The sequence below is a fragment of the Salinimicrobium sediminis genome (assembly GCF_900215295.1).
Lineage (GTDB): Bacteria > Bacteroidota > Bacteroidia > Flavobacteriales > Flavobacteriaceae > Salinimicrobium > Salinimicrobium sediminis.
In genome coordinates, this window is sequence record NZ_OCMF01000001.1 from 1038089 (window position 1) to 1151152 (window position 113064).

Sequence of the window (113064 nt, forward strand, 5' to 3'; positions counted from 1 at the left end):
ATTCTCTACTTCCCTTCCGGAGGATGTTCAATTTAGGGCTTTGAGATCTGTTGCAGGTTTTGAAAATGTAAAATTCTTCAGACCCGGATATGCAATTGAATACGATTATTTTCCACCGACACAGTTGAGACATACGCTGGAAACAAAACTGGTAGACGGTTTATATTTTGCAGGACAGATCAATGGAACGACCGGGTATGAAGAAGCCGGCTCCCAGGGATTAATGGCGGGTATAAATGCAGCTTTAAAAGTGCAGGGAAAAGATGAATTTGTGCTGCAAAGAAGTGAGGCCTATATAGGAGTGTTGATAGACGATCTCATCACAAAAGGCACAGAAGAGCCATACAGAATGTTTACTTCGAGAGCAGAATACAGGACATTGCTACGCCAGGATAATGCCGATTTTAGACTGACTGAAAAGTCTTACCAAATAGGTTTGGCTTCTGAAAAGCGTCTTCGAAAGATGGAAGAGAAGAAAACCAAATCCTATGCTTTTGTAGAATTTTTAAAGGATAAAAGTGTCGCTCCCGAAGAGGCTAATCTTGTTTTGGAAGCCAACGATTCTGCCTTAATGAAGCAGAGCGATAAGATATTTAAAGTATTTTCCAGGCCCAATATTGCCATGAAGGAGGTGCGCACTTTTTCCGGAGTAGAGGATTATATTCAGGAACATGAACTGGATGAGGAGGTGCTGGAGCAAACCGAAATTCAGGTGAAATATTCCGGGTATATTGAAAAGGAAAAGAACAATGCCGATAAGCTCCATAGGCTCGAGGGAATAAAAATTCCGAAGGATTTTGATTATTCCAGGATCAAATCCATGTCTTATGAAGCGAGGGAAAAGCTGAAAAAAGTACAACCTACTTCAGTGTCGCAGGCTTCGCGGATCAGTGGCGTGAGCCCTAATGATATTTCGGTGCTTTTGGTGTATATGGGAAGATAATTTATCATCGTTCCACGTGGAACATCATCTTAAAAACTTTCAATGCAGCCCCTTAAATTTTCTGAAGATCCTGTTTTAGTTTGTAAAGATCACACTGTAAGTGGGGAGCATTTCGAATTAAGAAAAGCCGAAGGCCTGGATCTTTTAGTCACTTATCCGCGCCCCGAAAATGATAAGCTTTCGGCATATTATAAAAGCGAAAACTATATTTCCCATACTGATTCAAAAAGGTCTTTTTTAGATAAGGTTTATCAACAGGTGAAAAATCTGATGCTTCAAAAGAAGATCGGCTGGATCGAAAGAACTCACCCCAAAAAGGGAAAAATTTTAGATATTGGAGCGGGAACAGGAGATTTTTTAGTTGCAGCAAGAAAGACTGGCTGGGCCACTTTTGGAGTAGAGCCAAATTCCCGTGCAAGGAAACTTGCCGCCAAAAAAGGAGTTGACCTTCTTGAGGATATTTCTTCCTTTCCCGATTCTTATTTTGATGTGATCACCATGTGGCATGTGTTAGAACATGTTCCCGATCTTAATAGTCATCTAAATGAACTTGACCGGATTTTAAAACCAGATGGCCTGCTTGTTATTGCTGTTCCCAATTTTAAAAGTTTCGATGCTCAAAAATATAAAGAGCATTGGGCGGCTTATGATGTCCCCCGACATCTTTTCCATTTTTCTCCGGAGGCCATGAGAAAAATATTTCAGGAGAAAGGATTTTTACTCACCTCTCAAAAAGGGCTTTTTTTTGATGCCTTTTATGTGAGCCTGCTTTCTGAAAAATATAAAACCGGATCTTCCAGTCCTTTTAAAGCTATCACAACCGGAATTGTTTCAAATTTTAAAGCTGCGTCTTCGGGAGACTATTCTTCTCTGGCTTACTTCTTCCGCAGAAGCTGAAAAAAGCATTTTAAAGCCATTTAAAGAGTTTTTAGCAGTTAAAGCAGCTTACGGTATAGCTTTTTTAAATTAAAAGCTAATTAGGTCTGAAAATCATCCTTTTTAAATAAAGATTTTTGATAGAAATTTCTTTTAACCATCAGAAATAGCTATAGCTGCAGAAATTCCCTCATTTTTGATAAGAATAGAAATGCTTTCTTATTTTTGCGCCGAACTAAATAAATTCAAAATGAAGAAATTATTAATGGTCCTTTCTTTTGGGGCTTTACTTGCAAGTTGTAATAATGATAAAACTGCTTATGTAGATACTACTGTGCTTATTCAGGAATATTCAGAAATGAAGGAAGTGGAAGCAGATTTCACCGAGCGATCTGAAAGTCTGAAAAAAGAATTGGATTCTGCAGCACAGGGATTTCAGCAGGAAGTAATGGCCTTTAGAGAAAATGCCGCTACCATGAGTGAGGCCGAAAGACAGGCAAAGCAGGAAGAACTTATGCAAAAGCAACAGATCCTTCAGCAGCAGCAACAAATGAGAAGCGGGCAATTAAGACAGGAAGGCGATGCGGTAATCGATTCTCTAATAACTAAAGTGAAGGATTTTGTAAAGGTTTACGGTGAAGAAAATGATTACACCTATATCTTTGGTTCTAATGAATCTGCAAATATCATGTATGCTGAAGAAGGTTTAGACATTACTCAGGATATCCTGAAAGAGCTTAATGAAGGGAAACTTTCAACTTCCGAAGTAGAAGCAGAGGAGTAGATTCTTGAAAAAGTTTGACTTAAGGGTTCCACATGGAACCCTTTTTTTATGCCGTAACCAGAAATAACCCGAAGATGATCACTATAAAATAACCCACAATGGTAAACGCGCCGGCATAGTCTTTGGCAACCCGTTGCCCAAAGAGTAGCATAAGAAGGGTGACTGCAGCCAATCCCAAAGCCCATTGTGAGAATAAAAGATCTTCATTCCTCCACAAGGTGAAGATGGCGGCAAGCGCCAGTAATCCGGTGATCACTTCTAAAACCAGGATGATCCCGAGTAGGAGAGAGACCATTCCTCCCATAAAAGTGCCTTTAAAGTGACCTGTTAACCATCCGTAATTGCCCTTCCAGTCTACTAACTTGTCAATACCTGATTGTAGAAAGGTGATTACAGTAAAGATTAGAATTAAATATACCGGCAGGTTAAGCACAAAATTTTCCATACAAGCTAATTTTTATGAATGAGTCTGGTTAGTTTTATTGACAGGTCTGTAAGAATGATCTTTGCGTTTCCATTTCTTTCTATATGGTAAACAGCATCTTCGAGTTCCCGGGTGATCCCGGTGATATTATTTCCTGTTATAAACGGTGCAAATTTTTCAAGTTTGAAGCCGTTGGTTTGCGGTTCAAAAAACACAAGGTCTTTGGCTTTGTAATTATACATGAGCGCCTGCCTGAAGAAATCCATACAGTATAGGAGGAACTTTTTTTGAGATTCCCTGCCTGTACCGGCGATCATTTCACTCCATGAAAGAAGTTCGGCTAAAGCAGTTTTATTACCTTTTGCCTTAAAGGCTGTTCTTACCCATGATACAAACCATTCTTCAAATTGTTCGTCGCCTGCGTTATGTTTTAAAATATGCAGGGCATTGGTGAAATTACCGTTGGCGCGATGGGCAATGTTATGCGCCCTTGCCTTCTCACAACTCTCTTTTTGTACCAGGCCTTCGGCAATAACAGCTTCGGTCAATGGAGGGAAATGTAAGGTTTGGCAACGGGACCTAATGGTTTGAATAATATTTTCCTCCTCTTCAGTAATAAGAATGAACAAGGTTTTCTGGGGGGGTTCCTCAATGAGCTTCAGCAGCTTATTTGCAGCCGAATCATTCATTTTTTCTGCCATCCAGATGATCATCACCTTATAACCTCCTTCATAGGATTTAAGGGAGAGGGATTTCACAATTTCCATGGCTTCATCCACTCCAATTTTTCCCTGCTTATTCTCAATTCCCAGCTTTTGGTACCAGTCAAACAGGCTTCCATAAGCCTCCTGCTGCACGAACTGACGCCACTCCTCGCTAAAATGAGAAGAAACCGCAGCTTTCTTTACCTTGTCGTTGTTAGCGACAGGATAAGCAAAATGCAGGTCTGGGTGTGACAATTTGTTCATTTTGAGGTTGCAGGCTTCCCTCCCGGTATTGTTTTCGGCATTGGTGTTATTGCAGAGCACATATTGGGCATATGCAATGGCCATGGGTAAGGTACCGCTTCCGGCAGATCCTACGAACAACTGGGCATGAGGAATACGATTGTTATCAACCGTTGTGGTAAGATGGTTCTTGATGTGCGGAAGGCCTAAAACTTCAGAAAATAGCATAAGCAAAGATAAAATTTCTCTACACTTTTATATCTTAGAGAAAATTTTTATTTCCATATAGAACCAGTGATATGAAAACAATAAACGACTATAATTTTAAAGATAAAAAGGCCCTCGTAAGAGTGGATTTTAACGTGCCGCTAAATGACCAACAGGAGGTGGGAGACACCAGCCGTATAGAAGGTGCCAAACCAACTGTTGACAAGATCCTTAGGGACGGGGGCAGCGTGATCCTTATGTCACACCTGGGTAGACCAAAGGGACAGGATCACAAGAATTCGCTGCAACACATTGTAAAAAAAGTATCAGAGATCCTTGGAGTGCAGGTGAAATTCGTGGAGGATAGTGTGGGGGAGAAAGCCCAGAAGGCCGCTAAGGAATTGCAGCCTGGGGAAGTACTGCTTCTTGAAAATCTGCGTTTTCATTCCGAAGAAGAGAAAGGCGATGAGGATTTTGCAAAAAAACTGGCCGGCCTTGCAGACATCTATGTAAATGATGCTTTTGGAACAGCGCACCGCGCCCATGCATCTACCACTATTGTAGCGAATTATTTTCATGAAAAGTGCTTAGGGGCTTTACTTGCAAAAGAAATTGACAGTCTGGAAAAGGTTTTAGGCAATTCAGAAAAACCGGTGACTGCAGTTTTGGGAGGCGCAAAAGTTTCCACTAAGATCACCGTGATAGAGAATATACTCGATAAAATAGATCATTTGATCATTGGAGGGGGAATGACCTATACTTTCACCAAAGCGCAGGGAGGGAACATTGGGAATTCCCTTGTGGAAGAAGATAAGCAGGAGTTAGCCCTTGAGATACTTAAGAAAGCAAAGGAAAAAGGAGTGAAGATCCATCTTCCCATAGATTCGGTGGTTGCAGATAACTTTTCTGAAGATGCAAATACCAAAATAGTTCCTGTAGATCAAATTCCGGAAGGCTGGATGGGACTTGATATAGGTCCTGAAACCGTAAAGAAATACGGGGAAGTGCTGGAAAAATCGAAGACTATCCTATGGAATGGTCCTATGGGAGTCTTCGAAATGCAACCATTTGCGAAAGGAACTATTGCTATAGGAGAACATATTGCAAGTGCCACTCAAAACAACGGTGCTTTCTCTCTTGTGGGAGGAGGAGATTCTGTAGCAGCAGTAAAACAATTTGGACTAGAAGATCGTGTAAGTTACGTATCTACCGGAGGTGGTGCCATGCTTGAAATGCTCGAAGGGAAAAGTTTACCGGGCATTGAAGCCTTGAAAAAGTAAAGAGGTACGATAATTGAAGCAGAAAACGTTACTGCTTGTAGAGAAATGACTTTATGATGAGAAAATTTTTGCCTTTTTTGATGCTGCTCATGTCTGTAGCTGTTTTTGCTCAGGATAAAAAAACTGAAGCAAAGTATGTTAAGGGACAGGAGAAAGGAGAAAACGGTGATACCATAAGGCTTCCCGAGCAGGATTTCTTTCTGTTGATCGATAATGATGATGTTGAGCTGGCGAATAATGTACCGGTTCATAAGATCATTAAAGACTCCCTTGTTTTTGCCCTTTTGGATGACCCCGGTGCTGCCATGATCGATTCTCTCTGGCAGAAAGAGCTTTTTCAGTCGAGCTTGTATATGGATTTTAAGGATTCCCTGCTTAACCAGGAGTATAATGAAGTGGTTTTTGACGAATTGCCCACAGATACCCTAAAGCTAAGGCTCGAAAGACTTAATGCAAAAACTCCTTTTAATATAGAATATAATCCCCTGCTTGAAAATGTGATCAAATCATATCTAAAGAGGAATAAAAAGGGAATGGAGCGGCTTATGGCGCTAAGCACTTATTATTTTCCTCTTTTTGAGCAGAAACTCGATACTTATAATATTCCGCTGGAGATTAAATATCTGGCTATAGTGGAATCTGCGTTGAATCCGCGGGCGCGGTCCAGGGTTGGAGCAACCGGTCTTTGGCAGTTCATGTTCGCAACCGGGAAAATGCACGGGCTTGATGTAAGTTCCTATGTTGATGAGCGCATGGATCCTGTAATGTCTACTGAAGCTGCTGCGGAATATCTTTCAACTTTGTACAGGGTATTTGAAGATTGGGATCTGGTACTGGCTTCTTATAATTCGGGCCCCGGAAATGTTTCCAAAGCCATAAGACGCAGCGGCGGATCCACGAACTACTGGAACCTTAGACCTTATCTTCCACGTGAAACAGCGGGTTATGTTCCTGCATTCCTGGCAACCATGTACATTTTTGAATATGCCGAAGAACATGGTTTCCAGCCACCTCACCCACGAACTACTTATTTTGAAACCGATACTATCCACACGAAAAAGAAACTTACATTCGAGCAGATTTCTGAGGTCACAGGTGTGGAAAAGGAAATGCTTCAGTTTCTCAATCCAAGTTATAAGCTTGACGTTATTCCCTACATTGAAGGAGAAAAATATAGTCTCAGGTTACCTCGTAACAGGTCCGGACTTTTTGTGAATAATGAAGCAGCCATCTATGGTTATGCCGAGGCGCTCGAAGAGAAAAAAGAAGAGATCCTTCCCAAGTTAGTGGAGGCGACAGAACCTATAAGGTACAGGGTAAGGAAAGGAGATTATTTAGGACGTATCGCCGAAAGGCACGGAGTGGGAGTAAGCCAGATCAAGCAATGGAATAATCTAAGGAGCAATAACCTGCGAGTTGGACAAAGACTTACCATATACCCTCAGAAAAACGCTACCGCCAACAATAATAGTTCTCCCAGGATTTATACCGTTAAACACGGAGATTCCCTGTGGAGCATCTCTAAAAAATTTCCCGGCGTGACAGTTCAACAGATCAAGAGCCTAAATAATATGAACAGTAACCGGTTAAGACCCGGTATGAAACTTAAACTTTCTGACGGGTAGAAATTCCGTTATTTTATTATGAAAAATCTTAGTGCATTATTTTCTATTCTTTTTTTAATAACAGGTTGTGGCGATGGAAAGGAGGATCCTGTTGTAGTATCAAATTCTTCGGGGAAGATCAACAATCTTACCGTGGTAATGGACAACGAGATGTGGACGGGTGAAGTGGGAGAAGCTGTAAGATCTCATCTAGCAGCGCCGGTAGACGGGTTACCACAGGAGGAACCGCTATTTTCCCTTAGCCAAATGCCGCCGGAAGCTTTTGCCGGATTCGCCCGAAAGAACAGGATCTTTCTCCTTGTTCAAAAAGGAGATGAACCGCAGATCAAATGGACAGAAAACGCATATGCGCGGCCTCAAAAGGGGGTTCTTATACAGGGAGAAAATAATGAACAGATCGAGGACCTGATCGAAGAAAATGCTGAAGAGATCATTTCCAGATTTAAAAGAACTGAACTTGTAGAACAACAGAGAAGAATAAAAAAATCATTGAAAAATGATGAAGAACTTGAAAAAAATCTTGGTGTTTCCTTAAACTTTCCAACCGCTTATAGATACGCCAAGCAAACTGATGATTTCTACTGGATAAGGAAAGATATTCCTACCGGTAGCATGGAGATCCTTGTTTATGAGGTGCCAAGAAATGTTATTGAGAAGGATACTAATATTGTTGGAAATATTATCGCCATGCGTGATTCGATTGGTAAAACCCATATACCGGGTCGGTTGGATGGGAGCTATATGATTACCGAAGAAGCTTATGCTCCATACCTGTTTGAATCCCAGATAGACAAAAAATTCGCCTGGGAATCAAAGGGGATTTGGGAAGTAAAAGGAGATTTTATGGGCGGCCCCTTTATTAATTATGCCGTTCTTGATGAGGAGAATGACCGGTATGTCATTCTGGAAGGTTTTGCCTTTTCTCCTTCGGCAAGGAAAAGGGAAAATATGATGGAGCTGGAGGCGATATTAAAATCAGCAAAAATTAAATAGATACAGGCAACAAAAAAACCCAACTTTTCGTTGGGTTTTTTTAATGTTTTATAAAAGCCGGTTATAGTCTTTTGTTCTCTTCCTCCGTTTTTGTTGTTGGAGTGTCATCTTTGGAAGCGTCTTTAAATTCTTTGATTCCGCTACCCAATCCTCTCATCAATTCAGGAATTTTTCTTCCTCCAAACAATAATAGCACTACGATCACGATTAATATGATTTGTGGTGCTCCAATCTGCAATGGTATAAAAACTGCACTCATAATGATCAATTTAATGTGGCAAAGTTACTAATAAAACTTTAATACCAGGGTTTCTAAAAGGATAAAAGCAGTTTAAAATTTCTTTATTATATCTTTGCCCAAGGCCTGCAAATGACTAAAAACACAGAACATAAGAAGAATTTCGCACAAAAGCTCCTGCACAAGTACAGGCTGGTAATTCTTAATGAAGATACTTTTGAGGAAAAAGTCTCCTTTAAACTTACCCGGCTTAACGTTTTTGTAGTGGTAACGCTTTCTGCTATTCTTTTAATAGCCGCCACAACGGTGCTCATTGCCTTTACCGGGTTAAGAGAATATATACCGGGTTATTCTTCCACAGAATTACAACAAAGGGCAGTCAATCTGGCCTATAAAAGTGATTCTCTTCAACAGGTGGTCGAGCTCAACAATCAGTATCTGAATTCCATAAAAAGGGTGCTTTCCGGGGATGTTAAACCTGCCAACTTTAACAAGGATTCCCTGCTTGAATCTGAAAGAATTAATCCCGAAGAGATCGATCTTAAACCATCTAAAGAGGATAGTCTCCTTAGGGAAAGGGTTGTACAGGAGGATAAATATAATTTTCTTGAAACCGCGACTTCACGTGCTAATTATGCGCTATTTCCCCCTTTAAAAGGTCCTTTTTCTGAACCTTATAATATTAAAGAGAAACACTTTGGAGTTGATATTGTTGCTTCTAATAATGCCCCTGTCAAGGCGGTGGCAGACGGTACAGTGATCTTTGGTGGCTGGACTGCCGAAACCGGTAATGTGATCATCCTGGAGCATAGTTACGGTCTAACCTCTGTTTATAAACATAATTCTTCCCTCACCAAGGAGCAGGGAGAAAGAGTTTTGAGAGGAGAGGTCATAGCAACAGCGGGTTCTACGGGGGAGTTTTCCACGGGGCCACACCTGCATTTCGAACTTTGGAGTGAAGGACAGCCCGTAAACCCTACAGATTTTATAGATTTTGAATAGAAAGTATGTCAGTTAAATCCTTTGCAGCAAAAATATTCGCCTCGTATATCCGTCGTCAGATCGATTCCTGGGCGTCGAAGCCGGTGGAGACTCAAAAAAGGGTTTTTGAGGAGCTCTTAAAAAAGGCTTCTGAAACTAAATTCGGTAAAGACCACGGCTTCAAAAATATTTCCGGCTATAGGGAATATGCAGCCCGGGTCCCGGTAAGAGATTACGAAGAACTGAAACCTTATGTAGAAAAAGTGGTGGCAGGGGAAAAGGATATCCTGTGGCCGGGGAAACCTTTATATTTTGCCAAGACCTCAGGAACTACCAGCGGCGCGAAGTATATTCCGCTTACCAAAGAATCCATGCCGACCCACATAGATGCTGCCCGAAATGCAATCCTTTGCTATATCAACGACACCGGAAAAGCCGATTTTGTAGACAAAAAGATGATCTTTTTGCAGGGCAGTCCCGAACTGGATGAGAAGAACGGGATCAAGCTAGGGAGACTTTCAGGAATTGCGGCGCATTACGTGCCGGGGTATTTGCAGAGGAATAGGATGCCTTCCTGGGAAACCAATACAATTGAAGATTGGGAGACAAAAGTGGAGGCAGTTGTTGATGAAACCCTTAAAGAAGATATGTCTGTCATTAGTGGGATTCCATCCTGGGTGCAGATGTATTTTGAGAGATTACAGGCAAGAACAGGAAAAAAGGTAGGGGAGATCTTTCCTAATTTTAATCTCTTCATCTATGGCGGAGTGAATTTTGAGCCTTATCGCGCAAAATTTGAAAGTCTCATTGGTAGAAAAGTGGACAGCATAGAACTATTTCCGGCTTCTGAAGGATTTTTTGCATTTCAGGATAAGCAGGATGCCAAAGGTATGCTGTTGCTGCTCGACTCCGGAATTTTCTATGAATTCATCAAAGTAGATGAATTTTATTCTGAAAAACCAAGGCGATATACCATTGGTGAAGTAGAATTGGGTGTGAATTACGTAATGATCATCTCTACCAGTGCAGGCTTATGGGCCTACAACATTGGAGACACTGTACAGTTCACTTCTTTAAAGCCTTTTCGGGTGATCGTTTCGGGCAGGATCAAGCATTTTATCTCGGCTTTTGGAGAGCATGTGATCGCCAAAGAGGTAGAGCAGGCGATGCAGGAAGCTACTGAAGGCACAGACATTCAAATTTCAGAATTTACCGTGGCGCCACAAATAACTCCCGAAGGGGAACAACTGCCTTACCACGAATGGTTCATTGAATTTGAGAAGGAACCCAAAGATTTAAATACTTTTGCTTCAGCTTTAGACAGATCGCTTCAGCAGCAAAATTCATACTACCTTGATCTTATTGAAGGAAAGATCCTTCAGCAGTTAAAGATCAGCAAGGTTCCCGCAAATGGTTTTCAGCAGTATATGAAATCTATTGGAAAACTTGGCGGACAAAATAAACTCCCCAGGCTTTCAAACGACCGAAAGATCGCGGAAGCCCTGGAAAAACTAAAAAATTGAAAATAATATATGGGTAATTTTAAATTACAGGGGCGCACACGGGCACAGGAAAGTTCAAATGCCATTGAACGAATGTATATCACCATGCGTCATCTTTTTAACCGCGGATTCTATAAACCTATGGGAGTTTCGGGAGAGACTTTGCGCGAATCTTTACTAATACTTCGCCCGGAGATCTACGGTTCTGTAGCCGAAGAAAAAGTGGAATTAAACGGACTTCTTTACGTGATGGACCGTTTGCCCTTAGGAATAGAAGAATGCCGCTTTATCAACCTTACCAGTGATGAAGGCTACGGCAATTCACATTTCAAGCCCATTGTGCCCCCAAAACGTCGCAGAAACTGCTACAGAATTGACGAGGAGCAAATGAACATTGAGATCACCCGCGGGCGATCTGAGATCTATGATATTCTTACTCACCTCACCTTTCTTTTCATTGAATCTCATAAGATCATGAGGAGAGTATTGATCGATGAAGAAGGAGAGGTTTCCCGCGATTGGCAAAAACTGGAGCTCGCCGTGCAGCAAAAAGAGCCGCTAACGCAGGCCCAACGTGAGGTTGCCCTTACACATACCGCAAATATTCTTGGTCGAACCTTTAGAGAAGTGACCACCATTTATCCCCTTTTTGGCACCTCTGCAACGCCCGAAAGATTTCTGCATATCATCTATTACCTGGGGAAACTGGCGATAGATGAAATGCTGAACAACAATAAACGTATTGTGACTTTTAGTCCGGTGCTTAGAGAACGTCTGGGCCATCACATCCACGGGGAGGTTTGGGCAAATAGGGTGAAAGAAGTGCTGCTTGAGAAAAATCTCATGAACAGACCCCTGCACATCATCAGCGCAAACATGCATAGCGTGATGAACACGCTTTATGCTTCGGAAGCGCTAAAAGCTGAAATAAAGAAGAAATCTCTCTTCGGAATTTATGAAGATCTCAGCAACAGCGCCAACGGAAATTTACGCATGAAGGTTACCAAAAGCGCTTTGGCAGAAGGTATGATCTTTATCGAAGATACCAGCGGAGCCAATATCGACGTGCAGATCTTTGATTCGGCTAAAATGTCTGAAGTCAATGAAAAGTTCAGGTTGAGCAGCAAGATGAAATCTGAAGAGAAGCCGGTGATCATGGTGATGGACTATGCTTTTGGCGAGCAGGCCTATGAAACTATGGACGAAATGCTGAAGCCTTACCAGAGCGATCAGGGGAACATACATCTTAATGTCGCTTCCATTTCTCTAATGGGAAAAGCCGGAATACTTGTAGGCGGCAAAGGAGATATCATGATCCCTACAGCACATTTATTCGAAGGTACAGCCGATAATTATCCTTTCAAAAATGAGCTTTCAAAAGCCGATCTTGATGGCAATGGAATTCATGTTTGCGACGGTTCTATGGTTACCGTTTTAGGAACTTCGCTTCAAAACAAGGATATCCTGAAATTCTTCCATGAATCCACCTGGAATGTTGTAGGTCTGGAAATGGAAGGAGCGCATTACCAAAAGGCCATTCAGGCTGCATCCCGTTTAAGAGGTAACATCAGTGAAGATGTGAAGGTGAGATATGCCTATTATGCTTCAGATAATCCTTTAGAGACCGGAAGCACCTTAGCCTCCGGCGGACTGGGTACTACAGGAGTTAAACCCACTTATTTGATCACAGAAAAGATCCTGGAACAAATTTTTGAGGTTCCGAAGCAGGAAGAAAAGAAAGTAAAGAATACAGCAAAAGCAACTGTTAATGAAAGATAAGAAATACACCCTCGTCACAGGCGGGGCGGGTTTTATTGGCTCAAATTATATTAATCTATTCGTCAAAGAAGACGACACCCATATTGTAAATCTTGACCTGCTCACCTATGCGGGAGATCTTGATAATTTGAATGTAGAGGGGCATGAGAATTACACCTTTGTACATGGAGATATTCGGGATAAGGAACTGGTAAAGGAGCTCTTCGAAAAATACCATTTTTCGAGAGTAATTAATTTTGCTGCCGAATCTCATGTAGATAATTCAATCCTTGATCCCTCGGCTTTTGTAGAGACCAACATCAACGGGACTTTCAATCTGCTCCAGAATGCTTACAGCCTGTGGATGACCGGCCCATTTGAGCTGAAGGAGGAATACCGCGAGTCAAAATTCCTGCACGTTTCAACAGATGAGGTTTATGGAACTCTGGGCAAGGAGGGTCTTTTCACCGAAGAGACTCCGTACGCTCCAAACAGTCCCTATTCTGCTTCAAAAGCGGCTTCAGACTTCCTGGTGAGGAGCTATTTCCATACTTACGGGCTTCCGGTACTTACCACCAACTGTTCAAATAATTACGGCCCCAACCAGCATGACGAAAAACTAATTCCTACTATCATAAGAACAGCTTTAAAGCAACAACCAATTCCTATTTACGGAGACGGGAAGAATGTACGGGACTGGCTTTATGTGACAGATCATTGTAAGGGGATAAAACTGGTTCTGGAAGAAGGAAAATTTGGAGAAACCTACAACATTGGTGGTCGTAACGAGAGGGAGAATATTTATATCGCGCAAAAGATCTCCGAAATTCTGGATAAATTGAGACCTCGTGAAGACGGTAAAAGTTATAAGGATCTTATCACCTATGTAAAGGACCGTCCCGGTCATGACAAGCGTTATGCTATCGATGCTACCAAACTCGAAGGTCAGCTCGGGTGGAAAGCCGATGAGAATTTTGAATCGGGCATTGAGAAAACGGTACAATGGTACCTTGAAAAATACTCTGCATGAAAGGAATCATCCTGGCAGGAGGATCGGGCACCAGGCTGCACCCGTTAACGCTTGCGGTAAGCAAGCAGTTGATGCCGGTGTATGATAAACCTATGATCTATTATCCGCTTTCCACGTTAATGATGGCGGGAATACGTGAGATCCTCATCATTTCAACTCCTAAAGACTTACCGCTGTTCAGGGAGCTGCTGGGAGATGGAAGCAGTTATGGATGTAGATTTGAATTCGCTGTACAGGCAGAACCTAAAGGTCTTGCCGAAGCTTTTGTCATTGGAGCAGAATTCATTGGGAATGATAAAGTTGCTTTAATTTTGGGCGATAATATTTTTTATGGCTCCGGCCTGGACACCTTACTGCAAAACAACAGTGATCCTCAAGGCGGAATGATCTTCGCCTATCACGTGCAGGACCCGAAAAGATATGGGGTGGTGGATTTCGATGCTTCAGGTAAGGTGATCTCTATTGAAGAGAAACCTGCTGCACCTAAATCCAATTTCGCGGTGCCGGGCATCTACTTTTACAACAATGAAGTAGTACAGATCGCGCAGCAAATAAAACCTTCTCATCGAGGGGAACTTGAAATAACCGATGTCAATAATGCTTATCTTGAAAAAGGGAATTTGCAGGTGAGTATCCTGGATAAGGGAACTGCCTGGCTTGACACCGGTACCTTTGATTCGCTCATGAAAGCCTCCCAATTTGTGCAGGTGATCGAGGAGCGACAGGGATTAAAGATAGGCGCTATTGAAGAAACCGCCTATAAAATGGGCTATATTGACAAAGAGCAGCTACACAGGCTGGCACAACCCCTGCTTAAAAGCGGGTACGGAGAATACCTTTTACAACTGGATTAGCATGTTAGAAATTGAACAGACCCCTTTAAAAGATTGTTTTATTCTGAAACCTTCGGTCTTCAGGGATCATCGCGGCACCTTTATAGAAAGCTTCAGCCAGAGGCGGTTCGAAGAAGTTACGGGGCTAAATCTGGATTTCGTCCAGGACAATCAATCTTCCTCCAAAAAAGGCGTTTTAAGAGGCCTTCATTTTCAGAAGGGGAAATATGCTCAATCCAAACTGGTGCGTACGGTATATGGAAAGGTGCTGGACGTAGTTGTAGACCTTAGACCTGGTTCCCCCACCTTTAAAAAGTCATTTAAGACGGTTTTAAGCGATGAAAACCATCATCAGCTGTTTGTTCCTGCCGGTTTTGCTCACGGCTTTCTAACGCTCTCAGAAATGTCAGTTTTTGCATACAAGTGCGACCAGTATTTCCATAAAGATGCCGATGCCGGAGTGTTTTATAATGATCCCGTATTTGAGATCGATTGGGAATATCCGCAGGACCAAATGATCCTTTCAGAAAAAGATGCCAATCTTCCCACTTTTGAAAACCTGGAATTATGAAAGTTTTAATTACAGGAGCGGGCGGGCAGCTGGGGCAGTGTTTTAAAAAACAGGCTCAACATTTTCCTGAAATCGAATTCACTTTTACAACTTCTCAGGAGCTTGACCTCTCCCAGTTTGGAGTTGTGGGTGTTTACATGCGCCAAAACAAATTCGATTACTGCATTAACTGCGCCGCCTACACAAATGTAGAACATGCCGAAAAGGAGCAGGAAATGGCATACCTGGTAAATGCTGAAAGCGTTAGGAATTTGGCCGAAGACTGTGAGGATGCAGAAACTACCTTGATCCATTTCTCTACCGATTATGTTTTCGATGGAAAGAAGTCTACGCCTTATTCTGAAACAGATGAGACTAATCCGCTGAATGTCTACGGAGCTTCTAAATTGCTTGGGGAACAATATATCCAGGAGGAAACGAACCGGTATTTAATCTTCAGGACATCCTGGTTGTATTCAGACATAGGGAAAAATTTTTTCAATACCATCCGCACCAAAGCCGAAGCCGGGGAGACCCTAAATATCACAACTTCCCAATCTGGCTCTCCTACCAATGCCTATGATCTTGCAGAATTTGTGCTGAAAATAGTTTCTGCCAAAACAGAGGCTTACGGGATCTATCATTACAGCAATATGGGAGAAGCTACCTGGTATGACTTTGCAAAAGAGATCCTTCGCTTAATGAACAGCAACACTACCTTGAATGAGAGCAATGATTTTCAAACTCTGGCCGAAAGACCAAAATACAGTGTGCTAAGTAAAACCAAGGTGCTGGAAACGTTTGATCTTCCTATTCCTAACTGGAAAGAGAGCCTGAAACAGCTTTTTTAAAAGTTATAATCCCTTTCAATAAACCATTTGAAATTTCGCACATCCTCTTCTACCATGTCTTCAAAAACAGGATTTAGAAGGCGGGCAGCGCTTTCTCCGGGAATTCCACCGGGTGCATGGTAAGAGATCACTACATGAAGGCGGGTAGCATCACCCATGTCGAAGAATTCTACTTTTCCTGCATTCTCAATTGAAGAGCCGGGAAGAGATTGCCACCCTAAGAATTCATTGGGTCGTTCTTTTACGATCTCGCTTTTCCACCTTATACTCCCCACATTTCCCGGAAGCCTTGCCTCCCAGACAGAGATGCTGTCATTAAGGCTTTCCACACTTTCCAGGTGTTCCATGAAGAGCGGCAGGTTTTCCAGGTTTCTCCAAAAGGCATAAACTTCCTCCCGTGGTTTATTGACCACCATATTGAGCTGGATATTTACATTGCGGCTGTGGTTATCAGGTTTTGTTTTTCCAATAACATTGTATAAGAGGCAATTCCCCGAAACACCCCTGTAAAGCAGGTAACCTGCGAGTACGGCTTCTATGGGACTCTTCTTTTGTTTACCTATGGCATCATATAAAAAATAGGCGCCGGCAAGCAGAGAAGCGCCTCTTTCGGCAGGACTAACATTTACATACAAGTGTCGTAATAAATTCCTCATGGGATCAGGTTTTCTGTTATTTAGCCTAATTTACTCATATTGAAGCCAAAGCTTAGTTTCAGTTTTGCTTAAATTGGGTTAAATTATTCTTAAATGCTGCGGAAACTGCAGACGCCGCAAAGAGGAGCAATGGCTGAAACCTTGAATTTTATTACTTTCGGTGTAAAACCAACCCATGAAGAAACGGATCTTGATCACCGGGGCGGCCGGCTTCCTTGGCTCTCACCTCTGCGATAAATTTATAAAAGAAGGATACCATGTGATAGGCATGGACAATCTTATCACAGGTGATAAACGCAATATTGAACATCTTTTTAAGCTGAAAGATTTTGAATTCTATCACCACGATGTCACAACTTTTGTGCATGTGCCGGGAGAGCTGGATTATATCCTGCATTTTGCTTCACCCGCCAGTCCCATTGATTATCTTAAGATCCCGATTCAAACTTTAAAAGTGGGCTCCCTGGGCACTCATAACCTGCTTGGCCTTGCCATGGTTAAGAATGCGCGTATACTTATTGCTTCTACTTCTGAAGTGTATGGTGATCCCCTGATACATCCTCAAACTGAAGATTACTACGGAAATGTAAACACCATTGGCCCCCGCGGAGTCTATGATGAAGCAAAACGTTTTCAGGAATCCATCACTATGGCCTACCACCGCTTTCATGGGCTTGAAACCCGCATTGTGCGCATCTTTAACACCTACGGTCCCAGAATGCGCCTGAATGATGGAAGGGTGATCCCGGCATTTATCGGGCAGGCCTTACGAGGGGAAGATCTCACTGTTTTTGGAGATGGAACGCAAACAAGGTCTTTCTGTTATGTAGATGACCAGGTTGAAGGGATTTATAAATTGTTACTGAGCGATTACGCAGAACCCGTAAACATTGGAAATCCGCATGAGATCACCATTAAGGATTTTGCGGAAGAGATCATCAAATTGACCGGGACAGATCAAAAGATTATATATAAGCCCCTGCCGCAGGATGATCCCATGCAACGCCAACCGGACATTACCCGGGCAAAAGAAATCCTGGGTTGGGAGCCAAAGGTTTCCCGAAGCGAGGGTATGAAAAAAACCTATGAATATTTCAAAGGTCTTAGCGAAGATGAACTTTACCGCAGTGAACACAAGGATTTCTCAAAGCACATTAGAAAATAGCATTCCTGCCTGCCGGCAGGCAGGTTTGGCACCATATAATTTGGCCGTTTCATAGGATTTTATATAATGGTCAAAACTTTCAAATGAATAAAAAAGCCCTGGTATCGGTGATCATGCCGGCCTATAATGCTGCCGGATATATTGCTGAAAGTATTCGGTCTGTACAGCAGCAATCTTTTGAAGATTGGGAGTTGCTGGTGATCGATGATGCCTCCAAAGACGGAACTTCAGAAATTGTGGAAGCACTGAGGGCTGAAGATTCCCGCATAAAACTTCATGTCCTGCCCACCAATCAGGGTGCAGGATTTTCAAGAAATATTGGGATCAAAGCCGCCACAGGGGATTATATTTCCTTTCTGGATGCCGATGATTTGTGGAAGCCTCACAAAATTCAAACGCAGCTGGATCTTATGAAAAATGAGAACGTGCAGGTTTGCTTCAGCAGTTATGAATTGATCGATGAGCGGGGGAAAAGTCTTCAGAAACAAATAAAAGCACTACAATTCCTCCCTTTTAAGAAGCTTAAAAAAGCCAATTATATCGGCAATCTCACGGGTATGTATAATGCTTCTGAACTTGGAAAGATCTTTTGTCCGTTGATCCGGAAAAGGCAGGATTGGGGCCTGTGGTTGCTGGCGGTCGAAAAAGCCGGATTTGCCAAAGGTATTCAGGAACCTCTTGCAGTATACAGGGAGCGTGAGAATTCAATCTCCGGAGATAAAATTGAAATGCTGCAGTACAATTACCGGGTTTACAGGGAAGTGCTGGGATATTCTTCTGTAAAAAGCCTTTTTTGGATGCTGTTATTTTTGTGGGAACAGTTGCTGATTAAGCAGCGGCAAAAAGTGGATCTAAAATAAGGATTCAAACTGCTTAAGCTTGCCTCTTTTGCTTCGGTTAAGGGTTTTCTTATGTTCGAATTCCACTTCGAGGCCTTCTTCCAGATAGGTAACCATTGCCTCTTCGATCTTCTGCTTTTTTTCGGGCTGCAGTTCTTTTTCAGAAACATAGACGATCCTAAAAGCACCGGGTTCTGTCTGCTGCACGATGAATTCCTTAATGAGGCCGTCGTTTTCAATGATGCTTTTGGTGACATAGTAGAAAGTCAGCCCGGGAACAACTTTACCACTAGGCAACACTGCCACGTCGTTGGTGCGACCTAAAAGGCTCTTTAAAACAGGATTTTTGGCACTGCTGTTTTCGGTCAAGGCACCGGTATCTCCAATGTCATAGCGAATAAAGGGATGTGCCTTGTTGTAGAGGGAAGTGATCACAATCCTGCCTTCTTCTCCCGCCGGCACAGCTTTGCCTTCTTTATTAAGGATCTCTACAAACATGGTTTCGCTGTTTAGGATCCATTCGTCCTGCGGATTTTGAAATGCCAGAAGACCTAATTCACTGGCGCCGTATTCATTCACTACGGGTACGCCAAAAACCTTTTCCAGCAGGATCTTATCTTCCTCAAAGAACATTTCACTGGTAACAATACACAATCGAAGTTTTGGACAGATCTCTTTTAAAACCAGGTTTTTCTTTTGAAGAAACTTCCCGAAAAGCACAATAGAGCTGGTGTAGCCGTTGATATAATCAAAATTTTTCTTCTTAAACTCCTCCAGGAATTCTTCCATTTTTGCATCGCTGAGGTCAAAGATGGGAAACCTGTATCTAAACCCAAACCGGTCTTTGATACGCTCCTTAAAGTACCCGATCTTATCTAACGGAATACCATAAAAACGCGCCTGCACAGAGCGATCTAAATCGATACCATACCATTGGTAGCGGTCATTGAACTCGGCCCAGGATAGCGCATGGCAAAAACGATCCTTAGCGAAAATAAAGGGATGTCCGCTACTGCCGGAAGTTTTTCCGACGTAACTGTTCTTGGAATCAAATCCTTTGCTGAACCTTTCTTCTAATGGCCGTTGCAGGTCTGCTTTTTGCATTACAGGCACCTCTTCCCAGGATGTATATTTTTTGCTTCCGAAGAAATTGCGGTAAAAAATGTTGTTTTTAAGATGGTAGGTAACTATCTCCTTTTTCTTCTGCTCAACATAACCCGAATACTCCGCTTCCGGAATATTCTTTATCTCCTCCAGGGCATTTTTTGCCTTTCTAATGGGGAAGCGGTTAAGTTGTAAAGAGAGGCTAAACCAGTTCAAGATTTAATTTAGAAGTTTTTTATACTATTTAGTTAGTGCCTCAATTTACAAACAATTATTTTTGAGGCAAGAAAGAAAACAACCAACACATGAATATTCTTATCCTTGGCTCAGGCGGCCGCGAACACACCTTTGCACATCAAATTTCTCAAAGTAGTCACTGTCAAAAATTATTTGTGGCTCCCGGAAACGCCGGTACAGCAAAAATAGCAACAAATGTCTCCTTAAAGATAACCGATTTTGAGGCCATTAAGGAGCTGGTGATAAAAGAGCAAATTGACATGATGGTGGTGGGTCCCGAGGATCCTTTGGTGGAAGGAATTGTGGATTTCTTTAGCCGGGATGAGCAATTGAAGCAGGTAGCGGTAATAGGACCTTCAAAAAGGGGAGCTTTACTGGAAGGCAGTAAACAAAGAGCTAAGGAATTTATGGGTTTGTACAATATTCCCACGGCTGCTTATGAAAGCTTTAAAGCCGAAAGTCTTGCTGCCGGAAAAGAATTTCTTACTACTCTAAAACCTCCATATGTTTTAAAAGCCGACGGGCTTGCTGCCGGAAAAGGGGTTTTGATCCTCAACTCATTGGAAGAAGCTCAAACCGAGCTGGAAAACATGCTCACCCAAAATAAATTCGGAAACGCCGGGAATACTGTAGTGATAGAAGAATTCCTTGACGGGATCGAGCTTAGTGTTTTTGTGCTCACTGATGGGAAGAATTACAAGATCCTTCCTACCGCAAAGGATTATAAACGTATTGGCGAAGGAGACGTTGGATTAAATACCGGCGGAATGGGAGCGATCTCTCCCGTTCCCTTTGCAGATGAAAGCTTCATGAAAAAAGTGGAGGAAAGGATTGTCAAGCCTACAATTGGAGGTCTTGAAGCCGAAAAAATTGATTATAAAGGATTTGTGTTCATAGGGCTTATCAAGGTAGGAGAGGAGCCTTACGTTATTGAATACAACGTGAGAATGGGAGATCCCGAAACCGAAGTTGTCCTGCCAAGAATAGAGACAGATCTTGTTGAGGTGTTTCAGAAAACTGCCTCAGGAAGGCTGGATGAGGTGGAGCTACAGGTAAAGAAGGAGTCGGCGGCAACCTTGGTGTTGGTTTCCGGCGGATATCCCGAAGATTACGAAAAAGGAAAAGAAATCTCCGGACTAGAAAATGTTGAAAATTCAATAGTCTTTCATGCCGGCACTAAAGAAGAGCAGGGAAAAACATTAACCAATGGAGGAAGGGTTCTTGCTATTACTTCTTTTGGAAATGATTTCAGGGAGGCCATAAAAAAATCTTACCAAAATGCCGAAAAACTTCATTTTGATAAGATGTATTTTAGGAAGGATATTGGCTTTGACCTCTAGCCCAAAAATGAATGTGCGGAGGTTTCCTTTTTTTCTTCGTTACGGTCGTTGAATTTTTTCAATTGCTTCATCCAGTACACAAATGCAGCCATTGCTATTAAAATAAACAGCCAGTTTACCAGGTTAGCAAACCACCAGCTATCAAGCTCTGCATCTGCCAGGTAATTGAATGGCGCGAACAGGTAATCTTCAAAAATCGTTTGTATCCCTTCAAAAAAATCCCTCATAGTAGTTATCTTTAGCACCACAAAAATATAAAAAACCCTAATGCTAACAAGCTTTTTTAGCAATTCACGGCCTATTAACTTTATTATAGTAGCCGCTTATATACTTTTTTTTTACCTCGCTGCAAATTTTAATATTTTTCTTTCCGGTTCATTTTGGACCATACTAAAGGAATCGGGTGTCCTTTTGATCATTGTTTTAAGTGTTTTTCTTCTCAATTTTATTTCAGGAAGAAATGAGCTCACCGGCCGCAATGCCTATAAAAGTATTCTTTTTGCCGGTTTTATTTGCATGCTTGCCCCGGCACTGCAAAACAATAACGTTATCCTGGCAAATCTTTTTCTTTTGCTTTCCCTGAGACGAATATTATCACTGCGATCTCAAAAGGAAACTGTACAAAAGATCTTTGACGCCACCCTTTGGGTGGGTGTGGCTTCCCTGTTCCACTTTTGGAGCATTTTGTTCCTGTTTGTGGTATATTTTGGAGTACTAGTGCACGTGGGACACTGGTTTAAGAACTGGCTGGTACCCCTGGTAGCCATTCTCACTTTGTTTTCTATTGCTACAAGTGCAGACCTGTTGCTTACAGATAGCTTTTACACCTTTGCCGACTGGTTCCAGGCCAGTAACTTTGATTTCACAGCCTATCGGGAGCCGGCACTGTTGATTCCCACTGCTTTTATCTTTGCACTCAGCCTTTGGTCTTCCTTCTTTTACGTAACGATCATTCAAAAAGCAAATGCGAATGCAAAGTCCTCTTTATTCCTAATGCTGCTTTGTGCTTTAACAGCCGTTGTTGTTGCCGTTTTGTCTCCCACTAAAAATGGCAGTGAGTTGCTTTTCTTTTTTGCCCCTTTAGCCATTATTGTTACCAATTATTTTCAAAGCATGGATGATAAATGGTTCAAAGAGACGCTGTTTATTTTGATCCTGCTGCTTCCGGTGCTGCTCCTGGCTGTGTTCTAAGCTTCAGAAGTTTATTCTATATACCTCAAAAAAGTTAAAAATCCGGTACCTTTGCGCCAAATATGAACCTGTAGTTTTTCTTCAGAAGAACTTTTAAAATTTTAAAAATGTTTTCAGATAAAGCCAATCATATCTTTCAGGAAGTAATTGAAAAGTACCACGAGATCAATACTGTGGGGCAGGAATTTCACAACCCTTACGATGAAAAAGACCAACTCATTGAACACCTCCTGTATAGAAAGTGTTGGATAGATACTGTGCAGTGGCATTATGAAGACATTATTCGCGATCCAAAGATCGATCCAGTTGCAGCTCTAAAGTTGAAACGCCAAATCGACGCTTCCAACCAGGACAGGACAGACATGGTGGAGTATATTGACAGCTATTTCCTTGAAAAATACAAGGATGTGGAGCCAAAGGCCAATGCTACTATAAATTCTGAAAGTCCCGCCTGGGCAATTGACCGTCTTTCTATCCTCGCCCTAAAGATCTATCATATGAATGAGGAGGCGAATCGTGTGGACGCTGGACAGGAGCACATGATCAAGTGCCAGGCAAAGCTGGATGTTTTACTGGAGCAACGCGTGGATCTTTCTACCGCGATAAATCAATTACTGGAAGATATTGCCAATGGGGAAAAATACATGAAGGTGTACAAACAAATGAAGATGTACAACGATGATGAGCTTAACCCTGTATTAAGAGGAGCCAAAAAATAGCATTTTTGAATGGAAAGGCCCGGCCATATTTTAGTTATTCGTCTCTCTGCCATGGGAGATGTGGCCATGATGGTGCCGGTGCTAAAAGCTTTTTCTGAAAAATATCCCCATGTAAAGATCACCCTGCTCACCCGCGGATTTTTTGCCCCGCTCTTTAAAGAGCTGCGGAATGTCGATGTGTTTGCTGCTGAAGTTAAAGGCAGGCACAAAGGAATTGGGGGCTTAAAAAGACTTTCCGGAGAACTATTGGACCTTAAAATTGATGCCGTAGCCGATCTTCATCACGTGCTACGCTCTAATATTCTGAAGCTTTTTTTTAAGCTGAAGCGGATTCCTGTCAAACAGCTTGATAAAGGCCGAAAGGAAAAAAAAGCCCTCACCCGAAAGGAAAATAAAGTATTTGTCCAGCTGAAGCCGACTTATGAGCGATATGCTGAGGTGTTTGGAAAGTTGGGCTACCCTGTTAATCCGGAAGTGGTAGAACTCCTGCCAAAACAGGAACTGACTCAAAAGGTTAAGGAATTAACCGGGGAGCACGCCGGAAAAAAGTGGCTGGGAATTGCCCCTTTTGCCCAGCATGCTTCTAAATCCTATCCCGAAGATCTTATGAAAGAAGTTCTGCAGGAGCTTCAAATGGAGGAAAATTTGAAGATCTTTTTGTTTGGCGGTGGCGCAGAAGAAACCGGGAAATTAAGTAGTTGGGCATCTCAATTTCCAAATGCGGTCTCCCTTGCCGGCAAAATTTCTTTTGCAGATGAATTGGACGTGATCTCTAATTTAGATGCAATGCTATCTATGGACAGCGGTAATGGCCATTTGGCGGCTAACTATGCAGTACCGGTGATCACGCTTTGGGGCCTCACACATCCCTACACGGGATTCGCCCCTTTCCGCCAGCCTGAAACTAATTTCCTTTTACCTGATCTTCAGAAATATCCTGCCATTCCAACTTCCATTTATGGCAAGGAAATTCCGCAGGGATATGAAGATGTGATGAGGAGCATCCCGCCGCAGAGTGTGGTCCAGAGAATAAAAGAAGTGTTGGAGCAGAAATAGAATTTATAATTCCAATAGGCTAAAATTTAAAGAGGCTCCAAAAATGTCATTTTTGAAGCCTCTATTCTTTAGGACAAGAGATCTCATATCTCAAGTCTCATATCTAATATCTATCTAAACATCATCATAATTGACCTTAAGTGTAGCAGAGGTAGGATGTGCCTGGCAGGTAAGCACAAGGCCTTCCTGGATCTCGCTGTCCACGAGGATGGAATTCTTTTCCATTTCGGCGGTACCTTCGGTGATACGGGCAACACAGCTGCTGCAAATTCCGCCCTGGCAGGAGTAAGGAACATCAAGGCCGTTGTCTAAAGCTGCCTGCAGTACTGTTTGGTTTTTAGGCATGCTAAGTACTATTTCCTCGTCATCTACAGTGATGGTAAGCTCGGTATCCCCTTCCAGATTTGAAGTTACTTCTCCTTCAACTTCAGTATTGAAAAGTTCAAAAAGGATCTGCTCTTTTCTGATGTTTTGCTTCAGCAGGATCTCGGTGACTTTGTTGATCATGTCTTCTGGCCCGCATAAGTAGAAACGGGTGAAGCTGGTGTCCTTGAACCTGTTCTTGAGCACATAATTGACGGTACTTTCATCGATCCTTCCGTAATGAGAGTCCTCTTCTTTGGTACGGCTATAGACAAATTCAACAAAGAGCCTGTCAGGATGTTTCATCTGCAGCTCCAGTAGTTCCTTAAAGAAGATTGTTTCATCTGGAGTGCGGTTCCCGTATACCAGCACGAACCTGCTGTGTTTTTCCTGCAGCAGAACACTCTTTATGATCGAAAGTACAGGAGTGATCCCACTACCGGCAGCAAAAGCCGCATAGGTGTGTGGATGACCATCTTGAACCGGCTCAAAAACAAATTTTCCTTCGGGAGGGTGTACTTCAAGCACATCTCCGGCCTTCAATTTATTGTTTGCAATAACCGAAAATGTTCCGCCTTCAACCTCCTTTACCGTTACCTTAAAGGTTTCATCTGATGGAGGGGTGCAAATTGAGTAGGCGCGGCGTACTTCCTTACCTTCAATGTTGGTTTTAACAGTTATATATTGTCCTGCTTTAAAAGAAAATTCAGTTTTTAATTCCTGCGGTATTTCAAATTCGAGGCTTACTGCCTGCTCGGTTTCCCTGATGATATTTTTGATCTTTAACGGAAAGAATTTGCTCATTTTTTGGTATTTGGTGCAAAAGTACGAAGTATAGAAATTTTTTTCTGTAACAAAATTGTAAATTTCCCTACTTGTAGTATAAAGCAAAAGCATGTATAAACGATTCATTTCCCTTCAGTGGAAAGCTTTTTTCCGGTCCGCCAGTCTTGGCAGAAGTTTGGGGCTAAAGATCTTTATGGCCTTTATTGCCATCTATTTTGCCATAGTGTTTCTCTTGCTTGGAATTGGACTTTACCCCTTACTGAAGGAGGCCTTACCGGAGGAGGAGCCTTTAAATATTGTCAACAGATGGCTGCTCATTTACCTGGGGCTGGAGTTGATGATGCGGTTCTTTTTGCAGACGCTGCCCGTAATGACAGTGAAGCCCTTGCTTACTTTTCCAATTCCTAAGAAAAAAGTGGTGAATTACATGTTGCTGCAGTCGCTGTTCTCATTTTTCAACTTTTTGCCGCTGTTATTGATAGTTCCTTTTGCGGTGTTTACTGCTTATAAAGGAGATGCAGGTGCCGCAGCGATGGCAGGATGGGCAGTTGCAGTATACGGCCTGGTGCTTTGTGTGAATTATATGAATTTCCTGCTTAAAAAGAAATTTGCAGATAATCTAAAGGCTTTATTGCCATATTTGGTTTTAATTCTTGTGCTGTATGCACTGGAACACTTTGAAATTTTCAGTATTACAGAACTTGTAGCCTCGGGAATGGAAGCGGTGCTAGAAATGCCATTTTTGGCAGTTATTCCACTGCTTTTGCTGATTGCTTTGTACAAATGGAATCAAAATGTGCTTCTGAAAAGATTTTACCTGGACGAATCTCTAAAAGGAAAGGTTACTCTAGCTAAATCTCAGGATTTTCAATGGCTTCGGAAGTTTGGGGATATCGCTCCATTCTTGCAGCTCGACCTGAAGCTTATCTGGAGGAACAAGCGGCCGCGATCTCTAATCTTCATTTCACTGCTCATCATGGGTTATGGAATGATCTTTTATCCTAATGATGCTTACCAGGACATGCAGGCGTTTTTTGTATTTGTGGGAATCTTCATGACCGGCATCTTCATGATCAACTTTGGACAGTTTATTCCCGCTTGGGATTCTTCCTACTACTCAATGATGATGTCTCAAAACATTCCTCTTAAGCAATATCTTAATTCTAAAGCAGCATTAATTATTTTCAGCATCGTACTTCTCACTATTCTTACTACTCCCTATGTGTATTTTGGGTATAATGTTTTGATCATTAATCTTGCCTGTGCCGTTTATAATATCGGGGTCAATGTTCCTGTACTTCTGCTGGCAGGCTCCTATAACCGTAAGCGCATAGATCTGGAGAAAAGTCCCTTTATGAACTATCAGGGTACGGGAGCGGCACAATGGCTTATCGCGCTTCCGCTTATGGTGATTCCAATTTTAATATTCTGGCTCCTTAATAAATTTATTTCCTTTGATGTCGCAGTGATCACCCTGGCGGCTCTGGGCTTTATAGGGATCCTGTTTAGAAGTATCATTATGGACATGATCGCGCAGTCGTACAAAAAGAATAAATATGCCATGATCAATGGCTTTAAACAAACCGGCGAATAAGATGATAACAGTTACTAATCTTTCGAAAGTTTACAATGGCACCTGTGTGCTTAATATTGAACATCTTGAAATTCCGCGGGGTCAGAGTTTTGGTTTGGTTGGAAATAACGGGGCGGGAAAAACCACATTTTTCAGCTTGCTGTTAGACCTTATTCAACCCACGACCGGAAATGTTTTCAACAATGAGATCACTGTTAGTCAGAGTGAAGAATGGAAACCTTTTACTTCCTCTTTTATCGATGAGAGTTTTTTGATTGGCTATCTCACACCCGAAGAGTACTTCAATTTTGTAGGAGATCTGCGGAACCGTAATAAAGCGGATGTGGCTGCCTTTCTTAAGAATTTTGAGGACTTCTTCAACGGGGAGATCCTGGGCAGGAATAAATACCTGAGGGATCTTTCAAAGGGGAATCAGAAAAAAGTGGGAATCGTAGCAGCGCTTATTGGAGAGCCCGAAGTAGTCATTCTTGATGAGCCCTTTGCCAATCTCGATCCCACTACGCAGATCCGCCTGAAGGCACTGATTAGGGACCTTTCTGAAAAATCAGAAATGACCATTCTAATTTCCAGCCATGACCTTATTCATGTTACCGAGGTTTGTGAACGTATCGTGGTGCTGGATAAAGGCCTGGTGGTAAATGATATTAAAACTTCTGAAGCTACCCTTAAAGAACTGGAGCAGTACTTTGCAGGTGGATATGCTAAAGAAGTTAAGGAGTCGTCTGAGGCAGAGAACATCTAAACCATGGTTGTACGCATCTGGCACGGCATTACCAGCAGGGGAAATGCTGCGGCATATGAGAGCTGGTGACGACAAAGATCTTTAGAGATATTGAAGCCAACACCGGTAGGCTTTGAAGGTGTGCAATTGTTGAAGAGGAAAATGCCTGAAGGAGTATACATTCCCACGATGATCTGGTTTCGGGTTTTGGAAACCCTCAAAAAACTCGTTGGGGAAGATTACGACACGGCATATGTGCCTTAAGAAGCCAGAAAACTTTTACTATGTGATGTCCCAACAGTTCCCATTCCAGACTTATCTATTTTTCAAAGAGCTGAGATCAGGTCGTGAAGCAGACTTTTCCAAGATCAGGGAATACATAAATGGATTGCAGGAAAAGTTTCCCTTATAAGCACTCAAACCAGCCCGAAAAAAATACCTATTTTTACTTTTCCCAATAATAATTGCGACGCATATAAGTTATTGCTAATAAGAAGAATCTGCAGATTTGAGAGTATTTATAAAAGTTACTGCCATCTTTATCCTGTTGGTTGCCATAACAGGTTGCTCAAGAAAGAAGAACACTTTTCTTAACCGCAACTGGCATGCTGTAACTGCAGAATATAACACGCTCTATAACGGAAATCTTGCGCTGGACCTTGGAGTTGAGGCGTTAAACGAGAGTTATCTCGATAATTACTGGGGTATATTGCCGGTTGAGCGAATGGAGATCCGGGAGGAGGTGCTGGCGCCGGGAGAAAGCCTGAACCCTAATTTTGCAGTAGCCGAAGAAAAAGCAGTAAAGGCCATTCAGCGGCATTCCATGTTGATTGAAGGTTCCGAGAAGAATCCACAGATCGATGAAGCTTATCTTTTACTGGGAAAGGCGCGATATTATGACCAGCGTTTTGTTCCTGCTTTAGAAGCTTTCAATTATATACTTCACAAATATCCACTTAGTAATACCATCAATGAGGCAAGGGTATGGCGGGAGAAAACCCACATGCGCCTGGAATTCGATGAACTTGCCATTCGAAATCTAAAAAAGATCCTTGAAAGTGAGCGCCTGGAGAAGGAGAATAGGGCAGAGGCTTCTGCTGCTCTTGCGCAGGCATACATAAATATTGGTGTACAAGATAGTGCTCTGGCGCATATTAAAACTGCTGCTCAATTGACCCCTGAGAAAAATAAAGAAGGCAGATACTGGTATATCACCGGGCAGCTTTATGATATACTGGGTAAACCCGATAGTGCTTCCATGGCCTTTAATGAGGTGATCGATCTGAATCGTAAGATCCCAAGGATTTATCTTGTTAATGCCATGATAAGGCAAATAGAATATATGGATGCCACTGCAGGAGAGAAGGCAATGGTGCTGGAACAACTTAATGATCTCGCCATAGACCGGGAGAACAGGCCTTACCTTGATAAGATCTATTTTCAGCTTGCAGAGTTCCATTATCAGCAGGATTCTACAGAACTTGCCATAGATTACTACAACCGTTCCCTTCGCACCCCTTCAAATAATTCCTATTTGCAATCTCTGGATTATGAAACCCTGGGGAATATCAATTTTGATGCTGCACTTTTTGAAGTGGCAGGGGCGTATTATGACAGCACCTTGATGAAGCTGCCGGAAAATAGCCGGGAATATAGAATAATCAGTCGTAAGAGAGATAACCTGGATGATGTGATCTATTATGAAAATCTTGCTCAGGAAGCCGACAGTATTCTTTACCTCGCCTCTCTTTCTGAAGAAGAACAGATAAAATATTTCAATGATTTCACAACCGAATTAAAGGAAAAGGCCACAAGTGAAGCTGAAAGACCGGCACAACAGGCAGCTGCCCAAAATTTCTTTGAGAACAAACGTCCCGCTATGCCGGGAGTGCCAAATCCAGGTTCATCTTTCTATTTTTATAATCCAACGGCGGTGGCTTACGGGAAACAGGAATTCTTCAGGACCTGGGGAGACAGGGAGTTGGTGGATAACTGGCGCACCCAAAGAGCAGGAGGTGCAGGAGCAGGGCTGGATGTGCAGGGAATTACAGATCTGGTTGAAAATGATCCACGATTTGATCCTAAAACATATATAGCGACAATTCCGAAAGATCAGGTGATTTTAGACAGTCTTAAGAGCGATCTCAATTTTGCGAGTTATCAGCTGGGGTTGATCTACAGGGAAAAATTTAACGAAAATGAACTTGCGGCTCAAAGGCTGGAATTCCTTATCAACAATGATCCTGAAGAAAGATTGCTGCTTCCGGCAAAGTATAATTTGTATAAGATATATTCAGAACTTGAAATGGCCGCTAAAGCACAAGCTGTCAAAAATGATATTTTAAGCAGGTATCCCGATTCCCGATATGCTGCTATTCTTCAAAATCCCGAAAGTCTTATGCGGGATGAAAATAATCCCACTGCTATATACGAAGAGCTTTATAAAAAATATGAGGCACAGGAATATGAGGTTGTGATCGCTGAAAGTGAGGAATTGATCATTCAATTTACCGGTGATGAGATCGTTCCGAAGCTGGAGCTTTTAAAGGCTATGGCGGCAGGACGTTTATATGGCTATGAAAAATACAGGGAGAACCTTAGTTATGTTGCCTTGAATTACCCGCAAACAGAAGAAGGAAAAAAAGCACAGGAACTGCTGAACACTGCCTTACCTTCCCTTGCGGCTTCTCAGTTTTCTCCGGACTCCATTGGGGAATCCTTTAAGCTTCTGTTTCCCTTTCAAAAAGCTGAAAAAGAAGCAGCTTTGGATCTAAAGGAAAAAATTTCAGGAATACTGGAGGAGTTAAATTATCCCCAGGAGATTTCTTTAGATGTCTATAATGAGCAGCAGGATTTTGTGGTGGTGCACGGGTTTACTTCTGCAGCAAGGGCAGAAGGCTTTGCAGAAATGCTCCAAAACAATGATAAATTCCGAATTGATAAAAAATCTTTTTATATTTCGACCCCAAATTACCGGATCGCCCAGATCCACAAAAACATAGAAACCTACTTAAATTCATTAAACACCCCCTCACAGTAATGTTTAATCAGGAAAAAAAGGCAAAAGCCCCGGCAGAATTCAGTAAAGAACAAAATAAGATCGCTCCGGGAACAAAGGTCATTGGCGACATACAGGCAAAAGGCGGTTTCCGCATAGATGGTTGTGTAGAAGGCACTGTTAAGACACCCGGCAAAGTGGTGATAGGAAAGGAAGGTAGTGTCAAGGGAGAACTGGAGTGTGAAAATGCAGATATTGAAGGAAAGTTTACGGGTAAACTAAACATTTCCGGCACCTTAAGTCTTAGAAGTTCAGCCTTAATTGAAGGGGAAGCTACTGTATCAAAGCTGGCGGTGGAACCCGGCGCCACTTTTAATGCAACCTGCGCGATGCGTGGCGGAGTAAAAGCTATTCATCATGAAAGAGGAGAAGGACAACAACAAGAGAAGTCAGCTTAAGAACTGGGCGATCTTTTCGGGGATTGCATTCCAGATGGGTGCCACGATCTTCGTTTGCGCCTGGATTGGAAGAAAGCTCGACGAGCGATATCCAATGGAAAAGAATTGGTTCACAATTGGATTTGTTCTCTTTGGTTTGGTGGCTTCCGTTTACGTGGTGCTAAAACAGCTAAAACGTTACAATAATTGATGTTTAACGGCCTCCTGAAGTTTAGCTTCTACCTTTTTCTTACGGCGGGAGCCAGTTATGCTCTGCATTACACCGCCCTTCATTTTCTTGAGCTGGATGCACCCCTGGAGCTTGTGAACTTTGCATACAAGTTCAATATAGGCATCAGCTTCTTATTTACAAGCACAACAATCCTCTTAAGCGAAAAGCTGAAAGATCAACTGGGGTTCATCTTTTTAATAACAGGTGCTGTAAAGATCGGGATCTTTATCTTCCTCATTAAATCCTCCGGATTTTCTACAGACAAATCTGTCTTTTTGCATTTTTTTGTTCCTTATCTGGTATGTGTCATGGTTGAAATTATCTACATCATTAAGATCCTCAACCGTACTAACTTCTCAAATGACAGGTAATTAGGGGGTTTTGAGCTAAAGGAAACAATTAAGAAGCTTAGGCTATTTTTTTTTATATAATTATGTACATTTGCAGCCAAATTAAAGGACTGTAATTCACCCGGAAAATGCAAAAGAAAAACGTTGCGAAGTTTTTATTAGCCTGTCTTTTAATGTTTGTGAGCTTTAATTCACAGGCATTTAGTGTAAAAGAGCCTCAGGAAGGTGGCGATGCAAAGGTAAATACCGAAGAGGAAATTAGCGAATATATTGATCATCACCTTGCAGATTCTCATTATGTGAATTTCTTTTCTGATGGAGAAACAGGTGCGCACTATGGTTTTTCGCTTCCCGTGATCCTTTGGGATAATGGTTTAAAGGTGTTTTCTTCAGGCAAATTTCATCATGGAGAAGATCTTGCCGTAATTGACGGTCAACACTATCGTCTTTACCATTCAAAAATATACAAAACTGACGCCGAGGGAACTATTACCTATGGTGAAAACGGCTTCCCTGCCAATGAGCGTCCTCTGGATTTTTCGATTACCAAAAATGTGCTTTACATGCTGGTTGTGAGTTTGCTAATGCTTCTGGTATTTGGAGGCCTGGCAAAACAATACAAAAACAGATCTGTTCCAAAAGGTTCGGGAAGAGTGCTGGAGCCGCTTGTGCTTTATGTGCGTGATGAGATCGCAAAGCCGAACATTGGAAAGAACTATAGAAAATATACCGGATTCCTTTTGACTGTTTTCTTCTTCATCTGGATCCTGAATTTACTTGGGATGACTCCGCTTGGGGTGAACGTGACTGGAAATATTGCCGTAACAATGGCTTTAGCCCTGATTACATTTTTTATAGTTCAGTTTAGCGGAAATAAAGATTACTGGAAACACATTTTCTGGATGCCGGGAGTGCCGTGGCCTATGAAAATCGTTCTTGCGCCTATTGAGGTACTTGGAATGTTCACTAAGCCATTTGCACTTATGATCCGACTTTTTGCGAACATGACTGCTGGTCACGTGATCATTATGACCCTTCTTGGATTGATCGTGGTGTTCCAGAACTGGATAGCAGGTCCCGCTTTCTTTGGTTTCACAATATTCATTTCGATAATAGAATTACTGGTAGCTTTTCTACAGGCATATATCTTCACCTTGCTAAGTGCCCTTTATATAGGGATGGCGGTTGAAGAGCATGATCATCATCATCCTGCCGATAATGAAGATATTCCGGTATTATAGTATAAAACGATTTAAGAGTAAGTTTAATTTTTAATAAATAAGTAATGGAAGAAGCATTGAATTTAGACATGATTGGAGCTGGTTTAATTATTATTGGAGCCGGTTTTGGTCTTGGTAAGATCGGTAGCGCTGCTATGGAAGGGATTGCTCGTCAGCCAGAAGCTGCAGGAAAAATCCAGACTGCGATGATCATCATCGCGGCACTTTTGGAAGGTGTTGCTTTTGCTGCTCTTTTCGCAGTTTAATCGATCAAAAAGCTTTCAAACCTTGCAGCGGTTGGCTGCAAGGTTTGAATTATTAAAAAATTAAACGGTTTAAGAATTAAATAGAATATGGAAAAGTTAGTCAACGATTTTTCTTTTGGATTGTTTTTCTGGCAGATCATTATCCTGGTTGTGCTGATCATTTTATTGAAAAAATTTGCATGGAAACCTATTTTAGATGCCCTTAATGCAAGAGAACAGGGGATCCAGGATGCCTTAGACGCTGCTGAGAATGCACGCAAGGAAATGCAGAACCTGCAGGCAGATAACGAAAAGTTGTTACAGGAAGCTCGTTTGGAGCGTGACAGCATGATCAAGGAAGCTAGGCAGATCAAAGACAAAATGATTGCCGAAGCCAAGGAGGATGCCCAGAGAGAAGGAGAGAAAATGATCCAGCAGGCTAAAGCTACAATCCAGACTGAAAAGAATGCAGCTCTTGCCGATATCAAGAATCAGGTGGCTACCTTATCTGTTCAAATTGCCGAAAAGGTGATAAGAGAGGAGCTTTCAAGCAAAGCAAAGCAGGAGAAGCTTGTAGAGGACATGCTTGATGATGTTACCTTAAACTAAAATTATGCAAGGAAACAGAGCAGCAGCCAGATATGCAAAAGCTCTTTTGGGCCTGGCAAAAGATAGAAATGTTACCCGTGAGGTGAATGAGGATATGATCCTCATAAGCGAAACCATCAAGAACAGCGATGATCTTAGAGTTTTTCTTAAAAGCCCGGTGATCAAAAATGCTATGAAGAAAAATGCCCTTTTAGAGATCTTTAGATCTGTAAACGGCATGACTTCAGGATTGTTCCAGATCCTTATTGAGAATAACAGACTCGATATTCTTCCATTGGTCGCCGATAATTATAAAAGGCTTTACAATGAATTGAACGGGGTGCAGGTGGCAAAGGTTACCACCGCAATTCCACTTACTACAGAGCTGGAGGCGAAAATTCAGCAAAAAGTAAAGGAATTAACAGGGAATGAGGCTAATATCGAGAATATTATTGATGAAAGTATCATTGGCGGATTTATCCTTAGAGTGGGAGACATTCAGTACAATGGTAGTGTAGGAGCTCAGCTTAAGAACCTGAAAAGAGAATTACAAAACAATACATACGTTTCAAAAATTTAATTAAAACAGTTGCGCCCGGCGCAGCATTTTATTCTAAATAATTATGGCAGAAATTAATCCGGCTGAAGTATCAGCAATATTGAAAAAACAGCTTTCCGGGTTTGAAGCTAAGGCTTCACTTGACGAAGTAGGTACTGTACTAAACGTAGGGGATGGTATCGCCAACGTTTACGGACTTGCGAATGCACAATACGGGGAGTTGGTTGAATTCGAAGGCGGATTGGAAGGAATTGTACTTAACCTTGAGGAAGATAACGTTGGGGTGGTACTTTTAGGTCCATACAAACAGGTTAAAGAAGGAGCAACTGTGAAAAGAACACAAAGAATTGCTTCTATTAATGTTGGAGAAGGAATTGTAGGACGTGTGGTAGACACTCTTGGAGCGCCAATCGACGGAAAAGGACCTATCCAGGGTGAGACTTTCCAGATGCCGCTTGAGCGTAAAGCTCCCGGTGTAATCTACCGTCAGCCGGTAACTGAGCCGCTTCAAACAGGTATTAAGTCCATCGATGCCATGGTGCCGATTGGCCGTGGCCAGAGGGAGCTTGTAATTGGTGACCGTCAAACAGGTAAAACTGCCGTGGTTATTGATACTATCCTTAACCAGAAAGAATTTTATGATGCAGGGGAACCTGTATATTGTATATATGTGGCGATAGGCCAAAAAGCTTCTACCGTTGCAGGTATTGCCAAGACTCTTGAAGATAAGGGAGCTCTTGCCTATACTACTATCGTAGCTGCAAACGCATCAGATCCTGCTCCAATGCAGGTTTATGCTCCTTTCGCAGGTGCTGCTATCGGTGAGTATTTCCGTGACACGGGACGTCCTGCCTTGATCGTTTATGATGATCTTTCCAAGCAGGCGGTTGCTTACCGTGAGGTATCCCTGTTACTTCGTCGTCCACCGGGACGTGAGGCATATCCTGGAGACGTTTTCTTCCTTCACTCAAGATTACTTGAGCGTGCTGCAAAAGTTATCGCAGATGATGATATCGCGAAGAACATGAACGACCTTCCGGATGTATTGAAAGATAAAGTAAAAGGTGGAGGTTCCTTAACTGCACTTCCGCTTATTGAAACTCAGGCAGGTGACGTATCTGCATATATCCCTACCAACGTAATTTCGATTACCGACGGACAGATATTTTTAACTTCAGACTTGTTCAACTCAGGGGTTCGTCCTGCGATTAACGTAGGTATTTCTGTATCACGTGTAGGTGGTGCTGCTCAGATCAAGTCGATGAAGAAGGTTGCAGGTACATTGAAACTTGACCAGGCTCAGTATCGCGAACTTGAAGCTTTCGCTAAGTTTGGATCTGACCTTGATCCTGCTACGCTTAACATCATTGAAAAAGGTAAGCGTAACGTGGAGATCCTTAAACAGGCAGAGAACAATCCTTATCCTGTGGAGAACCAGATAGCGATCATCTATGCCGGTTCCAAGAACCTGTTAAGAAATGTCCCTGTAGAGAAAGTAAGAGAGTTCGAAAAAGATTACCTGGAGTTCCTTGATGCCAAGCACAGAGATGTTCTTGATCAGCTTAAGGCAGGTAAGATCAACGATGATATCACAGATACCCTTACACAGGTAGCTAAGGAGCTTTCAGCTAAGTATAAAAAGTAGTTTTTCAAGTGCTGAGTTAAGAGTTATGAGTTATGAACAAACTGGAAGATAGCCCAATTAGGATTAAAAGTTTTCAGTTTGCTTGTGACATAGTTTTCTTCACCAGGTCTTTGAAAAAACAGAATGAATATGAGCTGGCTTCCCAGCTTTTAAAAAGCGGAACGAGCATTGGAGCCAATGTAAGAGAAGCACAAAGGGGAGTAAGTACAAAAGATTTCAAGAATAAATTCGGTATTGCTTTAAAGGAAGCCGATGAAACGAAATACTGGTTGGAGCTTATTGAAGCGACATCAGAAAATGATTGTAAAGTTTTAATTGCTAAGTGTGAAGAGTTAATAAGAATTATGGTTTCCATTATAAAAAACTCATAGCTCATAACTCAAAACTCATAACTAAAAAGAATGGCCAATTTAAAAGAATTAAGAAGCAGGATCACCTCGGTTTCCTCGACTATGCAGATCACCAGTGCCATGAAAATGGTGTCGGCGGCAAAGTTGAGCAAAGCCCAGGATGCTATTACCGCGATGCGGCCTTATGCCGAGAAGCTTTCAGAATTGTTGCAATCGCTGAGTGCTACTCTTGACAGCGACCAGACCAGTAAATATTCTGAGCAAAGGGAGGTGAATAATGTACTTTTTGTATCCATTTCCTCGAATCGTGGTCTGGCCGGAGCTTTTAACTCTAATATCGTTAAGGCTTCAAAATACATAGCCGATCGTGATTACAGCGGGAAGAATGTTGAATTTTTGACCATAGGAAAGAAAGCTAATGACATTCTTAAGAAGACTCACAAGATCTTTAAGAATGAAACTGCTATCTATGATGATCTAAGCTTTGAAAATGCCTCAGCTATCGCCGAAGAGCTAATGCAGCTGTTTGTAGAGAAGAAATTCGATAAGATCATCATCGTATACAACCAGTTTGTAAATGCCGCTACCCAGGATGTGAAAACTGAGCAATTCCTGCCGATAGTTCCTGTGGAAAAGGATGAAAATGTTGTCTTGGATTACATTTTTGAGCCATCCAAAGAAGAGATCGTACTCAATTTGATCCCTAAATCTTTAAAGATGCAGATCTTTAAAGCTCTTAGAGATTCTTTCGCTTCAGAACACGGTGCGCGTATGACTGCGATGCATAAAGCTACCGATAATGCTACTGAATTAAGAGACTCTCTTAAATTATCATACAACAAGGCCCGTCAGGCTTCTATTACCAACGAGATCCTTGAAATTGTTGGTGGAGCTGAAGCTTTGAATAACTAAAGGTTCAGCTGGAAACAATTGGACGGAGCGATAGCGAGGTCAAATTTCCATTGCTGAAGCTTTGAATAATTAAAATTCTTGCTGAAATTTCAGCTTTTTGAAACTCCGCATCGAAAGATGCGGAGTTTCTTTTTTTATACCGTATTATGGCCTACATCAGGCAAGTTCACCAATGAGGTTTAAATATGTCCCGACGCTAGATTCTGGCATTGGAGCTGTCTTACTGTTTTAAAATTAAATTGGTATCAAAATTGAAGTAACCTTACCTTGAACCCTTAATCCTTTACGTGATGAAATCATTATTACTTTCTTTTTCGGCTCTTTTGGTGTTGATAAGCTTCAGCAGTTGCGCCAATGGCAAACAACTTCAGGAGGATCCACCAAAATCAGTGCAACAGGCATATTATACGACATGGATAGGTGGAGTAAAAGGAGCGGGTTCGGGATATAATCTTTTTATACCGGTGGACAAGGATTCAAAGATTGTGATGGATACAGTTTACTTCCGCGGAAAAAAAGGGGTTTTGGAAAAAGTAGCTTCCGAAGAGGGATTATATGTAGCCCGGTTTAAATCTCCTGCAGAACCCCGGGATATGGTTATGCATGCCGATCCTAAAATGGAATATGGCAACAGACCGCCGGAGATCATTGAAGATCTTCCTTTTGAACTTGCCGAAGGAGAAGCGGTAGTTCGCTACACCAAAAATGGCAAAGAAAAATACTTCAGGATAAAAAATATTCAGAAAAAGGATTCCGGGGAAGTGAAACTAAAAAACCCCGAAAACATTCGCCATTAATAGTACATTTGTGAGGTAATCTCAAGTAAAACCTATTGGTGCTTTTTCAGAAGCTATTTAAACAAACCTTTGTTTACGGTGTTGCCACAGTGGTCCCCAGGATGTTGACCTTCCTGCTGTTGCCGCTTTACACCGATTATCTTCCTACCGAAGGCTTTGGAGAGGTTGCCATAGTGTTTTCCTGGATGGCAGTCTTCAATGTGGTGCTGGCTTACGGAATGGAAACCTCATTTTTCAGGTTTTTTCATCAGGAAAAATTCTCAAAAGAGGTAACGGCCACCTCGGCTATTTCTTTAATTGGTACCACAGCACTTTTCCTGGTACTTGCCCTGTCCTTTAGGAATAATATTGCACAGGCACTCCAAATTGAACCGCATTACATCCTGTATGTTATCCTTATCCTGGCGCTCGATGCTTTGTCTACGATTCCGTTTGCGTGGCTGCGGGCAAAAGAAAAACCTATGGTCTTTGCCGGGATCAAGATCGGGAATGTGGCAGTAAACCTTGGGCTGAATATTTCCTTTATTGTCTTTCTTCCGGAACTGGCATCCAAAAATGCCTTTTTTGAGAGCATTTATATTCCCGATTTTGAGATAGCCTATATCTTCATCGCAAATCTTGTTGCCAGTGCGCTCACCTTGCTGGTAATGCTGCCTTTTTATATCAAATTGCCCTACAGTTTCAACAGCTACTTATGGAAAAAGATGCTCAATTATGGCTTTCCTATTTTGATCGCCGGGATTGGTTTTGTGATCAATGAAGTTTTTGACAAGATCCTGCTGGACAGGCTGCTTCCCGAAGATATTGCAAAGAGCGAAGTTGGAGCTTATGCGGCCTGTTACCGGCTCGCTCTTTTTATGACCCTTTTTGCCACGGCCTTTCGCATGGGAATAGAACCTTTCTTCTTTAGTCATGCTAAGGAAAAGGAGGCAACTAAAACTTATGCCTTAATTACACGATATTTTGTTGTTTTTGGATCGGTGATCCTGGTGACCATTACTGTTTTTGCAGATCTTTTAAAACTGATACTCATCCGGGATTCTTCCTATTGGGAAGCCATGATCGTGGTGCCAATGATCCTCATCGCAAACCTGTTCCTGGGGGTCTATCATAACCTTTCAGTTTGGTATAAGGTGAGTGACCGCACCAGGTTTGCAGGATATATTTCCATTTTTGGAGCGGTAGTGACGCTGGTCCTTAACTTTTGGCTTATTCCCTACTACAGCTATGTGGGTTCGGCCATTGCTACCATGGCGGCCTACGGTAGTATGATGCTGCTGTCTCTTTACTTCGGAAGAAAATATTATCCCATTCCCTATGACCTGAAGCGAATAGGCGGGTATCTCCTGATTTCCATTGGATTTTCTACCGTTTACTTCTACCTTTTTAGGGAAAATTATTACCTCGGAAGTATATTAATCCTTATCTTTTTTGCCCTTATTTATTACGCTGAAAAAGATCAGTTAAAACAACTTCTGAAGCGGTCTTAATCCCATTGCTTCCGAAGAAATATAACAAGTATGAACGTAAAGATAATCAACAAATCTAGTCATGAATTACCGGCTTACGAGACCGGATCTTCCGCCGGAATGGACCTGCGGGCAAATATTACCGAACCCGTTACCCTGAAGCCTCTCGAAAGGGCGATCATTAAAACGGGTCTTTTTATTGAACTTCCTGTAGGGTACGAAGCTCAGGTACGCCCACGCAGCGGGCTGGCTGCGAAAAAAGGTATAACCGTACTTAATTCTCCCGGCACCATCGATGCCGATTATCGCGGTGAAATTGGAGTGATCCTTGTGAATCTGTCAAACGAAGAATTTACTATTCAGAATGGAGAGCGTATCGCGCAAATGGTAATTTCCCGACATGAACATATCACCTGGAAAGAAGTCGAGAATCTCGAAGAGACCTCCCGCGGTGCGGGCGGCTTCGGAAGCACTGGCGTTCAATGATCATTTATCAATGAACAATTAACAGTTACAAAACATCAAAAATTAATAATCGGTTAGAGGAGAATTGAGATATTCAGAAAGTTGTACATCCAATCAATTCTCATATCTCAATACTCAATACTAAAATCTCAATACTAAAAAAATGAAAATCATAGTTCCCATGGCGGGTCGCGGATCCCGGCTTCGTCCACATACTTTAACAACACCAAAACCTTTAATTCCCATTGCGGGGAAACCCATAGTGCACCGGCTGGTAGAGGACATTGCCAAAGTGCTCGATGAAAAGGTCGACGAGATCGCATTTATTATCGGTGAGGATTTTGGTGAAAAAGTAGAGACAGATCTTAAGAATATTGCGCAGACATTGGGTGCAAAAGGAACGATCTACTACCAAGATAAGCCTCTGGGAACAGGACACGCCATTATGTGCGCCAAGGATTCTCTTAAAGGCCCTGCAGTGATTGCTTATGCCGACACACTTTTTAAAGCCGATTTTACGTTAGATAAAGAAGCAGATGGGGTGATATGGGTAAAACAGGTAGAAAATCCTTCAGCTTATGGCGTAGTGCAGTTGAATGAGAAGCGGGAGATCGTTGACCTGGTAGAAAAACCTGCCGAATTTGTTTCTGATCTTGCAGTCATTGGAATCTATTACTTCAGGGATGTTGCCGTGCTTAAAAAAGAGCTTCAGGGAGTATTGGATAACAACATCATTCGCGGCGGAGAATACCAGATCAATGACGGGATCGAAGCTATGAAGAGCAAAGGAGCCAGATTTGTTCCCGGAAAGGTAGATGAATGGATGGACTGCGGAAATAAGCAGGTAACTGTGGAAACAAATACCCGTATGTTGGGTTTTCTTAAGAATGATGGGGAAGAGTTAGTGGCGTCGAATGTGGAAATGGAAAATTCAGAAATTATAGAGCCCTGCTTTATCGGGGAAAATGTAGTACTGAAAAATGCCAAAATTGGGCCCAATGTTTCTATCGGGAACGGAACAAAAATTATTAATTCTTCAGTGAGGAACAGTCTCATTCAGACTTTTGCCGAAGTAGAAAATGCAGATCTCAATAACGCCATGATCGGAAATTTTGCGAAATTTAATGGGGAGTTTACCGAGATAAGCATTGGAGACTATTCGGTGCTGGAGTAAATTTTCAGTAAAAAACCTGTGAAAAAAAGTCTGCTCATAATCCCGTTTTTGACCCTGCTCCAGTTGGGACAACCTGCTAATGCCCAGGTGCCGGAAAAGCCGGTAGTGGAAATGGCGCAGGATGATCTTGGGAACGTGACAGATGCTTTTCAGGAACATTTTTTTGAGGCTTTAAAGCAAAAGGCCATAGAGAATTATGACAAGGCAATAGATGCCCTGGTGCAGGCACTGGCGTTAAAGCCAGATGAGCCAGTAGTGTATCTTGAACTAGGGAAGAACTTTAATGCTCTGCGTCAATATTCCCAGGCATCGGTATATCTCGAAAAAGGAAGAAAAGCAGCACCGCAAAACCAGGGTATGCTGGAAGAACTTTACACAACATACTATCAAAACAAGGAATTTGACAGGGCACTGCCGGTAGTAAAGGACCTTGCGAAACTTAATTCTGCTTTTGCTGAAGATCTGGTGAACCTGTACATCGAAAATGAAAAATTTGATGAAGCTTTGGCGCTACTGGACTCCCTGGATCAAACCAAAGGTTCCAGCACCTACAGGGAAAGCCTGCGCAGGCAGGTCTATGCCCGCACCAATAATGTCGAAGCCCAGATAAGTGACCTGCAGGAGAATATTGATGATAATCCGCAGGATGAAAAGGATTATTTGAATCTCATTTTTGTTTACAGTGAAAATGGGCAGATAAAAGAGGCATATGCGACGGCAAAGGAGCTGCTAAAAGTAAATCCTGAATCTCAATTGGTGCATCTGGCCCTTTACAAATTCTATATTGCCGATAAAGAGCCTGAAAAAGCCGTGAATTCAATGGAAATTTTATTGGGCAGCGACCAGATCGATGAAGTAACAAAATACCAGGCCCTTAATGATTTTTTAATTTATGTGACCGAAACTCCATCTTTGGAAGAAGATTTGATAAGACTGGTAGAAGTCTTTTCTGAAAAGGAGAATAACCGGAAAGTTTTCAAACAGCTGGGTACTTTCTTTCTTGAGAAAGGAAATAAAGAACTGGCTTTAGATTATTTTACTACAGCTCTGGAAAATGAAAAGGATGATTTTGGCCTTTTTAAGGAAGTAATTAATCTTATGGCAGAGGCCGGAAATTATGAGCAGGTAAAATCCCTTAGCCAACAGGCTCTGGAAATCTTTCCCACTCAGGCATGGCTTTTCCTGATGACAGGAACTGCTGAAATCCGGCTGAAAGAATTTAAAAAAGCTGAAACAAGTTTACAGGAAGGTCTCGATTATTTAATAGATGACCCTGAAACTGAAAAACAATTTTACCGGCAGCTGGCCGAGGCTTACAAAGGAATGAATGAAATGCAGAAAGCTTCAGAAGCCCTGAAGAAAGCTGAAAACCTTGAAAAATAAACTACTTAATGATCAATAATCGCATATTCCCCCTATTGCTTTTAACTTTAATCTTCCTCACCTCTTGTGGAGGTGCCCGAAAGGCTAAGATGGGCACCACCGCTCCCGAAGATGCTGCAGTGGCTGCGGTAGTCGCCAGTCACTATGAAAATGAGGTAGATGTAAACACCATGCAGGGTAAACTATCTCTCAACTATCAAACTGAGGAGCGTAATCAAAGTGTTACCGTTAATTTCAGGATGAAAAAAGATGAGACCATCTGGATGAGCGGTCAGTTGCTTGGAATTCCTTTAGCGAAGGTGATGATCACTCCAAATTCTGTTCAATTTTATGAAAAGATCACCGGGACCTATTTTGACGGGGACTTCAGTTTGTTGAGCGATCTGTTAGGGACTCCTCTCGACTTTCAAAAGGTTCAGAATCTCCTGCTCGGTCAGGCCATTTATGATTTGAGAGATGAAAGATATAAACTCACCGAATCTACGCGTGGCTATCAATTAGAAGCTGTAAACAATGAATTTCTAAAACGGATGTTCCTTTTAGACGCCGGAAATTTTAAAGCCCTGGCTCAACAACTGGGACAGCCCCGGGAAAACAGAAGTGTAACCGTTACCTATCCGCAGTACCAAAAGGTGGAAGGGCAGTTATTTCCGGGACAGATCCAGATCCTGGCTAATGATGGCGCAGAAAATACCCGTATAGATATGACCTTTAGAGGAATTGAATTTAATGTTCCCGTGTCTTTTCCTTTTTCAATACCTTCGGGCTACGAAGAAATTACTATTGAATGAGAATAAATATTCTTTTTAAGCAGTGCCTTTTGGCAGGCCTTTTTTTCATTAGCCTCAATTCATTTGCTCAACAGGATAAACGTGAAGAACTTGAGGAGCGCAGGCAACAGTTACAGCAGGAGATCCAGAGGATCAATAACATGCGTACCACGAATCTGAAAAAGGAGAAATCTATTCTTACACAGGTGGAGGATTTAGATCAACAGATTCGTACGACCGAAAATCTTATCAGGGTTACCAATCAACAGGCTAATCTTTTAACACGGGAAATCACGACCAATCAGAACAAGATCGGAGAGCTGCGAAAGGAGCTGGAACAGCTAAAAGAAGACTATAGTAAGATGATCAACAAGTCGTATAAAAGCAAATCCCAGCAAAGCAGGATCATGTTCCTTTTGTCCTCAGAAAATTTTCTACAGGCCTATAAGCGCCTGCAGTACATGAAGCAGTATGCTAATTACAGGCATCAGCAAGGGGAGGAGATAAAGACCAGAACCCTTGAACTGCAGCAATTGAACAATAGTCTTGCCGAACAGAAGAAGGCTAAGGACAGGTTGATTTCAGAAAACAGAAAAACCCGGGCAGAACTCGAAAAGAACAGGAAAGCTCAGGCGGGATTAATTGCTGAAGTGCGGAAAAAAGAAGGCCAGTTTGTGGCTCAGATAAAGCAAAAGCAGCGGGAGGTAGACGAAATTGACCGGGAGATCGAAAGGATCATTGCTGAAGCTATTGCTGCCAGTAACAAAGCTGAAGGTTCTACTTCCCGAACAGTCTTTAAACTTACTCCTGAAGCCGCAGCCCTTGCTGCCGACTTTGAGAAGAATAAAGGTAAGCTGCCATGGCCGGTTAGAACAGGAACAGTGGTACTAAGATTCGGTACTCAGCCTCACCCTATCGTGAAAACCGCCACCATGAACAGTAACGGGGTACGAATAGCGACAGATCCGGGTTCTAAAGCGCGGGCAGTGTTTGGAGGTACCGTGAGTGAGATCATTGCAGTAAAAGGCTCCAGCCTTATGGTAATGGTGCGGCATGGAGACTATATCACTATTTATAACCATTTGGCTTCTGTAGATGTAAGAAAAGGGCAGGAGGTAGCTTTAGGGCAGGAGCTGGGAACAGTAGCGATCAATAAGACCGATGGCAGAACAACCCTCTATTTTGTGATGTACAAGAACAACCAGAAGCTCAATCCGGAGCACTGGATCTATCAGATGTAGTTTTTTTTAAAGCCAAGAACCAAGAGCCAAGACATTGAAATGAGCTAAAGCTTGATTGGAACAACCCTGAGCTCCGGAGGAGTGAAATGTTTCTAGAGAAATTAACGATCTTAAAAGAAGCTCCGGAGGTATATATATCGTAGTTATGAGCAAGGGTTAAAAGATAACCGCCGGGTCGGCAGTTAATCGATCCGCGTCATCTGGTTTCCTTTTTAAAAAGCTTTTTTTTTCAGGTAATTGTCCCGAAGGGAATAAATATCGGTAGCCGAATAGTTGGTTTAAGACGTAGTGTCCTGCAGGGGCAACGACATCCATGATATTCGCTATAGAAATGAAAAAGAAACGTGGGCACGGATTGAAAATCCGCGCCATCCTCTAAGAATTCACAAACAATGCCTTTAATTCTGTAGCATCTCCGGGTTTCATTTTTCCGGCAAGCACAAGGCTTAGCTGCTTCCGGCGAAGGGCAGCTTCATATCGTTTTTTCTCCAGCTCTGTTTCCGGTTCAATAGGCGGTACATTAACAGGGGTTCCTGTTTCATCTACAGCTACAAAGGTGTAGATAGCTTCATTGGCTTTACTACGTTCTCCGCTTTCCCGATCCTCCACCCATACATCAATATAGATCTCCATAGAAGATTTAAAGGCCCTGGAAACTTTGGCTTCAACGGTCACTACACTTCCTAAAGGAACAGCTTTATTAAATGCAACATGATTTACCGAAGCAGTTACAACGATCCTGCGGCTGTGACGTCTTGCGGCGATGCTGGCAGCACGATCCATACGCGCAAGTAATTCCCCTCCAAAAAGGTTATTTAAAGGGTTGGTTTCGCTGGGAAGTACAAGATCGGTTAAAATAGTTTTTGACTCTTCGGGAGTTTTCGCTTGCATTTTTTAAATTTTTGGCAAAGATAAGTCGCTTTAACATAAAAAAGCCGTTAAGGCAGTATTAAAATAAGTATACAGTATGCAGTGCAAAGTTGGCAGTCAATTTTGTAGAAAGTGGAGAGAGGTCAGAATTACTACTATCCAAATAGCAAATCCCTATTCCAAACTTGTTAGCGCATATTTGCAATCGGTGCCAATTCTTTACTCTTCAGGTTGAACTGCTTCCAAAGAAAAAATCCCCTAAAAGGGGATTTTATATATAAGAATTTGCGCATTCTAAAGTTCTTCTACCAATAACCAGGCGCCGGGATAAGTTCTTTTTACCCTGTACAGTTCGTTTATGGCGTCTCTGCGGCTTTCATGGCTGCTGGAAAGCACCTGATGCAATCCAAACCTGTTTTCACCTATTTGACGGGCTTTAAATCCCTCAGCTTTTAATTCTTCTACAGCTTTAGCAGCGTTTTCAGCTTCTCTAAAAGCTCCGGTAACGATATGATAGTTTCCGGTTTGTTTAGATACTTTAAGGGTTACTGCAGGCAGCGGATTGTCAATGATAAAAGTTGCCTGCTGTATTTGGTTTTCAAGTTGGGACACGGCTTTTTGCTGTTCAGCAATGTTATGCTCGTTCACCTGATCACTGTAAATATTTAATCCGGCAGCTCCGCTTAGACCAAAGGCAACCAGCCCAACGGCCGCATATTTTAACCATCGGTTAGCTCTTCTTTCCGGAGTAAAGGCAACAGGAGCTTTTTCTTCTATAGCTTCAGCCTGTTTCTTGTAAATTTCTCTGGAAACAGCGGTTGCTGCAAAGCCGTCAAGTCCAAAAGCTTCCTTAAGAAAATTGTTTTTCTCAGCAGGTTCGAACTGAAGTTTCTCTCCTTCGGTAATCTTAAAAGAGCCAATATTGGGAAGATCTATCCTTCTGTTCTCTTCCAGTACCATCTCAAGGTCCTGCACGAATTGAGAGATGATCTCAAGTGCTTCCTGGTAAGAAACCTTCTCTGCCTCTATGAGATAATTAGCCAAAAGACCGTCATTTTTGATCAACTGTCGGTTAAAAGAAACTGTCTTTTTAGGAGGAAAAAACTCGTTCGAGGAATGGTCAATTTGGGCCGAATGCTGCTGTGTGATAAAGGCCCCAAATCCCGGTAGGATCACACATTCGTACCGGTAAAGAAGATCGTGGATGTAATTTGCTACTGCCATGTAAACAAATGTAGAACAAAAAATATTTTCAAAAAACCGCTGCAGCATATTTTATTAACAAATTTTTGGATTAATTTTCATGCTTTGTTTTAATGATGAAAGATTCTGATCTTCAGTATGTTTTGGCCCTACAGCACGTTCCCAATTTAGGAGATGCTTCAGCAAAAAAACTTATTCGCCATGCAGGTTCTGCCGAGGCGGTTTTCAAAGAAAAAAAGACCGCTCTTTTAAAGATAGACGGGATAGGCAGTACTAAACTGGCAGATCTCTTTTCAGCCGAAAACTTAAAAGCAGCAGAAAAGGAAGTAGATTTCATTCGGCAGCATGGAATTGAAACGCTGTACTATCTGGATGCTAATTATCCCGAAAGGCTGAAACATTGCTTTGATGGACCCATCCTGCTTTTTCAACGTGGAAATGTTGATCTTGTTAATAAAAAGATCCTTAGTGTAGTAGGAACACGTAAGGTCACTCCTCACGGTATAAGGTTTTGTGAGCAGCTTATCGAAGAACTTGCGCCTCTTGATCCGGTAATAGTTTCGGGCTTCGCCTATGGAGTAGATATTACTGCACAGAATGCTGCACTCAAGCACGGTTTACAAACTATTGGCTGCCTTGCCCATGGCTTGAACCAGATCTATCCCGGGGTGCATCAAAAATATGTGAGAGGTGTAGAAGCCAATGGCGGCTTTTTAACCGATTTTTGGAGTACAGATGTTTTCGACCGGAATAATTTTTTAAAGCGAAACCGTATTATCGCCGGCCTCAGCGAGGCTACGGTAGTCATAGAGAGCGCCGAAAAAGGAGGATCTTTGGTGACTGCAGATATTGCCAATTCCTATAACCGGGAAGTCTTTGCTGTGCCGGGCCGGCCTACCGACTCTCAAAGCAGGGGATGCAATATGCTAATAAAGTCTCAACAGGCGCATGTTTTGACAAGTGCCGCCGATGTGGTTTACATCCTTAACTGGCATTCACAAACCGCTGTAAATGCTGTTCAGAAACAACTTTTTGTAGAGCTGGAAGATGAAGAGGAAGCGGTTTATGGCTACCTTAAAGAAAACGGAAAGGAACAGCTCGATCTAATTGCCCTCAACTGCCGTATCCCCACCTTCAAGGCCGCAAGCCTGCTCTTAAATATGGAGCTTAAAGGTGTAGTAAGGCCATTGCCTGGAAAAATATTCGAAATTATTTAACAATCCGGGTAATATTTGGATTCTTTAATTTCCGACTTTTAGTAGTATCAACCTAAAAATCAGAAAATTATGAAAACACTTAAATTATTACTTGCCCTTTTTATGCTGGTAGGATTAGGAGCCTGCAGTGACGACGATGATGGAGGTAATGGGACTGCAGAAGCTAACAGAATTGTGGGGGAATGGAAAATGCAAAGCATGTCAATTGATGGAGAAGCAGTGCCTATTTCAGATTGTGAGGCTCAATCAAGAGTTATCTTTAAAACAAATGGCAATTTAACTTCTACCGATTTCTTTGAAGAGATTGATTCTGAAGAATGTATCTCTGAAGTTACAAATGAATCCTGGCAATACAGGGGGAATAATGTCTACAGGTTTTCCGACGGCACCGATACATATGATGTTGAGGTACTTTTTTCGAACAACAACAACCGGTTTTCTATTACTGAAATAGATGATGATTTTGGCACCTTTACAGTGGTCTGGGTACGGGTTTAAATGAATAAAAAGGAAAGCGGGAACTCTCCTGACTCCCGCTTTCCTTTAATATTTAATTCTTTAGTATCCCAGTTTCTCCCTCACCCGCGCCAAAACTTTATCAGCCACTTTTCGGGCTTTTTCGGCACCTAAGGCTAAAGCTTCTTCCACTTTTTCCGGGTTTTCCATGTAATGATGATACTGTTTCCGTTCCTTTTCAAAACGTGTGATCAACAACTCATATAAGGCCTGTTTTGCATGACCGTAACCGTAGCCGCCCGATTCATAGTTGCGGCGCATTTCGGCAGTTTGCTCTTTAGAGGCAAGCAATTTATAGATGTTGAAGACATTATCGGTATCAGGATCTTTTGGGTCTTCTAATGGAGTACTATCGGTCTGTATCGCCATGATCTGCTTCCTCAGCTGCTTATCTGGCAAAAAGAGGTTAATGATATTGCCTTTTGATTTGCTCATTTTCTCGCCATCTGTACCCGGTACATACATCGTCTCTTCAGAAGCTTTTGCTTCAGGAAGTACAAAGGTTTCCCCTAATTTTGCATGAAATCTTGATGCCACATCCCTGGTAATCTCAAGATGCTGTAGCTGGTCCTTCCCAACAGGAACTATTTCGGCATCATAAAGAAGAATATCTGCAGCCATGAGCATAGGATAATCAAAAAGCCCTGCGTTCACATCTTCCAGCCTGTCTGCCTTGTCTTTAAAAGAGTGGGCAAGGGTGAGGCGCTGAAATGGAAAAAAGCAGTTCAAATACCAGGTAAGTTCAGTTGTTTGGGGAACATCGCTTTGCCTGTAAAAAACTGTTTTTTCAATGTCCAGTCCAAATGCCAGCCAGGTCGCTGCAGTAGAAAGCGTGTTTTCCCTTAGGATCCCTGGATCTTTTATCTGTGTTAGTGTATGTAAATTGGCTATAAAAAGGAAAGATTCGTTCTTTGGGTCATTTGCCATTTCAATGGCCGGAATGATAGCCCCTAAAATGTTCCCCAGGTGCGGAGTACCTGTACTTTGTACCCCCGTAAGAATTCTGGACATTAGCTTTTCGTATTTTTGACAAAGGTAAATTTTTTACAGAAGACCTTCAATCCATTTCACTACTTTTGGCAGGTATGCAAATACTTAGATCTTTCCTTGTGGTCTTGTGGCGAATTTGGTTCTATATCCTTATGGCCATTCCCATCCTTGTACTTTTTCCTTTCCTGTTGCTTTTTACTTCCCGAACAAAGTATTACCCGCAGTTCTTTATGATCGCCCGCTGGTGGGCTCTTTTTATTCTCTACGGAATGGGTTTCTATCCTGTGATCAAAAGAGAACAGAGGCTGGTGAAGGGGGAAAGCTATATGCTTGTCGCTAATCACACCTCGATGACAGACATTATGCTCATGCTGGCTACCGTTAAAAACCCCTTTGTCTTCGTCGGAAAAAAAGAGCTGGTCAAAATTCCCCTTTTTGGATACTTCTACAAGCGTACCTGTATCTTGGTTGACCGCGGAAATCAGCGCAGCCGGAAAGAAGTTTTTGACAGGGCCCAGCGCAGGTTGAACAACGGGACCAGTATTTGTATCTTTCCTGAAGGAGGAGTTCCCGAAGATGAATCCCTTCTTCTTGACTCTTTTAAAGACGGGGCTTTTAGATTAGCTATAGATCACCAGATCAAAATTGTTCCCATTGTTTTTTATGACAATAAAAAGCGTTTTCCTTATATCTTCACAAAAGGCAGCCCGGGAAGAATGCGGGTGAAGATCAAAGAATTCATTCCCACTGCAGGAATGACGCAGGATGACAAGAAGACCGTGAGGGAACATACCCGGGAGGTGATCTTAAATGAACTTCGGAGTAAAGAACCGGTTGTTAAAACTTATAGCTAAATCCGGAATAGATCCCAAAGTAGTAAGGACGCGTATCTGATGACGCATTTTCAAAGGTGTTAAGCTGGTATTTGAGCATAGGCTCCAGGTTAAGCTTGAATTTATCTGAAAGGTTATAATCCAGCCCCAATCCAATGTTGGTGCTGAAGCTAACATTTTGCAGGTTATTGGCTCTGCCTTCCAAAGAAACGGTTTCGGCATTAAGAAGGATCTCATTTTCTGCAAGGAACAAAGTACTGGCCCCTCCAATAAGATTTAACTCAAATTTATCTGCAAAAAGATTGTACTCCAATTCCAGAGGTATTTCGAGGTATCCGGTTTTTTGATTGAGTTCTCCGGGTCGAATATATGCTGCGTCTGTTCGGTTTGTACTACCCGTAGGAGTTCTTCCGCCGTTCTTTCCTCCCAGTGTAGAGGTCACTGTAGAGCTGTTGTCAAGGGAAATATTTTTGACGGGTGATTTGCCCGCTACCGCCTGGAATGCGACTCCTCCGGTGTTATAGCTCATATTAACCTTATTGATCCCGGAGCGGATTTTAAACTTCTCGTTCAGGTTGTATGCAATCTTTACTCCGTAGGAATAAGTCATTTCCCCTTCGCTGTTATTGTTGTTAAAGCGTGGATCTATGAAATTGCCTTTCCCCATATTTCCGTAGTAAATAGGGGCGGCGTGAGTGGATATTTCAAAACCCTTTTTAGAAGTAGAGGCGGCGACTTCTGTTTCGTCTTCCCTTAAAGCCTCCAGCAGAAGATCTTCTTTTTCCTCCGGGAGTTTATTTTCGATTTTTACAAGCCCTTCTTCGGACGCGACCGGATCATAGCTGTCAAAAATGACATTTTTAGAAGCTATCTCTACGGCAGATACTTCAGCAACTCTTTTGCCTTTCCCTTCCTCCTGAAGTGGAGTAGAAGGAAGTGTGGTTTCTGAAACGGCTTCGGCAATAGGTTCTGCTTCAGCTTCAATTTCAGAAGGAATTACGCTTAAGCGGCTATTTTGTGGTTGGGTATTTGGAGAATTTGCAGGTAACTGCGTTTCCTCGTTAGCAACTGCTGTACCGGACTGTTTAGGCAGAATCCAATCTCCAATAAGAAGCAGGAATGCCAGTATTGCTGCAACCCCCGCAATTCTTGACCAAAGAGGAACCACTGCCGGTTTTTTCTCTTCTTCCTTAAGTTTTGCCGCAATAGATCGCCAGACCACATCTCTTGGAGCTGCTTCAAAATCGCGAAACTTCTCCTGGTAAAGTCTGTCTATGTACTTCTTCTCTTTCATTAAATGGACCGGGCGGCAGATTTATAAAGACTTGACTCTATTTTTTCTTTGAGGATCATGCGGGCTCTCGCAAGATTTGATTTTGATGTTCCTGTGGAGATGTTCATGATCTCGGCAATTTCTTTGTGAGAGTGTCCATCGAGCACATAGAGGTTGAAAACCTGCCGGTACCTTGCAGGCAGCTTTTGGATGATCTCCAGCAAATAATCCACAGATACTTCATCTTCATCAATTTCAATTTCCGGCTCCTTATAATGGTCTTCCCTTATTATTTCAAAAACTGTTTGTGTTCTATATTTTTGAAGGCACGTGTTGATAACGATTCGTTTCATCCAACCTTCGAACGATCCTTTGTTCCGGTATTGAGACATACTTTTAAAGATCATCAAAAATGCATCCTGCATGTTGTCTTCTGCCTGCTGATAGCTGGCGGAATACTTGAGGCAAACAGGAAATAATCTATGCGCAAACATCTTGTAAAGCTCTTCCTGAGCTTTTATGTCCTGCTTTTTGCATTTTCGTATGAGTTGTTTGATGCTCAATCTTAAAATATTTAGGTGCTGTTGAAAAACTGTGGCTCTAAAGCCGGTTTTCTGAAGCGCTCCATCTGCCGGGGAGCAGCTTCAGGAGTTCTAAATATAGGAATTTCAGCCGGTTCTGCAACAAAAATCACTCTGGCTTGCAGGGATTTATAAGGTTGCAAAAGGTGTAGGGGTAGTATTGTTGTAAAAAAGGAAGGGCGGGATCCATTGGAGGATCCCGATCTTCCGGGGGAATTAGCCTTTAAATTATCCCTCTTTTTTATGCCGTTGTCATAGTAGGTATTGGAGTCAAAAAAACTACATCGATCATCCATAACAGCATTGGTGGTTGGGGTCTGTATTAAACAGATGCAGAAATACTAAAATGGTTGCGCCTAAAATCAAAAAATCCCGAAAAATTTTTCGGGATTTTAAAGTTTTATGATTTTGCGACGCTCATGGCTTCCTTGATCCTGGTCTCCAGTTCTTCCATAAGGTCCGGATTATCCTTGAGCAGCATCTTAACTGCATCACGTCCCTGGCCAAGTTTGGTGTCTTCATAACTAAACCATGATCCGCTCTTTTTGATGATCTCGTAATCAACTCCTATGTCGATGATCTCTCCAATCTTAGAAACACCCTCTCCATACATGATGTCAAATTCGGCAGTTTTAAATGGCGGTGCCACTTTGTTCTTTACAACCTTAACTCTTGTTTTATTCCCCTGTACCTCGCTATTGCTGTCTTTGATCTGGGTAGAGCGACGAATATCCAGCCTTATGGAAGCATAGAACTTCAGCGCGTTACCACCGGTGGTGGTTTCAGGGTTTCCGAACATAACACCAATCTTCTCCCTCAACTGGTTGATAAAGATCACTGTACAATGAGTTTTGCTGATAGAAGCGGTAAGCTTCCGAAGCGCCTGAGACATAAGACGGGCATGTAATCCCATTTTTGAATCCCCCATTTCTCCTTCGATCTCACTCTTTGGAGTCAAAGCCGCAACAGAGTCAATTACAATAATATCAATAGCTCCAGAACGTATAAGGTTATCTGCGATCTCAAGAGCCTGCTCCCCGTTATCGGGCTGTGAGATGATAAGGTTCTCAAGGTCGATCCCTAACTTTTCAGCATAAAACCTGTCAAAAGCGTGTTCTGCATCAATAAAGGCTGCAATTCCTCCTGCTTTTTGAGCTTCGGCAATAGCGTGTAAAGTAAGGGTGGTTTTTCCCGAAGATTCGGGTCCATATATTTCAATTACCCTTCCCCTTGGATATCCTCCCACTCCCAACGCAAGATCAAGTCCTAACGATCCGCTTGGTATTACATCAACATCAATGACACTCTGGTCACTCATCTTCATTACGGTACCCTTGCCGTAGGTTTTATCCATCTTATCAAGGGTGAGTTTAAGGGCTTTTAATTTTGCTTCTTTTTCTTTCTCTGTGCTCATTTACTTCGGCTTCTTTTAATATGATAGTGCTGCTAAAATACTATAAGTTTTTATATCCAATAAATTTAATACGCAACCTTTTTCTCTTTTCCGCATCTATTAGATAAACCAACTATAAACTTCATGAAGTTTTTAAAACGAAATATTATTTTAAATATCTCCGGCAGTTCTGCAGTCGTTAACCTGAGCTGCACCTGCCGTATGGACGGCGGCTAACGTTATTCTTATTTTTAGTTGAAGAATTAAAAGTATTAATAACGAATTAGCCGTTCGAAAAAAAATGCCCCGATAACACATCCGGGCATTTTTTCATTTAAACCCTTATCTTTGCACAAAATTTCTTTAACCTTATATCATTAGTATAGCATGCAACTGTACAATAAATTAAGCGCTAAAGAAAGGGAAGCACTACTTGAAGAAGCCGGGGAAGACCGGCTCACGCTCTCTTTCTATCAATATGCCAAAATTGGGAACCCCGATCTTTTTCGGAACCATCTTTTTATCGCCTGGGACCAAATGGAAGTCCTTGGAAGAATTTATGTAGCTCACGAAGGGATTAATGCCCAGCTTTCTGTTCCTGCCAAAAACTTCGGAAAATTTAAGGAGTTCCTTGACGGAATCTATTTCCTGGAGAACGTTCGCCTTAATATCGCCATTGAACACGATATTAAATCCTTCCTGAAGCTGAAGGTCAAGGTTCGCGACAAGATCCTGGCTGACGGACTTAATGACGAGACTTTTGATGTTACAAATAAAGGAGTTCATGTAGACGCCAAAGCTTTTAATGAATTGCTTGAGGATCCCAATACGATTCTGGTAGACATGCGCAATCATTACGAGAGCGAAATTGGTCATTTTAAAGGCGCTATGACGCCTGATGTAGATACTTTTAGGGATAGTCTTGACCTTATCGAAAAGGATATTCAGGATCATAAGGAAGACAAGAACCTGGTGATGTATTGCACCGGCGGAATTCGTTGTGAAAAGGCCAGTGCTTACTACAAGCATAAAGGTTTTCAAAAGGTATATCAGCTTGAAGGCGGGATCATTGAATATGCCCGGCAGGTTCAAAACCTCAAACTGGAGAACAAGTTCCTTGGTAAGAACTTCGTTTTTGACCATCGCAGGGGAGAACGCATCAGCGAAGATGTGATTTCAAATTGCCACCAGTGCGGGAAACCTTGTGATACTCATGTAAATTGTGCCAATGAAGCCTGTCACCTGCTGTTCATTCAATGTGAGGAATGTGCAGAGCAAATGAGCAACTGCTGTTCTGCCGAATGTCAGGATATTGCAGCCCTGCCTTATGAGGAGCAAAAGGCATTGAGAAAGGGAAAAGGGAACAGCAATAAGATCTTCAAAAAAGGCAGATCTGAGGTGCTTAAGTACAAACGCTGACAATTAGTTTCTCAGGAGTGCGTTCCATAAATAATGGTATATTTACCTCATTAGTTTTTAAATAAGACACAATCCGGAGGGAGCAAATTGGCTCTTTCCAGGATTTCAATATATAGATTATGGGATGTAACAGTTGCTCGACCGGCAAAGACGGTCAGCCTAAAGGATGTAAGAATAATGGGACCTGCGGAACCGATGGCTGTAACAAGCTTTCGGTATTCGACTGGTTATCAAATATGGCGCTTCCGCAGGGAATGGAGCCATTCGATATAGTAGAAGTCCGGTTCAAGAACGGGCGGAAACACTTTTTTAAGAATACAGAAAATTTAAGCCTTAGCATAGGCGATGTTGTAGCTACAGAGGCTGCACCGGGTCACGATGTGGGCGTGGTTTCCCTGGTGGGGGAACTTGTGCGCGTACAGATGAAAAAGAAAAAAGTGCGGCAGGATAGCCCTGAGGTGCTTAAGATCTATAGAAAAGCTACTCAACGTGATATTGATATTTGGCAGGAGGCCAGGGAGCGCGAGGATAAAATGAAAGTACGGGCCCGGGAGATCGCTATTCGGCTGAATCTTCAAATGAAGATAAGCGATATCGAATTCCAGGGAGATGCTTCAAAAGCCACTTTTTACTATACTGCTGAAGAAAGGGTTGATTTCAGGCAGCTTATCAAGGAGTTTGCGAGGGAATTCAACACCCGCATCGAAATGCGGCAAATAGGCTTCAGGCAGGAAGCAGCTCGTCTTGGTGGGATTGGTTCCTGCGGAAGGGAACTGTGCTGTTCTACCTGGTTAACCGACTTCAGGAGCGTAAATACTTCCGCAGCAAGATATCAGCAACTTTCTTTGAATCCTCAGAAACTTGCAGGACAATGCGGAAAGCTTAAATGCTGCCTCAACTATGAATTAGATACTTATCTTGATGCACTTAAGGATTTTCCGAAGTCTGAAACCAAGCTATACACCAAAAAAGGTACAGCGGTGTGTCAAAAAACTGATATTTTTAAAGGATTATTGTGGTACGCCTATGAAGGGGACTGGAGCAACTGGCACACCCTAACGGTAGAACAGGCGAACAAGATCATTAAGGCGAATTCAAAGAAAGAGCCGGTAGGCAGCCTGGAAGAATTTGCAGTACAGCTGGAACAGGAATCCAAACCGGATTATCACAATGTTGTGGGGCAGGATAGTCTTACAAGATTTGATTCCAAGGGAACATCCGGAAAGAAAAAACGCAAGAACAAACGCAAAAAGAAAAGACCGCAAAACAATGGGTAAAGGAGTTGTGTTTTTCCTCTTTTTGGGACTTCTGCTTTTTGCTTCCTGTGATCAAACGAGAGTTTATGATGATTACGCATCGGTTCCCGGGGAATGGCACCGGGATTCGGTAGTGCAGTTCCGTTTTCAGGCGCCGGATACTGTGAAGAACTACAACCTGTTTATCAATTTACGGAACAATTCAGATTATCCTTTCAGCAACCTGTACCTTATTACAGAACTCAACTTTCCAAACGGGAAGGTGATAAGTGACACCCTTCAATATGAAATGGCTGCGCCTACAGGGGAGTGGCTTGGCACAGGCTTTGGTGATGTAAAGGAAAGCAAGCTTTGGTATAAGGAGAATATAAAATTCACCGAAAGCGGGGAATATTTAGTGACCATTCAGCATGCGATGAGAAAGCGGGATAGCGTTAAGGGAATTGAGAATCTTGATGGTATCACCGAAGTTGGATTTAGAATAGAAGACATAAAACAATAAATTATTAGATGGCAAAAACATCTGGAAAAGCAAAAAAAGAGGCGGCCAAGAGAAATGAATACGGTCGTTATAAGTCCTGGTTCTGGACAATTTTTGCAATAGGAATTTCAGCAATTGTTCTTTTGTTCCTGCTTGCGAGCTGGGGCGTCTTTGGAACCATGCCCACCTTTGAAGAACTCGAAAACCCCGAAACCAACCTGGCCACCGAAATTATTTCGTCTGATGGGAAGTCGTTGGGTAAATACTACAATGAAAACCGCACACCGGTTAAATTCGAGGAACTGCCAGATCACCTTGTAAACGCCCTTGTAGCTACCGAAGATGAAAGATTTTATGATCATGCCGGGATAGATGCAAAAGGTACCATGCGTGCTGCTGTTTATTTGGGAAAAAGAGGAGGGGCAAGTACAATTACACAGCAGTTGGCCAAGCAACTATTTACCCAGGATGTTTCGCAAAATTTTGTGGGCAGGGTGTTACAGAAGTTCAAGGAATGGATTATTGCCACGAGGCTTGAACGCCAGTACACAAAGGAGGAGATCATTACCATGTACTTTAATCAGTACGATTTCCTTTACCAGGCTGTGGGAATAAAATCTGCATCAAAGATCTATTTCGACAAGGAACCCATGGAGCTAAAACCCGAAGAATCTGCTGTTTTGGTCGGGATGCTGGTAAACTCAGCTTATTATAATCCTGTACGAAGACCGGAACTGGTAGAGCAGAGGAGAAATACCGTTCTCGGGCAAATGGCCAAAAATGATTACATCACCGAAGAGGAGAGAGATTCCCTGCAGCAGATCCCAATGGAGATCAAATTTACACCTCAGGGTCATGATGAAGGAGTAGCTACGTATTTTAGGGTTTACCTGCAGGGCTTCATGAAAGATTGGATTGAAGAAAATCCTAAACCAGATGGCACTAAATATAACATTTACCGCGATGGGTTGAAGATCTACACCAGCATTGACAGCAGGATGCAAAAATATGCCGAAGAAGCTGTCCATGCACACCTGGCCAACCTTCAGAAAGAATTCGACAAGCAGAACAGGAATAATAAAACAGCACCTTTCAGGGATATTTCAGGAGAGGAAAGAGAAAAGATCATTCGTGATGCCATGCGTCGCAGCGAGCGTTGGAGAATTCTTAAGGAACAGGGGAAATCCAATGAGGAAATAGCAGCTTCTTTTGAGAAAAAGACGCAAATGCAGGTATTTACCTGGAAGGGTAACAAGGACACTGTAATGACCCCCAAAGACTCTATTCTTTACTATAAGTCATTTTTTAACGCAGGTATGATGTCCATGACTCCGCAAACCGGGGAAGTAAAAGCCTGGGTGGGAGGAATCAATTTCAAGCACTTCAAATATGACCACGTTAAACAGGGGAAAAGACAGGTAGGTTCTACCTTTAAGCCCTTCGTTTATGCTACCGCTATTGACCAGTTACATCTGTCACCCTGCGATACCTTACCAAGAAGTTTGCATACGATCGAAGCAGGAAAACATAACAATCAAAACGACTGGACACCTAAGAACAGTGATGGTAAGTATGACGGGATGTTAAGCCTTAAGAGAGGTTTGGCAGAATCTGTAAACACGGTAACTGCCAGGCTCATCGACCGCACGGGCCCAAAACCTGTGATTGACCTGGTCGAAAAACTTGGAGTTGACACCCGCGAAATTCCTGAAGTACCTGCAATCGCCCTTGGGGCGGCAGAAATCAGTGTTTTCGAGATGGTTTCCGCCTACAGCACCTTTGTAAATGAAGGGGTTTACGTAAAACCTATGATCGTTAGCAGGATCGAAGATAAGAATGGAACTATCCTTTATCAGCACGTGCCTGAAACCCGGGATGTACTGAGCAAAGAGGCTGCTTATGTAACGGTGAATCTGCTGGAAGGTGTAACTCAGTTTGGTTCAGGAACCCGCCTTAGAGGAGACTGGGGTGTGAATGATCCTTACTATAAAGCTATCATGACAGGTTATCCATATAATTTCTCAAATTCCGAAATTCCTATTGCAGGAAAGACCGGGACCACCCAAAATCAAAGTGATGGCTGGTTCATGGGTATGGTGCCTACTCTGGCAACCGGAGTATGGGTTGGAGCCGAAGACAGGGCGGTGCATTTTGGCTCTATTAGGTATGGTCAGGGGGCCGCTATGGCTCTGCCTATCTGGGGTCTCTATATGAAAAAGGTTTATGCAGATCCACAGATCAATGTGCCCAAGGGACCTTTCCCCAGACCTGAAGTTGTAACCATTCAAACCGATTGTAGCAGCTACGGAAAAGCTGCTTCAGAGAATGAAGACAGTCTGCCCGATGAGCTGGATTTTTAAGCTGTTATAGTTTAATTGCAGAATAATTATTAATGGGTCTGAAGCATTGCTACAGGCCCATTATTTTTGTATTTTTCCGAATAAAACCACCAATAATGATCAATAAAACTGTAGAGAATGTTTCTGAAGCTCTTAAAGGAGTCCATGACGGAATGACCTTTATGCTCGGCGGCTTTGGGCTCAGCGGGATTCCTGAAAATGCCATTTCTGAACTCGTTCGTCTCAACCTGAAGAATCTTACCTGTATCTCAAATAATGCCGGAGTAGATGACTTTGGTTTAGGCCTGTTACTTCAAAAGAAACAAATAGATAAAATGATCTCCTCTTACGTTGGAGAAAATGCTGAATTTGAGCGGCAAATGCTTAGCGGGGAACTCGATGTGGAATTGACACCTCAGGGCACTCTTGCAGCTAAATGTCAGGCGGCGCAACAGGGTTTTCCCGCAATTTATACTCCGGCAGGTTATGGAACTGAAGTAGCCGAAGGAAAAGAAACCCGCGAATTCAACGGGAAGATGTATGTGCTGGAAGAAGCTTATAAAGCCGATTTTGCCTTTGTGAAAGCCTGGAAGGGAGACAAAGCCGGAAATCTCATTTTTAAAGGTACAGCAAGAAATTTCAATCCGGTGATGTGCGGTGCAGCGACTATCACAGTAGCCGAGGTAGAGGAGCTGGTGGAACCCGGAGAACTCGACCCCAACCAAATCCACATTCCGGGAATTTTCGTTCAACGAATCTTCGAAGGAAAGAATTATGAAAAACGGATTGAACAACGAACTGTGAGGAAAAAATAATTTGAAAATAAGGTAATTTAAAAATTTGAAAATCAGCCGATATGAGAGACGATAAGGAAAATATAATAGTTCGTAAGACCTTTGATTTTGCACTTGACGCTATAGACTATTCAGAGAAATTACGATCCCTTCACAAATATGAAATGGCCTCTCAATTATTTCGCAGCGGTACCTCAATAGGTGCAAACGTCTGGGAAGCACAAAATGCAGAAAGTAATGCAGATTTTATTCATAAATTTAAAATCGCGGCAAAAGAAGGAGATGAAACCAGTTATTGGCTCCGTTTGTGTAAAGCTTCGCCACATTACCCAGATCCGGAGATGAAATATTTTTCTGATCTTAAAGACATTACACGAATTATTTCAAAGATTATTAGTTCAAGTAAAAGGAAAAAAGAGTTATGAGAAAATTAAAACATTCAGGAATTCTCAAATTTTCAAATTCTCAAATTCTCAAATTGATATGTTAGACAAAAATGGAATCGCAAAACGCATAGCAAAAGAAGTTAAAGACGGATATTACGTCAACCTGGGGATTGGTATTCCCACCCTGGTAGCGAATTTTGTACGCGATGATATAGAGGTAGAATTCCAGAGTGAAAACGGAATTCTAGGAATGGGGCCTTTTCCGTTTGAAGGCGAGGAAGACCCGGATCTTATCAACGCCGGGAAACAAACCATCACGGCCTTACCGGGGGCAAGTTATTTTGATTCGGCTATGAGCTTTGGGATGATACGGGGACAACATGTGGATCTCACTATTCTGGGTGCCATGGAAGTGGCCGAGAACGGGGACATCGCTAACTGGAAAATACCGGGAAAAATGGTCAAAGGAATGGGCGGAGCAATGGACCTTGTTGCCAGCGCCGAAAATATTATTGTGGCTATGATGCACACCAACCGCGAAGGAGAGTCAAAACTTTTAAAGCGCTGTACTCTTCCGCTCACAGGCGTAGGTTGTGTGAAAAAGGTGGTAACTAACCTTGCTGTGCTGGAAGTGACAGATAAGGGGTTTAAATTGCTTGAAAGAGCCCCTGGAATAAGCGTAGAGGAAATTCAAAAAGCCACCGAAGGTACTCTGATTGTAGAAGGAGAAGTTCCTGAAATGGAGATATAATTAATTCTGGAAATCAATTATTCCAGACCTGCAAGGTTTCCAAAACCTTGTAGGTCTGTTTTTTTGAATAAGACCTACAAGGTCAAAAAAAACCTTGCAGGTCTGCTACAAGGTTTTTATTCTCATTTGTTGTCTCTATTCAAAATTCTTATTCTAAAATCGAAGTGGAATTTTTTTCCAGATTCACAAGAAAATCCAGCGCCTCATTCAGCGGCATCAATTTTCCGCGGGAATTCACCTGAGAGAAGTAATCATGCCATCCCGCTTCGTCAATTCCTTTTTCAAACTGCTCTACGGCCTCCAGAGAAGGCAGTTTCCATAGTGCCATATATCTGTAATCACTGCGGTATGGAGTATGTTCATCATTCATTGCCCAGCCAAGGTTTTCAATGCCGCCGCGACTCATTTCTGTGATGGCATTATTCACCTGGTTCATATAAGAACGACGTTCCTCTTTAGAAAGGTCCATCCATTTATCGGTTACATTCCACTGTTCTACGTATAAATACATATTGTGCTTTTTTAATTAAACATTCAAGGCTTCAAAAAATAACATCTAAAAATGCAATTTTTGCCAACCTTTCAATAAATATAATAAAAACTTGAGAAGCAGCAGGATAAATAACAAATCCTTAAGGTATGCTAGACCGAAAGCACTTCATCTTCTTCCAGAAGTGGTTCCTGCCGCAGTTTAAGTATTACCTGTGCAATCGCTACAACATCCCTTTCACAGTACCGAATGATGCGGTCCAGATCATTCTCAATATAATAGACATTTCGAACTTCACTGCCATCGATATCTTCCTTGGGAGAGGGAATTCCCAGTACATTACAAAGCAATTTGAGTGAGGTGAAATGTTTGTAATCGCCAAACTTCCATAGCTCCAGGGTGTCCAGGTGTGGTACTTCCCAGGGTTTTTTTCCGAAAAGGTTCAGTTTGTTCGGAAGCTCGAGGTTATGAATAAGCATACGGCGGGCTATATATGGGAAGTCAAATTCTTTTCCGTTGTGCGCACAAAGTAAATGTTGAGGCCTGGCAAAATGCCCGTCTAGCAGATTTCTGAAATCCTGTAAAAGCTGTTTTTCTTCCCCGTGAAAAGTAGTAGTTCTAAAGGTTCTTTTCTCACCCTGAAAAGCAAAATGACCTACAGAGATACAAACGATCTTTCCGAATTCTGCCCAGATGCCTGCCCGGTCATAAAATTCGGCAGGAGTGAATTCTTCCTTTCGCTGATATTGGGATTTATGTTCCCATAGCTTTTGCTTTTCTTCTGAAAGTTCACTGAAATCAGCATTTTCTGGTACTGTTTCAATATCCAGGAACAGCAGGTTCTTTAAGGCTACTTTTTTGATCATTACGGGAAAGCATTTTTAACACCTCCTCAAGATAAAAATAAAAATCATCGGGATGTTCTTCCTCATCGGGAACTTTTCCGCCTTTCTGACCCAGCCTCACAATGATCACATTTTCCTGCGGCAGCACAATGACATATTGTCCCAAAATTCCGCGGAAATAAAACACATCTGTAGATAAATTAGGCTCCAGCCAGATTCCTAACCCGTAATGCGGATAATCCTCCAGCTGCGGCCTAATTGATTCCGCTACATAAGTTGAGTCCAGCAGTTGTTTTCCGTTCCACCTTCCGTAGTCCTTATAGAGCTTTCCCAGTTTGGCAAAATCCCGTGCATTTGAAGCAATGCAACAAAAGGCTTTTTCCATGCCGCTTTCGTAACTGTCCAGCTGCCAAAGCGCATTATTTTCCATCCCTAATGGTTTCCAGAAGCTTTGGCTGAGGTAATCTGAAACTGTCATTCCGGTGGCTTTTTCAAGGACCATGGCAAGCAGCTGAGTATTCCCGCTGAGGTATTTAAATTCTTCTCCCGGAGGTTCCACCACTTCCAGATCCAGCACCAGTTCCCGAATATTCTCATCGAGATAAGCCCGTATGGTCATGGAAAAAGGATTATAATAATTCTCATCCCAATTTAGCCCCGACGACATGGAGACCAGGTGCCGTAAAGTTAGTCGATGATCAAACTGCGGAAAGAAATCTGCAACCGGTTGATCCAGATCTTTTATATACCCGTCAAAAATGGCTTTTCCAAGTAGTGCTGCAACCACGCTTTTGGCCATAGAAAAGGAATTGGTGTGAGAATCGGGACCATAACCTTCATTATAGTTTTCATACCAGATGCTGTCATTCTTAATGATAAGAAAAGCAATCGTTCCCGCCTCTTCGTTCTTCTTCTGAAGGTCTTCGGATAGCGCCCTTTCATTGTAATCCGAATGTTTAAGCCAGGGCTGTACAGATCCGGCCTCGATCCTGCGATTATCGAAATCAACATGATCATCAATGTATGCCGTAACATATCCCTGGAGATAAGTGGTTTGAATGCCTTTGAAAATATAATCGAAGTTGAACAGATAAATCAACGCTACGGCCAAAGCCAAAAAAAGAAGTGTACCTAAAATGCCTTTTTTGAGACCTTTCATTAAAACAGGCTTTGTTGCTTTTCCTGCTGCTCATGTTCCAGCAGCCATTTCTTTCGCCAAAGACCGCCGGCATATCCTGTTAAAGATCCGTCGCTGCCAATTACCCGGTGGCAAGGCAGGATGATCCACAGTGGGTTCTTTCCGTTTGCTGCGGCGACAGCACGAATAGCCAAAGGATCTCCCAAAGTTTTTGAAAGCTCCATATAGGAGGTTGTTTTGCCGTAAGGGATAGTCAGCAAAGCCTGCCATACTTTTTTCTGAAATTCTGTTCCCTGCGGATTCAGCTTAAGCGTAAATATTTTTCGGTGACCTGCAAAATATTCTTCCAGTTGTTCGATGGCTTCGCAAAATTCGGGAGCAGGTGTGGGAGAGATAGAAACTTCCTCATCCATAAGTTGGAATCTGACAATTCCTTCCTCATCCCCTTCTAAAATGGCATTCCCCAGCGGTGTTTTAATGACCGCGCTATTCATTATTATTTTTAAGATCGTCAGAATCCTGTTTTAAGAGTCCGAGCTTTTTTGCTCTTTTTTCCCAGTTCTCCCTTGCCAGCACCTGCATGTCGAGCACGCTGTCACTTTCATCCATGATCTCCAGCCCCATAAGGGTTTCTATGATGTCTTCCATAGTGACCAATCCAATGGTGTTACCGTAGTGGTCCACTACCATGGCAAGGTGGGTTCTTTCCTTTATAAAACGGTCAAAAAGCTGGGGAATAGGGGTATCTTCCGAAGTCATAGGAATATCTCTTTTTAAGATACTCAAGGGTTCGGGTCCTTTTTGATCCAGCATCTCTTCCAAAATATCATCTTTAAGCACAAAGCCGGTGATGTTGTTTTGTCTTTTATGGTATACCGGAATTCGGGAAAATCTAAGATTTCGATGCTCCCGGTGAAATTCTTCTATGGTTTTGTTCTCATCTTCGGTCACCGCCACAGAAAATGGAGTCATCACATCTTTGGCCTTTACTTTTTTAAAGATGAGCATGTTTTTGATAACCGTGGTTTCCTGTTCCTCAAAAACGCCTTCTTCTTCAGCAACATCTGTGATAGCGAGAAATTCTTCCCTGCTCATGGAATTAACGTGTGCCGATTTCCCTATGAGGCGGGTAGTGAGCAACATGAGCCATAAAATTCCGGTGTATTTTAAAGGTAGAACAAATATGGTGAGCGTCTTTGCTGTAAAACTTCCCAAAGATTTCCAGTAGGTAGCACCTATGGTCTTTGGGATTATTTCAGAAAGAATTAGAATGGCCAGCGTCATTATAGCAGAAACTATTCCCACTGCATTTCCGCCGTCTCCATAAACTTTTTCGGCCTGCACCCCTACCAGGATTGCGCCAACCGTATGGGCAATGGTATTAATGGTAAGAATGGCAATTAGCGGTTTATCTACATCCTGCTTTAATTTGGTCAAAGTGGTTGCATAGGCCTTGCCCTCCCGTGCTTTAATGCGAAGAAAGGAGGGAGTGTAACTCAAAAATGCCGCCTCCAGAATCGAACATAAAAAGGAGAAGAAAATTGAAATTGCAGCGTAAAATATGAGTAACTCCATAAGGTTAAGTTAGTTGATTATTATTAGAACATGATTGCGACAAGATCATCTTCAGTGACTTTGTTGAAATATTCTTTTAGGTCGAATTGGCTTAGTTTTTCGCGAATTTCCTTTTCGTCGTGTCTTATATTCTCCAGGGCTTTTTCAATGGGAGAAATGTCTTTAATGTGGAAAAAATCTCCTGTGATCCTTACGTCTTTTATGATGCCTTGTGAGACGTTCATGTTCATTTCAACCGTTCCTCCCGGTGTCCTCGCACCCTGTTTGAAGTTATAGTCGGGAGAATAGCCGTAATTCCAATCCCAGGTAGCATATTTCTCATCTCTTATTTCTTGAATGGCAGCAAGATCTTCTTCTGTGAATTCATAAAGCCGCGCGTCCCTGAAACTGTTGGTGATATGGGCCATAACTTTATTTGTAAACTCATCAAGAGAGATTTTTTCAGGAAGATGGTCACTAATATTCGTCACCCTGTTGGGAACAGATTTTACACCGCGGTCTTTATACTTTAGGGGGTTGATCTTTAATGCACCGCTAATATCTTTCATTTCCGAAGAAAATAGCAGCGTCCCATGATGCAACACTTTGTTCTTAAAAACATGCTCTGCATTACCCGAAAACTTTTTACCCTCGATAGTGAGATCATTCCGTCCCTCAAATTTGGCATTCACCCCAAGCTCCTTCAGCACTTCGATTATTGGCAAGGTATAACGTTCGAAATCTATCATTTCATAGCTGTCGCCGGTGCGGGTAAAGGAAAAATTAAGATTACCCAGGTCATGGTATACAGCGCCACCTCCCGAAAGTCGCCTTACAACCTTGATGTTTTTTTCTTTCACATACTCGTGGTTGATCTCGGCTAAAGTATTTTGATGTTTACCTACAATAATTGCGTTATCATTGCGCCACAGCATAAAACAATCTTCTTTAATATGCTTAAAAATATATTCATCTGTCGCAATATTAAAGTAAGGATCTGTGGAATGATGTTTAATGCAAAGCATTTTGCTGAATTTTATTCTTTCAAAAATAAGAAAGCAAACACGGAAAGTTCATAAAAGAGCATTAATTCTGAAGCCCTTAAATCAATTAATTCTTACAAAACCGCATTTGTGTATCTTGTAGGCACAAGAAATTACTGAAGCCACATGAAAAAATTACCTTTTTTAACAACCGCTTTTCTGCTGTTTTTCCTTTCCTCCCGAGCCCAGGACAGCACAACACAAATTACTGCAGAAGATTATGAACGCGCGACAAAATTTTTAAATTTCAACACCAATTCCCTGGTCGACCGGGCAAATGTAAGACCGGTTTGGCTGGAAGATGGACGCTTCTGGTATCAGGTAAACACCGCTGAAGGCACAGAATACGTGCTGGTAGATGCAAAAACCGGAAAAAAGAAAACCGGTTCCTCCAGGGAGGAAATCTTATCCCAAGAAAAAAAGAAATCTCCTGAAGTTTCCCGCAATGAGATCATTTCTCCTGATGGAAAGAAGGTGGTCTATATAAAGGATTGGAATCTCTGGCTGCGCAATTTAGAAACCGGAGAAGAAAAACAGCTCACTACAGACGGGGAAGAGTACTTTGGCTATGCCACAGATAATGCCGGCTGGAGAAAAAGCGACCGTCCAATCGTCTTGTGGTCTCCCGATTCGAAAAAATTAGCTACTTACAAACAGGATCAGCGGCATATTAGTGATATGTACCTGGTGGAGACCAAAGTAGGAGCGCCAAAATTGCAGAAATGGAAGTATCCTTTGCCCGAAGACGAAAAAGTGATCCAGATTCAGCGGGTGATCGTGGAAGTGGATGAACCAAAAGTTATCGAACTGCAGGTGGAAGCAGATCCACGCCGTGGAACATTATGTGATGACATCTCCTGTAGTGGCGCTTTTGACGATAATTACTGGAATGAAGATGCCACAAAACTGGCTTTTGTTTCTACTTCAAGAGACCATAAGGAAGCCAAACTTCGCGTTGCCGATGCACAAACAGGAGAAGTAAGAGAAGTTTTTGAAGAAGTAGTAGAAACACAATATGAATCGGGCCAGGGGAGTATCAACTGGAAATACCTTCCTAAAAGCAACGAGATCATTTGGTATTCCGAGAGAGATGGCTGGGGCCATTTATACCTGTATGATCTGAATTCAGGAAAATTAAAGCACCAGATCACTAAGGGAGAATTTGTAGTGACTGAATTGCTTCATGTGGATGAGAAAAACCGAAAGCTGTACTTCGAAGCCAACGGCATGGAAAAGAGCAGGGACCCCTATTTTTCGCACTTATACAAGGTGGATTTCAGCGGAAAAAACCTGAAAGTTTTAACTCCCGAAAATGCTAATCACAACATCTATTTTTCTCCCGATCATGAGTATTTTATAGACAGCTATTCCACGCCCACCACACCTCCTGTGGCTGTACTGCGTAACAACAATGGCAAGGAAATCGCTGTTTTAGAAAGGGCTGACATTTCCCGGCTGCAGGCAGCCGGCTGGAAAGCTCCGGAATCCATTACCGTAAAGTCGGCAGACGGGCAGTGGGATCTTAAAGGCCTTATGTTTACCACTACACATCTTGATAAAACCAAGAAATATCCGGTGGTGAATTATGTATATCCGGGGCCACAGGGGGGAAGTGTGGGCAGCAGGAATTTCTCGGCAGCCCGTAGCGATCATCAGGCTGTGGCCGAACTCGGATTCGTAGTTATTTTAATCGATGGTTCCTGTAACCCCGGTCGGTCCAAAGCTTTTCATGATGCCTGTTATGGAGATATTTCCGGAAACACTTTAGAGGATCAAAAGGCAGGAATTCGTCAGCTGGCTGAAAAATATCCTTACATCGACGCTGAAAAGGTAGGGATCTGGGGACATTCCGGTGGTGGTTTTGCCGCAGCCGCGGCTATGTTCCGTCATCCGGAATTTTATTCGGTCGGAATTTCTGAATCCGGAAATCATGACAATCGCAACTACGAAGATGACTGGGGAGAAAGATACATTGGACTTATGACCGTGGGTGCAGATGGAGTGGATAATTACAACGCACAGGCGAACCAGCTGTACGCTGAAAACCTGAAAGGGAAATTACTCCTTGCCCACGGCGGACTCGACGATAACGTACCGCCTTACAACACTTACCTTGTTGTAGACGCTTTAATTAATGCGAATAAAGATTTTGACCTTATCATTTTTCCTAACGCACGGCATGGGTTTGGCGAGGACTCTTATTACATGATGCGGCGTCGCTGGGATTATTTTGTAGAGCACCTGCTGGGTGCTTCTCCGCCGGAGAATTTTGTGATTGAACCTGTAAAATAGTACAGGACCTGCAAGGTTTCAAAACCTTGTAGGTCTTACTATAAAATACTCAGGTTATAAAAAACCTCGCAGGTTTAGGAAATAATAGAGGCGCGATTGAACGCGCCTCTTCTTTTGTTTCGTCATCCTGAACTTGTTTCAGGATCCTTAGGTACTTGTATCTGAGACGCGATGAATCGCAGCTCTAATCCTTCCGGGTTTTCTTGTCCACCTCTTCCTTCCAGTCCTTCCCGACGGCCGACAAATATTCTGAGTAGTTCCAGGTATCAAGGCTGGATTGTAACCCGGGATCTTTATGGGCAACGTAAGTTTCATCTTCGGGCATGGAAGTTACTTTAAGTCCGCAGCTGCGCAGCATGGACAGAATTCCCTGGTGATTTGGCGCCCACCAGTTCGTAGGATCTCCGGCAAGTTTATGCTCAATAAATGCCATTTTTGGCCAGGCTTTTTCCTGCATGATCTCCCGCTTGTGAAATTCCACATCTTCAGGAATACCCATCTCCTCCTGTCCCGGAAGAGAAAGCGTCTGGAAGACCATCATTTTTTTCACTTTTTGTGAGAGGATGTCCATTGCCAGCATGGGATAACGTAAATGGTAGAAAACTCCCATGAACCAGATAAGATCGAACTGCTCTTCGGTGTGAGCCAGGTCATACACCTGCATTTGCTCGAATCGGATCTTATCATCCAGTCCAAACTGTTTTGCTGTCCATTTGGCCTGTTTCAAATAGTGCTCATCCAAATCAATAGCTAGGACATCTGCACCGCGTTTGGCCAGCTCCAGGGAATAGAATCCGGCGTTGCAGCCAATGTCCAGCACTTTCCAACCTTCCAGATCTTCCGGAATATCATTTTTGATCTTATCCCATTTAAATTTTGGGAAATCTCCCAGGAAATGATCGGGAGCTGTTGTGTTTCCGTCGGGGAGATGAATATTGTGGAACCAGGGAGCTAATTTTTTAATTTCTGCTTCGGTGGACATATTTTATACTTTTTCTGAAGGCTGCCGCACTTCTTTAACGTAATTGACCAATTCTTTTGCTCTTGCTTTCGCAGTGTGTGATTTCATTACCTTTTGCCGGGCAGTTTCTCCAATTTGCTTTCTTTCTTTTTCAGAAATATTTCTGAAGTATTTCTCAACGTCTTCGCTGCTTTCGGCGATTAGGATCTCTGTTCCCTGTTCGAAAATACTGTAGATGCCATCCCAGTAATCTGAAATGATCGGCACTCCGCATGCGGCTGCTTCAAATAATCTCACGCTGGGTGAGTAACCTGCCTTGATCATATCCTGCCGCGTCACATTCAGGGTAAACTCCTGGGAGTTGTAGAATTTTCTGTGTTCAGCCGGAGGCAAATGGTTGATGCGTTCCACATTAGAAGTCCACTTATAATCTTCAGGGTATTGCGGACCTGCCACAACAAATCTATCTGAAGTGAATTGAGCCGCGGGTTTATTCAGCAGTTCTTCCACAGTAGGTTGGCGGTCATCACTGTAGGTTCCCAGGTAACCCATTTTCCATTTCTTTTCACGGTCTTCAGGAAAATATAAATCGGGATCAACAGAACAGTATAAAGCTCTCGCCAGAGGAGATCCATAATGCTCCTCCAGGTGCTTTAAAATGGGACCTCCCGAAAATGACAGATACAGATCATATTTTGAGATGATCTCAGGGTCAAGATATTCGTAATCCTCCCGCTCCAGTTTTGCCAAAGTGACCGGAGTATCTATATCGTAAAAAGCTGTAACTCCGGTGGCAGTTTCAATAGCCCAATTTCCCACTTCCACGCCCTGCTGCACATAAGAACCAACAATTACAACATCTGCTTCAGCAATCTGTTTTGCGTAATCTGTTTTTAGTTCTTCATTGTTCTTGTAGAGGCCAAGACTGCAGAAATCGGGTGCAGGCATGTCGCGGTGAGGCGAATACCATGGCACATCCTTTTCCAGGAACAGGATGTCATGGCCAAGTGCATTAAGTTCTTTAAGAAGCGCCCTGTAGGTAGTCGCATGGCCGTTTCCCCAGGAAGAAGTTACCGAAAGTCCTATGATCACAAATTTCATAAGCTACTATTTTGTTCAACGGGTTTATCTTCAGGTTCAAGTTTTTCAGAAATCACCGACTCCAGCAGCTCTGCCCGGTGATTATAAGTGTGTTCAGCAAGCACTTTTTTATATGCCGCCTGGCCTATTTTCTTTGCTTTCTCAGGAGTGAGGTTGGCGATAATTTCTTCTACTTCTTTACCGTCTTTTGCAACTAAAATCTCTTTCCCGGGTTCAAAGAAAGTTTCAATGCCTTCCCAGTAATCTGTAATAAGGCAGGCACCGGCTCCCACAGCCTCAAACACCCTTGTAGCAGGTGAAAAACCATATTTGGCCATACTGTCCCGGCTAATGTTTAAAACGGCCTTAGGAGTGCAGTTAAAGGCGTTGTGATCTTTGGTGTAGACATGGCCTATATAATCGATATTCTGCGGCATGTTCTTATCTCCCCAACCGCTTCCGCCGAGAATAAACTTTTCCCCCGGAAGGTTTTCCGCAGGCTTAATGAAAAATTCCTCCACCCGCTTCTCACGATCGGGCAGGCGGTTCCCCAAAAAGGCCAAAGTACCTTCAAATTTTTCCTGTGGTTCAACAGGAAAATGGGTGTCAGTATCTAAGGCATTATAAATCGGGATGCATCTTTTTGCACCGTTGCGTTCATAGGCATCTATTACCGGCTGTCCGCCGCCATAGGTGAGCACAAAATCGTACTTTGGAACAAGGGCATTAAAAGGATCTGAAGGATCGTTTTCAATCCTGTCAAGGGTAGCCGGCGCGTCCACATCCCAAAAAATGATGAGGTTGTCATCTTTTTTTAGCTGTACCACGGCATCTTCTAGAAATTCGTCAAAAGCACCAACCCCGCTGGCTTTGATGATCACATCGGCTTCCGAAGCTTCTCTGAGCAGCGCCCTTAAAGTCACCTGATCTTCAGGATAGACTTTTACCGTACACCATTCCGGGTCTTCAATATCCCGGTGTTTTTGCCGCTCGTAAATATCGGGTTCATAAAATGTGACTTCATGCCCCATTTTGTGGAGCGCCTTCACAATTCCGCGGTAATAGGTGGCAGCCCCGTTCCAGTAAGCCGAAACTATACTTGATCCAAAAAAGGCAATTTTCAGGTTCTTTTTCATGCTTCCAGGGTTTTGTGATGAATAGGGAAGATCTTTTCTTCTGCCAGTCCCAGCTCCCTTAAAATATTTTCCAAAGCATCTATTCTGTGGGCACAGGTATGTTTTTCCAGGATCGTTTGGCGGCCATTTTCGGAAAGACTTTTGGCGAGTTGAGCGCTTTTAAGTACTTCTGCGAGCTTGTATTCCATATCATTTCCGTCCTTGGCGATAAGGTAATCTTTGCCCGGAGTGAAAAGGTTTTCTGCATCATCCCAGGGAGAGCAGATTAAAGGAATGCCGCAGGATAACGCTTCAAAAGGCCGGATAGTAGGGATCCCCGGCAACATTTGAACATAAGGCCTTCGTGGCACATGAACGGTGACTTTATAGTTTGCAAAAACTTCGGGCACCTTGTAGTTGGGCAACCAGTCGCCGTATTCTATTCCCGCATCTGCAAGGGCTTGTTTGGCTTTTTCGGGATAACGTACGCCATAAACTTTGGCTTTTATCCCCAGCTCCTTCACCGGATTGATGAGAAATTCCATCAACTCTTCGGTCCTTTCGCCGTCACCCCAGTTGCCAATCCATACCAGGTCGCCTTCCTTTTCCTCATCGCGGTTTGGACTGAAGAAATCGGCATCTGCGGCTTCATGCCAGGTCCAGACGTTTTGCACCCAGTTTTTCTCCTGATAGATCTTTTTTATCACCTCTCCAAAAACCAATGCTCCGTCATAGTTCGAAAAATTGAATTTTTTCATGTCTTCTTCAGCGGAAACAGCGCGGTGATGGGTGTCGTGAAATAGCAATTTGTAGCCGAATTTTTCCTTTTGCTCCCCTATTTCGGCTATGAGTTCAGGATCATTCCATTCGTGTACGATCACCAGGTCGGCTTCTCCAAGTATATTGTGATAGTTCAGTTTTTTCCCGGGATTGTAGAACTGCGGATTTAGTGAAGGGTAATACTGCCGGAATTCATCCAACCGCTCTGCCCCGTGGTCCTTCAGCAAATTCTGAAGGCTCCAGCCGCCTTCGGGTTCATAAACGTCCACGTCATGTCCCCTTTTTTGAAGCTCTTTTACAATACCTCTTAAGAAATGCGCATTCCCATGGTTCCAGTCGGAATAGAGGGAATGGTAAAACATCACTATTTTCATATACTCATTAATTTTTGTTCTTTTTCCATTATTTCATGGTACAGCCTGTGATATGCGGCTCCCATTTTGTCTATGGAATAGGTTGCGGCTCTTTCTTTTGCTTTTTCTGAAAGCTCCTGTAAAAACTGAGGGCTTTCCAACAAGCGTAAGACCGTTTTTTCGGCTTCAACTTCGTCTTCCGGATCGAAGAACAAAGCTACATCCTGCCACAGTTCCTTTAGAGTTTCAAGATTGCTTAGCACAAGAGCACACCCATTGCCTGCGGCTTCCAAAATTGCAAGACCAAAAGGTTCATACCGGGTGGGACTGACGAATATGCTGGCTCTTTGCATCCAGTGCTGCACTTCTTCGGCAGACAATTTGCCCAGAAATTTTACATTTTCAAGCCTGCATTTTACTCCTGTATCAGGATTTACGGCTTCTCCGGCAACATATACAGGCCAGGGAAGTTTTGCGGCTATTTTAGAAAGCAGCGGCAGGTTTTTGGCTTCATCCCACATCCTGCCCATACAAAGGATCATTTCCTCTTTAGGCTTTGCTTCAGCAGGATTAATGCTTCTACCATTGTGTATCACTTTTATTTCTGAAGTAAAACCATGAGCCTGCTGCGCTTTATTGAGAATAGCCTGAGTTGGCCCTACAACTATATCTGAAGCCTGCAGTGATTCCTTTACAGTGCGGGTATATTGGTCCCATTCCTGCGGGGCAGCTTTTCCTTTAACAGCCTGCCACCAGGTTTGTACACAGGAGTGAAAAACAGTAACCACGGGTGCAGTCCAGTCTTCCTCCACATGTGCATAATTATTAAAATGAACTATATCCGGTTGAACAGTAGTATAGATGCAGTTGATCCATTTTCTGGATTGCTCCACGTCTTTCCATGGATTTTTCATCCACTCCAGCTTGTAATCGCTCTTGTAAAAGGTGACATTGGGAATTTCTTCCGCTTCTACCTGTTGGGCAGGGGAGGGCCAGCCGCCCATTGCAACCAAATGCACCTGTACGCCATACTGCTCCAGCGCTCTGCAGAGCTCAAGGGAATACACCCAAACTCCGCCTACCGTATCGGTAGTCATCAAAACTTTCATCTTCTTATCTTCCATAGATGCGGTCAATTACTTCTGCTGTTTTTATAAATTCGGTTGCCGATTGTTCGTCGAATCCGTTGTTTTTGATCATGTTCTCTACCCAAACCACTCCGGCGCGGCCGCTCCATTCATCCGGTGGAGTTACAAGTGTTTCGGTTTGAGTACCGTGATATTTTTCTGCCTGAAAATCGTAAAAGGAGCCATTGATATTCCTGAAAGAAGCACCGCCTTTTGTGCCGTAAAAAGTAGCTTCTATTATGGCGTCTTTCCCCGCGGAAACATGCCAGGAACACTCAAGATTAATAGTCTGGTCTTTTCCTGAAGTCATCGCGACACTTGCGAAATCTTCCACGTGTTCTTCAAAGGATGTCAGTTTTTGACCTTTGTGGTAAAGCTGACTTTTCACTTCTGAAATTTCAGGAAAGTTGAGGCTCCAAAGGGCGAGATCCACGAGGTGGATGCCCAGATCCATAACACAACCTCCGCCGGAGCAGTTGATGTCGTAAAACCATTCCTTATCGGGCCCGTAAGCGTTGTGGAACTTGAGGTCAACGGCAAAGATGTCTCCAATTTCTCCTTTTTGAATGGTATTATAAATTGCTTTAAAAGCTTCTGTGTAGCGGTAAGACAGGTCTACAGCCAAAAGTTTATCGGCTTTTCGGGAAGCTTCCACCACCTGTTTCACCTCTTCGGCAGTACGGCCCAGCGGCTTCTGGCAAAAAACTGCTTTTCCGCTTTTCAGGGCATGCATGCTTTGTTCGGCATGCATGGCGCTGGGGGTGGCTATGACGATTCCGTCCAGATTTTCTTCAGCAAAAAGTGCTTCAGGAGAGGTCTTTAAAACGGCATTTTTGGCACTCTTTAATGCTTCGTCTGAATTTTCAGAATTGGGTTCGGTGAGCGCTGTGGCTTCCGCCGTCGTATGGTTAAGAATAGCTTCCATGCGGTTACGGCCTATCCAGCCTACGCCGAGGAAACCCAGAGACAATGATTTTGTGGTTGGTCGTGTTGCGATCATTTAGTTGATGATTAATGCTTTTATAAATCCGTCGGGACGTTCGGTGAGATGCTGGTATGCCTGCTCCATTTCTTCAAGTGAGAATTTATGGGTGAACAGGGGATAAGGATCCATTTTTCCTTCTTCAACAGCCTTAATTGCCGCTCTAATTCCTTTGATATATTGCTGCGGATCTCTTTCGTGGGCACTGATCATGTCAATGCCTCGCCAGTTGAGCATTTGCACGTTCACACTGCGCATCCCGTCCTGGTGAAAGCCGGCAACGATCAGTTTCCCTCTGGTGCCTGTAAGCTCAATGGACAGGTTTAAAGGCCATTCTTTACCCGTGCATTCTATAACACGTTCGCAGAAGTCACCATTAGTTAACTCCTTCACTTTCTCAATGATCTTGTGATGATCATCCATTTCCACAAGATGATCTGCCCCGGCTTGTTTAGCGGTGTCCAATGAGAATTCCCGCCTTGAAACGGCAATAACTTCGGCACCGGCAGATTTCGCTAATTGAACGAGTAGCGTTCCTAAGAATCCGCTACCCACGATGGCTACTTTTTGCCCTTGTTGAATATCGCTGCGCTCAAAAATATTTACCGCACAACCCAAAGGTTCTCCGGGAAAAGCTTTTCCTGCAAGGCTATCAGGCAATTTCACCACGCTCTCTTCTTTTGAGATATCATGAGTGGCGTAAGCATTATAAGTTAGGGCGGTAACTCGGTCTCCTTCTTTTAGATTTTCTACTCCATCGCCAACTGCATCAATTACGCCCCAGCCTTCATGACCTGGTTCACCGGGAGTCACCGGATAATTGAACCAGTCGCGACCTTCCCACACCGGAATGTTAGATGCGCATACGCCACTGCCCTCCATTTTTATACGGACTTCTCCTTTACCGGGCTGCGGAAGATTGATTTCTTTTACAGTAACCTTTTTTGGGGCTGATAAAACTGCTGCTTTTGCTACAGTAGTTTTGTCTGAAACAGGAGATTTCTCCCTGACTGCTTCCGTTGATCTCATATGGCGACTTTCTTATTGGGCGTTAGGTTTTCAGGAAGTTCAATGTTGCGGTTCACGCAAAGCCACTTCAGCAGGTTTTCTACTCCTTCTTCGACGCTGTACCTTGGTTTCCAGCCTGTAGCTTCCTTAAATTTATTGGTGTTTGATACATAATAAAATTGATCCCCGGTTCGCCAGTCTTCAAAGCTTATATCCATTTCCTTTCCGGCTTTGTCTCTTATGATCTCAAGGATCTCCAGGAGACTTACGGTATTTTCGGGTCCGCCACCTATATTGAAAACCTGTCCGGCAAGTTTGTCGATGTTCTTGTGAGCAAGCATAAAAGCATCGATAAGATCCTCAACGAAGAGAATATCTCTTACCTGTTTTCCATTTCCGTAGATGGTCACCGGCTTGTCTTCAAGAGCGCTGATAAGGAAGTGTGCCACCCAGCCCTGATCTTCGGTACCAAACTGGTGTGGCCCGTAAATGCAACTCATTCTAAAAACTGCAGTTTTAAGGCCATAGGTTCTTGAGTAATCAAGTATATACTGGTCTGCCGCACCTTTTGAACATCCGTATGGGCTGTGGAAATCGAGAGGGATCTTTTCATTGATCCCGTATTTTTTCATCTGGGCATCTGCAGGGTGGTATCTGGTTTCGTTCTCTACCATTTCTACGTCCTGAAGGTTTCCGTAAACCTTGTTAGTTGAGGTAAATACCAGCGGGGGCTGATGTTTTGATTTTCTAATTGCCTCAAGAAGATGGAATGTCCCGCTGAGGTTCACATTGAAATCATGAATAGGATTGCTAACTGAAGATGTTACAGCTACCTGTGCACAGAGATGAAAAACTTCGGAAGCATTATTTACACACTGCTGCAGGATGCGGGTTTCATTAATATCTGATATCTGGACGAGAAGGCGCTCTCCGTATTTCTTTCGCAGCCATTGAAGATTTTCTTCCACTCCATCTCTGAACAAGCTGTCGTAGATCATTACTTTTTTTCCTTCTGAAAGGAAGCGGGAGGCAAGGTTGGTGCCAATGAATCCGGCGCCTCCGGTAATCAAGGTATATTTTTCTCCCTCCTGAATCTTGTATTGCTTGTTGATGTAATCCTGTTGATGGATCTTTTCAACCCCGTCTTTTTCAAGCAGCTTGTAAAGGAGTTTTTTGGTGCCATCCGTTTTCTTAAGTCCGAAAAAATATTCACGTTCATCGAGATGATAACCTCCAACCGTGGAATTTTTTGGATCAAGATCTTTTAGGGAATACCAATAAATCCTTCCGGCATTTGCATTCAGAACATTCTTGAATTCCTGATATTGTTTTACTTCATCATTCTGCCAGGTGGAAAAACCGGCTTCAGAGATCCATATCTCCTGCTTATACCCAAACTTGTCAAGAACTTCCCTTATACTTTGAATATTTACTTTCCAACCTCTCCATTGCTGATCAAAAACATGAGGGAACCCGTGTATCCCAATAGCATCTATACAATCCAGCACGTTTTGCTCGATCATCATTTGCAGCCAGTTAGGGTCAATAGGACTCATTCCGCCAAGCAAAGTCTTTTTCCCTCTTTTTTGCGCCCAATGTGCTGCCATTCCTATCATGGTAGAGAACTTGTTCCAGGAATAGTCAAGAGTAAAGTCATACTCTACCTTGTTATTCGGCTCATTCCACAATTCTACCCATTCAAAATACTGCCCGTACCGGGTGATCATCTCATCTATAAAATCTGCATAGGCCTTGAGGTCTTTTGGAGGTGCCGAAGTTTTAGCCATTTCTCCAATAGAAGGAGGGGTATATAGAAAACAGGGCAGGATCTCAACATGAGGATCCAGCTCTGCAAACAACCAGTCATACCATTCCTTCGTTCCTTCCACATACCAGTCTGCCCAGGAAATACCTGTTCGCAGATGTTTTATTCCGAGTTTATTAAAATCTTCAATAGCATTTCTTACCTCATCATATTCACCGGGTCTAAACCATTCAAGAATGCCAAGAGCCGGGGAATTTTCATTTATATTCTTTAATTCGTTCATTGCTGTTCTTTTATACGGTTAGACCTCTGGAAGAAAGTTCACTACTGGCTTTGCTCACATTATCTGTAGCGATCTGTGTCTTAAGCCATTCTGCCAGTTCAAATAAGCCATCTTCAAATTTCACCTGGGGGGTAAAGCCAAGAAGTTTTTCTGTTTTGGAGGTGTCTGCAAAACAATGGCGGATATCTCCAACCCTGTATTTTCCGGTGACTTCTGCTTTTAAATCTTCTTTACCCATCACTCCTGCCAGCTTATCGGCGATTTCAAGGATGCTGTATTTATTTCCGCTTCCCACATTAAATACTTCGCCATCGGCTTCCGGTTTTTCCATGGCAAGCCTAATAGCGCGCGCCACATCTTTTACATGAATAAAATCTCTTTTCTGATTTCCGTCTTCGAAGATCATCGGCGGATTGTTATTCAGCAGTCTTGACGCAAAAATTGCAAGCACTCCCGTGTAGGGATTGGAGAGTGCCTGCCGGGTCCCATAAACATTAAAGAACCTCAATGCGGTTGTAGAGATATTATAGGCTTTTCCTGTTATAAGGCTCAGCCGCTCCTGGTCATATTTTGAAAGCGCATAAACCGAAGAAAGATTGGGTGTTTTGGTTTCGGGAGTTGGAACAGGTCTTAGTTCTTTTCTATTTTCATCATACATCTCCCATTCGCCTTTTTTTAAATCGGATAGCTTTCTTTCGCAATCCATTCTTTTTTCGCCTTTTTCATCAAGATAAAGTCCTTCCCCATAGATGCTCATACTGGACGCAGTAACCAGTTTTTCCACGGGTTTGTCTATTAAAGCTTCCATGAGCACTGCTGTTCCCACATTGTTGACCTCTGTATAATCCTTTATTTGATACATACTTTGTCCTACCCCCACCATTGCAGCGAGGTGGATCACAGCGTCAACCCCTTCAAGGGCTTTGATTACAGCTTCCTTATCACGAACATCGCCAATTTGTAGTTCCACATCGGGATTGAGATAATCTGGACGGGAGGCATTTTCCCCGTGCACCTGTTCAGAAAGATTATCCAGGGCCCGCACCTGATATCCTTTGTTCAAAAGTTCATCTGCGAGATGGGATCCTATAAATCCTGCTCCTCCTGTTATCAAGACTCTTTTCTGCATCAATTTAAGTTTTGGTTAGTTAGAATTGTTGTAAGGTTGGTCTGGTTATAATTTTATTTATACAGGTTCCTTTTTTTTTGTTGAGGGCATACCATACATCTTCGGCAATCTCTTCGGGAGCTATTGCACCCATACCCATTTTTTCTACAGAATTGTCTCCGGATACCTGGGCTTCATAAAAGTTTGTGTCTACAATACCCGGGCTTACCACTGTGACGCTGATATGTGGGAGCGTTTCCAATCTTAAAGTTTCTGCTATGACTTCAAGGGCTGTTTTTGAGGCCGCGTAAATTCCACCATAGGGATGTGGTTGATTAGCAGATACTGAAGAAATAAAAACTACATTTCCCTTTTCTTCGGAAAGCATGTTAGGGGTAAAGGCCCGAATACATCTTAAGGCTCCCATAACATTGATATCAAGGATCTCTTTCCATTTTTCAGGATCTCCCTCTGTTAGCTTTTCAGATATTCCGCGTCCCGCATTGAGGATGAGGTAGTCGGGATGACCAAAATTTTCTGTTGTCCAGGCGTAGAGTTCATCAACGTCCTTTCCTTTGGCCACATTACATTTTCGGAAATATATTTCGGTATCATCATCCCCGTTCTCTGCAACATCTGCAATGATCACCTTAATCCCCTCGCGACTTAATTTTTTGGCTATTGCTTTCCCTATTCCGCTGCTTCCGCCGGTGATCAGTGCAAGTTTAGAATAAGTGTTTTCCTTCATAATCGTGTAATACGTTTAGAGCCATTTTACGCCGCATTTTTCGGCAGGAAGGTCGGGTAGGGGGGATGTTAAAAACCTGCGGAAAAAAAAACGGCAAAGTTTGCCTGCCGCTTCATTTTCAAAGGTATATAAGGAGCTTGTGAAATTGTATTAAAGCAAGCCTAAAACATTCTTAAACACCGCGACTTTACTAAGGGTTTCAGAGAGGATCAACAGCAAAAAAATTTATGGTGTTTCGGTGTAATTTCAATTAATGATAGCAGCAACATCAATGGATGCTGCTGCTGCTAAAAAATAAAACAGGAGCAATTGCTCCTGTTTTTGTAATAATCCAATTAAGATAACTTTAAGATCGGGAATATTTCTGAAGATTTTTTTGCCATTTTATCGCATTATCAAGCCGCTCTGTCTTTTGAGTAACCGGGTCTTCTTCTTCGGCATAAAATATTAACTTTTTGACACCTCCATCGGTGTTTTTCATTTGAAGTGAAATTTCACGAACCTCATCAAGATTTGAAATAGAAGCTCCGTCTTCATTTGTCTTTAAAAGCTCGATTTTAGTGTCCTGTTCTAAATCTATGGTCTTAAGTTTTGCATCGCTTCCCGATTTTATAAGGAAGAATTTCCTTGCAGTTTTGTCCAGGCCTAAAGAAAGGCCATTGATGTTTTCGGTTTCATCAAGTTTGAAACCCTGCTGTTGTACCAAAAATGCTAATTTCTTTGCTCTTTTCTTTTCCTGAAAAGACTGGTTGTAAACCATATATCCTACCGGAGCTACGAATAATATCAATAGTCCGAAACCCATTAGGGCTGAAGCTGTATCCATTTTATTTAATTTTTAATTGTGAACTTTTAATTTGAAACTGTGCAAAATTTGCAGGATTCCGGGTTCACAAGAAAAAATGCTTCGGAAAGAGTTGCTGGGAAAGATTTCTTCGAATATCCCTGATAAAGAAGTGAGCTGCAGCTTCCGAAGGAACAACAAAAAGATCAAAACCGTAGGGAATAACCGAATGCAGCGGGAAAAACGAGGGTTCAGAAAGATCCGGGATCTCCTGAAATGGATTTTCCCTTAAGGCATAGAAAGAAAATCCGGCGGCTCTTAATTCTTCAGCAGGAAATTTATCTTCCTTAACTTCAGAAGCGGGAAAATTAAACGCAGAAACCTCACCTATACTTAGAAAAGTGAGAAGGAGAAGTAAATATTTTCCGAAGTTTTTCATCTGCTGCTGCTGCAGATAAAAGTAATCAAAAAGTGGACCGATTATAAGAGTTTAACAGCGTCTTTCGCAAAATAACTCGCGATCATATGAGCTCCGGCTCTTTTAATTGCCGTAAGCTGTTCCAGCATCACGGCATCGTGATTTAGCCAACCTTTTTCGGCTGCAGCTTTGAGCATGGAATACTCGCCGCTTACCTGGTAAACTGCAACGGGAACATTAACTTTGTTCCTGATGTCACGTACAATATCGAGGTAACAAAGTCCCGGTTTCACCATAACAATGTCTGCACCTTCTTCAATATCCTGCAGGGTTTCTTTTACCGCCTCTTCCCGGTTAGCAGGATCCATTTGATATGTCTTTTTATCTCCAAATCCCGGAGCAGAATCTAAAGCGTCACGGAAAGGCCCATAAAAAGCTGAAGCGTATTTGGCACTGTAACTCATTATTCCGGAATTTACATGACCTTCCTGTTCCAGGAGTTCCCGAATGGCTTTTATTCTTCCATCCATCATATCGCTCGGCGCCACGAAATCGGCACCTGCTTTTACATGTGAAAGTGACATTTTTGCCAGCACTTCTTTGGTTGAATCATTAACGATTTGACCGTTTTCCACGATACCATCGTGACCGTAGGAAGAGTAGGGGTCAAGAGCTACATCTGTCATCACCAGCATATCGGGTGCCGCGTCTTTCACTGCCTTAACAGCACGTTGCATAAGCCCGTCCTTGTTGAGAGCTTCTGTTCCTTTATTGTCTTTAAGATTATCGGGTACTTTGACAAAGAGCAAAACCGATCTCAAACCAAGATCCCACAGTTCCTTCACCTCCTTTTTCAAAAGATCAAGACTGTACCTGTAATAATTGGGCATGGATGTAATTTCTTCCCTTACATTTTGTCCCTCTACCACAAACATGGGCACAATAAAATCATTAGGAGTTACAATTGTTTCCCTTACCAGGCTTCTTATAGCTTCTGTTGTTCTAAGTCTTCTATTTCTTATTAACATGTCTAAAGTTCAAAATTTAATGTTTAAGGTTCAAGGTTAGTGTCTTTAATTAAGTCTGAACACTGACCAGTGAACACTGACCACTAATTTACACCCATTCTCTCGGATTCTCCAACACCCGCACCAACTTCTCCTCTTCACTCCCCGGTGCCGGATGGTGATCGTAAACCCATTGCACATGCGGGGGAAGACTCATTAAGATGCTTTCAATGCGACCATTGGTTTTTAGTCCAAACAAGGTACCCTTGTCATGGACAAGATTGAATTCCACATAACGGCCGCGTCTAATTTCCTGCCAGGTTCGTTGTTCTTCATTGTATGGCAGGTCCTTTCTTTTTTCCACAATTGGAACATATGCTTCTAAAAAGCTATCGCCTACATCTGTGACAAAAGCATACCACGCCTCTGCCGATCTCTCTTCGGACGGCTTCAGGTAATCAAAGAACAGACCTCCTATTCCCCGGGCTTCGCCCCTGTGGGAATTATAGAAGTACTCATCACACTTCCTCTTAAATTCGGTGTAAAAACCGGAATCATGTCTGTCACAGGCGGCTTTACAAATTTGGTGAAAATGCTGTGCGTCCTCTTCAAAAAGGTAATACGGAGTAAGGTCCTGTCCGCCACCAAACCAACTATCAACAGTGTTTCCTGATTTGTCATACATTTCAAAATACCTCCAGTTGGCGTGTACTGTAGGGACCATTGGATTCTTAGGGTGCAGTACAAGACTGATTCCGCAGGCGAAGAAATCCACATCTCCCACCCCAAAATGCTGTTGCATGGCCGGGGCAAGTGGACCGTAAACTTTCGAAATATTCACGCCTCCTTTTTCAAACACAGCACCGTTTTCAATAACTCTGGTACGGCCGCCTCCACCTTCTTCTCTTTCCCAGAGATCTTCCTTGAAAACAGCCTCTCCATCTATAGCCTCCAGATTGGCGGTGATCCTGTCCTGCAGGTTTTGGATGTATGCGTAGAACTTTTCTTTCATTTGAGCTTCTCGATAAAAACTAAATTTTCTCTTTCTTCTTCTATTTCCTCCAGGCTCACCACTTGAATTGCTTCCCTGGTTTTTTGCTGCAGGAACAACACTACCTGCTCTTCACTTCCTGAAAACCGAAGAAAGATTTCCCTTCCTATCCTGTTGTTATGAAGATCCATTCTTCTTGCAAGGGCTTCATTTGGAGAAAGCCGCTCATGAAGATCTGTTATTTCCCTGCTCCAACTCACCGATTTTTCCTGAGACCCGGCAATATTTAAACAGTATTTACAAATCAAATAGTTCCACAGCGCGTGACGAAAGGCATTTGTCCTGTTGTCCTCGTGATGCAATTCCCCATAAAGGCGGTTACATATTTCCACCGCCTGGTGGGTTGCTTTGTAGGTGGGGAGAAGGAAAAAAGGCCGCCTTAAAAAAATAACGCAAAGAACAACGAGTTCCCTAAAATTGAGAGTCGCTATTCTTCTTAATATCGTCATTTTTATGAAACCTTATACTCTTTCACCGCTTCCACGAATGCAATAGCATTTTCAACAGGAATATCGGGCAAAATTCCATGGCCAAGGTTGACCACATACTTATCCTTTCCGAATTCGTTGATCATGTGATGCACCATCTCTTTGATCTTTGACGGCGGAGAATATAACCTGCTGGGGTCAAAATTACCTTGTAAAGTGATATTTCCACCGGTTAATTTTCTTGCCATCTGTGGCGAACAAGTCCAGTCCACACCCAGGGCAGAAGCGCCTGAAGCTGCCATTTTATCTAAAGCAAACCAGCAGCCTTTCCCAAAAGCAATCACCGGAGTTTCTCCTTTAAGCGCGTCAATGATCTGCTGAATGTACTTCCAGGAGAATTCCTGATAATCTTCCGGAGAAAGCATGCCACCCCATGAATCAAAGATCTGCACTGCGTCAACTCCGGCCTCTACCTTTGCCTTTAAATAGGCAATGGTAGTGTCGGTGATCTTCTGAAGCAGGGTATGTGCCGCCTGCGGATTTGTAAAACAGAATTTCTTGGCAATATCAAAGTTTTTGGAGCCCTGTCCCTGCACTGCATAGCACAGGATAGTCCAGGGAGAACCTGCAAAACCTATTAACGGTACTTCGTCATTAAGTTCCCTCTTTGTCATCTTTACGGCTTCCATAACATACCCCAATGTTTCGTGTACATCAGGAACTATTACTTTTTCCACATCACCCGTTGATCTTACAGGATGAGGTAGCCAGGGTCCTAATCCCGGCTTCATTTCCACCTCTATATTCATAGCCTGCGGCACTACCAGAATGTCACTGAAAAGGATCGCCGCATCTGTTCCCACCTGGTGAATGGGCATCACGGTGATTTCAGTAGCAAGTTCCGGGGTACGGCAACGGGTGAAGAAATCATATTTGTCTTTCAGCTTCATAAAATCGGGAAGGTAGCGTCCTGCCTGTCGCATCATCCATACCGGCGGGCGTTCTACGTTTTCACCTTTTAAAGCTCGAAGAAAGAGGTCGTTTTTTATCATAATATTTTTTTATTCCAATGTTAATTCCTGGGATAAAGAAATTCTTTTGATGTCATGCACCTCCAAAAAATTTTCTTTACCTCCAAAATGATCTAAAATTTGGTCTGTTTCCAGAATTTTGTTAGAACCATTCATAACCTCCTTATAGGAGGAAAAAGAGTAGTTTCTGAAATCTTCTCCAAAATGAATTTGAGGATTTAAATTTACGTAGATTATCAGTTGTTTTAGGTACTTTTCACTGTCTACTTGAATTCTTTTGAAATGTTTTTCGAAAAGGCTTCCGGTTCTATTGTCGGCCTTGTTATAAGCTTTGGCGTAAGAATTAAAGAAATTTGAAAAAGATTGAGTGACTTCTTTTGGATTTCCATCAATTCGAATCACCAGGTGAAAATGGTTCTGAAGAAGACAGTAGGCATAAGTTGAAATTTTTTCAGAAAGATATTTATGGTATTGCTTCAGAAAATAAACTTTGTTTTCGTCATTAGAAAAAATGTTCGTTTTATTAATCCCTCTATTGTAGATGTGGTAAAAGCTATCTTTTTCTAAAACTTCTAATTTCATCCTTCTACTTTCTAGACCTGCAAGGTCTTTTTTTGACCTTGTAGGTCTCTTTTGTACAATCATCAGAAGACCTACAAGGTTTTGGAAACCTTGCAGGTCAGGTAGTCCATTATCATTTAAAATATTTCACCACCTGTACGATCACGTTCTCAATGGAAGGTGTCGAGGCAACAATTATATTTGAAGTGTGTTTTTTAGCCTCTGAAGCCGTGGTTTTGCCAATGCAAAAGGCAACACTTTCTGCAAGTTCATTCTCGCTACAGTAGCTTTTGACAGCACTGGGACTAAAAAATAGCACGCCGTCAAAGATACGATCAATTTTTTTTGAGACAGGTTGAGTGTCGTAGACTTCGATCTCAGTGAGCTTTACTCCCGCATCCTTTAAACGCTTCGGAAGTTCATTAAGCCTTCTCTTGCCGCAGAAAAAAAGAAACTCTTTTTCTCTCAAATCCTTAATTATTTCTGAAGCCAGCTCACTACCGTAGTTGGCCGAAAAGTAAACTCTAAAACCATTTTTACTCAGGAATTCCGCAGTCTTTTCTCCAACACAAAAGATATTCTTCTGCTGTAATTGCTTTTTTGAAGGGTGCTCTAAAATTGCTTTTACTGCATTCTTGCTGGTGAAAATGATATTCGGGGGAATTTCCGGAATATCAAAGGACAAAGGAAGTATAGATATAAAATCTCTTTCCACCAATCCTATTCCCCGGTTGAGAAGCAATTCCTTCTGATTTACTGATAATTTTTTAGTCGAAAGTACAGTGACCCGGCTCTCTTTGGAGGGTTGAAAAGTGGAGTCTGGATCTTTTTTTTCTAACAAACTGTAGAGTTTCAAAATAGGAATTACTTCAGCAGGAGAAGAATTATCCTTTGGTATTATTGACCTGCTGCTTAATCTCCTTCATGAGTTCTGCGCCACCGGATTGCAGGACCTCTTCCGCACAGGCTTTTCCGAAGCCTTTATTTTCAGAAACAGCAATAGTCTTTTCCACGCCTATTCTTTGTTGCCCATCCAGACTGAACAGAGCAGCTTTAAAGTGGATCTTGTCACCTTCAATGGTAGCCAATGCTCCAATGGGCGCCGTACATCCTCCCTCAAGGATTCTTAGAAATTCCCGCTCAATATGAACACAAATTTGAGAGGGTTCATGATTTAAAGCGGCAAGTGCCTTTCTGCAAAAATCATCTTCCTCTTTTGCAACCACCAGCATCGCACCCTGTGCAGGCGCCGGAATCATCCATTTGAGATCTATATAAGAATCGGGTTTCAGGTTGATGCGCTCAAGTCCGGCAGCCGCGAAAATAGCTCCGTTCCAGTCGCTGTCCTGTAGTTTTTGGAGCCGGGTATTGACATTTCCTCTTAGATCTACGATCTCATGATTGGGATATTTGTGCAACCATTGCGCCTGCCTTCGCAGACTACCTGTCGCCACAACTCCTTCTTCATTCAGAAAATTGGTGCCTTTATGGATCAAAATATCCTGAGTATGTGCCCTTTTTAGAACTGCAGCTTCAACAATACCTTTGGGAAGCGCGGTAGGAACGTCTTTCATGGAATGCACAGCGATGTCTATAGCATCTGTGAGCATGGCAACATCCAGTGTCTTAGTAAAGATTCCGGTAATGCCGAATTCATATAATGGTTTATCCAGTACCAGGTCTCCCTGAGATTTTACCGGTACAAGCTCGGTTTTATGACCCAGTTTCTCCAGCGCACTTTTTACAGTATTAGCCTGCCAAAGCGCAAGTTCACTGTCCCGGGTCCCTATGCGGATTACCCTGCTCATTTCTTTACAGGTTCTTCCAGTTGGAAAACCTTTTGGATAAGCTCCAGGCTTTCATCGGTTGAATTTGAATCCCCTCTAAGGTGATTCGCAAACTGCTTCATGATCTTTTGGATGATCCTGTCTCCAAGGATCTCTGCTTGCCTGTCATTAAAGTTTTCGATCTTTCTGCGTTGAAAATCTACCTCGGCATCTTTCATATCCTTCAGCTTTTTCTTTAAAGCTTTAATGGTAGGCGCGAATTTTCGGGTTTCAAGCCAGGTATTGAATTCGGCTTCCATTTCAGAAATGATCTGCTTTGCCTGCGGAATGGCTGCCTTGCGACGTTCCAGGGTCTCATCTGTCATTTGTGACAGGTGGTCCAGGTGTATTACCGATACTCCCGGAAGGTCCTGCACTTCATCTGAAACATTCTTGGGAATAGAAAGGTCAAGGATCAAAAGATCTTTCTTGTTGTAAATAAGTTCTTTGGTAATGGTTGGGGTTTGAGCCCCGGTAGCTACAATAAGAATATCTGCCTGGCGAATTTCGGCCTGTAGATCGGCGTAATCCTTTACCGTAAGTTCAAATTTTCCTGCGATCTTTTCAGCCTTCTCTTTGGTACGGTTGATAAGCGTGATCTTATGATTCTTGGTATGCTTCACCAGATTTTCACAGGTGTTGCGGCCAATTTTACCGGTTCCAAAAAGCAGAATATTTTGGTCTGCCGGATTCTCGTAATTTTTTAGAATATATTGTACAGAAGCGAAACTCACTGAAGTAGCCCCGGAAGAGATATCGGTTTCATTCTTAATGCGCTTGCTCGTTTGGATCACCGCATTTACCAGCCTCTCTAAAAACGGATTTGAGACTCCTATATCCTTTGACTGATTAAATGCCGATTTTAATTGGCTGATTATTTCAAAGTCTCCAAGGATCTGGCTGTCCAGCCCTGTCCCCACCCGAAACATATGAGAAATAGCCTCTTTGTTTTTATACACGTAGGCAACCTTCTCAAATTCTTCAACCGTACCATGCGTGTGTTCGCATAGCAGTTTGATCAATTGAAAAGGATGTTGCGCAAAACCATAGATCTCGGTTCTGTTGCAGGTAGAAGTTATTAGGAGTTCGTCGATACCTTCAGCCTTTGCCTGCTCAAGCAAATTCCGTTTACCAACATCATCCAGGCTAAAATGTCCTCTAACTTCTGCGTCGGCTTTTTTATAACTCAGCCCAATGGTATAAAAATGTTTTCCTCTTGAAATATTATAATCTTCCATGTACCTGATTAGGAATTCAACTGGCAAATTTAAGATAACACTAAAGTTAAAAGTAACGCTCAAAGTATAATTTTTGTCGCTGCAGGCGATTTTACGCCAAAAACTGATCATTATCATATTTTCAGACTATTTTTGTGCGTCAAAAGGGGAGTTTCAGCAAAATTGTTTAGAGTGAGTCTAAATAGAAGCTGCTGAAAGTTGTGAAATCAAAAGAGATTCCTATGGAAGAAAATATCGCTCAAGGTACCTTTGAAAAAACAAAACTGGAAGAAGGTTTTTACCTGCTTAAATTTCAGAATTTGAATAAGACCCCTGTAAAAGTTCAGCGGAATATCAACAGTAGTTTTATTCAATTCCATTTTTCAGGAAAAGGGGAAAACAGGTTCTTCTTCAACAATGGTGGCTATAAAATAAGCCTAAGTGAAGAAAATTCCCTGCTTTTGTACAATCCAAAACGTGACCTACCTATAGACCTGGAACTTGAACCTAATGGCTGGGTAGTGTCTATCGTGATCTCCATTAAAAAATTTCATGCCCTTTTTTCTGAAGAGGCGGGTTATATCAGTTTTTTGAACCTGGAGAATCGCGACAAACAATATTATAAAGACCTGCCGCTTTCTCCCGGAATGGTCATTGCGCTCAACCAGGTTCAGAATTATAATGTAGGTTTAACGATCAGAAACCTGTATTATAAAGCCAAGGCTTATGAGCTGCTTAGCCTGTACTTCAACAGGGGGAAAGAGCCCGATGTAGAGCAATGTCCATTTCTTATAGATGAAGAAAATGTCCTTAAGATCAGGAAAGCTAAAGATATTGTGATCGCCAATATGGCCGAACCGCCTTCTCTTCAGGAGCTTTCCAGGGAGATTGGCTTAAGCCTGAAAAAATTGAAAGAAGGATTTAAACAGATCTATGGAGATTCTGTTTTTAGTTTCCTGTTTGACTATAAAATGGAGTATGCAAGAAAGCTCCTTGATTCGGGAGAGTATAATGTAAATGAAGTGGGACTAAAAGTGGGATACAGCACTTCAAGTCATTTTATTGCTGCCTTCAGGAAAAAGTTTGGAACAACCCCAAAGAAATATCTCATGTCGCTTTCTTCGGAAACATAGAAATAACCTTCTTCAATGGAACTATCAGATCTTGATCTTCAAAGAATTTTCCGCAGGAATTTTAAATCGTATTTTTGATCCCAAATTCAACAAATGAGCAAAGGAGTTTTACTTGTTAATCTGGGTTCCCCCGATAGCACAGATCCTAAGGATGTAAAGAAATACCTGGATGAATTCCTCATGGATGAACGGGTGATCGACGTGCCTTACTGGGCCCGGACGTTATTGGTGCGGGGAATCATTTTAAATACCAGACCTAAAAAGTCGGCAGAGGCCTATGAAAGGATCTGGTGGGAGGAAGGTTCACCTTTGATCGTGCTTTCGGAAAGGCTGCAGGCTAAGGTAAGTGAGCTCACTTCTGTTCCCATCGCTCTGGCTATGCGCTACGGAAAACCTTCCATCAAAAGCGGACTTCAGGAATTACATGAGAAAGGAGTGGATGAGGTACTTATTTTTCCTCTTTATCCACAGTTTGCAATGGCGACTACTGAAACTATCCTGGTATTGGCAGAAGAGCTTCGGAAAAAGCATTATCCGCAGATGCAGTTCACATCGGTTCCTGCATTTTATAATCATGCCGATTATATTAGGGTACTCGGGACCAGCATTTCAGAATCTCTGAAAGGAGTGGAATTTGACCACCTTTTGTTTTCCTATCATGGGGTGCCGAAAAGGCACATCAGGAAAAGTGATATTACCAAAAGTCATTGTAAGATCGACGGCAGTTGCTGCCAGACACCATCGGCCGCACATCAATTTTGCTACAGGCACCAATGCTATGAAACCACCAGGCTGGTGGCCGAATATCTGGGGCTCGAAAAAGGCAAATATTCGGTCTCGTTTCAATCCAGATTAGGTTTTGATCCGTGGTTACAGCCCTATACCGATCGTACCATAGAACGCAAAGGTCTGGAAGGTGTAAAAAATCTGGCCATCGTTACCCCGGCTTTCGTTTCAGACTGTTTAGAAACCCTGGAAGAGATCGCCATGGAGGGAAAAGAGATCTTCGAAGAAGTGGGAGGTGAAAAATTTACTGTTGTACCTTGTTTAAATGATCGCGATGATTGGGTGAGAGTGCTTTCCCGTTGGATTGATGAATGGGCGAAACAGGAAGTAACGGTGTAAATAATAAAACTTCAGCATAATTGGACTACTACAATTACATCAAAGCCTTACATCTCATTTTTGTGATCACCTGGTTTGCCGGCCTGTTCTACATTCCGAGGTTGTTTATCTATCATATAGAGGCTTCAGAAAAACCGGAGCCCGAAAACAGCATTTTAACCACCCAGTTAAAATTGATGACCAAAAGATTGTGGTATATCATCACCTGGCCTTCCGCAGTCCTAGCCACATTATTCGCGGTTTGGCTTTTGATCCTGGTGCCGGGGTGGCTGCAAATGCCGTGGATGCATGTAAAACTGGCTTTTGTGGTCCTGCTCTTCGCCTACCACTTTAAATGTCATCATATTTTCAAGCAGATGCAGCATGACAAGATCACCTGGACCTCCAATCAAATGCGGCTGTGGAATGAGGTGGCTACGCTCATTCTTTTTGCCGTGGTCTTCCTGGTTATACTTAAGGATGCCTTAAACTGGATCTATGGAGTGATAGGGATTTTTTTACTGGCCGCAATGCTTATGTTGGGGATCAAGATCTACAAGCGCCTTAGGTCCAAAAATCCCAATTTGTAGACTGGTTTGATAATTGTTGCCTATTTTAGACAGATAAAATTAAATAACTTTTGAAATTCTCCTTAAGAACCCGGCTTTTCCTTTCTATGATAGCATTGGTATTGCTGGCTTCGATCCTGATTGGCGGCATTACTATTCTGCAGTACAAGAAGGAAGCCCAGGATTATCACCGGGAGCGCCTGGAGAGAAAGGAAGAAGCTATTAGGGAGCACATCAAATTTGTGATGGAGAGCACCACCTATGAGGTAAGTGAAGAAAATGTTTATCTCATTCTCAAACAGGATGATAAAATCCACGAGATCTCGCAGGTACATAATATGCCTATCAATATTTACAGCCTGGGTGGGGATATGATTTTAAAATCGAACCAGTCCTTTTTTCCGGACACTACAGATCTTCAGCTAGATAAGGAAATTTTGACTGAATTGGCGTCTTCTTCCCGAAAAAGGGTATTGAGGCAAACGGTCAAAAATGACAAAAGATTCCAGTCTTCCTATACCTATATAACCGACAATAAATTTCGGCCACTGGCGGTCCTTAATTTACCATACCTGGAAGATGATTATTTCATCACCCGCGACCTGCAGAATTTTCTAATCCGGCTTACCGAGGTTTATCTTTTCATGTTAGTTTTAGCTATTCTGCTTGCCTATTTTCTCTCCAAATACATCACCCGAAGCCTTAAGACTATTTCAGAAAAGATCCACCAGACGCGGCTGGATAAAAAGAACCAGAAGATCGAGGTGGGGAACGTAAGTGAAGAGATCTTCACCCTGGTTACGGCATACAATTCCATGATAGACGAGCTGGAAGAAAGTGCGGTAAAACTGGCAACAAGCGAGCGGGAGCAGGCCTGGAGGGAGATGGCAAAGCAGGTTGCTCACGAGATCAAGAACCCGTTGACGCCAATGAGGCTGAGTGTGCAGAATTTCCAGAGGAAATTTGACCCCAATGATCCGCAGATGCGGCAAAAGGTGGACGAATTCAGCGACACGCTCATCACACAGATAGATACTATGAGTTCCATTGCTTCTGCTTTTTCCAATTTTGCAAAGATGCCGGCGCAACAGAATGAAAGGCTAAATGTCCCGAAAATAGTAAAACTGGCGCTCGATATTTTTAATGAAGATTACATCATGTTCTCTACTGAAAAGGAGGAGATCATTGCCAAATTTGACCGCACCCAATTAATCAGGGTAGTGACAAATCTGGTGAAGAATGCTGTACAGGCGGTGGATCAAAAAGAGCATCCCGCTATCCTGGTCACGGTGACCGAAGAGGAAGGGCATGCATGCTTAATTGTTTCAGATAATGGAGTGGGTATAACCGAAGAGAACAAAAGCATGATCTTTGAACCCAAGTTTACCACCAAATCCAGCGGGATGGGACTTGGCCTGGCTATGGTCAAAAATCTTATGGAGAGTTGCGGCGGGAGTATCGAATTCACATCGAAATTAAATAAAGGCACTATCTTTAAAGTTCATTTTCCAAAATAAATAATATGGATTTCAATAATATACTTTTCGAACAAAGCGGAAACATTGCTTATATCACTATTAACAGGCCCACCAAGCTTAATGCGTTAAATAAAGCCACCATTTCTGAGCTTAATGATGCTTTTTCTGCTGCGGAAGAAATAGAGGATATAAAAGTGATCATCCTTACCGGAAGCGGTGAAAAAGCCTTTGTGGCAGGAGCCGATATTAGTGAGTTCGCAAATTTTTCTGTGGAAGAAGGCCAGCAGCTTGCAGCCGAAGGTCAGGCAAAGCTTTTTGATCTCGTGGCTAATTTTCCCAAACCCGTTATAGCGGCTGTAAATGGATTTGCCCTTGGTGGCGGATTAGAACTTGCCATGGCAGCACACTTTAGGATCGCCAGTGATAATGCAAAAATGGGATTACCAGAAGTCTCCCTGGGAGTTATTCCCGGTTACGGCGGAACTCAAAGGCTACCTCAGTTAGTGGGTAAGGGAAGAGCTATGGAAATGATCATGACAGCGGGAATGATCGATGCCAAACAAGCATTGGAATACCATCTCGTAAACCACGTCACTTCTCCTGAAGAACTTATTCCGCTTGCCGAAAAAATTGCCGGTAAGATCCTCAACAATTCCATGGTAGCCGTTGCCGCAGCTATAAAAGCGGTAAATGCCTCCTACGATAATACTGTAAACGGTTTTGAAGTTGAGGTCGAAGAATTTGGAAAAGCTTTTGGTACAGAAGATTTTAAAGAAGGAACTTCAGCATTTCTAAATAAACGCAAAGCGAACTTTCCGGGAAAATAGTCCTTATGGAAATTTTCCTATTATAAGGAATTTTTCCTATTTTTGCTCCTTATGGAGAGGAGCGGGTACATCAAAGGCAGGGGAGCACAGCATCAGGTCAAGAACAGGTTTGACACCCTAGCCTATGAGATGCGGGATGATTTCCTGAATTTTTGTGCAGTAGAAGGGGAAGAGGCTATCTCTTCAAAAACGGCTTTTATTGACACCTTTCCAAAAACCATCGTGAATAAAGTCACCAGCCCCGATGTGGGGCTGGAGTTTTCTCTCAACCCATACCAGGGCTGTGAACACGGCTGTGTTTACTGCTACGCAAGGAATTCACATGAATACTGGGGCTATGGTGCAGGGCTGGATTTTGAACAAAAGATCCTTGTAAAACGAAATGCAGTCGAGCTGCTTGAGCAAAAACTCCGTAGCAAGAGCTGGAAAGCTGCACCTATCGTGCTTTCCGGAAATACAGATTGCTATCAACCGGTAGAACGCAGGCTGGAGATCACCCGAAAGTTGCTGCAGGTGTTCCTTAAGTATAAACATCCTGTGGGGATCATTACCAAAAATGCCCTGGTTCAGCGGGATGTGGATATCCTGGAAGAACTTGCAAAGGATAACCTGGTGCGGGTAAATCTGTCTATTACTTCCCTGGATGAAAAGACCAGGCAGCTGCTGGAACCCCGCACTGCGAGCATCAAAAAACGTCTGCAGACCATTGAAGTGTTGCATTCCAGGGGGATTCCTGTGAGTGTAATGATGGCACCAATTATACCTTCCATCAACAGCCATGAGATCCTGCCCCTGGTGAAGGAGATTGCCGAAAGAGGTGCCTGCGGAGTTGGATATACCGTAGTTAGGCTGAATGGCGCTATAGGCGAAGTCTTTTCTGCCTGGATAAGGAAAGCCATGCCGGACCGCGCAGAAAAGGTCCTTCACCAGATCGCCGAATGTCACAAAGGAAATCTTAATGACAGCCGCTTTGGCACCCGAATGAAAGGCGAAGGAAATATTGCGGACCAGGTCGCCCAGCAATTTGCCCTGGCAAGAAAATTATATTTAAAAGATAAAGAGCGCCCTAAACTCAATTGCGATCTACATCAGCAGTATAAGGACGGGCAAATGAAGCTATTCTAAAAATCCCATTTTTGAGAGGTTATTCCCCATTCTTCATAGAACTCCTTTAGAAAATGCTCCATAAAATCATGTCTTTCTGCAGCCAGTTTTTTCCCGGTGTTGGTGTTCATCCGGTCCTTTAGCAAAAGTAGTTTTTCGTAGAAGTGATTGATAGTTGGAGCGGTAGATTTCTTGTATTCCTCTTTGCTCATGTTGAGGTTGGGTTTGATATCAGGATCAAAGAGAGGCCTGTTTTTAAATCCGCCATAATTGAAGGTACGGGCAATCCCTATTGCACCCAGCGCATCCAGCCGGTCTGCATCCTGCACCACCTGAAGTTCGGGTGAATTGAAAGTCTGCTGTTCATTTCCACCTTTAAAGGAGACCCACTTGATAATGTTCTCCACATGTTGGATTATCGTTTCGGGCACTTTTTTTCTTTCCAGAAAATCCCGTGCGATCTTAGGGCCTACTGACTCATCTCCATTATGGAATTTATAGTCGGCAATGTCATGAAGCAGGGCTCCCAGTTCTACAACGAACAGGTTGACATCTTCACCTGCCGCAATCTCCCTGGCGTTCTTAAGTACTCTCTGAATATGAAACCAGTCATGGCCTCCTTCTGCATCTTTAAGCTTTTGCTGCACGAATTCTGTGGTTTCGGCAATGATCTGTTCTTTATCCATACTAGATGATATCGGCAGTAATACTTCGTTCTACTTTAGCTACCAGGGCTTCAGGATCATCTGAATTTGCAGAAAAGGGTTCGTGGACCTTCAACCTTAAATGTACTCCTATTCCCATTGGAAAGCTTCCGTAGCGAAAGAGCTTCCAGCTGTTGTTGATGGTAATGGGAACTATAACGGCTTCGGGCATTTTTTTGATCAAAAGCTGTAAACCTTGTACGGCAAACTTTTTAGGTGCACCGGTACGGCTGCGGGTGCCTTCAGGAAAAATAACGGCAGACCTTTTATTCTGGTTGAGGTAATCTGCAAACTTGCTCATCTTCACCAACGCTTCCCTGCCATTTTTGCGGTCTATAAGGAGATTTCCCCCGTGCCTTAAATTGAAGGAGATGCTGGGAATGCCTTTACCCAATTCCTTTTTACTGACAAACTTCGGGTGGTGTTCCCTAAAATGCCAAATGATGGGAGGGATGTCATACATACCCTGGTGGTTAGCTACAAAAATGCAGGACTTATCAATTGGCAGCTGGTATGGATTTTCTATGCTATATCGCGTACCCAATAGGTTAAGGCAGCGCAGCAGGAAAAAATTAAAGATATCAACACTTTTTTTATGAGCCTCATAGCCGCCAAGCTTTAGGCAAATCCACTGTATGGGGTGGAAAACCAAGAGGTTGATGAAGAAAAAAATGTAAAAAACTACCGAAAGCGGGTAGGAAAGGATCTTTTTAAAAGTTTTCATTTGCACTTCCTTACAGAAGCCGCAATTTCTGCAATTTTATCCTGCTGTGCAAAAATTGAATTAAGCCTGGAGGTTTTCAGATTTACCAGGTTTTTTTAAAAGAAAAGCCTGTCAAAAATTTAATTCTTGACAGGCTTTAAAAACTTCTCTCTGCTTTTTAGCAGAATTCGTTGAAGGCTTCAGTAAGATTATCGGCAATAATTTCGGCCGGACGTCCTTCGATGTGGTGTCTTTCAAGCATGTGAACCAGCTCACCATCTCTAAACAAAGCCATTGATGGCGAAGAAGGAGGGAATGGCACCATATAATCGCGGGCTTTATCTGTTGCTTCACGATCTACCCCTGCAAAAACAGTCACCAGGTGATCAGGTCTTTTGCTGTTTTGTAAAGACATTCTGGCTGCCGGCCTTGCGTTAGCCGCGGCACATCCGCAAACAGAATTCACCACTACCAGGGTAGTACCTTTTCTGGCAATTGCCTCATCAACCTGCTCTTCTGTATGTAATTCTTCAAAACCAATGCTGGTAAGGTCCTCACGCATAGGCTTAACTAATTCCGGTGGATACATATATTTAAATTTTGTAATTAGAACTAAAGTGCAAAGATACCAAATAATTACAAGTGCATAAATTTTAGGCATATAAACCCTGGTTCTGTTGAAGCGGAGTTTTACTGAAGCATAAATACTATCTTTGCACCGCAAAAAATTCTGGAATGATCAAATGGTTTGCCGCCTTTGTCGGTTTAATGTTTTATGGATACCGGGGCGCAATACTCGGATTTATTATAGGAAGTCTCATCGATATGCTCACCAGGTCAGGAGGGGGCGGATTTCGTGTTTTTACGCAGGAACAGCAAGTGACCCCGGGAGATTTTGAACTTCACCTGTTGACCCTTTCGGCCATTGTTATTAAAGCCGATGGCAGGGTGAGCCAGCAGGAAATGGATTATGTGCGCAACTACTTTGTACAGGCCTATGGGAAGGAACGTGCAAATGCTGTTTTTCGCACCTTTAATGAGGTGGTGAAGAGTAGGGAGCTTGAGGAGGCAAGAATAGCTCAATTTCTGGCTGCCCGCACCCAATATGCGGCCCGGCTTCAAATCGTTCACTTCCTGTTTAGCATTGCGAATGCCGATGGGCGGGTGAGTGAGGCCGAGGCGAGAAAAATTCGTTCTATTGCAGGGTATCTTCGAATTGGAGTGAAGGATTTTGAAAGCCTCCATGCCATGTTCTTTAAAACTACAGATGATGCCTATAAGATCCTTGAGATCGATAAATCGGCTACCGATGCCGAGGTAAAGAAAGCCTATCGTGAGATGGCTAAAAAATATCATCCGGACAAACTTCATCATATGGATGAGGCCTATAGAAAAGGGGCGGAAGAGAAATTCAGAAGGGTGCAGGAAGCCTACGAGAAAATTCAGAAGGAGCGAGGTTTCTAGGTTTCGGGAAAGCTTTTTACTGCAGCAATTTATTTCCGAATTTCAGACCAATAAAAGCTGTTCTTGGTCTTGATGGGCCGTAGACATAATTAGCATCACGGTCAACTCCCCGGTCGAAATCCTGTTGATATTGGTTAAAGATATTCTGAACTCCCAGGTTCAATTCCAGCTGGAAACCTTGAGATAATCCAAAGATGTAGGCGGACTTAAAATTTATCTCCATAAAATCGGTGGTCTTTTCAAGTCGGTCCTGGTCAATATAACCTGCCAGGTGAGGGACGTACATGCTTCCGGTATAAACGCCTGAAAGGTTGTTCTGCCAATTCTTTACCGGAGCATAGGTGAGGATAAAATTTCCGTAGATGTTAGGGGATTTAAAGAAATTTTCGGCATTTTGAAGTGATACTTCAGGATCATCACTGAATTGTACAGGGGAATCGTATTGCGCTCTCTGCAATGTCCCTCCCAACTGCAAGATCCAATCGGGATTGGGAGCAAACACCGCGTCTAGATTGATCCCGTAGACATCGGCACCTTCACCATTCCTTTTCTCAAAGACAGTTTCAGAAATTCTTTCCAGGATGAAAGGGTTCTGAAGTCTGGTGTAGAAGGTCTCAAAAGTAAGTCTGTAGTCTTCATCCAACGTGGTTTTGCTCCACTCTGCAGAAGCCAGAAAGCTATGGGAAGTTTCTGAAGAAAGATCATCAGAAAATTGCACCAGGCTCACTTCTCCCGCAGCAATCCTGGCGTGGATGTCTTCTGTAAAGACCTGTGGTGCCCTGAAGCCTTTTGCGTAACTGGTACGAAACTGCAGCTGTTCACTTGCACCAAACAGGAGATTTAATCGCGGATTGAAAATGACATTTTCTTCTGCCGCGTTGTGAATGTCTGCTCTTAAGCCACCAAGGACTTTCAATTTTTCGGTGGCTTGCCATTCCTGCTGCACATAGATTCCAAAAATGTTTAGATTCTGGTCGATTTGTGCATTATACCCCGGCTTGCGATCTCTCATAAGATTGTTCTTGTATTCACTTCCTACTGTAAATATAGCTGTGGACCCAAGAAAATTTTCCTGATCAAAGGAGAATTGACTGCCCAAAAGGTATGTGTTGTCCAGGGAATTACCGTAGCCTTTTAAGCTCTCATCAAGGGTTTCGCCTTTTCCACCATAGAAATTCTCATTTCGGGAGAGTTGAGCCGTGGTGTATAGGGAATATCTGAGATTGCCATTTTTTGAGAAGACCTCGTAAGTTAGTCCGCCGCCTATTACATCACTTTCGATCTGCTCGGTAATGTCGGCTTCGAAGGGCTTTAAATCCAGGTTATTTCCCCCACGGCGGAATTCGTGGATCGTATGGAAATCGAGACTCAGCTCACTGAGATCATTGGGTTTGTAAAATGACTTAAATCCTAAGGTTTTATTTTCAACCTGTGTAAGTTCTGTGAAGCCATCTCCATTATGGTCGTACGGAGTGCGGTCTCTGAACATTCCATAGATATTGAGACCGGCATTGTAGCTATCGCTTAAAACCGTACCATTTACGGTAACCGCCTTATCCCAGGATTCGCTATTTATGGCGGCGAGGTTGCTTCCTATTTCAAAATAATCTTCAGTCGGGACTTTGGTGATAATGTTTATTGTGCCTGCAATGGCATTAGAACCGTACAAAGCAGAGCCGCCACCGCGTACTACTTCAATTCGTTCAATAGAGTTTGCCGGGATTTGGTCCAGGCCGTATACCCCGTTTAAAGCACTGAAAACCGGCCGGCTGTCAATAAGAATTTGGGAATAGGCCCCGTCAAGGCCATTTATACGCACCTGGGAAAAACCGCAGTTCTGGCAGTTGGTTTCCATTCTCAAACCCGGCTGGAAATTGAGCCCCTCACTTAGGCTTATGGATTGGGTAGCATTAAATTCTTTGGCAGATGTGACCGAGACTATGACAGGAGCTGTGTGCCTCAACTGTCCGGTTCGACTTGCAGAAATCACCACCTGGTCAAGCCCGGAGATATCTTCTTTTAGGCTGAAGTTGATAATTTGATCCTCAGGGTTCAATACATCCAGGTGTTTTTTCAAGGTTTTATAGCCCATGGCCTGAAGTATGAGCTCGTAATGACCAAAGGGAGCTTCAAAAGAAAAAGATCCTTTCTCGTCTGTTGTTGTTCCTGTTGTTGTTCCTTCAAGATAAATACTAACCAGCGGTACCGGCTCCCCGTTAGCTAACACTCTTCCGGAAATTGTAGCCGTCTGGGTGTGAGCGGTGATAGAAATGAGTAATCCAAGGATGAATAGCAGCGTTCTCAAATTTATTATTTTTCACAAAGGTATAATTGATTTTTAGGCTAATCTAAAAATTGTTTATGAAATTTAAAAAATGTATTTTTGACCTGTAAAAAACAATAGTCTATGTTTAGCCTTTCCGAAGAGAATTACCTGAAGGCCATCTTCCATTTAGAAAAAAGGTATTCGGGTGGGGTGAGCACCAATGCCCTTGCCGAAGAAATGGAGACGAAAGCCTCCTCTGTCACAGACATGGTGAAGAAACTTTCGGATAAAGAACTTGTGAAATACCGGAAATATCAGGGCGTTCATCTGAGTGATAAGGGAAAGCAGGCTGCCATAGAAGTTATTCGCAAACATCGTCTCTGGGAAGTGTTCCTTGTCGAGAAATTAAATTTCTCCTGGGATGAGGTACACGACATCGCAGAACAACTGGAGCATATCAAGTCCGAAAAGCTTACCGACGAGCTGGATAAATTCCTGGGGCATCCCAAAAGGGATCCTCATGGCGATCCTATTCCCGATTCAGACGGAAATTTCAGGATCTCCAACAAGTTGTTACTGGCCGACCTCAATGAGGGGCAGTCAGGAATTTGTGTCGGAGTAAAGGATTCTTCCACAGAATTCCTGAGATATCTGGACAAGAACGGGATCACACTTGGAAAACCAATTAAGGTAGTGCAGCGGGAAGAATATGATGAATCTTTGTTGATAAGGATTAATGCGGATGATCTGCGCGTTTCGAAAAGCATTTCCACCAATCTGTTTATAAAACCCACTGAGTAATGAATAATATAATCGCATACTTCGAATCTCTGGATCCTGTACTGGCGGCTTTCTTAGCCACTTTGTTTACCTGGGGTTTAACTGCATTAGGAGCTTCCCTGGTCTTTTTATTCAAAAAAATGAATAGGGCCCTGTTTGACGGTATGCTTGGATTTACAGGCGGGGTGATGGTGGCTGCGAGCTTTTGGAGCTTACTCGCCCCGGGGATCGAAATGAGCCAGGGAGAAGGATTTGTGAAGGTGATTCCTGCAGTAGTAGGTTTTGGATTGGGAGCCTTATTTATTTTTGGGCTGGACAAGATCCTGCCTCATCTTCATGTCAATTTTAAAATGGCCGATAAAGAAGGGGTGAAAACCCCCTGGCATAAATCCGTACTACTTACCCTTGCAATTACCTTACATAACATACCCGAAGGGCTTGCGATAGGTGTGCTTTTCGGAGGTGCGGCAATGGGACTCGAAGGGGCCAGTATAGGTGGTGCAGTAGCCCTTGCAATGGGAATAGGTTTACAGAATTTCCCCGAAGGCTTTGCAGTAGCAATGCCTTTAAGAGGCCAGGGGATGAGCAGATGGAAAAGCTGGAACTATGGGCAACTTTCGGCTATTGTAGAGCCAATTGCTGCGGTTCTAGGGGCATGGGCAGTGATGACCTTTGAGCCAATACTGCCTTACGCACTGTGCTTTGCGGCCGGAGCAATGATCTTTGTGGTGGTAGAAGAAGTGATCCCGGAATCCCAGCAGGATAGGTTTACAGATATTGCCACTATGGGCTTCATTGGCGGCTTTATGGTGATGATGACTCTTGATGTGGGGCTTAGCTAGTTTCCTAGTAAATTGAAGGCTCCCCTGGTAAGGATCTGTTTTCCTGTTAAAGCCTCCGGATCTTCAAGAGCAGTATAACCGTTAAAGGTGACGGCAGGCTTTACCTGTCTGCGTTTGAAATTATAGTTTTCCCCGCTGCTTTGATCCAGGACCAGTACGTAAAAGGCATTGTCCACTTCCACGATTGCTTCTTCAGGAAGAGCAGGTAGATCCTTGTTTTTGGTGATTATTTGTGCTTCCACGAACATTCCCACCGCAAATTTTTCTTTAAGGCTGTCTGCCAGATGGGCGTGAACTCCTGCCGTGCGATCTTCATCTATTGTTTTCCCTACCAGCCAGATCTCAGCTTCATAGCTTTTAGCAGGGTATTGAGGCATGGTAAAATGGACCTTTTGTCCTTCCGCGATCCTCATCAGGTCTTTTTCAAAAACATTGAGTTCAAGGTGAAGATGATCTGTGTTCACGATTTCCATAATGTTGTAGTTGGGCTCCACGAACATTCCCCTGGATACATTGACTTGGTCAACTGTACCGCTAATAGGGGCATTAATTAAAATTTCGGAAGAGACAGTCCCTTCTTCCACCTTCTGCGGGTCGATATTTAACATTTGTAGCCTCTTTCGTAAAGCATTATACCGCGCCAATCCGGTTTTGTATTCACTCTGGGCCCTTAGGAAGTTTTTTTCTGAAGTGATCTTTTCTCCGAACATGATCTCCTGCCTTTCGGTTTCAGACCGGAGATAGTCAAGCTGTCCGGCCAATTCAAGATATTCCTGCTGCAGCTCTACATATCTCGGATTTTCAAGACTTAAAATGAGCTGACCCTGCTTAACCTTACTTCCTTCCAAAAGTGGGGAGCGCTTCACGTATCCTCCTTCAAAAACATTAATAATGGCCCTGTTTTCCGGCGGTACATCAATTTTTCCGGTTACCCTTATCACGTCGGGAAAATTCTGCACCGTTAATGTCCCCAACTCCATTTCATTATGATCGAATTGCTCTTTGGTAATTCTAATTCCCTCGAAGTTTTCATTACGGTTAGCGGTATCCACTTCAGGTTCAGATTTGCAGGAAAAGTGGAGCAATACTGCCAAAAAGGCTAAAATTTTAATGCTTTTCATGGTTCAATGATCATTAGTTGATTTATTGCAATCACGGTTTGATTGTAGGCATAGAGGGTTTCCAGGAAGGATAATCTTATCCTGTAAGCGTTCTCAAGACTTAATATGTACTGGAAGAAATCTATTTCCCCGTTTTGATAGCTAAGATTTGCTGTTCTTAAGATCTCTTCTGAAAGTTCACCTCCTTCTTCTTCATAATAGGAGAGTGCCTCTTCATGTTTCTCCATCTCTTTTAAAAGCTGCAGATATTGGGTTTCGAGCAGGAGGTCATTCTGTCGGGCTTCTTCGGATGCAATTTCAGTGGCTATTTTTGCGGCTTTAATCCGGGCAGCATTTCCGCTGAAGAGAAGAGGGATACGCAGCCCCGCCTGATATCCCGAAAGATGGTCGTTAAGGTCTTCATTCAACCCCCTGAAATAGCTGAAGGTTATCCCGGGTAAGAGGCGTTGGTTTTCTACTGAAGTTTCGGCTTTTGCCAGGGAAATTTGTTGCTCATATAATTGCTTCAGTACATGTTTGTCTGTGCCAAGACGGGTAATATCCATTTTTTCGAGAGGAACTGGGGCTATTTGAAGAACTTCGCCAACCTGGATGATCTTTAATAAACCGGTATAGGCGAGGCTTACTTCTGTTTCAGCTTTTTTAAGCTCCAGTTTAAGTTCCCGTTGCCGGGCCCGGGCAGTGATCTTTTCCAGGTAATTGGTCTCTCCCAATTCAAACCTGCGGGTGGCAGCATGAGAAAAATTGCTGTACAAGGTATCGATGACACTAAAAACCTCCCTCTTTTTCTGGGCATACTGGTATTTTAAGAATCCCAGAGCCAATTGCTGTTCAAGGTTCTTCTGAATAAGTTCATGCTTGAGCTTTTCAAATTTAATTCCCTCTTTATACCGCTTCAGTAGAGCGAAGTAGAGGGTAGGGAAATCAAAATTTTGATCCACTCCAAACATTTTGAGAGGTTCTCCATTGGCCAAAAATTCGATATCATTTCGGCTGTAATAAACATCGGTCTTATCAAAACTAAAAGCGGCTCCTTTCATGGTTTCAGCCTGTTTCACCTTTAGGGCTGCGGCCCTGACTTCAGAATTATTTTCAAGGGCTAAAGTCAGGAGTTCATCAAAAGTCAGTGGTTTTTCCTGAGCGATGCCCGGGATCGAAAGAAGCAAAAGGATCAAAAGAAGCTTTTTCTTTTTTCCCGATTTTCTTTTGCGGGGTTTTGCTATTTCAGTTTTTCCGAAGATAGAGTACAGGACAGGCAACACAATCAATGTGAGAAAGGTAGCGGTAACCAAACCGCCAATTACAACTGTAGCCAGGGGCCTCTGCACTTCTGCACCGGCGTTGGTGGAAACCGCCATTGGTAAAAAACCAAGCGCGGCTGCAGAGGCTGTGAGCAATACCGCTCTCAATCGATCCCTGGCCCCGATCTTTACAAGTTCATCCCCATGTTCCATTCCCTGTTTTTTTAAATGATTAAAATGTTCGATGAGTACAATTCCGTTCAAAACTGCTATCCCGAAAAGGGCAATAAAACCAACTCCTGCCGAGATACTAAAAGGCATATCCCGTAGCCATAACAACCATACTCCACCAACAGCCGCAAGGGGAATGGCCGAATAGATGATGAGCGTCTCCTTTATGGAATTGAACGCAAAGTACAACAGGAAGAAGATCAGGACGAGGGCAACGGGAACCGCAAATTTCAATCTTTTTGAAGCCTTCTGAAGGTTCTCAAACTGGCCGCCGTAGGAGATGGTATAGCCGGGAGGCAGATCCAGATTTTCATCAAGGATCTTTTGAACATCATCAACAACCGATTGCAGATCGCGGTTCCTTACATTAATTCCTACTACGATACGTCTTTTAGTTTCATCCCTGGAGATCTTGGCTGCCGATTTTCGGTAAGTTATTTCAGCGACTTCGCTAAGAGGTATTTTTCCTCCTTCAGGAAGGTCCACGTAAAGGTTTTGCAGATCAGAGATATCTTTCCTGTTTTCGGTATCCAGTCTTACCACGAGGTCAAAGCGTTTTTCTCCTTCAAACACGTTGCCAACGGTTTTTCCGCCAAAAGCCATACTTACCACTTCATTAATATCGGCGACATTCAGACCATATCTGGCGATCTTACTTCGATTGTATTTAACTGCCATTTGAGGCAGTCCTTCTACTTTTTCTACCGTGATATCGGCGGCGCCTTCCACATTCCTTATAAGATCTTCTATTTGTGCAGCTTTACTGCTAAGGACTCCCAGGTTCTCACCGAAGATCTTAATAGCAATATCTGCCCGCACGCCGGTAATTAGTTCATTGAACCTCATTTCTATGGGTTGGGTGAATTCCACCTCCATTCCGGGAAGAATTGCCAGGGCCTCCTTAAATTTATCGGCAAGTTCATCTTTTGAGTCTGCACTCACCCATTCGCCTTTGGGTTTAAGAGTTACAATGACATCACTTTCTTCCATAGACATAGGATCTGTAGGAACTTCTGCAGCACCTATTCTTGAAACCACCTGGTCTACTTCAGGAAAATTTTCGATAAGAATGCGTTCTATTTCCGTAGTGATCTCTATGGTTTTACTTAATGAGGTACCGGTTTTTAGCACAGGCTGGATCACAAAATCGCCCTCATCAAGCGTAGGTACAAATTCTCCTCCCATGGTTGTAAAAAGGTAAATACTGGCGGCAAGGAGCAGGACCGCTAAACTCAGTACCACTTTCTTTACCCTCAGGGCGCAGGATATTGTGGCCTCATAGATACTGTTCAGAAAATTCATCAATCTTACTGACCAATTCTTGGATCCCTGTTTTGAAGGCCTAATAAAAATGGAGGATACTACCGGTACATAAGTAAAACAGAGGATCATGGCACCAATAAGGGCAAAACTGAAGGTGAGGGCCATGGGGCGAAACATTTTTCCTTCCACCCCTGTAAGAGAAAGAATGGGGATGAACACAATTAGAATGATCAATTGGCCAAAGATGGCTGAATTCATCATTTTTGACGCCCCGTTAAGAGTTATTTCATCTTTTAATTCTCTGATTTCTCGTTTTTGAAGGCTTTCAAATTCTTTGCTCTTGCTCGTTATTTTGAAGGCTATGAATTCTACAATAATCACTGCCCCGTCTATGATGATCCCGAAATCTATTGCGCCAAGGCTCATGAGGTTGGCACCTATTCCAAAGGTGTACATCATCGAAAGAGCAAACAACATACAGAGGGGAATTACCGAACCTACAACCAGGCCGGACCTTATATTTCCCAGGAGCAGCACCACGACAAAGATCACGATGAGAAACCCCAGGACAAGGTTCTCTGTAATGGTAAAGGTGGTTTTGTCAATGAGCAGGCTTCGGTCTAAAAAACCATTGATATAGATTCCTTCGGGAAGAGTTTCAGAAATTGAAGCTACTCTCTCCTGTACTGCTTCAATGACCTTATTGGAGTTGGCATCCTTGAGCATCATTACCTGCCCCAGGACTTTCTCACCTTCGGCATTTCCGGTGATGGCGCCATAGCGGGTTGCCCGTCCATAACCTACTTCAGCAATATCCCTGATGTACACCGGCATGCCATTGCGGTTTTCCACCACAATATTCCTGATATCCTCAAGAGAATTCACCAGACCTTCCCCGCGGATAAAGTAAGCCTGATTCTCTTTTTCAATATATCCCCCGCCCGCGACGCTGTTATTTTTTTCAAGAGCAGTAAAAACTTCGGCAGCGGTAATATCCATGGCTGCAAGTTTTTTGGTCTTTATGGCGACTTCATATTGTTTTAGGTTTCCACCCCAGCTGTTCACTTCCACAACTCCTGGAATTCCCGACAGTTGTCTCTTTACGATCCAATCCTGAATAGTCCTGATTTCGGTAGGAGAATACCTGTTTTCATAACCCGGTTTGACGTCGAGGATATACTGGTAGATCTCTCCCAGTCCCGTGGTGACAGGGCCCATTCCGGGAGTGCCAAAGCCTTCCGGAATAGATTGCGCCGCAGCATCGATCTTTTCGGCAATGAGTTGCCTGGGAAGGTAAGAGTCCATATCATCTTCAAAGACAATAGTGACTACAGAAAGTCCGAACTTCGAAACCGAACGAATCTCCACCACCCCCGGCAGGTTTGCCATTTCCAGTTCCACTGGAGCAGTAATGAATTGCTCCATATCCTGGGTGGAGAGGTTTTGGGAAGTGGTGATCACCTGTACCTGATTGTTAGTAATATCGGGTACCGCACCAATGGGGATCTGGGTGAGGGAATATATACCGTACCCAACCATTACTGCAGTGAACAGGAGGATAATAAGTTTATTCTTTAAACTGAACTGTATAATATTTTTGAGCATAATTCAATCTTCAAAAAGTGAATTTTTCCTGAAGCTTTCAGAAATTAAAAAACAGAATTATACGTAAATGGGAGGCTGAAAGATCTTGTGGGGAGTTTGGGAGGTATAAGAATTGGTGTAGAAAAATGTCACCTGTGGATGTAGTACCGGGGGAGTTGCAAATTCAAAAATTTGAGGCTCCCCTACCACAAAAATATTGATGGTAGCTTTGGCAGCATCATGCTTAAAAGGAAGGTCTTCATGACCTTCATGAGCGGTAAGATGATCTTTTTTAGAGCTGCCGTAGTGTTTAGTGAGAAAATCGAAGAAAGAATCTCCATAACTTTCTGAATGAAGCTCTACATGCTGCACCAGGCCGTCAAGGCGCAAAAGATCTGTCACTCCAAAATTCACACTTTGTAACAGGAGTAAAACCGAAAGCGAGATAGAGAGTAAAGCTTTCATTACTATAAATTTACTACTTTTTAAGAACTAAATTCGGGCAATAAAGAGATTAATTATTGTCACTTTTGCAACACCTGGTATTATTTGTCGTCCTTAAAATATGAAGAAGACTTTTTGGTTATGGTTGCTTATTTTTCCTGTCTTGCTAACGGCACAGGAAAAGCCTGAAGTGAAGAACATCAGCGCAGACCTGGGAATTGGTCAGCATCTTAGCTTCGGAAAAATCTCGGTTGATTTTTTAGGGATCATTTCCGATTCCCGTTGCCCGAAAGATGTTACCTGTATCTGGCCCGGGGAAGCAAAGGTCCTGCTGGGAATTACAGAGAATGGTAAATATTTTGAAAAGGAAGTAGTAATTAGGGGAGGTGGAGCAGAAATTTCAGTGGCTAATGATGTTCTAATGCAGTTTTCACAGCTTAGACCTTATCCTAAAACCGGAGTCAAAATACCCGCTGATGCATACTGCATGTCATTTTCTGCGGTGATTCCAAAAGGTTAGTGACAGCTTCCGCAGCTGGTCTCGCAGGCTTTGCCGCTTTTTTTCTTGCTTCCGAAGATAAATTTAGGTTTATAGACGAATTTCGTAAACATATATCCCACCGCTATTGCGAAGGTGATAAAGACTAATATTTCCTGAAGTAGTTCCATATTATTTTAATGTTTGAAAAGCAATAAGAGCTGCCAAATAAGCTATTGCCGTCATTGTTACCAACTGGTACATAGGCCATTTCCAGGTGTTGGTCTCCCTTTTTACGATAGCCAGAGTACTCATGCACTGCATGGCAAAGGCATAAAAAAGCAGCAAACTGATTCCGCTTGCGAAGGTAAAAAGAGGTCCGCCAAGGATATGATTGGTTTCTGAAGCCATTCGCGCTTTAATAGTTTCCTCCTCGTCACTGCCAACACTATAAATCGTAGCCAGGGTGCCTACAAAGACTTCCCTCGCTGCAAAAGAACTTACAATAGCTATTCCAATCTTCCAGTCATAGCCAAGAGGTGCCACGGCAGGTTCAATGGCTTTTCCAATATTTCCAATATAAGAATGCTGTAGCTTATAGGAAGCTACCATTTCATCCAGTTCTGCATCGGGAAGGTTCGCATCTACATTCTGCGCTTCTACGATCTCACGGGCATTGCTAAAGTTGTCGCCGGGGCCGTAGCTGGCCAGTACCCAGAGAATAATGGAGATTGCAAGAATGATCTTTCCTGCTCCCAAAACAAAGGCTTTGGTCTTTTCCACTACATTGATCCCAACATTTTTAAGCATTGGTACCTTATAATTAGGCATTTCAATAACAAAATAAGATTTGCTTTTGATCTTGAGGATCTTGTGAAGTACCCAGGCCGAAAAGATTGCCATTCCAAAGCCCAGCATGTAAAGCAACATAAGAGTTAGTCCCTGCAGGTTTAGTCCCATAAAGGATCGCTCGGGAATGACCAGTGCAATGATGATTAGGTAAACCGGGAGCCGGGCAGAACAGGTGGTAAAAGGCACTACCAAAATGGTGATCAATCTTTCTTTCCAGTCTTCGATGTTTCGGGAAGCCATCACGGCAGGAATGGCACAGGCGGTACCGGAAACCAATGGCACTACACTTTTTCCGCTCAAACCAAAGCGGCGCATAGTTCGGTCCATTAAAAAGACCACCCGGCTCATATAACCGCTTTCTTCCAGGATCGAAATGAAAAGGAATAGAAATGCGATTTGCGGAATAAAGATCACGATCCCTCCCAATCCGGGAATGATCCCTTCAGCAATTAAATCCGTAAATGGTCCCGGGGGCATAAATCCGCGGGCAACTTCGCTCAGCTTCATGAAGGAGGCATCAATAAAATCCATGGGATAACTGGACCAGTCATAGATCGCCTGGAAAATAAGGAGCAGTATGTTAAAAAAGATCACATAGCCCCATACCTTATGGGTGAGGATCTTATCTAAATTTGCGCGTAAACCTTTTGCAGCATTGGCATCTACGGTTACAGTCTTTTTAAGAACGTCATTTATGAATTTGTAGCGAAGAATGGTTTCCTTCTGCTGCATGCGTTTTAGAGTACTTTCATCCTTGGTAACAAAATCCTCCCGAAGGTTAAAGCTATTACGGTTTACATTCCCAAAATTCACATCCTGGGTGATCACCAGCCAAAGCTTATAAAGGGATTGCTCTGGAAAAGCTGTGCGTAACCGGTTAAAATATTCCGGATCCATAGAGGAGGCGTGAAGGCAGGGTTCTGTTGAGATATGCCTGAAGTTGGCAATCTGCTCCTTGAGCTCATCGATCCCAATACGTTTCCTTGCACTAACAAGGATGACCTTGGTCTTTAATTCCCGTTCCATTGCCGCAACATCAATGCTAATCCCTCGGCGTTTCATGCGATCGGCCATATTGATCACCAGGATGGTGGGGATCTCAAGATCTTTGATCTGTGTAAATAGAAGCAGGTTACGTTTTAGGTTCTCCACATCGCTTACCACTACAGCAACATCCGGATAGTCTTTGTCATTCTTGTTAAGCAGCAATTCGATAACTACGTTCTCATCCAGGGAAGAAGCATTAAGGCTATAGGTGCCCGGCAAATCAAGCACGTGTGCTTTAATATTGCGCGGAAGCCTGCAAATACCTTCTTTTTTCTCTACTGTAATACCTGGATAGTTGCCTACCTGCTGATTAAGTCCTGTGAGTTGATTAAATACTGAAGTTTTACCCGTATTAGGATTGCCAATAAGTGCTACATTGATCTGTTTGGCCATGGCTACGGAAGAATTTCTATTTCGATGTGCATGGCAGTCTCCTTTCTAATGGCGAGGTGGCTACCATTTATATTCAAATAAAGCGGATCCCTGAATGGGGCAGTTTGAACCAAGACCACTTCATTCCCGGGAAGACAGCCCATTTCTAAAAGTTTCAACGGAATATTCTCGGTAGAAAAACCCTTGATTATACCGCGTTGGCCCCTTTTTAGATCGACAATGGTTTTAGTCAATGTTTATTTAGATTGATTTTAAACAAGACAAAAATAGGGTAAATTTCACTATTAGAAAAACCTTAACATATAAAAGAATTTTAGAATCATTTTTTCCCGCGATTGCTGGCTTACCTGTCTTCATTTTTTAAGATCTCAATGTCTGTAAGCAGCTCCTCTATAGCCTTAGGGTCTGTACCGTCGTAAAAACCTCTTATTCTTCTCTCCTTGTCTACCAGCACAAAATTTTCTGTGTGGATGAGGTCAAAGGGACCTCCATCCCCGTCTGACTTTGAGGCGAGATATGATTTCCTCGCGAGGTCATAAATGTCTTTTTTATTCCCGGTAACCAGGTTCCATTTAGAATCTATTACTCCTTTTTCAAGAGCATATTTTTTTAGTTGTGGCACACTGTCGGCATTTGGGATCACGGTGTGGGACAGCAAAAGAATATCCTCATCATTTTTCAGTTTCTCCTGGATCTGCAGCATATGATCTGTCATTATGGGACAGATGGTTTGACAGGTGGTAAAAAAGAAATCGGCTACATAAATCTTATCCTTGTAAAAATCCTGGGTGATGGTATCCCCATTTTGATTATAGAGCTTAAAATCCTTAATGGTGTGATATTTTCGCACTTCCTGCAGTGTGGAATCTACCAGTTCATTGTTCACCATATTGGGTTGATATACCGGTAAACGTTTTTCGGGAGACAGGATATTGTAGATGATGGTGATGATGATGGCCGAAAGCACAAAGAGAAAAATTCCGAAGAATTTATATTTCGCAAAAAACTGTAGCATGAGCTCTAAAATTTCCCTGCAAAATTACGATTCTAAATCCCATTTTTCATTCCTTCCGCACTAAAATTCCCTGATCCTGAAGCGGGTGAGCTTTTATGCTTTTTTAGGAACCTTTAAAAGTTTACTTTTGTGCGATTTTAATTTATCCAAGATTGCTATGGATCCTTTTTTTATTAAAGCATTACAATTAATACTTAGTTTATCCATTCTCATCATCCTGCATGAGATGGGTCATTTTATTCCTGCAAAGATGTTTGGGATCAAGGTGGAGAAATTCTTCCTTTTCTTCGATGTTAAATTTGCCCTTTTTAAACAGAAAATAGGAGATACCGTCTATGGAATTGGCTGGCTTCCGCTTGGAGGTTATGTTAAGATTGCCGGGATGATCGATGAAAGCATGGACCGCGAGCAAATGGCGCAACCTGCCAAGCCGTGGGAATTCCGCAGCAAACCTGCGTGGCAACGGCTTATCGTCATGGTGGGGGGAGTAACTGTAAATATCATTTTAGGATTTTTTATCTATATGATGGTGGTATTCGTATGGGGCAGCCCTTATATCACGCCGGAAGATATGCCGAATGGTTTTGCGGTTGATGATACTTTCAAGGAATATGGCTTTAGGGACGGTGATAGGGTTCTGGAAGTAAATAACCAGGAACTTAAGAACAGTATTGACATCAACAAATATCTTTTTCTAAGGGATGTAAAGAATATTACCGTAGAACACCAGGACGGGACTACCGAAACTATTGCTGTGCCCGAAGATATAGGTTCACAAATGTTTGAACAGGGAGTGATGCAGCCTTTCGTACCTATGACCATTCCTGTATTGGATTCGGTGGTGGCAGGAAGTCCGGCAGATCTTGCCGGCTTAAAAAAGGGAGACAGGATCATCTCTGTTAACGACATTGAAATTGGATACTGGCATCAATTGACACGAAAGGTAGACCAGAGTAAAGGACAGGAGTTAAGACTGGTGTATAGCCGCGACGGAGAAATGCAAAGCGTGGAAATGGACCAGGCTAAAGCAGAAGCTCTTGAGAAAAAGCTGAATGAAGTTTCTTTGACTCCTAATGAAGAAGGAAACCTGGGAGTTTATGTAGATCCTGAAGCTTCCATAAAAATAAGCAGGGAGCACTATTCCTTTACCGAAAGTATATCAAAAGGTTTTGATCTCGCTTACTGGACGCTGCACGACTATATTGCACAGTTCAAGTATGTGTTTACCAAGAAAGGAGCCACCCAGGTAGGTGGTTTTGGTGCCATTGGCGGCCTTTTCCCAGATGCATGGAACTGGCAGGCCTTCTGGATGACCACTGCTTTTATTTCTATCATTCTTGCTTTTATGAATATCCTTCCTATCCCGGCTCTTGATGGGGGGCATGTGGTATTCCTGTTATACGAGATGGTTTCCGGCAGAAAGCCGAATGAGAAATTTATGGAATACGCCCAGTTGGTGGGATTTGTGATCCTTATCGCGCTCGTGCTTTTCGCTAACGGAAATGACATTTACCGCTGGTTGTTCGAATAAAAATTATATTTATTACTGAATATACAGGCTGAAAAAATTAATTTTTCAGCCTTATTTTTTCTTCCTGTTATGAAAACATCTTTCCCGGACTTCGCTATAAAAGGGCTTCTGAAAATGCCATTTTTGGCAGGTATTCTTTTTCTTTTTGCCTGCTCTTCAGACAATGGATCTGTTCCCGTCAATCCGAATCCCGAACCAGAAGCTGAAACTATTGTCATTTTCTCTATTAATGACCCTCATGGGAAGATCCACAACTTCGATAAGATCGCTGCAATCATTGAACAAGAGAAGGAAGAGGAATCCCAGGTATTTTTCGTTTCGGGAGGAGACATTTTCTCGGGAAATCCTATCGTAGATTACCATCCCGAAAAAGGCTTTCCCATTGTTGATCTCATGGGCAAAGCGGGAATGGATGTCTCTGCCCTGGGAAATCATGAATTTGATTACGGGCAGGAAATTCTGGAGAACAGGATGCTGCAGGCAAGTTTTCCATTTTTATGTGCGAACCTTACAAAAAGCACCTCCGGCTTTACAATTCCCGAAGGAAAAGTGCTTATCGAAAAAGATGGCTTTGAAATCGCATTTTTAAGTGTGGTGGAAACCGGCTCTGCAGATAATAAACCCCTGTCTCACCCAAAGAAGTTGACAGGGCTTGAGTTTACTGAAGGTGTTACAGCGATGGAAAAATTTGAAGCAGATGAAGAAGTTCAGTCAGCAGATCTTGTGGTGGCTTTAACGCATTATGGCAGGAATGGAGATAAAATGATCCTCGAGCAACACCGCTTTGTTGATCTGGTGATTGGGGGACATAACCATGCAGTGTATAGCGAAAAGGTTGCGGGTCGTTTTATGGTGCAATCCGGAGCAGATCTAAGATACCTCACAAAATTAACTTTGACCGTGGAAGAAGGAGAGGTGACGAACTATGAGCATGAATTGATCGATCTTGACCTGGTATCCGAAAGAGATCCCGAGCTCACAAAACTTATTGAAGAATACAACAATCAGCCGGAATTCTTTGTGGAAATAGGAACTTCTCTGCAGGATCACAATTCGGCAGAAACTGCTTGTTTCTATACCACGGCTTTGCAAACCATAACAGGGGCAGATCTTGTACTCCAAAACTATGGCGGGATAAGAACCGGCCTGGATTATGGCACTATCA

The 113064-nt window shown here is 42.8% G+C and carries 114 protein-coding genes (2 of these 114 only partly in view); 62 read left to right on the top strand and 52 right to left on the bottom strand.

The genetic code is table 11. From position 1 onward, the window contains the following. The 3 genes from mnmG to CRO16_RS04685 form a co-directional block, all read left to right on the top strand. Positions 1-943, top strand: partial view of a tRNA uridine-5-carboxymethylaminomethyl(34) synthesis enzyme MnmG gene (mnmG, locus tag CRO16_RS04675; RefSeq protein ID WP_097055151.1) — the 3' portion only. Its footprint begins 929 nt before the window's first position; the window shows 943 of its 1872 coding nt (coding positions 930-1872); the start codon falls outside the window, past its left edge; it ends in the stop codon at positions 941-943. Positions 944-985: 42 nt separating this feature from the next. Beyond that, a complete protein-coding gene (locus CRO16_RS04680) occupies positions 986-1840 on the top strand; it encodes a class I SAM-dependent methyltransferase (protein ID WP_097055152.1) in 855 nt (284 codons plus the stop codon). Between the two features lie 229 nt (positions 1841-2069). Then, positions 2070-2603: an OmpH family outer membrane protein gene (locus CRO16_RS04685; protein WP_097055788.1), complete on the top strand. Its 534-nt coding sequence runs from the start codon at positions 2070-2072 to the stop codon at positions 2601-2603. 46 nt (positions 2604-2649) lie between these two features. On the opposite strand, the gene CRO16_RS04690 is transcribed toward CRO16_RS04685, so the two are convergent. Further along, positions 2650-3048, bottom strand: a complete 399-nt coding sequence (locus CRO16_RS04690; protein ID WP_097055153.1) for a DoxX family protein — start codon at positions 3046-3048, stop codon at positions 2650-2652. A 5-nt stretch (positions 3049-3053) separates the two neighbouring features. Further along, positions 3054-4202, bottom strand: a complete 1149-nt coding sequence (locus CRO16_RS04695; RefSeq protein ID WP_097055154.1) for a DNA polymerase III subunit — start codon at positions 4200-4202, stop codon at positions 3054-3056. Positions 4203-4273: 71 nt separating this feature from the next. Here CRO16_RS04695 and CRO16_RS04700 point away from each other — a divergent pair, with 71 nt between their 5' ends. From CRO16_RS04700 to CRO16_RS04710, 3 genes are read left to right on the top strand one after another with little or no spacing between them, the layout of a single operon-like run. Further along, positions 4274-5461, top strand: coding sequence for a phosphoglycerate kinase (locus tag CRO16_RS04700; protein WP_097055155.1), 1188 nt, complete (start codon positions 4274-4276; stop codon positions 5459-5461). Between the two features lie 56 nt (positions 5462-5517). After that, entirely contained in the window at positions 5518-7086 is a 1569-nt protein-coding gene (locus tag CRO16_RS04705) for a LysM peptidoglycan-binding domain-containing protein (RefSeq protein WP_097055156.1), read from the top strand. An 18-nt stretch (positions 7087-7104) separates the two neighbouring features. Next, a complete protein-coding gene (locus CRO16_RS04710) occupies positions 7105-8079 on the top strand; it encodes a DUF4837 family protein (RefSeq protein ID WP_097055157.1) in 975 nt (324 codons plus the stop codon). Positions 8080-8140: 61 nt separating this feature from the next. Here the strand turns inward: CRO16_RS04710 and tatA are convergent, their stop codons facing one another. Continuing rightward, a complete protein-coding gene (tatA, locus tag CRO16_RS04715) occupies positions 8141-8338 on the bottom strand; it encodes a twin-arginine translocase TatA/TatE family subunit (protein WP_097055158.1) in 198 nt (65 codons plus the stop codon). A gap of 111 nt (positions 8339-8449) precedes the next feature. On the opposite strand from tatA, the gene CRO16_RS04720 reads away from it, so the two are divergent. Genes CRO16_RS04720 through rfbD form a run of 7 tightly spaced genes read left to right on the top strand, consistent with a single transcriptional unit; the run spans position 8450 to position 15822 of the window. After that, the gene (locus tag CRO16_RS04720; RefSeq protein WP_097055159.1) at positions 8450-9319 is read left to right on the top strand and encodes a M23 family metallopeptidase; all 870 of its coding nucleotides are present in this window, start codon (positions 8450-8452) and stop codon (positions 9317-9319) included. A 5-nt stretch (positions 9320-9324) separates the two neighbouring features. Further along, entirely contained in the window at positions 9325-10821 is a 1497-nt protein-coding gene (locus CRO16_RS04725) for a GH3 auxin-responsive promoter family protein (protein ID WP_097055160.1), read from the top strand. A 9-nt stretch (positions 10822-10830) separates the two neighbouring features. Beyond that, positions 10831-12579, top strand: a complete 1749-nt coding sequence (locus CRO16_RS04730; protein WP_097055161.1) for a DUF6909 family protein — start codon at positions 10831-10833, stop codon at positions 12577-12579. Further along, entirely contained in the window at positions 12569-13588 is a 1020-nt protein-coding gene (gene rfbB / locus CRO16_RS04735; RefSeq protein WP_097055162.1) for a dTDP-glucose 4,6-dehydratase, read from the top strand. The genes CRO16_RS04730 and rfbB overlap by 11 nt, the downstream gene beginning before the upstream one ends. After that, positions 13585-14442, top strand: a complete 858-nt coding sequence (gene rfbA / locus CRO16_RS04740; protein WP_097055163.1) for a glucose-1-phosphate thymidylyltransferase RfbA — start codon at positions 13585-13587, stop codon at positions 14440-14442. The genes rfbB and rfbA overlap by 4 nt, the downstream gene beginning before the upstream one ends. 1 nt (position 14443) lies before the next feature. Beyond that, the gene (gene rfbC, locus CRO16_RS04745; protein ID WP_097055164.1) at positions 14444-14992 is read left to right on the top strand and encodes a dTDP-4-dehydrorhamnose 3,5-epimerase; all 549 of its coding nucleotides are present in this window, start codon (positions 14444-14446) and stop codon (positions 14990-14992) included. Next, entirely contained in the window at positions 14989-15822 is an 834-nt protein-coding gene (gene rfbD / locus CRO16_RS04750) for a dTDP-4-dehydrorhamnose reductase (RefSeq protein ID WP_097055165.1), read from the top strand. The genes rfbC and rfbD overlap by 4 nt, the downstream gene beginning before the upstream one ends. On the opposite strand, the gene CRO16_RS04755 is transcribed toward rfbD, so the two are convergent. Beyond that, entirely contained in the window at positions 15819-16478 is a 660-nt protein-coding gene (locus CRO16_RS04755; RefSeq protein WP_097055166.1) for an SRPBCC family protein, read from the bottom strand. The genes rfbD and CRO16_RS04755 overlap by 4 nt on opposite strands. 175 nt (positions 16479-16653) lie before the next feature. Here CRO16_RS04755 and CRO16_RS04760 point away from each other — a divergent pair, with 175 nt between their 5' ends. Beyond that, complete coding sequence (locus CRO16_RS04760) at positions 16654-17643, top strand: UDP-glucuronic acid decarboxylase family protein (RefSeq protein WP_097055167.1); 990 nt, start codon at positions 16654-16656, stop codon at positions 17641-17643. Positions 17644-17726: 83 nt separating this feature from the next. Continuing rightward, positions 17727-18503 carry a glycosyltransferase family 2 protein gene (locus CRO16_RS04765; protein WP_097055168.1) on the top strand — a complete coding sequence of 259 codons (777 nt, stop codon included), beginning with the start codon at positions 17727-17729 and terminating at the stop codon, positions 18501-18503. Here the strand turns inward: CRO16_RS04765 and CRO16_RS04770 are convergent. Next, on the bottom strand, positions 18495-19805 hold the full coding sequence (locus CRO16_RS04770) for a phenylacetate--CoA ligase family protein (RefSeq protein WP_097055169.1): 1311 nt from the start codon (positions 19803-19805) through the stop codon (positions 18495-18497). The genes CRO16_RS04765 and CRO16_RS04770 overlap by 9 nt on opposite strands. An 86-nt stretch (positions 19806-19891) precedes the next feature. On the opposite strand from CRO16_RS04770, the gene purD reads away from it, so the two are divergent. Beyond that, positions 19892-21163 carry a phosphoribosylamine--glycine ligase gene (gene purD / locus CRO16_RS04775; protein WP_097055170.1) on the top strand — a complete coding sequence of 424 codons (1272 nt, stop codon included), beginning with the start codon at positions 19892-19894 and terminating at the stop codon, positions 21161-21163. Here purD and CRO16_RS04780 read toward each other — a convergent pair. Then, a complete protein-coding gene (locus tag CRO16_RS04780; protein WP_097055171.1) occupies positions 21160-21390 on the bottom strand; it encodes a DUF6341 family protein in 231 nt (76 codons plus the stop codon). The two genes, purD and CRO16_RS04780, sit on opposite strands and share 4 nt — an antisense overlap. Positions 21391-21430: 40 nt before the next feature. On the opposite strand from CRO16_RS04780, the gene CRO16_RS04785 reads away from it, so the two are divergent. From CRO16_RS04785 to CRO16_RS04795, 3 genes are all read left to right on the top strand, one after another. Next, entirely contained in the window at positions 21431-22354 is a 924-nt protein-coding gene (locus CRO16_RS04785) for a DUF6427 family protein (RefSeq protein ID WP_097055172.1), read from the top strand. A gap of 107 nt (positions 22355-22461) precedes the next feature. Beyond that, on the top strand, positions 22462-23073 hold the full coding sequence (locus CRO16_RS04790; RefSeq protein WP_097055173.1) for a DUF4254 domain-containing protein: 612 nt from the start codon (positions 22462-22464) through the stop codon (positions 23071-23073). Positions 23074-23082: 9 nt separating this feature from the next. Continuing rightward, positions 23083-24129: a glycosyltransferase family 9 protein gene (locus tag CRO16_RS04795; RefSeq protein WP_097055174.1), complete on the top strand. Its 1047-nt coding sequence runs from the start codon at positions 23083-23085 to the stop codon at positions 24127-24129. Positions 24130-24243: 114 nt separating this feature from the next. On the opposite strand, the gene CRO16_RS04800 is transcribed toward CRO16_RS04795, so the two are convergent. Then, positions 24244-25296: a ferredoxin--NADP reductase gene (locus CRO16_RS04800; RefSeq protein WP_097055789.1), complete on the bottom strand. Its 1053-nt coding sequence runs from the start codon at positions 25294-25296 to the stop codon at positions 24244-24246. Between the two features lie 91 nt (positions 25297-25387). Here CRO16_RS04800 and CRO16_RS04805 point away from each other — a divergent pair, with 91 nt between their 5' ends. After that, the gene (locus tag CRO16_RS04805; protein WP_097055175.1) at positions 25388-26872 is read left to right on the top strand and encodes a DUF5687 family protein; all 1485 of its coding nucleotides are present in this window, start codon (positions 25388-25390) and stop codon (positions 26870-26872) included. A 1-nt stretch (position 26873) separates the two neighbouring features. Beyond that, positions 26874-27614, top strand: coding sequence for an ABC transporter ATP-binding protein (locus CRO16_RS04810; protein WP_097055176.1), 741 nt, complete (start codon positions 26874-26876; stop codon positions 27612-27614). On the opposite strand, the gene CRO16_RS16040 is transcribed toward CRO16_RS04810, so the two are convergent. Then, a complete protein-coding gene (locus CRO16_RS16040; protein ID WP_143544422.1) occupies positions 27611-27814 on the bottom strand; it encodes a hypothetical protein in 204 nt (67 codons plus the stop codon). The genes CRO16_RS04810 and CRO16_RS16040 overlap by 4 nt on opposite strands. A gap of 287 nt (positions 27815-28101) precedes the next feature. On the opposite strand from CRO16_RS16040, the gene porW reads away from it, so the two are divergent. The 18 genes from porW to CRO16_RS04900 all read left to right on the top strand — a co-directional run bounded on the left by porW (position 28102) and on the right by CRO16_RS04900 (position 44428). Then, positions 28102-30633, top strand: coding sequence for a type IX secretion system periplasmic lipoprotein PorW/SprE (porW, locus tag CRO16_RS04815; RefSeq protein ID WP_097055177.1), 2532 nt, complete (start codon positions 28102-28104; stop codon positions 30631-30633). Then, a complete protein-coding gene (locus CRO16_RS04820) occupies positions 30633-31049 on the top strand; it encodes a bactofilin family protein (protein WP_097055178.1) in 417 nt (138 codons plus the stop codon). The genes porW and CRO16_RS04820 overlap by 1 nt, the downstream gene beginning before the upstream one ends. Further along, positions 31009-31239: an AtpZ/AtpI family protein gene (locus CRO16_RS04825; RefSeq protein WP_097055179.1), complete on the top strand. Its 231-nt coding sequence runs from the start codon at positions 31009-31011 to the stop codon at positions 31237-31239. Before CRO16_RS04820 ends, CRO16_RS04825 begins: the two co-directional genes overlap by 41 nt. Continuing rightward, a complete protein-coding gene (locus tag CRO16_RS04830) occupies positions 31239-31631 on the top strand; it encodes a DUF6168 family protein (protein WP_143544423.1) in 393 nt (130 codons plus the stop codon). Before CRO16_RS04825 ends, CRO16_RS04830 begins: the two co-directional genes overlap by 1 nt. Before the next feature lie 107 nt (positions 31632-31738). Then, complete coding sequence (atpB, locus tag CRO16_RS04835; RefSeq protein WP_097055181.1) at positions 31739-32851, top strand: F0F1 ATP synthase subunit A; 1113 nt, start codon at positions 31739-31741, stop codon at positions 32849-32851. A gap of 44 nt (positions 32852-32895) precedes the next feature. Further along, a complete protein-coding gene (atpE, locus tag CRO16_RS04840) occupies positions 32896-33096 on the top strand; it encodes an ATP synthase F0 subunit C (protein WP_097055182.1) in 201 nt (66 codons plus the stop codon). Between the two features lie 87 nt (positions 33097-33183). After that, positions 33184-33684, top strand: a complete 501-nt coding sequence (locus CRO16_RS04845) for a F0F1 ATP synthase subunit B (protein WP_097055183.1) — start codon at positions 33184-33186, stop codon at positions 33682-33684. Between the two features lie 4 nt (positions 33685-33688). Beyond that, entirely contained in the window at positions 33689-34243 is a 555-nt protein-coding gene (gene atpH, locus CRO16_RS04850) for an ATP synthase F1 subunit delta (protein ID WP_097055184.1), read from the top strand. A 43-nt stretch (positions 34244-34286) separates the two neighbouring features. Continuing rightward, complete coding sequence (gene atpA, locus CRO16_RS04855; protein WP_097055185.1) at positions 34287-35867, top strand: F0F1 ATP synthase subunit alpha; 1581 nt, start codon at positions 34287-34289, stop codon at positions 35865-35867. A gap of 32 nt (positions 35868-35899) precedes the next feature. Then, positions 35900-36238 carry a four helix bundle protein gene (locus tag CRO16_RS04860; RefSeq protein WP_097055186.1) on the top strand — a complete coding sequence of 113 codons (339 nt, stop codon included), beginning with the start codon at positions 35900-35902 and terminating at the stop codon, positions 36236-36238. Between the two features lie 30 nt (positions 36239-36268). Next, positions 36269-37129, top strand: coding sequence for an ATP synthase F1 subunit gamma (gene atpG / locus CRO16_RS04865; protein WP_097055187.1), 861 nt, complete (start codon positions 36269-36271; stop codon positions 37127-37129). A gap of 290 nt (positions 37130-37419) precedes the next feature. Further along, a complete protein-coding gene (locus CRO16_RS04870; protein ID WP_097055188.1) occupies positions 37420-37926 on the top strand; it encodes a hypothetical protein in 507 nt (168 codons plus the stop codon). A gap of 35 nt (positions 37927-37961) precedes the next feature. Next, on the top strand, positions 37962-39416 hold the full coding sequence (locus tag CRO16_RS04875; RefSeq protein WP_097055189.1) for an oligosaccharide flippase family protein: 1455 nt from the start codon (positions 37962-37964) through the stop codon (positions 39414-39416). Positions 39417-39446: 30 nt separating this feature from the next. Next, complete coding sequence (gene dut / locus CRO16_RS04880) at positions 39447-39881, top strand: dUTP diphosphatase (RefSeq protein ID WP_097055190.1); 435 nt, start codon at positions 39447-39449, stop codon at positions 39879-39881. 142 nt (positions 39882-40023) lie between these two features. Next, positions 40024-41034 (top strand): sugar phosphate nucleotidyltransferase, encoded by a 1011-nt coding sequence (locus CRO16_RS04885; protein ID WP_097055191.1) that lies wholly within the window; start codon positions 40024-40026, stop codon positions 41032-41034. An 18-nt stretch (positions 41035-41052) separates the two neighbouring features. Next, on the top strand, positions 41053-42417 hold the full coding sequence (locus CRO16_RS04890) for a tetratricopeptide repeat protein (RefSeq protein WP_097055192.1): 1365 nt from the start codon (positions 41053-41055) through the stop codon (positions 42415-42417). An 8-nt stretch (positions 42418-42425) separates the two neighbouring features. After that, entirely contained in the window at positions 42426-43208 is a 783-nt protein-coding gene (locus CRO16_RS04895; protein WP_097055193.1) for a DUF4292 domain-containing protein, read from the top strand. After that, positions 43205-44428 (top strand): murein hydrolase activator EnvC family protein, encoded by a 1224-nt coding sequence (locus CRO16_RS04900; RefSeq protein WP_097055194.1) that lies wholly within the window; start codon positions 43205-43207, stop codon positions 44426-44428. Before CRO16_RS04895 ends, CRO16_RS04900 begins: the two co-directional genes overlap by 4 nt. Positions 44429-44803: 375 nt before the next feature. Here the strand turns inward: CRO16_RS04900 and CRO16_RS04905 are convergent, their stop codons facing one another. Beyond that, a complete protein-coding gene (locus tag CRO16_RS04905; RefSeq protein WP_097055195.1) occupies positions 44804-45319 on the bottom strand; it encodes an acyl-CoA thioesterase in 516 nt (171 codons plus the stop codon). Between the two features lie 273 nt (positions 45320-45592). Then, positions 45593-46522: an HU domain-containing protein gene (locus CRO16_RS04910; RefSeq protein WP_097055790.1), complete on the bottom strand. Its 930-nt coding sequence runs from the start codon at positions 46520-46522 to the stop codon at positions 45593-45595. Between the two features lie 95 nt (positions 46523-46617). On the opposite strand from CRO16_RS04910, the gene dprA reads away from it, so the two are divergent. Both dprA and CRO16_RS04920 read left to right on the top strand, forming a co-directional pair. Beyond that, positions 46618-47718: a DNA-processing protein DprA gene (gene dprA, locus CRO16_RS04915; RefSeq protein WP_097055196.1), complete on the top strand. Its 1101-nt coding sequence runs from the start codon at positions 46618-46620 to the stop codon at positions 47716-47718. 69 nt (positions 47719-47787) lie between these two features. Continuing rightward, positions 47788-48216, top strand: a complete 429-nt coding sequence (locus CRO16_RS04920; protein WP_097055197.1) for a lipocalin-like domain-containing protein — start codon at positions 47788-47790, stop codon at positions 48214-48216. 60 nt (positions 48217-48276) lie between these two features. Here CRO16_RS04920 and trpS read toward each other — a convergent pair whose 3' ends face one another. Beyond that, positions 48277-49245, bottom strand: coding sequence for a tryptophan--tRNA ligase (trpS, locus tag CRO16_RS04925; protein ID WP_097055198.1), 969 nt, complete (start codon positions 49243-49245; stop codon positions 48277-48279). Between the two features lie 74 nt (positions 49246-49319). On the opposite strand from trpS, the gene CRO16_RS04930 reads away from it, so the two are divergent. Next, on the top strand, positions 49320-50078 hold the full coding sequence (locus CRO16_RS04930; protein ID WP_097055199.1) for a lysophospholipid acyltransferase family protein: 759 nt from the start codon (positions 49320-49322) through the stop codon (positions 50076-50078). Here the strand turns inward: CRO16_RS04930 and CRO16_RS04935 are convergent. The 4 genes from CRO16_RS04935 to recA form a co-directional block, all read right to left on the bottom strand. Further along, a complete protein-coding gene (locus tag CRO16_RS04935) occupies positions 50062-51351 on the bottom strand; it encodes a hypothetical protein (RefSeq protein WP_097055200.1) in 1290 nt (429 codons plus the stop codon). The genes CRO16_RS04930 and CRO16_RS04935 overlap by 17 nt on opposite strands. Continuing rightward, positions 51351-51893: an RNA polymerase sigma factor gene (locus tag CRO16_RS04940; protein WP_097055201.1), complete on the bottom strand. Its 543-nt coding sequence runs from the start codon at positions 51891-51893 to the stop codon at positions 51351-51353. The genes CRO16_RS04935 and CRO16_RS04940 overlap by 1 nt, the downstream gene beginning before the upstream one ends. Before the next feature lie 11 nt (positions 51894-51904). After that, positions 51905-52207: a hypothetical protein gene (locus CRO16_RS04945; RefSeq protein WP_097055202.1), complete on the bottom strand. Its 303-nt coding sequence runs from the start codon at positions 52205-52207 to the stop codon at positions 51905-51907. Positions 52208-52311: 104 nt separating this feature from the next. After that, positions 52312-53325 carry a recombinase RecA gene (gene recA / locus CRO16_RS04950; RefSeq protein WP_097055203.1) on the bottom strand — a complete coding sequence of 338 codons (1014 nt, stop codon included), beginning with the start codon at positions 53323-53325 and terminating at the stop codon, positions 52312-52314. A gap of 366 nt (positions 53326-53691) precedes the next feature. On the opposite strand from recA, the gene trhO reads away from it, so the two are divergent. The 7 genes from trhO (at position 53692) to CRO16_RS04985 (ending at position 60730) form a co-directional block, all read left to right on the top strand. Then, positions 53692-54723, top strand: coding sequence for an oxygen-dependent tRNA uridine(34) hydroxylase TrhO (gene trhO, locus CRO16_RS04955; RefSeq protein ID WP_097055204.1), 1032 nt, complete (start codon positions 53692-53694; stop codon positions 54721-54723). 119 nt (positions 54724-54842) lie between these two features. Continuing rightward, entirely contained in the window at positions 54843-56000 is a 1158-nt protein-coding gene (locus CRO16_RS04960) for a PSP1 domain-containing protein (protein WP_097055205.1), read from the top strand. Continuing rightward, entirely contained in the window at positions 55993-56481 is a 489-nt protein-coding gene (locus CRO16_RS04965) for a gliding motility lipoprotein GldH (RefSeq protein ID WP_097055791.1), read from the top strand. The genes CRO16_RS04960 and CRO16_RS04965 overlap by 8 nt, the downstream gene beginning before the upstream one ends. An 8-nt stretch (positions 56482-56489) precedes the next feature. After that, entirely contained in the window at positions 56490-58820 is a 2331-nt protein-coding gene (locus CRO16_RS04970; protein ID WP_097055206.1) for a penicillin-binding protein 1A, read from the top strand. Between the two features lie 95 nt (positions 58821-58915). After that, positions 58916-59614 (top strand): CoA transferase subunit A, encoded by a 699-nt coding sequence (locus CRO16_RS04975; RefSeq protein WP_097055207.1) that lies wholly within the window; start codon positions 58916-58918, stop codon positions 59612-59614. 41 nt (positions 59615-59655) lie between these two features. Continuing rightward, positions 59656-60018 carry a four helix bundle protein gene (locus tag CRO16_RS04980; RefSeq protein WP_097055208.1) on the top strand — a complete coding sequence of 121 codons (363 nt, stop codon included), beginning with the start codon at positions 59656-59658 and terminating at the stop codon, positions 60016-60018. Between the two features lie 58 nt (positions 60019-60076). Beyond that, positions 60077-60730 carry a CoA transferase subunit B gene (locus CRO16_RS04985; protein ID WP_097055209.1) on the top strand — a complete coding sequence of 218 codons (654 nt, stop codon included), beginning with the start codon at positions 60077-60079 and terminating at the stop codon, positions 60728-60730. Between the two features lie 148 nt (positions 60731-60878). Here CRO16_RS04985 and CRO16_RS04990 read toward each other — a convergent pair whose 3' ends face one another. The 6 genes from CRO16_RS04990 to CRO16_RS05015 form a co-directional block, all read right to left on the bottom strand. Beyond that, positions 60879-61241: a DUF6616 family protein gene (locus CRO16_RS04990; protein WP_097055210.1), complete on the bottom strand. Its 363-nt coding sequence runs from the start codon at positions 61239-61241 to the stop codon at positions 60879-60881. Between the two features lie 131 nt (positions 61242-61372). Further along, the gene (locus tag CRO16_RS04995) at positions 61373-62086 is read right to left on the bottom strand and encodes a 3'-5' exonuclease (RefSeq protein ID WP_097055211.1); all 714 of its coding nucleotides are present in this window, start codon (positions 62084-62086) and stop codon (positions 61373-61375) included. Next, positions 62040-63224, bottom strand: a complete 1185-nt coding sequence (locus CRO16_RS05000) for a serine hydrolase domain-containing protein (protein ID WP_097055212.1) — start codon at positions 63222-63224, stop codon at positions 62040-62042. The genes CRO16_RS04995 and CRO16_RS05000 overlap by 47 nt, the downstream gene beginning before the upstream one ends. Next, positions 63224-63697 carry a methylated-DNA--[protein]-cysteine S-methyltransferase gene (locus tag CRO16_RS05005; protein ID WP_097055213.1) on the bottom strand — a complete coding sequence of 158 codons (474 nt, stop codon included), beginning with the start codon at positions 63695-63697 and terminating at the stop codon, positions 63224-63226. The genes CRO16_RS05000 and CRO16_RS05005 overlap by 1 nt, the downstream gene beginning before the upstream one ends. Further along, the gene (locus CRO16_RS05010) at positions 63690-64778 is read right to left on the bottom strand and encodes a CNNM domain-containing protein (RefSeq protein WP_097055214.1); all 1089 of its coding nucleotides are present in this window, start codon (positions 64776-64778) and stop codon (positions 63690-63692) included. The genes CRO16_RS05005 and CRO16_RS05010 overlap by 8 nt, the downstream gene beginning before the upstream one ends. A gap of 23 nt (positions 64779-64801) precedes the next feature. Beyond that, on the bottom strand, positions 64802-65782 hold the full coding sequence (locus CRO16_RS05015; protein ID WP_097055215.1) for a lipoate--protein ligase: 981 nt from the start codon (positions 65780-65782) through the stop codon (positions 64802-64804). Between the two features lie 144 nt (positions 65783-65926). Between CRO16_RS05015 and CRO16_RS05020 the strand changes: the two genes are divergently transcribed. After that, the gene (locus CRO16_RS05020; protein ID WP_097055216.1) at positions 65927-68092 is read left to right on the top strand and encodes a S9 family peptidase; all 2166 of its coding nucleotides are present in this window, start codon (positions 65927-65929) and stop codon (positions 68090-68092) included. Between the two features lie 184 nt (positions 68093-68276). On the opposite strand, the gene CRO16_RS05025 is transcribed toward CRO16_RS05020, so the two are convergent. The 20 genes from CRO16_RS05025 to hemA all read right to left on the bottom strand — a co-directional run bounded on the left by CRO16_RS05025 (position 68277) and on the right by hemA (position 87746). After that, positions 68277-69074: a TIGR04290 family methyltransferase gene (locus CRO16_RS05025; RefSeq protein WP_097055217.1), complete on the bottom strand. Its 798-nt coding sequence runs from the start codon at positions 69072-69074 to the stop codon at positions 68277-68279. Positions 69075-69077: 3 nt separating this feature from the next. Continuing rightward, a complete protein-coding gene (locus CRO16_RS05030) occupies positions 69078-70154 on the bottom strand; it encodes a CgeB family protein (protein WP_097055218.1) in 1077 nt (358 codons plus the stop codon). Then, entirely contained in the window at positions 70151-71269 is a 1119-nt protein-coding gene (locus CRO16_RS05035) for a CgeB family protein (RefSeq protein ID WP_097055219.1), read from the bottom strand. The genes CRO16_RS05030 and CRO16_RS05035 overlap by 4 nt, the downstream gene beginning before the upstream one ends. Next, on the bottom strand, positions 71266-72402 hold the full coding sequence (locus tag CRO16_RS05040; protein ID WP_097055220.1) for a CgeB family protein: 1137 nt from the start codon (positions 72400-72402) through the stop codon (positions 71266-71268). The genes CRO16_RS05035 and CRO16_RS05040 overlap by 4 nt, the downstream gene beginning before the upstream one ends. Further along, a complete protein-coding gene (locus CRO16_RS05045) occupies positions 72399-73505 on the bottom strand; it encodes a glycosyltransferase family 4 protein (RefSeq protein WP_097055221.1) in 1107 nt (368 codons plus the stop codon). Before CRO16_RS05045 ends, CRO16_RS05040 begins: the two co-directional genes overlap by 4 nt. Further along, positions 73495-74508, bottom strand: coding sequence for a Gfo/Idh/MocA family protein (locus CRO16_RS05050; protein WP_097055222.1), 1014 nt, complete (start codon positions 74506-74508; stop codon positions 73495-73497). The genes CRO16_RS05045 and CRO16_RS05050 overlap by 11 nt, the downstream gene beginning before the upstream one ends. Next, on the bottom strand, positions 74509-75519 hold the full coding sequence (locus CRO16_RS05055) for an MDR/zinc-dependent alcohol dehydrogenase-like family protein (protein ID WP_097055223.1): 1011 nt from the start codon (positions 75517-75519) through the stop codon (positions 74509-74511). Further along, positions 75516-77546 (bottom strand): GDP-mannose 4,6-dehydratase, encoded by a 2031-nt coding sequence (locus CRO16_RS05060; protein WP_097055224.1) that lies wholly within the window; start codon positions 77544-77546, stop codon positions 75516-75518. Before CRO16_RS05060 ends, CRO16_RS05055 begins: the two co-directional genes overlap by 4 nt. A 10-nt stretch (positions 77547-77556) precedes the next feature. Next, positions 77557-78675, bottom strand: coding sequence for an NAD-dependent epimerase/dehydratase family protein (locus CRO16_RS05065; RefSeq protein WP_097055225.1), 1119 nt, complete (start codon positions 78673-78675; stop codon positions 77557-77559). A 19-nt stretch (positions 78676-78694) separates the two neighbouring features. Then, positions 78695-79402 (bottom strand): SDR family oxidoreductase, encoded by a 708-nt coding sequence (locus tag CRO16_RS05070; protein WP_097055226.1) that lies wholly within the window; start codon positions 79400-79402, stop codon positions 78695-78697. 346 nt (positions 79403-79748) lie between these two features. Beyond that, positions 79749-80228, bottom strand: a complete 480-nt coding sequence (locus CRO16_RS05075) for a hypothetical protein (RefSeq protein WP_097055227.1) — start codon at positions 80226-80228, stop codon at positions 79749-79751. 64 nt (positions 80229-80292) lie between these two features. After that, positions 80293-80625, bottom strand: coding sequence for a hypothetical protein (locus tag CRO16_RS05080; protein ID WP_097055228.1), 333 nt, complete (start codon positions 80623-80625; stop codon positions 80293-80295). Positions 80626-80666: 41 nt separating this feature from the next. Then, the gene (gene hemB / locus CRO16_RS05085) at positions 80667-81632 is read right to left on the bottom strand and encodes a porphobilinogen synthase (protein ID WP_097055229.1); all 966 of its coding nucleotides are present in this window, start codon (positions 81630-81632) and stop codon (positions 80667-80669) included. A gap of 88 nt (positions 81633-81720) precedes the next feature. Next, positions 81721-82623: an oxygen-dependent coproporphyrinogen oxidase gene (hemF, locus tag CRO16_RS05090; RefSeq protein ID WP_097055230.1), complete on the bottom strand. Its 903-nt coding sequence runs from the start codon at positions 82621-82623 to the stop codon at positions 81721-81723. Further along, positions 82620-83111, bottom strand: a complete 492-nt coding sequence (locus CRO16_RS05095) for a DUF6973 domain-containing protein (protein WP_143544425.1) — start codon at positions 83109-83111, stop codon at positions 82620-82622. The genes hemF and CRO16_RS05095 overlap by 4 nt, the downstream gene beginning before the upstream one ends. Before the next feature lie 2 nt (positions 83112-83113). Continuing rightward, the gene (hemE, locus tag CRO16_RS05100; RefSeq protein ID WP_097055232.1) at positions 83114-84142 is read right to left on the bottom strand and encodes a uroporphyrinogen decarboxylase; all 1029 of its coding nucleotides are present in this window, start codon (positions 84140-84142) and stop codon (positions 83114-83116) included. A gap of 9 nt (positions 84143-84151) precedes the next feature. Further along, positions 84152-84703 (bottom strand): hypothetical protein, encoded by a 552-nt coding sequence (locus tag CRO16_RS05105; RefSeq protein ID WP_097055792.1) that lies wholly within the window; start codon positions 84701-84703, stop codon positions 84152-84154. A gap of 112 nt (positions 84704-84815) precedes the next feature. Then, positions 84816-85523 (bottom strand): uroporphyrinogen-III synthase, encoded by a 708-nt coding sequence (locus CRO16_RS05110; protein WP_097055233.1) that lies wholly within the window; start codon positions 85521-85523, stop codon positions 84816-84818. A 43-nt stretch (positions 85524-85566) separates the two neighbouring features. Beyond that, on the bottom strand, positions 85567-86490 hold the full coding sequence (hemC, locus tag CRO16_RS05115; protein WP_097055234.1) for a hydroxymethylbilane synthase: 924 nt from the start codon (positions 86488-86490) through the stop codon (positions 85567-85569). After that, complete coding sequence (gene hemA, locus CRO16_RS05120; RefSeq protein WP_097055793.1) at positions 86487-87746, bottom strand: glutamyl-tRNA reductase; 1260 nt, start codon at positions 87744-87746, stop codon at positions 86487-86489. Before hemA ends, hemC begins: the two co-directional genes overlap by 4 nt. A 221-nt stretch (positions 87747-87967) precedes the next feature. Between hemA and CRO16_RS05125 the strand changes: the two genes are divergently transcribed. The 6 genes from CRO16_RS05125 (at position 87968) to CRO16_RS05150 (ending at position 93961) form a co-directional block, all read left to right on the top strand. Then, the gene (locus CRO16_RS05125) at positions 87968-88858 is read left to right on the top strand and encodes an AraC family transcriptional regulator (RefSeq protein WP_097055794.1); all 891 of its coding nucleotides are present in this window, start codon (positions 87968-87970) and stop codon (positions 88856-88858) included. Positions 88859-88951: 93 nt separating this feature from the next. Then, positions 88952-89983 carry a ferrochelatase gene (gene hemH, locus CRO16_RS05130; protein ID WP_097055235.1) on the top strand — a complete coding sequence of 344 codons (1032 nt, stop codon included), beginning with the start codon at positions 88952-88954 and terminating at the stop codon, positions 89981-89983. A 20-nt stretch (positions 89984-90003) separates the two neighbouring features. Next, positions 90004-90552 (top strand): CopD family protein, encoded by a 549-nt coding sequence (locus CRO16_RS05135; protein WP_097055236.1) that lies wholly within the window; start codon positions 90004-90006, stop codon positions 90550-90552. 86 nt (positions 90553-90638) lie between these two features. After that, the gene (locus tag CRO16_RS05140; protein WP_097055237.1) at positions 90639-92048 is read left to right on the top strand and encodes a sensor histidine kinase; all 1410 of its coding nucleotides are present in this window, start codon (positions 90639-90641) and stop codon (positions 92046-92048) included. Between the two features lie 5 nt (positions 92049-92053). Next, positions 92054-92836 carry an enoyl-CoA hydratase/isomerase family protein gene (locus tag CRO16_RS05145; RefSeq protein ID WP_097055238.1) on the top strand — a complete coding sequence of 261 codons (783 nt, stop codon included), beginning with the start codon at positions 92054-92056 and terminating at the stop codon, positions 92834-92836. Between the two features lie 51 nt (positions 92837-92887). Further along, entirely contained in the window at positions 92888-93961 is a 1074-nt protein-coding gene (locus CRO16_RS05150; RefSeq protein ID WP_097055239.1) for a PA0069 family radical SAM protein, read from the top strand. Here the strand turns inward: CRO16_RS05150 and CRO16_RS05155 are convergent. From CRO16_RS05155 to CRO16_RS05165, 3 genes are all read right to left on the bottom strand, one after another. Then, positions 93958-94626: an HD domain-containing protein gene (locus CRO16_RS05155; RefSeq protein ID WP_097055240.1), complete on the bottom strand. Its 669-nt coding sequence runs from the start codon at positions 94624-94626 to the stop codon at positions 93958-93960. The two genes, CRO16_RS05150 and CRO16_RS05155, sit on opposite strands and share 4 nt — an antisense overlap. 1 nt (position 94627) lies before the next feature. Next, on the bottom strand, positions 94628-95368 hold the full coding sequence (locus CRO16_RS05160; protein WP_097055241.1) for a lysophospholipid acyltransferase family protein: 741 nt from the start codon (positions 95366-95368) through the stop codon (positions 94628-94630). A 157-nt stretch (positions 95369-95525) separates the two neighbouring features. Next, the gene (locus CRO16_RS05165) at positions 95526-95936 is read right to left on the bottom strand and encodes a BrxA/BrxB family bacilliredoxin (protein ID WP_097055242.1); all 411 of its coding nucleotides are present in this window, start codon (positions 95934-95936) and stop codon (positions 95526-95528) included. 146 nt (positions 95937-96082) lie between these two features. Between CRO16_RS05165 and CRO16_RS05170 the strand changes: the two genes are divergently transcribed. Then, positions 96083-96811: a TerB family tellurite resistance protein gene (locus tag CRO16_RS05170; protein ID WP_097055243.1), complete on the top strand. Its 729-nt coding sequence runs from the start codon at positions 96083-96085 to the stop codon at positions 96809-96811. Between the two features lie 16 nt (positions 96812-96827). On the opposite strand, the gene CRO16_RS05175 is transcribed toward CRO16_RS05170, so the two are convergent. Next, a complete protein-coding gene (locus tag CRO16_RS05175; RefSeq protein WP_097055244.1) occupies positions 96828-99116 on the bottom strand; it encodes a TonB-dependent receptor in 2289 nt (762 codons plus the stop codon). 102 nt (positions 99117-99218) lie between these two features. Here CRO16_RS05175 and CRO16_RS05180 point away from each other — a divergent pair, with 102 nt between their 5' ends. Then, a complete protein-coding gene (locus CRO16_RS05180) occupies positions 99219-99878 on the top strand; it encodes a metal-dependent transcriptional regulator (RefSeq protein ID WP_097055245.1) in 660 nt (219 codons plus the stop codon). Then, positions 99878-100699: a ZIP family metal transporter gene (locus tag CRO16_RS05185; RefSeq protein ID WP_097055246.1), complete on the top strand. Its 822-nt coding sequence runs from the start codon at positions 99878-99880 to the stop codon at positions 100697-100699. The genes CRO16_RS05180 and CRO16_RS05185 overlap by 1 nt, the downstream gene beginning before the upstream one ends. On the opposite strand, the gene CRO16_RS05190 is transcribed toward CRO16_RS05185, so the two are convergent. The 3 genes from CRO16_RS05190 to CRO16_RS05200 are packed head-to-tail and all read right to left on the bottom strand — an operon-like array spanning position 100696 to position 106604. After that, on the bottom strand, positions 100696-101820 hold the full coding sequence (locus CRO16_RS05190; protein ID WP_097055247.1) for an efflux RND transporter periplasmic adaptor subunit: 1125 nt from the start codon (positions 101818-101820) through the stop codon (positions 100696-100698). The two genes, CRO16_RS05185 and CRO16_RS05190, sit on opposite strands and share 4 nt — an antisense overlap. Beyond that, a complete protein-coding gene (locus CRO16_RS05195; RefSeq protein WP_097055248.1) occupies positions 101817-106160 on the bottom strand; it encodes a CusA/CzcA family heavy metal efflux RND transporter in 4344 nt (1447 codons plus the stop codon). Before CRO16_RS05195 ends, CRO16_RS05190 begins: the two co-directional genes overlap by 4 nt. 57 nt (positions 106161-106217) lie before the next feature. Next, complete coding sequence (locus CRO16_RS05200) at positions 106218-106604, bottom strand: hypothetical protein (RefSeq protein WP_097055249.1); 387 nt, start codon at positions 106602-106604, stop codon at positions 106218-106220. A 100-nt stretch (positions 106605-106704) separates the two neighbouring features. Here CRO16_RS05200 and CRO16_RS05205 point away from each other — a divergent pair, with 100 nt between their 5' ends. Continuing rightward, positions 106705-107103, top strand: coding sequence for a hypothetical protein (locus tag CRO16_RS05205; RefSeq protein ID WP_097055250.1), 399 nt, complete (start codon positions 106705-106707; stop codon positions 107101-107103). On the opposite strand, the gene CRO16_RS16110 is transcribed toward CRO16_RS05205, so the two are convergent. The 4 genes from CRO16_RS16110 to CRO16_RS05220 form a co-directional block, all read right to left on the bottom strand. Continuing rightward, positions 107100-107252 carry a FeoB-associated Cys-rich membrane protein gene (locus CRO16_RS16110; RefSeq protein WP_168024094.1) on the bottom strand — a complete coding sequence of 51 codons (153 nt, stop codon included), beginning with the start codon at positions 107250-107252 and terminating at the stop codon, positions 107100-107102. The genes CRO16_RS05205 and CRO16_RS16110 overlap by 4 nt on opposite strands. Position 107253: 1 nt before the next feature. Next, positions 107254-109353: a ferrous iron transport protein B gene (feoB, locus tag CRO16_RS05210; RefSeq protein ID WP_097055251.1), complete on the bottom strand. Its 2100-nt coding sequence runs from the start codon at positions 109351-109353 to the stop codon at positions 107254-107256. Positions 109354-109355: 2 nt separating this feature from the next. After that, positions 109356-109586 (bottom strand): FeoA family protein, encoded by a 231-nt coding sequence (locus CRO16_RS05215; RefSeq protein ID WP_097055252.1) that lies wholly within the window; start codon positions 109584-109586, stop codon positions 109356-109358. A 110-nt stretch (positions 109587-109696) separates the two neighbouring features. Further along, positions 109697-110368: an SCO family protein gene (locus CRO16_RS05220; RefSeq protein WP_097055253.1), complete on the bottom strand. Its 672-nt coding sequence runs from the start codon at positions 110366-110368 to the stop codon at positions 109697-109699. Positions 110369-110525: 157 nt separating this feature from the next. Between CRO16_RS05220 and rseP the strand changes: the two genes are divergently transcribed. Together rseP and CRO16_RS05230 are read left to right on the top strand one after the other, a co-directional pair. Further along, a complete protein-coding gene (gene rseP, locus CRO16_RS05225; protein WP_097055254.1) occupies positions 110526-111899 on the top strand; it encodes an RIP metalloprotease RseP in 1374 nt (457 codons plus the stop codon). A gap of 69 nt (positions 111900-111968) precedes the next feature. Continuing rightward, positions 111969-113064, top strand: the 5' portion of a protein-coding gene (locus tag CRO16_RS05230) for a bifunctional metallophosphatase/5'-nucleotidase (protein WP_097055255.1). 89 nt of this gene lie beyond the right edge of the window; 1096 of the gene's 1185 nt are visible here — the first part of the coding sequence; it begins with the start codon at positions 111969-111971; the stop codon falls past the right edge of the window.

What these genes read in the sequence shown, in the direction of transcription:
- CRO16_RS04680 (WP_097055152.1), top strand. Translation starts at nt 986, where the DNA reads ATGCAGCCCCTTAAATTTTCTGAAGATCCTGTTTTAGTTTGTAAAGAT.
- CRO16_RS04685 (WP_097055788.1), top strand. Translation starts at nt 2,070, where the DNA reads ATGAAGAAATTATTAATGGTCCTTTCTTTTGGGGCTTTACTTGCAAGT.
- CRO16_RS04690 (WP_097055153.1), bottom strand. Translation starts at nt 3,048, where the DNA reads ATGGAAAATTTTGTGCTTAACCTGCCGGTATATTTAATTCTAATCTTT.
- CRO16_RS04695 (WP_097055154.1), bottom strand. Translation starts at nt 4,202, where the DNA reads ATGCTATTTTCTGAAGTTTTAGGCCTTCCGCACATCAAGAACCATCTT.
- CRO16_RS04700 (WP_097055155.1), top strand. Translation starts at nt 4,274, where the DNA reads ATGAAAACAATAAACGACTATAATTTTAAAGATAAAAAGGCCCTCGTA.
- CRO16_RS04705 (WP_097055156.1), top strand. Translation starts at nt 5,518, where the DNA reads ATGAGAAAATTTTTGCCTTTTTTGATGCTGCTCATGTCTGTAGCTGTT.
- CRO16_RS04710 (WP_097055157.1), top strand. Translation starts at nt 7,105, where the DNA reads ATGAAAAATCTTAGTGCATTATTTTCTATTCTTTTTTTAATAACAGGT.
- tatA (WP_097055158.1), bottom strand. Translation starts at nt 8,338, where the DNA reads ATGAGTGCAGTTTTTATACCATTGCAGATTGGAGCACCACAAATCATA.
- CRO16_RS04720 (WP_097055159.1), top strand. Translation starts at nt 8,450, where the DNA reads ATGACTAAAAACACAGAACATAAGAAGAATTTCGCACAAAAGCTCCTG.
- CRO16_RS04725 (WP_097055160.1), top strand. Translation starts at nt 9,325, where the DNA reads ATGTCAGTTAAATCCTTTGCAGCAAAAATATTCGCCTCGTATATCCGT.
- CRO16_RS04730 (WP_097055161.1), top strand. Translation starts at nt 10,831, where the DNA reads ATGGGTAATTTTAAATTACAGGGGCGCACACGGGCACAGGAAAGTTCA.
- rfbB (WP_097055162.1), top strand. Translation starts at nt 12,569, where the DNA reads ATGAAAGATAAGAAATACACCCTCGTCACAGGCGGGGCGGGTTTTATT.
- rfbA (WP_097055163.1), top strand. Translation starts at nt 13,585, where the DNA reads ATGAAAGGAATCATCCTGGCAGGAGGATCGGGCACCAGGCTGCACCCG.
- rfbC (WP_097055164.1), top strand. Translation starts at nt 14,444, where the DNA reads ATGTTAGAAATTGAACAGACCCCTTTAAAAGATTGTTTTATTCTGAAA.
- rfbD (WP_097055165.1), top strand. Translation starts at nt 14,989, where the DNA reads ATGAAAGTTTTAATTACAGGAGCGGGCGGGCAGCTGGGGCAGTGTTTT.
- CRO16_RS04755 (WP_097055166.1), bottom strand. Translation starts at nt 16,478, where the DNA reads ATGAGGAATTTATTACGACACTTGTATGTAAATGTTAGTCCTGCCGAA.
- CRO16_RS04760 (WP_097055167.1), top strand. Translation starts at nt 16,654, where the DNA reads ATGAAGAAACGGATCTTGATCACCGGGGCGGCCGGCTTCCTTGGCTCT.
- CRO16_RS04765 (WP_097055168.1), top strand. Translation starts at nt 17,727, where the DNA reads ATGAATAAAAAAGCCCTGGTATCGGTGATCATGCCGGCCTATAATGCT.
- purD (WP_097055170.1), top strand. Translation starts at nt 19,892, where the DNA reads ATGAATATTCTTATCCTTGGCTCAGGCGGCCGCGAACACACCTTTGCA.
- CRO16_RS04780 (WP_097055171.1), bottom strand. Translation starts at nt 21,390, where the DNA reads ATGAGGGATTTTTTTGAAGGGATACAAACGATTTTTGAAGATTACCTG.
- CRO16_RS04785 (WP_097055172.1), top strand. Translation starts at nt 21,431, where the DNA reads ATGCTAACAAGCTTTTTTAGCAATTCACGGCCTATTAACTTTATTATA.
- CRO16_RS04790 (WP_097055173.1), top strand. Translation starts at nt 22,462, where the DNA reads ATGTTTTCAGATAAAGCCAATCATATCTTTCAGGAAGTAATTGAAAAG.
- CRO16_RS04795 (WP_097055174.1), top strand. Translation starts at nt 23,083, where the DNA reads ATGGAAAGGCCCGGCCATATTTTAGTTATTCGTCTCTCTGCCATGGGA.
- CRO16_RS04800 (WP_097055789.1), bottom strand. Translation starts at nt 25,296, where the DNA reads ATGAGCAAATTCTTTCCGTTAAAGATCAAAAATATCATCAGGGAAACC.
- CRO16_RS04805 (WP_097055175.1), top strand. Translation starts at nt 25,388, where the DNA reads ATGTATAAACGATTCATTTCCCTTCAGTGGAAAGCTTTTTTCCGGTCC.
- CRO16_RS04810 (WP_097055176.1), top strand. Translation starts at nt 26,874, where the DNA reads ATGATAACAGTTACTAATCTTTCGAAAGTTTACAATGGCACCTGTGTG.
- CRO16_RS04820 (WP_097055178.1), top strand. Translation starts at nt 30,633, where the DNA reads ATGTTTAATCAGGAAAAAAAGGCAAAAGCCCCGGCAGAATTCAGTAAA.
- CRO16_RS04825 (WP_097055179.1), top strand. Translation starts at nt 31,009, where the DNA reads ATGAAAGAGGAGAAGGACAACAACAAGAGAAGTCAGCTTAAGAACTGG.
- CRO16_RS04830 (WP_143544423.1), top strand. Translation starts at nt 31,239, where the DNA reads ATGTTTAACGGCCTCCTGAAGTTTAGCTTCTACCTTTTTCTTACGGCG.
- atpB (WP_097055181.1), top strand. Translation starts at nt 31,739, where the DNA reads ATGCAAAAGAAAAACGTTGCGAAGTTTTTATTAGCCTGTCTTTTAATG.
- atpE (WP_097055182.1), top strand. Translation starts at nt 32,896, where the DNA reads ATGGAAGAAGCATTGAATTTAGACATGATTGGAGCTGGTTTAATTATT.
- CRO16_RS04845 (WP_097055183.1), top strand. Translation starts at nt 33,184, where the DNA reads ATGGAAAAGTTAGTCAACGATTTTTCTTTTGGATTGTTTTTCTGGCAG.
- atpH (WP_097055184.1), top strand. Translation starts at nt 33,689, where the DNA reads ATGCAAGGAAACAGAGCAGCAGCCAGATATGCAAAAGCTCTTTTGGGC.
- atpA (WP_097055185.1), top strand. Translation starts at nt 34,287, where the DNA reads ATGGCAGAAATTAATCCGGCTGAAGTATCAGCAATATTGAAAAAACAG.
- CRO16_RS04860 (WP_097055186.1), top strand. Translation starts at nt 35,900, where the DNA reads ATGAACAAACTGGAAGATAGCCCAATTAGGATTAAAAGTTTTCAGTTT.
- atpG (WP_097055187.1), top strand. Translation starts at nt 36,269, where the DNA reads ATGGCCAATTTAAAAGAATTAAGAAGCAGGATCACCTCGGTTTCCTCG.
- CRO16_RS04870 (WP_097055188.1), top strand. Translation starts at nt 37,420, where the DNA reads ATGAAATCATTATTACTTTCTTTTTCGGCTCTTTTGGTGTTGATAAGC.
- dut (WP_097055190.1), top strand. Translation starts at nt 39,447, where the DNA reads ATGAACGTAAAGATAATCAACAAATCTAGTCATGAATTACCGGCTTAC.
- CRO16_RS04885 (WP_097055191.1), top strand. Translation starts at nt 40,024, where the DNA reads ATGAAAATCATAGTTCCCATGGCGGGTCGCGGATCCCGGCTTCGTCCA.
- CRO16_RS04895 (WP_097055193.1), top strand. Translation starts at nt 42,426, where the DNA reads ATGATCAATAATCGCATATTCCCCCTATTGCTTTTAACTTTAATCTTC.
- CRO16_RS04900 (WP_097055194.1), top strand. Translation starts at nt 43,205, where the DNA reads ATGAGAATAAATATTCTTTTTAAGCAGTGCCTTTTGGCAGGCCTTTTT.
- CRO16_RS04905 (WP_097055195.1), bottom strand. Translation starts at nt 45,319, where the DNA reads ATGCAAGCGAAAACTCCCGAAGAGTCAAAAACTATTTTAACCGATCTT.
- CRO16_RS04910 (WP_097055790.1), bottom strand. Translation starts at nt 46,522, where the DNA reads ATGGCAGTAGCAAATTACATCCACGATCTTCTTTACCGGTACGAATGT.
- dprA (WP_097055196.1), top strand. Translation starts at nt 46,618, where the DNA reads ATGAAAGATTCTGATCTTCAGTATGTTTTGGCCCTACAGCACGTTCCC.
- CRO16_RS04920 (WP_097055197.1), top strand. Translation starts at nt 47,788, where the DNA reads ATGAAAACACTTAAATTATTACTTGCCCTTTTTATGCTGGTAGGATTA.
- trpS (WP_097055198.1), bottom strand. Translation starts at nt 49,245, where the DNA reads ATGTCCAGAATTCTTACGGGGGTACAAAGTACAGGTACTCCGCACCTG.
- CRO16_RS04930 (WP_097055199.1), top strand. Translation starts at nt 49,320, where the DNA reads ATGCAAATACTTAGATCTTTCCTTGTGGTCTTGTGGCGAATTTGGTTC.
- CRO16_RS04935 (WP_097055200.1), bottom strand. Translation starts at nt 51,351, where the DNA reads ATGAAAGAGAAGAAGTACATAGACAGACTTTACCAGGAGAAGTTTCGC.
- CRO16_RS04945 (WP_097055202.1), bottom strand. Translation starts at nt 52,207, where the DNA reads ATGGATGATCGATGTAGTTTTTTTGACTCCAATACCTACTATGACAAC.
- recA (WP_097055203.1), bottom strand. Translation starts at nt 53,325, where the DNA reads ATGAGCACAGAGAAAGAAAAAGAAGCAAAATTAAAAGCCCTTAAACTC.
- trhO (WP_097055204.1), top strand. Translation starts at nt 53,692, where the DNA reads ATGCAACTGTACAATAAATTAAGCGCTAAAGAAAGGGAAGCACTACTT.
- CRO16_RS04960 (WP_097055205.1), top strand. Translation starts at nt 54,843, where the DNA reads ATGGGATGTAACAGTTGCTCGACCGGCAAAGACGGTCAGCCTAAAGGA.
- CRO16_RS04965 (WP_097055791.1), top strand. Translation starts at nt 55,993, where the DNA reads ATGGGTAAAGGAGTTGTGTTTTTCCTCTTTTTGGGACTTCTGCTTTTT.
- CRO16_RS04970 (WP_097055206.1), top strand. Translation starts at nt 56,490, where the DNA reads ATGGCAAAAACATCTGGAAAAGCAAAAAAAGAGGCGGCCAAGAGAAAT.
- CRO16_RS04975 (WP_097055207.1), top strand. Translation starts at nt 58,916, where the DNA reads ATGATCAATAAAACTGTAGAGAATGTTTCTGAAGCTCTTAAAGGAGTC.
- CRO16_RS04980 (WP_097055208.1), top strand. Translation starts at nt 59,656, where the DNA reads ATGAGAGACGATAAGGAAAATATAATAGTTCGTAAGACCTTTGATTTT.
- CRO16_RS04985 (WP_097055209.1), top strand. Translation starts at nt 60,077, where the DNA reads ATGTTAGACAAAAATGGAATCGCAAAACGCATAGCAAAAGAAGTTAAA.
- CRO16_RS04990 (WP_097055210.1), bottom strand. Translation starts at nt 61,241, where the DNA reads ATGTATTTATACGTAGAACAGTGGAATGTAACCGATAAATGGATGGAC.
- CRO16_RS04995 (WP_097055211.1), bottom strand. Translation starts at nt 62,086, where the DNA reads ATGATCAAAAAAGTAGCCTTAAAGAACCTGCTGTTCCTGGATATTGAA.
- CRO16_RS05000 (WP_097055212.1), bottom strand. Translation starts at nt 63,224, where the DNA reads ATGAAAGGTCTCAAAAAAGGCATTTTAGGTACACTTCTTTTTTTGGCT.
- CRO16_RS05005 (WP_097055213.1), bottom strand. Translation starts at nt 63,697, where the DNA reads ATGAATAGCGCGGTCATTAAAACACCGCTGGGGAATGCCATTTTAGAA.
- CRO16_RS05010 (WP_097055214.1), bottom strand. Translation starts at nt 64,778, where the DNA reads ATGGAGTTACTCATATTTTACGCTGCAATTTCAATTTTCTTCTCCTTT.
- CRO16_RS05015 (WP_097055215.1), bottom strand. Translation starts at nt 65,782, where the DNA reads ATGCTTTGCATTAAACATCATTCCACAGATCCTTACTTTAATATTGCG.
- CRO16_RS05020 (WP_097055216.1), top strand. Translation starts at nt 65,927, where the DNA reads ATGAAAAAATTACCTTTTTTAACAACCGCTTTTCTGCTGTTTTTCCTT.
- CRO16_RS05025 (WP_097055217.1), bottom strand. Translation starts at nt 69,074, where the DNA reads ATGTCCACCGAAGCAGAAATTAAAAAATTAGCTCCCTGGTTCCACAAT.
- CRO16_RS05030 (WP_097055218.1), bottom strand. Translation starts at nt 70,154, where the DNA reads ATGAAATTTGTGATCATAGGACTTTCGGTAACTTCTTCCTGGGGAAAC.
- CRO16_RS05035 (WP_097055219.1), bottom strand. Translation starts at nt 71,269, where the DNA reads ATGAAAAAGAACCTGAAAATTGCCTTTTTTGGATCAAGTATAGTTTCG.
- CRO16_RS05040 (WP_097055220.1), bottom strand. Translation starts at nt 72,402, where the DNA reads ATGAAAATAGTGATGTTTTACCATTCCCTCTATTCCGACTGGAACCAT.
- CRO16_RS05045 (WP_097055221.1), bottom strand. Translation starts at nt 73,505, where the DNA reads ATGGAAGATAAGAAGATGAAAGTTTTGATGACTACCGATACGGTAGGC.
- CRO16_RS05050 (WP_097055222.1), bottom strand. Translation starts at nt 74,508, where the DNA reads ATGATCGCAACACGACCAACCACAAAATCATTGTCTCTGGGTTTCCTC.
- CRO16_RS05055 (WP_097055223.1), bottom strand. Translation starts at nt 75,519, where the DNA reads ATGAGATCAACGGAAGCAGTCAGGGAGAAATCTCCTGTTTCAGACAAA.
- CRO16_RS05060 (WP_097055224.1), bottom strand. Translation starts at nt 77,546, where the DNA reads ATGAACGAATTAAAGAATATAAATGAAAATTCCCCGGCTCTTGGCATT.
- CRO16_RS05065 (WP_097055225.1), bottom strand. Translation starts at nt 78,675, where the DNA reads ATGCAGAAAAGAGTCTTGATAACAGGAGGAGCAGGATTTATAGGATCC.
- CRO16_RS05070 (WP_097055226.1), bottom strand. Translation starts at nt 79,402, where the DNA reads ATGAAGGAAAACACTTATTCTAAACTTGCACTGATCACCGGCGGAAGC.
- CRO16_RS05075 (WP_097055227.1), bottom strand. Translation starts at nt 80,228, where the DNA reads ATGGATACAGCTTCAGCCCTAATGGGTTTCGGACTATTGATATTATTC.
- CRO16_RS05080 (WP_097055228.1), bottom strand. Translation starts at nt 80,625, where the DNA reads ATGAAAAACTTCGGAAAATATTTACTTCTCCTTCTCACTTTTCTAAGT.
- hemB (WP_097055229.1), bottom strand. Translation starts at nt 81,632, where the DNA reads ATGTTAATAAGAAATAGAAGACTTAGAACAACAGAAGCTATAAGAAGC.
- hemF (WP_097055230.1), bottom strand. Translation starts at nt 82,623, where the DNA reads ATGAAAGAAAAGTTCTACGCATACATCCAAAACCTGCAGGACAGGATC.
- CRO16_RS05095 (WP_143544425.1), bottom strand. Translation starts at nt 83,111, where the DNA reads ATGACGATATTAAGAAGAATAGCGACTCTCAATTTTAGGGAACTCGTT.
- hemE (WP_097055232.1), bottom strand. Translation starts at nt 84,142, where the DNA reads ATGATAAAAAACGACCTCTTTCTTCGAGCTTTAAAAGGTGAAAACGTA.
- CRO16_RS05105 (WP_097055792.1), bottom strand. Translation starts at nt 84,703, where the DNA reads ATGAAATTAGAAGTTTTAGAAAAAGATAGCTTTTACCACATCTACAAT.
- hemC (WP_097055234.1), bottom strand. Translation starts at nt 86,490, where the DNA reads ATGAGCAGGGTAATCCGCATAGGGACCCGGGACAGTGAACTTGCGCTT.
- hemA (WP_097055793.1), bottom strand. Translation starts at nt 87,746, where the DNA reads ATGGAAGATTATAATATTTCAAGAGGAAAACATTTTTATACCATTGGG.
- CRO16_RS05125 (WP_097055794.1), top strand. Translation starts at nt 87,968, where the DNA reads ATGGAAGAAAATATCGCTCAAGGTACCTTTGAAAAAACAAAACTGGAA.
- hemH (WP_097055235.1), top strand. Translation starts at nt 88,952, where the DNA reads ATGAGCAAAGGAGTTTTACTTGTTAATCTGGGTTCCCCCGATAGCACA.
- CRO16_RS05140 (WP_097055237.1), top strand. Translation starts at nt 90,639, where the DNA reads ATGATAGCATTGGTATTGCTGGCTTCGATCCTGATTGGCGGCATTACT.
- CRO16_RS05145 (WP_097055238.1), top strand. Translation starts at nt 92,054, where the DNA reads ATGGATTTCAATAATATACTTTTCGAACAAAGCGGAAACATTGCTTAT.
- CRO16_RS05150 (WP_097055239.1), top strand. Translation starts at nt 92,888, where the DNA reads ATGGAGAGGAGCGGGTACATCAAAGGCAGGGGAGCACAGCATCAGGTC.
- CRO16_RS05155 (WP_097055240.1), bottom strand. Translation starts at nt 94,626, where the DNA reads ATGGATAAAGAACAGATCATTGCCGAAACCACAGAATTCGTGCAGCAA.
- CRO16_RS05160 (WP_097055241.1), bottom strand. Translation starts at nt 95,368, where the DNA reads ATGAAAACTTTTAAAAAGATCCTTTCCTACCCGCTTTCGGTAGTTTTT.
- CRO16_RS05165 (WP_097055242.1), bottom strand. Translation starts at nt 95,936, where the DNA reads ATGTATCCACCGGAATTAGTTAAGCCTATGCGTGAGGACCTTACCAGC.
- CRO16_RS05170 (WP_097055243.1), top strand. Translation starts at nt 96,083, where the DNA reads ATGATCAAATGGTTTGCCGCCTTTGTCGGTTTAATGTTTTATGGATAC.
- CRO16_RS05180 (WP_097055245.1), top strand. Translation starts at nt 99,219, where the DNA reads ATGTTTAGCCTTTCCGAAGAGAATTACCTGAAGGCCATCTTCCATTTA.
- CRO16_RS05185 (WP_097055246.1), top strand. Translation starts at nt 99,878, where the DNA reads ATGAATAATATAATCGCATACTTCGAATCTCTGGATCCTGTACTGGCG.
- CRO16_RS05190 (WP_097055247.1), bottom strand. Translation starts at nt 101,820, where the DNA reads ATGAAAAGCATTAAAATTTTAGCCTTTTTGGCAGTATTGCTCCACTTT.
- CRO16_RS05195 (WP_097055248.1), bottom strand. Translation starts at nt 106,160, where the DNA reads ATGCTCAAAAATATTATACAGTTCAGTTTAAAGAATAAACTTATTATC.
- CRO16_RS05200 (WP_097055249.1), bottom strand. Translation starts at nt 106,604, where the DNA reads ATGAAAGCTTTACTCTCTATCTCGCTTTCGGTTTTACTCCTGTTACAA.
- CRO16_RS05205 (WP_097055250.1), top strand. Translation starts at nt 106,705, where the DNA reads ATGAAGAAGACTTTTTGGTTATGGTTGCTTATTTTTCCTGTCTTGCTA.
- CRO16_RS16110 (WP_168024094.1), bottom strand. Translation starts at nt 107,252, where the DNA reads ATGGAACTACTTCAGGAAATATTAGTCTTTATCACCTTCGCAATAGCG.
- feoB (WP_097055251.1), bottom strand. Translation starts at nt 109,353, where the DNA reads ATGGCCAAACAGATCAATGTAGCACTTATTGGCAATCCTAATACGGGT.
- CRO16_RS05220 (WP_097055253.1), bottom strand. Translation starts at nt 110,368, where the DNA reads ATGCTACAGTTTTTTGCGAAATATAAATTCTTCGGAATTTTTCTCTTT.
- rseP (WP_097055254.1), top strand. Translation starts at nt 110,526, where the DNA reads ATGGATCCTTTTTTTATTAAAGCATTACAATTAATACTTAGTTTATCC.